This window comes from Proteus sp. TJ1640 (genome assembly GCF_003144445.1).
Lineage (GTDB): Bacteria > Pseudomonadota > Gammaproteobacteria > Enterobacterales > Enterobacteriaceae > Proteus > Proteus penneri.
Genome location: NZ_PENY01000001.1, coordinates 57,672 through 173,014, shown reverse-complemented (window position 1 = coordinate 173,014; position 115,343 = coordinate 57,672). Strand labels below are relative to the sequence as shown.

Genomic DNA, 115,343 nt, shown 5'->3' with positions numbered 1-115,343 from the left:
CCGTATTCGAAACCCCTTGGGGGGTTAAAATGGGCGTATTAATTTGCTGGGATAATAACTTGGTCGAAAATGCACGAGCTAATGCATTATTAGGTGCCGATATTTTACTCGCTCCTCATCAAACGGGTGGAACAAATTCACGTAGCCCACATAGTATGAAGCCTATTCCCATGACGCTTTGGGAAAATAGACATCAAGATCCTCAATCATTACAAGAGGCATTTCAAGGTGAGCATGGAAGGGATTGGCTAATGCGTTGGTTACCTGCAAGAGCGCATGATAACGGTATGTTTGTGTTATTTAGTAATGGTGTTGGTCGTGATGAAGAAGAGGTTCGTACTGGGAATGCAATGATCATTGACCCTTATGGGCGCATAGTAAAAGAGAGCAAAGCGATTAATGATGATATGGTGATTGCAGATATTGACCTCACATTATTAGAAAACTCTACAGGAAGGCGTTGGCTAACAGGGCGAAGACCTGAACTTTATTCGATATTAACGACAAAATTTGGAAATGAACAAGATCCTATTTCGGTTCGATTTGGTAAAGCGTAATTTAATAAAAAAACAGCTTTCATTTTGTGAGCTGTTTTTGTTTAGCTAAAGAGTAATTTATTTACTTTGCTTATTAATATATTGGTTATTAATTTTATTTATTTATTTTATGTTAGAATAATAAAAAGAAAAATAAGATAGGATCAATAATTAGTCATGGATACCCGTTTATTACATGCTTTTGTTGTTTTAGCTGAAACAGAACATTTTGGTGAAGCTTCATCAAAGCTTTTTATTAGCCAACCAGCTCTCACAAAACAGATAAAAACACTGGAGTCTCAGTTAGGTATCACACTTTTTCAGCGTGGACGCCATGGTGCAAAATTAACACCTGAAGGACAGTATTTACTGAGTCAATCTCAATCAGTTTTAAGAGAGGCTCGCGTTCTAGAAAAACAAGCTCGCCAATTAAGTGAACCCCAAAAAGCAGAGCTTTATGCAGGATTTGGTTTGTCCTCATTAAATTTTATTACCCCATTATTGGCAAAATTTAATCACGCTCATCCTGATATTACCGTTCATATCGATGATATGCCTTCTAGCATGATGGAAAATAAATTACGTTTAGGAGAACTCGATCTCGCATTTTCACGCTTACCTGTTACAGAACCCCTCAAGGGGATTTCATTAGCACAAGAGCGATTGATGTTAGCTATTCCAACACAAAACATTATGGTGTTAGAGATTGAAGATGATCCATTACACTATTTTAATATGCTTGGGCTTATTCAGCTGGTTCCAGAAAAAGGAAAAAAACTACATCAACAAATTAATGATTTTTTAAAATATCATCAAATTAAACCTCGTGTATTACAGCAATCACAAGATATCCAAACACAATTAGCGTTAGTTGCTGCTGGATTAGGGATGGCATTGGTACCTAAAAATGCAGAGCTTATTTGTGACAAACAAAAAGTCACTTTATTGCCACTGTCTGGTTTGTATACACAATGGGAAATAGGTGTTATTTGGAATAATAATATTCATAATAAAGATCGTGATATTTTTATAAAAATAATTCATGAGGAAATAAATAAATTATAATGAATGAAAACTGTTTTTAATTTTAGAAATGATTATATTACCAATATATAACTTATAATAAAGCTAAAACACCTAATAAATAATAATTGTTTTTAAAAGAAATAAAGATAAATAATTGCGAGTTTGTTCACAAAAATAAACATGAAATATTTATTGGTTTTTTATGTGTTTAAATAAAAAAATAAAGTAAATCATTTAATTAACTTAATCACCATAATATAAATAAGGCTAATTAAAAATCAGTTTATTAAAATAAGTTATTTACAATGACAGAGATTTATTTAATATTAACCACGCCCGAAACAGCAAGCTTTATATTCGAAAGTGAAGCTGTAAAGATAGAATATTAATATCTCTGTAAGTGGCTACTTATTATTTATAATAAGTAGCCACACCCTCAAACTAATAATAAGGAAGTTATTATGAAAAAACGTAATGAATTAGTCTGCGCATTATTTATATTAATGGGGACTCATGCTGTACAAGCTGAAATTCATTCTAATCAAAGTGGTTCGTTAACCACGATGGAAGTGGGACCAAGTGACTCTATACAACGTGGTCATAGCGAAATACCCGGTGGAGAGCCAGGTGTGGGTATTAGTACCGTAGGAGGTGGGAAAAAAATTGGTTTTGCTTCGTTAACATCACCAATGATGGGTGGTAGTGCGGATAGTCATGGTGTTTATACTATCCAATCTAATCGCCAACATAGTGATATGGGTGTTTTTCACTTTGCCAAAATCACAGATGCTAATGTCTATTTTGGTGACTGGGCAAAAACAACATCAGCAACAGATGCAACACATCAAACCTATTATATCGGTAAAGATGTGACAACCACACTACCGACAGATAGCGCCACTTATACGGTAATGGGTATCAGTAAATATAACGGTAGTAACCAACTTTCTGGTACGTTTGATGTTGATTTTTCTCAAAAGAAAATTGAAGGTTCATTGAAGAATGAGCAGCGTACTGTTGAGTTAGAAGGTGGAAATCTTTATACCGCAAATAACCAAGTAACGTTTTCTGCAGATGCAAAAGAGGATACAACATCAGGGGTTGTTGAAGGTGCCTTTTTTGGCGAAAATGCCGAAGTGTTAGCAGGTATTGTGGTATTTAGTTCGGATCACACAAAAGATATCGGTTTTGGTGGTACGAAAAATAGTAGTGAAAGTGAAGAAATAACAGCAAGCACGGATGCTTCTTAATTTTTTCAAAAATAATATTATAAATTTGTTTGGTAATACAATCGGTTAATTCTTTAAAAAGTGGTATTAGTGGTCATTAAGCTAAATGTTAGCAACAGATAATCAGGTATAGGGTTATCTGTTTTTTTTTTATTAAAAATAAACTGATCTTAAGGAATAGGTCGATTTTTATTATAAGGATATACATGCGTTATTATCAAAAACGAATGAAGTTGTTTTTTTTTATCAGTGTGTTATTTATTCCATTAAAAGTAAATGCCAAAGAAAATAGTTCTGTTTTATTCTCCTATTCTTCACCTCAACACCAAGTTGCCCAAATAGGCCAACAACTTTATCGCGCTTTACAGCAACAGCAGTGGAAAAAGGCCGAAGAATTATTACTGGACTATCAACAATTACCTTTCCATGAAACACTCTTAATTGATTATGCTAAAGCGCTTTTAGCCCAAACAAAAGGCAATTTTTTACAAGCTGAGTTTTATTATCAGCAGCAACTTAAACAAAAAGCTGATTTTATCCCAGCACAAACAGGGTTAATACAGCTTTATTTTCATTTGCGAGAATATAAAAAAGCACAGCAACAACTCGATCAGTTGAGTAGTATTGTTGATTTACCAAAAGATATTAGTCAATCCATTGAGTTTTATAAGGTTAAATTAGCCGCTTATTTTCAAGGTCAACGTTTCTATCAACTTAGCTTCTTTTATAACGATAATATTAACCATGCACCTGATATAGCTGAAAAAATTGTCTCTCAATCCACGCAAAGAAAAGTGACTTTAAGAAGTGCAAAACCCATTGTATCAACGGGTCTTACTCATTATTTTTCTTTTTATCAGCCTGTTATCATTTATTCTCACCATACTTTTTCTTCTTATACTTATGCACGATATATAGATTATCACTCTCACCGTCGTGCTAACTTTTTGGCATTATATACACAGCTGGGTTATCGCTATCAAAAATCGCAATATCAATGGTCAATGACTCCTTATTACGAAATAAAAAAACCACAAGCTCAATATGAATATCAAGCATGGGGAAGTGAAGCGCAATTTTCTTATTTTATTAATAAAAAGCAAACTATTAATTTAAGTTTTGATTATAAAATAAAAAAATATCAAGAAGCGTTAAATAATTTAAATAGTCGGCGACTTAGTTATAGTACTAACCATAACTATTATTTTAATAATAGAATGCAGTTAGTTAATCAATTAAATTATCAGTTAGATCGTAAAAAAAATACTTTATTAAATTATCAGCTGTATGGTATAAAAACTGGCGTTTATTATCCTTTGTCAGTGAATTGGCATATATCTCTTTTTTTACAGTATCAATTTAAATACTTTAATAACTATAACCCTTTATTAAAAAAGAGAAGAAAAGATAATAGTATTGTTTTTACAACCAATATTAAAAATAAATCATCTTTTATTTTAGGGTTTTATCCCGCAATAGAATTTCGTTATACCCGAAGATTAAGCAATGTGGATTGGTTATATCAATATCAGCAACACGAAGTGTTATTTAAATTAGAAAAACAGTTTTAATTAAATAAATCACTTCTTTTATTAATTGAATAGGTAAAACAATGCATATAATGCTTTTTCAAAAGCGGAAAATTGTTTCAATCTTCGTTTCTCTATCGCTATTTTCTCCGTGCTTTTATCTGCAAGCCAAAGAAGATAAAACCGATCTTGGTCATATTCAAATTTCTGATAATAAAGAAAAAGATACACAAGGTTATTCACAAGTTTATGAGAAAGATGTCTCTAATGTTTATTTAGGCAAAGAGCTATTAGAGCGTTATCAGGGTATTTCTCCAGCTGATTTACTAAAAAGTGCCATTGGGGTTTATAGTGGTGAAGCGCGTAATGGTGGGGCGCTTGATCCGAATATTCGGGGTATTCAAGGGCAAGGACGTATTCCTGTTACAGTGGATGGTACAGAGCAGGCAATTACCGTTTATCGAGGTTATAGTGGTGCCTCTAATCGTAACTATATTGATTCTAATTTGATTAGTAGTATCTATATTGAAAAAGGTCCCTCATTAACTCCAGATATGAAAACAGGCATTGGTGGCGGTATTGCGATTAAAACCCTAGATATTCGTGATATTGTGCCTATTGGTGACTCTTTTGGTATTAATTTTAAAGGGGATATTAGTAATAACTCTACGCGGTATAAAGAAGTTTATTTAAATATGCTTGAAGATTATCGAGAATATCCTAATTTTCATCATAAAGGAGTAAAAATTAGTGATCCTGCGTTAGAAATCACACCGCAAAAAAATAAAGATTGGCACTTTCATGATCACTCATTCCGCTTAGGTATTGGATTTGAAAAAGAAAAGTTTAATTTATTATTTGCCTATGCACTACGAGAAAAAGGCAATTATTTAGCAGGAAAAAGGAATACAAAAGCCTATCTCGAAACCGATAATATGAAATCAATTCATTCGAATGATTATAAAGTAAGATTGACACCTTATGTTCCTTTTATTGCCCATATTTATCGCCCTGGTAATGAAGTACCGAATACATCCAGCCGTAATCGTTCATTTTTAGTTAAAGGGACATTATTCCCTGAATCAACACACCGTTTTTCGATTAATTACCGATACACCGATTTACTGTTTGGCGATATTATGCCATTACGTTTAAGTTGGGTTCGTTATGATAAAAATTTAGTAAATCAATGGCCATTAGCAACGATTAATCAACAGGCGGGAATATTAACTTATCAATATAAACCCGAAGATAAACAAACTGATTTACTGTTACGGTTATGGGGGAATGTAACTTCTGGGCATACCAATACTCGAGGAGGTGAACCAAGAGTACCCAAGAATATCGATTATGGTGATATGTTTGCATCTAAATTGGATCTAAAAAAAGATATTCGCTTTATTGATACTGCCTCTCTTTATCAAGAGAATAACCGATATGGTATTGATTTATCTTCGATATTTAAATTATCACCGCAATTTTCTCTTTCATTTTCCAGTCATTATCAATTTGAAAAATTAGACAGTGATGAATTGGAATTACCTGAAAATTTTGATTTTGTTACCTCCGGGCGAGCAGGACAACGTCATGAAATTAACTTAGCCCTTTCCACAGATTGGAAGCCACTTTCTTGGTTAGCTATTACTGCGGGCGGGAAATATCATTATTATCATTTAACAGATACTTTTTTAAATAATAAGCGACGTAATAATGTAAAAGGTTATGAGAAATCTCCATCAATAAGAGGCTTTATTTTGCCTTATCGACGTACATTAACTGCGGATGAATATTTATTATATAAAGCTTACCATAGGGTGGATGTAGAAACGTTACCTGAAGAGCTTAAAAATTATCGACGTTATCCAGAAATAGATAAAAAAATGCGTAAGTTTTTACTCTCTAAATTTGTTTATCCTGAATATGAAAATTTATCACCTGAAATAAAAGAAAAAATTATTAATCATCATGAAGTTAAAAAAACTCAAGTTCATATGATGCACGATGATTTTCTTCGTGATGAACAAGGAAATCTCAATATAGAATCTTCTCAAAAACGTCCTATGATCACGGAATATACCGTCATACTTTATGATAAAAATGGCGAATTATCTAAAAGTAAAAATATGTTCTTAAGTGGTTATGCTGATATCAATGAAAAAGTGCCCGATCCCATTACAGGTAAATTAGTTAATAAATATGAAATGGGTGTGACCAATCCAATCCCTATTTATCTTGATGATGATAAAGATAATTTTGCACCTGAGCCCAGTTATCAGCATGGGGCCTTTTCACCACTGGTGTCTGCAACGGTGTATGCCAACGAGATATTGCGTTTTTATGGCCGTTATACCGAGCAACTGCGTTTGCCTAATTTATTTGAAGACACTAGCGGATTTTCAGGCTCTAAAGCTCGTTATTATGGCTTTAAATTAAAACCAGAACGCGCCAAAAGTACAGAGTTTGGGGTTGTATTTGATTTGACCGATTGGCTTAATGTCGAGCGCCATGCCGATATTAAAATTAATTATTTTCATACCAATATCGAAAATGTGTTTGATAGAGATGCAAATTGGCAAATTAGGCAATTTGAAAAGCAAAAATTAGAGGGGCTGGAAGTTCAAGCGCGTTTTGATAACGGTTTTATTTTTATGGATACGGCTTTAGTTTATAGCCATAAAAATAAGGTATGCGATAAAAATGCCTTTAGTCATTACGACCCCTTTGGTTTCTTGGGAATTAAAGAGTGTATGACAGGGGGGTATCCGGGTGGTTTTTTACGTACTTCTATTCAGCCTAAATATTCATTTAATTTACATTTAGGTACCCGTTGGTTAGATAATAAGTTAGAGGTGGGCAGTCGCTGGCTCTATTCATCAGAAGTAGAAAATAAAGATGAAAAATGGCTAAAAGAAAAGTTACCAAGAGAAATGTACGGCAGAAATAATAATCCGATGCGTTGGGCAAAAGTCTTTACCGTCGATGCCTATATTAACTATCAATATAGCCCTAATTTATCGTTTGAAATAACAGGCAGTAATTTATTAAACGAATACTACATTGATCCTTTAACGCGATCAGGTATGCCTGCACCCGGAAGAACCTTCCGATTGGGTGTGACTGCACAATTTTAATTAAAAGAGAATTAAGGAGCTTTTTGTTATGTTGGCACTTTCTGTCAGGCAACCGCTTAATATTTATTACTGGCTAATAGCTATCTCGTTAGTTTATATCGCTATATTAAGTTGGCTGTTGCGTTCACTTTCTATGGCAGAAAGTGCACACCATATTCATCAGCAACAAGAAAATACATTATCTGTTTACCAAGTGGTATTTTCACCGCCCCAACAATCGACAGTCGTGCCTGAGCCTTTAGTGGAAACGGCACCTCAAGAAACCCCCATTGTGTTGCCAAATGCCGAAATAGGAGAGTTTGTTGAAGCACCAAAGAAAATACCTGAAAAGCCCAAAGAAAAACCGATACCTATAAAACCAGTTACACCAGTAAAAAAACAGGTCGTACAAGAAAAAGTAGAACCCATAAAACAGCGTGATTTAGAAAGCCAAGTAGCGCAAATAACATCAGAAGCATCCACAGAAAGCTTAACGCAACATACGGCAAGTTCGTTAGCAGGAAGAAGTCATGCACTAAGCGAGAAAGGCATCGGGCAAGGTGAGTCTGACAATCACTACATAAGCTCATTGCGCCGAGAAATAGAGCGCCATAAACGTTATCCATCACAAGCGCGCCGCATGCAACATGAAGGTCAGGTAGTGGTGAGTTTTTCTCTCACCGCAGAAGGTGCTATTGCCATGGTTGAGATAGAAAACTCTTCAGGGATTTCTTCACTGGATAATGCAGCAATGGCTGCTGTAAAGCGAGTAAAACCGATAGGGCCTAAGCCTGAAAGCGTATTGAACCCGCTTATTGTTTCATTAGATTTTCAATTAAATTAATCTAGTAAATAAAACACCTAAGAGTGAATTTAGACTTAGGTGTTTTTATTAGAATTAATGGTTAAAACAGTACAGTAATATCTGCTAACACAGTGTTAGGTTTAGAAAAGTGCAAATAAAAATAAAGATTGGATGCGTTTTCTTGTGTGAATAAATAATCTAATTCAAGTTGATAAGTTCGAAAATAGGCTTTTTTATTTGTTACTGGATGATTAAGTAGTGGTGTTATTTTATAAATGATATTGTCCTGATTTAGGCCAAGAGAAAAGGTATTTGAAGCAATTAATGTCCCTTTAAGGGCATTGCCCGTTCTCACAGAAACTGAAAGTGATTGTTCACTTTCAGCTGCGCACTGTAATAACACCTTCATTTTTTGCGAATTATTTGTTTTTCCAATCGTTTCTTCTGAAGGTAAGCAAAAATAGGCTTCTTGATTTAACAAAATACAGTTTTTACCCACCAGCATATCACTATACCCATATTGAGCTTTACTTAATTGCGTATCAAACCCATGATTTAAATCCAATTCATAGCTTTTTTGTAGTACAGGCAAGTGGTTTTTAGTTTCTAGTGTAAGAGAAGCATAACCGTCATAAAAACGGAATATAGGTGCAGATTCTGTTAACCAAGCGCCAGAATCATCATGGCATTGTTTACCATTATGTCGGCTTAAATAAAGGTTTACGCCATTAAAACAGTAACCAGGAATATTAAGATAAGACTTGTTCTCTCGGCGGCCTTGACCAATGGTAAAGCTATTATTGTTTACATCATCAAGCACCATATAGTGTAATGCGCCCCAAGGGGTGTCAGAAATATAACGTACAGAAGGTAAAATTTGAGAGGGCGATAAATATGCTTTACTGCTATCTGGTGTAAAAAAAGTGTCTGTTTTTAATACATCACGACTATCCCCCGCGACACCATAACAGCCTTCATATTGAAAACTATCTGCTACTTTTTCAGTACTTAAGTAGTTGTGTTTAATACGAATAACAGCATCAATATGAGAATAGGTTTCGATACTTTGTAACATGGATGTTCGATGTAATATATCTTTGCCTATATCAAAGTAAGCTTTGTAATAGCTGATTTTAGGATCGGTATGGCTATAGTCATGTCCATATAACTCTAAGCTATTCCAGTGAGAAAATGGTGTGTTAAATTCGATTTCAAAACTCTTTTTTATCCAAGCCTGATAAAAAGATAATCCTGATGTGTAAATACCGGATAAAAAAACATTACTTTTATTATAATCATCTTTAAATATATTAGATGTTTGCCGATAAATGGCGGTATGAATTGCGCTATTAAATTTATCTACACTTTCTCTTAATGTTTTTAGATTACTTTTAAAGTAATCATCACTTAATTCAAGTTTATCTTTATTAGTGAGAATATCGTAATGCGCAGCAACAAAAAGGGCGCAACAATGACAATAAAAAGGTAAGCCTGCGGATTGCGCTAAATTTAAGACTAATGGTTGTTGAGAAACGATTGTCGTAATTACATCATCAAAACGGTTGAGTACTTGTTCCCGTAAATCTTTTTTTTGTTGTACAGAATAATGCATTGTAGGATCAAGATAACGAGCAAACGAATCAGAGAATAACTGATACACATCGGATATTCCCTCTGTGGTGAGTTTGATAATTTTAACATTATTATCAGCAATTTTAGCGTCAATAATACGAGAGACATGCTCGATAATTTGATTAGCTAGCGAGCTATCTTTCATATTTTTATTCATCATACCAAAGAGTGCAGAGGTGATTTTTGATAATGCACCACCGACAACCGGTATTAAACCAATAATATGTCCGATGACGGTTTGTCCTACAATAATGGGAGCATTGAGTGGATCTTGCTCATTAAATTTATCGACAATGGTCGGTAATACATTACTATTGCGGTTAATCATATCCAACATACCTTCTTGGAGTTTTTGGTAGTCGATACAGATTAATGGCTGTGTTGCAGGGAGTGATGAAGGACTAATGGCGACTTTTAATGGATTGAAATGCATAAAGAAAACTCCTTGTTTAATATTTAGTTCCATTGTTCGATTAATTGAGGCTGGCCAGATAATCCGTTATAAACAGCAATAGAAAGTTGCGAGCCATTAACTTCAACAGATAAGTAATCCCCTTTAAATAAAGCGCCACTGTTATAAACGGGAATATCACCAAAGATCTCACTACCACCGTAACGATTATCTTGTCCAACATAGTGTGTATGGCCAACAAAAACTGCTTTCACACCATAGTGCTCAATCATGTATTTAAAAAAGGAGAGTTCTTCTTGAGAGGAGTTTTCAGGAAAATGTTGGTTACCATCATGAAAATTTAAAATAATGGTTTTATTACGATTGCGAGCTTGGATTAAATCTTTTTCTAACCAATCAATGGAATCCGTGACATTGATTGTTGATGCAGCCCAATGGTCGAGTACTACGTGATAAGTAGGATAATTTTGTAATTGAACAAAATGGATTTCACCATAGTCCCACGAATAGGCTTTACTACCTGAATATTCACTACTATCGTACCGGAAATTTTCTGAGGTTGAATAATGACGGTATTCTTCAATACGATAATGCATATCAAACACCATGCCTCTGGCACAAGCATTCATACTGTAATCAGAATTACTCGGTTCTGAGCAATCACCGACATTATTTTGATAATCATGGTTACCTAAACCGACATAGGTATTAAATCCTAAGGGAGATGGGGCAAAAAGAGAGCGAAAACTTTCTCGTTGGTGACGACGACCAAATTCCGTTAAGTCGCCGTTAATAATACCAAAAGCAAAAGATTTTTCGTGATGTAATAATTGTATGCTATCTCTGACTTTTCTAACTGTTGCCTCCCAACGAGTTTGATCGTCATTAGGATTATTATTATCTAAATTGAGTCTCCAAGGTTGAGGATCTGACATTACAATAATGTTGTAGTGTGTAGATTGTGTCGGGGTCGTCATAGCTATATTCCTTTTCGCGTTATGTGTGAGATCTCCTTTTTGACGTAAATAGAAATGAACTACAATTTCAAAGTTTGTTAGTTATCTATGAGGGAAAGTAGAAAAGATAAGGGAAAAAGAAAGCGGTACTTTAGAGGGAAAGTATCAAGTTACCGCTTTTTATTGGTTTGATAAATTAATTAAACTGCTTTTCTCTGTGATTTATTGGCAGCCCACAGTCCACTCATTTTCATTGCATAACCAAATAACACACCGACAATAAGTGAAGGAATGGTTTGTGTTAAATCACCTTGAGCAGCAAAAATGGTACAGGCGCCAATAAAGGTACCAGGAATATAGGCAAGCAGAGTGCTTTTAGCTTGAACGCACATTATAAAGGCAATCACACCCGTTACGGCATAGCCGAAAATAGATATATCATCAAATAGTTGACTACCATAAATAATTACCAATGCCCAAATCACGCCACTCATAATTGTGGCAATTGTTACTGCTAATCCTTTTAATCCTTCTTTAGGGTAAGCAAAATAAGCCGTACAACCTAGAAAACCAGCCCAACTTAATAAATCAAATTGATTAGCTACAAATGCCCAAATGGCAGAAAGAATGCCTGTTGTCAGCGCAGTAAAATAAAGCGTTCTCACGATAGACTCTTAAATATAAAGGGGATATTTACCCAGTTAACTAAAGGCGAAGTTTAGCATTGTCATTGACTGGTTTTCTATATTTTGATCATGAAACATGATAATTTTAATACCTATTTTTTCTCTATCTAAAATCTATTTTTCTTTTAAAAAAAGGAAAAGATAAAGTAAACGATTGCGTTATTTACTCCATGAATAAATAAAAAATAACTAGATACATCGTTTGATATTTATTTTTAATCGTGTAATTAAAGAATGGTATTAAATAATATAAAAAGTAAAAGAAGGTAAGTCATTCATTTTACTTTTCTTGAGAAAGTTTATTACCTAAGTTAAATGCGCACTTATAACTTTTACCTGCTATAACCGTTAAATTGAAAATTACACGGTATAGCAGGTAAGTTGCTAAATATTAGCTAATCTAACAACGCGTGCTTTCATTCCATTCAATATTGTATTGCTGATATCAGAAGGGAAATCCTCGGGTAATTGCTGTTTTACGCGTTGTATAACATCGTCCATTTCTTGATAAAAATAACGAAGAATCTTGCTCATCAAGGAAGGATCGAAACCGACAGCTTCGGCTGTTTGGTAAAAATGGCGAGGAAAAATTTGTTCTATTGCGTATTTTTTGCCTCGGCTTGCTTTTAATCCCATAGCAAGTTTTGCATCTCGTGGATTAAGTCCTTTTCCTCCAAAATTGGGATAGATAGACATAATGTCATAAAGAGGCGCGAGATGAAAACGTCCTTCTTGGTTGATAAAAACAGAAAAATTCTTTGCATGTCCATCTGTTGCCGCTAAAAGCCAAAATAGCACTTGTGCCTTCATAAAATGAAAACGGTCTTGATCGGCATTTGATGAGCCAAGTAAATATTTCATAATATCGATAATGCCAGGGTCCCCTTCATTTTCATATTTTAGTGCAGAAGGTATATTTAGAATTTGGCAAAAATCTTCTTGAGGTAAACGTATTATCCACGATTTATCTGATGAGTATTTTCTATCAAAACGTTCTACAGCAAGCGCTTTAATATTTTTTGTTTTAATAATAGAGCAGTGAGGAACAGGAAGATCAAATTCTTTGGCAATTAAGGTACAAAGATATTCATTTTCTACACTATCGGATAAATCCATTGTATAAGAATGACCTTCAATAACACCAATAGGCAGCTTAATAATATGTGTAGTCGGCGTATTATTGTGTGGCACACACCAATGATCATCTTTTAAAAGTAATGCTGTTTTTTCTTGCGCACCAGCAATAGAAATTCTGAAGTCAGGATATTCTTCAAGCATACCGAGTGGTGTATTGGATTGATATCCTAGTAGAATTTTCTCAAGTTCAGTGTCATCGAGTTTGTGATATTCTATTTTTTTGATATTCGCGGGTGTACTACCACTAGGAAGTAACCTTAATGCACCAACAGTATCTGCACCGATAGCCGCTAAAAGATCAAAGGGTTGGCTTGAATTCGCATTATAGCGACTCACAATACGATTTCTAATTTCAGTATTATCAGGTAACAGATTATCAAAGAAATTATAGACACAGTCTCCTTGATATTCTTGAAGTTGTAATGGCATCGAAAGAGAGATCGGACGACTTCCTGGTTGATTAACCCAATCTTCAGTATATTGGAATGAATGCGCACCTGAGCTTTTTTTAGTAAAAATCCCCACATAGTATTCATTCATATATACATCAAGACTCGCCATTTACCACTCCTCTTTCCATTCACTTTTGTGTGCTAAATTATTTTTAGCATCTTTAGGGTGAATTTCCATCTCTAAATTTAGTGCAGAGAGCAGTTTGAAAAAGGTTTCTAGTTTGGTGGAATTAGGATTAAGTTCAAAATTGGACACGGTGTCTTGTCGAATTCCTACTTTTTTGGCGACTTTACTTTGAGATAATTTTTTTGTTAATCGGACATCTTTTAGATGTACGCTGAGTTGATAGGCGTTAATTATAATCATCATCTTCTACCGGTTATAGGCGTTAATATCTAATATACCGGTTATAGCGTGTAGATCAAGGTCTAATGGTTATAGCGTGTAGATCTTTACCTGCTATAACCGTTAAATTGAAGGTTACACGGTATAGCAGGTAATATTGAGTTGTTACTTCCCGATACAGAAACTAGAGAAAATACGACCTAATAAATCATCTGAGGTAAATTCACCTGTGATTTCACTTAATGCTTGTTGAGCGAGTCTTAGCTCTTCTGCTAATAACTCACCTGATTTTGCATAAACCAGTTGCTCATGACCTTGCTGTAGATGTTCTGCTGCGGTATTTAATGCCTGTAAATGGCGACGGCGAGCTAAGAAACCACCTTCAGTATTACTGTTAAAGCCCATCGCTTCTTTTAGGTGTGAGCGAAGTAACTCGATACCCATACCATCACGAGCAGATAAGCGGATCATCGGGTAGTTTCCTTGTGCCGTGATCTCGGCATTTTCCCCTGTTAAATCTGATTTGTTACGAATAACAGTCACAGGCAAGGTGTTTGGTAAACGTGCCATAAATTCAGGCCAGATATCTTCAGGTGTTGTTGCATCGGTTGTGGTGCTGTCAACCATAAATAGCACTCTGTCTGCTTGCTCAATCTCTTTCCAAGCACGTTCAATACCAATGCGTTCAACTTCATCACTGGCTTCACGTAAGCCTGCTGTATCGATAATATGCAAAGGCATACCATCGATATGAATATGTTCACGCAATACATCGCGAGTTGTACCAGCAATATCCGTGACAATGGCCGCTTCTCTGCCAGCTAATGCATTTAATAGGCTTGATTTACCTGCATTAGGACGACCTGCAATAACCACTTTCATTCCTTCACGTAACAGGCTACCTTGGCGAGCTTGAGCACGAACATCATCTAATTCAGCAATAACAGCATTGAGTTTTCCTTCGATGATGCCGTCAGAAAGAAAATCAATCTCTTCATCAGGGAAATCAATAGCCGCTTCAACATAAATGCGTAAGTGAGTTAATGACTCTACCATCTCGTTAACATGAGAAGAAAATGCACCTTGTAATGAATTAATCGCTGAACGTGCTGCTTGTTCTGAGCTGGCATCAATTAAATCAGCAATCGCTTCTGCTTGTGCTAAATCGAGTTTGTCATTTAAAAATGCACGTTCAGAAAATTCTCCAGGGTTTGCAATACGCACACCAGGAATTTGTAAAATACGTTTTAGTAATAAATCTAGAATAACGGGGCCGCCATGGCCTTGTAGTTCTAGAACATCTTCACCTGTAAATGAGTTCGGATTAGGGAAGAAAAGGGCGATACCCTGATCAAGTACTGAGTTGTCATCATTGCGAAATGGCAGGTAATCGGCATAACGAGGTTTAGGCAATTTGCCTAAAACGGTTTGCGCCACAAGGGCAGCTTTGGGGCCAGAAACGCGTAGGATACCAACACCGCCTCTTCCCGGAGGTGTGGCCTGAGCGACGATAGTATCAGTGCTATGCATGGTGTACTCGCTTAATCAGAATAATCATATCAATATAAAAAAACAGAAGGCGGTCATTGTAGACCGCCTTCGCTATTTTATGTCACTTTCCTTTGAATGTAACCAAGGAAGAGGTTTTTCCTCATGTGACCTTATTTTTTGTCTCTACTGTGTAAGCCACGTTTTTCCAGACCGCGGTAAATTAATTGCTGCTGGATAATGGTCACTAAGTTACTGACGATATAGTACAGAACCAGACCTGATGGGAACCACAGGAAGAATACAGTAAACACAACCGGCATAAAGGTCATGATTTTTTGTTGCATCGGGTCAGTCACTGCAGTTGGAGACAGTTTCTGAATGATGAACATTGTCACACCCATTAATAATGGCAGGATGTAGTACGGATCTTGCGCAGACAAGTCTTGGATCCATAACATAAATGGCGCATGACGTAATTCAACTGAGCCCATCAGCATGTAGTACAAAGCAAGGAAGATTGGCATCTGGATAATCAGTGGTAAACAACCACCCAGAGGATTCACTTTCTCTTGTTTGTATAACGCCATCATTTCTTGGCTCATACGTTGTTTGTCATCACCAATACGTTCACGCAGTGCAGCCAGTTTGGGTTGCAGTAAACGCATTTTCGCCATGGAGGTGTACTGCGCTTTAGTCAGCGGGTACATGATACCACGAACGATAAAGGTGATCATGATGATGGAGAAGCCCCAGTTACCGATAAAGCTGTGAAGGAATTTCAGCAGTTTAAACAGTGGCTGAGAGATAAACCATAACCAACCGTAGTCTACAGACAGGTCTAAATGTGGCGCGATAGCGGACATTTCTGACTGAATTTCAGGACCAACCCATAATGTAGAGCTGATGTCAGCTGTGCTATTGGGTGCAATTGTCACCGGTGCTGATTTATAACCAATCAGAGCAATAGATTTGTTTTCCAAAGTGATAGTATAGAATTGATTATTCTGACTATCTTTAGAAGGAACCCATGCTGTTGCAAAGTACTGTTGTAACATTGCAACCCAGCCATTATTGGTGGTTAGAGATAAGTTTTTATCTTCGATATCACCAAAGCTGTATTTTTTATAGTTGGTTTCATCTGATGAGTATGCCGCACCACGATAAGTGTGTAGCGCAAAGTTGCTGCTACCAGTATCACGGCTTTCTGGCAATTTAACAGATTGTTTTAACTGACCGTAGAAGTTCATTGTCAGTGTTTTATCTGTTGTATTCTCAATTTTGTAATCAACGCTGATATCGTATTGACCTTTTTTCAGAATGAAGGTTTTGATGAATTTCACCCCTTCTTCATTCACAAAAGTCATAGGTACGCGTAATTCATCCTGATTTTCACCAAGTACGAATTCGTTTTTATCAGCACTATAAACTGGGCGAGATTTCTGATCTGGACCATCAGGGCCGATTAAGCCACTTTGAGCCTGATACAGGAATTGTGGTGTAGTTTCCAGTAAACGGAAAGGCGTAGTCGAATTAAGCTCGGCGGGATAGGCTAACAAATCAGCCTCATCGATAGTACCGCCCTGAGTATTGATACGAAGATCAAGTACGTCAGTTTTTACGGTAATCAATTTTGCCTGCTCATTGCTGTTACCAGTTACAGCAAGACTATCACTGCTTGGCACGTCCGCTTGTTGCGAGACCTGAGCGGTAGTGGTGGTGTTTTGTGAAACTTTATCACCCTCCCACTGCTGCCAGATCAGGAAAGAAACGAACAGCAAAGCGATGAATAGAAGATTGCGTTGCGAATCCATCGTTAATTTTCTCTGTTATCGTCGTTTTTTCTAGGTGGGACAGGATCATCACCACCTTCGTGTAAAGGGTGGCATTTTAATATGCGTTTCACTGTTAACCAACTACCTTTTATCATTCCAAACCTGCGCAATGCCTCAATTCCGTAATTAGAGCACGTAGGATTAAAACGACAACGAGGCCCCAACAGAGGACTAATCCCCAGTTGATAGCCCCTAATTAGCAAAATCAGGACTTTTGAGCCAAGCGACAATGACGACGCCATAATTTACCCAACACTTCCGTCAATTGATGGTTATCAAGTTCAGCAACCCCTTTTCTTACTAATAGCACAAAATCCATCGGCGGTAATTCATGCTGATGTAAACGAAAGTATTCACGGGCTAATCGTTTAATACGATTACGCTCATGAGCACGTTTAACGTTTTTCTTTGCGATTGTTAGACCGATGCGGGGATGCCCCAGCTCATTCTGGCGACCCAAAATAGTAACTTCTGGAGAACTCGCACGTTGTGGTTGCTGGAAAACAAAATTGAAATGCTTGGGAGTTAACAAACGTAACTCCCTTGGAAAAGCGAGCTTAACCACGGAATGGTTAGCTTTTATTATTTCGAAGAAACGGTCAGACGAGCGCGGCCTTTCGCACGACGGCGAGCCAGAACCTGACGACCATTTTTAGTGGCCATACGAGCGCGGAAGCCGTGGTTACGGTTGCGCTTCAGTACAGACGGTTGAAAAGTGCGTTTCATAGCGATTTCTACCTACTTAATATAATTACTGATTCAGCAAATGCGTTGACAGACAGGCGTGCAATAAATAAACAAACCAGTACTTCAATCGCAGCATCAATGATGGAAAGATGCGGGATTGTAATAAAATCACTCAAATGCGTCAATCAAGATGACGCTTTAAGTACCGATTTTTGTCGTCTTTTTTAGCAAACCCGATAATCAATCCTGACTTATGCGCAACGAGTACGCTTATTAGCGACCTAAAAAGAGTCTTAAATAAGTGACTTTGTTGGTACAAGCACGCAGGGTGCAAGATTATACGGACTCATGGTGAAAGCGCAAGGATCTTCGGTGGATCAAATGAGAGATATTTGATCACTTACTATAAGAAGGAGAGATTTATGTAAAGAGAAAGTTATCCCCAATTGCTATTTATAGGGCGACTCAAGTACACTAGAACGCCTTTGCATATTTCATTTGGTGAATTATCTTAAATCAGTAAGCCTGTGGATAAAAACCATAAAAACTGTGCAAAAGAAAGAGGATCTTCGTTTCATTTTGCGATATGATCCCCCGTCACGATCAGAATAGCCAGTCTGCGATCGTGAGTCACGATGTAAAAAAATCGTTGTCACCAAGAGTTGTTCCTTATTAAGAATTGAAGAGGAACGGTGTTGTGCACTTTGTATTTAGGCACACAGTGTTTAACTGCATTTTTCCTGTTTATTTTTTAGTCTTGTTTTTTTAGGGGAGTCCGCCGTGTCACTTTCGCTTTGGCAGCATTGTCTTGCCCGATTGCAGGATGAGTTACCTGCCACTGAATTTAGTATGTGGATACGTCCCTTGCAGGCAGAACTAAGCGATAATACGCTGGCACTGTATGCACCTAATCGTTTCGTTTTAGATTGGGTGAGAGAAAAATACATTAATAATATTAATGCATTATTAGTGGATTTTTGTGGCTCAGAAGTCCCTTCTTTACGTTTTGAAGTTGGTAATAAGCCAGCATCAGGGCGTACTACGGAAAGTATTCCTAAAGCTGTTGTACATCCAACGGTGAATACAATTCCAACACATAGCCAGCCTGTTCGCCCTAGTTGGGATAATCAACCTGCGTCTCAACTGCCTGAGCTCAATTATCGCTCTAATGTTAACCCGAAACATAAGTTTGATAACTTTGTTGAAGGTAAATCAAACCAGTTAGCAAGGGCAGCAGCAAGACAAGTCGCTGATAACCCAGGTGGAGCTTATAACCCACTCTTTTTATATGGTGGAACAGGACTGGGTAAAACACACTTGTTGCACGCAGTGGGTAACAGCATTATGGAACGTAAAGCGAATGCAAAAGTTGTTTATATGCATTCTGAACGTTTTGTACAAGATATGGTAAAAGCGTTACAAAATAATGCGATAGAAGACTTTAAACGCTATTACCGTTCTGTGGATGCCCTCTTAATTGATGATATTCAATTTTTTGCCAATAAAGAGCGTTCACAAGAAGAATTTTTTCATACCTTTAATGCATTGTTAGAGGGTAATCAGCAAATTATTTTAACGTCAGACCGTTATCCTAAAGAGATTAACGGTGTTGAAGATAGATTAAAATCGCGCTTTGGTTGGGGATTAACGGTTGCTATTGAGCCACCTGAACTTGAAACCCGAGTAGCGATTTTGATGAAAAAAGCGGATGAAAACCAAATTCAGTTACCTGACGAAGTGGCTTTTTTTATTGCTAAAAGACTTCGTTCTAACGTCCGTGAGCTTGAAGGTGCGTTAAATCGAGTGATTGCTAACGCAAACTTTACAGGTCGTGCGATTACTATCGACTTTGTACGTGAAGCATTACGTGATCTGCTGGCCTTGCAAGAAAAATTAGTCACTATCGATAATATTCAAAAAACGGTTGCTGAGTATTATAAAATTAAAGTCGCTGATTTACTGTCAAAGCGGCGCTCTCGATCGGTTGCCCGTCCGAGGCAAATGGCAATGGCGCTGGCAAAGGAATTAACAAACCACAGCTTGCCTGAAATCGGGGATGCCTTTGGGGGTCGTGATCATACAACTGTACTTCATGCATGCAGAAAAATAGAGCAATTGCGTGAAGAAAGTCATGACATCAAAGAAGATTTTTCTAACTTAATCAGAACATTATCATCCTAGCGCTATGAAATTTATCATTGAACGTGAACAGCTTCTTAAGCCGCTACAACAAGTAAGTGGCCCTTTAGGTGGTCGTCCAACATTACCTATTTTAGGTAACTTATTGCTTAAGGTGACTGAAAACACCTTATCACTAACAGGAACTGACCTTGAAATGGAGATGGTAGCGAGAGTTAACCTCAGTCAGTCTCATGAAATTGGCGCCACAACTGTTCCTGCGCGTAAGTTTTTTGATATTTGGCGTGGGCTACCTGAAGGTGCTGAAATCAGTGTTGAGCTAGATGGTGACCGCCTATTAGTGCGTTCAGGTCGTAGCCGCTTCTCCTTATCAACATTACCTGCATCTGATTTTCCTAACTTAGATGATTGGCAAAGTGAGGTTGAATTTACTTTGCCTCAAGCAACATTAAAACGCCTCATTGAATCCACTCAGTTTTCAATGGCACATCAAGATGTGCGTTATTATCTTAACGGTATGTTGTTTGAAACTGAAAACACTGAATTACGCACGGTTGCAACAGATGGGCACCGTTTAGCCGTATGTTCGATGGATATCGGACAATCTTTACCTGGTCACTCGGTTATTGTTCCTCGTAAAGGTGTTATTGAATTAATGCGTCTACTGGATGGTGGTGGTGAAAGTTCACTGCAACTGCAAATCGGTAGTAACAATATACGTGCGCATGTAGGTGATTTTATTTTTACCTCGAAGTTGGTTGATGGTCGTTTCCCTGACTATCGTCGTGTATTACCGAAAAACCCAACCAAAACAGTAATTGCAGGTTGTGATATTCTTAAACAGGCATTTTCTCGTGCTGCCATTTTATCTAATGAGAAATTCCGCGGTGTGCGTATTAACCTCACGAGTGGTCAATTAAAAATCACAGCCAACAACCCTGAGCAAGAAGAAGCAGAAGAAATTGTTGATGTTCAATATCAAGGCGAAGAAATGGAAATTGGCTTTAATGTCAGCTATCTCCTTGATGTATTGAATACCTTGAAATGCGAAGAAGTTAAGCTGTTACTGACTGATGCCGTTTCAAGTGTTCAAGTTGAAAATGTGGCAAGTTCTGCGGCTGCTTATGTTGTTATGCCAATGCGTTTATAATAGTCACTAACATGATTTTATCCCGTTTATTGATCCGCCATTTTAGAAATATCGAACAGGCGGATCTGCCATTAGCGGATGGCTTTAATTTTCTTGTTGGGCCAAACGGGAGTGGTAAAACAAGTATACTTGAAGCGATTTACACCTTAGGACATGGACGAGCATTTCGTAGTTCTCAAGCAAATCGCGTGATCCAACATGATGAAAATGCATTTATTCTTCATGGGCGTTTAAGTGGGCTTAATGAAGATAGCCGTGGCTATGCGATTGGATTAAGTAAAGATCGCGAAGGAAATAGTACAGTTCGTATTGATGGTAGCGATGGTCATAAAATTGCAGAGTTAGCAAAATTGTTACCCATGCAATTAATAACACCTGAAGGTTTTACTTTACTGAATGGTGGGCCTAAATATCGTCGCGCGTTTATCGATTGGGGGTGTTTTCATAATGAACCTCGATTTTTCGCTGCATGGTCGGATTTAAAACGTGTTTTAAAGCAACGTAATGCAGCACTAAGGCAAGCAACGTCTTATCGACAGCTGATGCCTTGGGATAAAGAACTTATCTTATTAACGCAACAGATAAGTGAATGGCGAGCTCAATATACTGAAGATATCGCTAAAGATATTGAAGAAACGTGCCGTCTGTTTTTACCTGAATTTTCGCTGAAAGTCAGTTTTCAGCGGGGGTGGGATAAAGAGACTGATTATGGTGAGTTGCTAGCACGTCAATTTGAACGTGATAAAATGTTAGCCTATACCTCACTTGGTGCTCATAAAGCGGATTTACGTATTAGAGCAAATGGCACGCCAGTAGAAGATATGTTGTCACGAGGCCAGCTCAAGTTGTTGATGTGTGCATTGAGGCTGGCACAAGGTGAATATTTCACTCGTAAGAATGGGCAAAGATGCCTGTATCTGCTCGATGATTTTGCTTCCGAATTAGATGCAAGTCGGCGTCAATTGTTAGCCGAGCGTCTAAAGTCTACGCAAGCTCAAGTGTTTGTCAGTGCGATAACACAAGGGCAAGTGAAAGATATGCTAGATGTAAATAGCAGGCTATTTAGCGTAGAACGTGGCAAAATAGAGGTTAAACCATAGGAATAAAGCGAGAAACGTTGATGTCGAATACATATGACTCCTCAAGTATCAAAGTATTAAAAGGGCTGGATGCGGTGCGTAAGCGCCCGGGGATGTATATCGGGGATACAGATGATGGAACCGGTCTGCATCACATGGTCTTCGAGGTGGTCGACAACGCAATCGACGAAGCCCTCGCGGGTTTCTGTGATGAGATTATTGTCACTATCCATTCAGATAACTCCGTCTCTGTTCGAGATGATGGTCGTGGAATTCCAACCGGCATTCACCAAGAAGAGGGTGTTTCAGCAGCAGAAGTTATTATGACGGTTCTGCATGCGGGGGGGAAATTCGATGATAACTCCTATAAAGTCTCTGGTGGACTTCATGGTGTAGGGGTGTCTGTTGTTAATGCGTTGTCTGAAAAACTCGAACTGACTATTCATCGCGATGGAAAAATCCATCAGCAAATTTATCGTCATGGTGTACCTGATGATCGCTTAAAAGTGATTGGTGATACCGAAAAATCAGGCACATTTGTTCGCTTCTGGCCAAGTCTTGAAACCTTTAAAGGCGAGACTGAATTCCAGTATGACATTTTAGCAAAACGTCTGCGTGAGTTGTCATTCTTAAACTCAGGCGTTTCTATCCGTTTAATTGATAAACGCGATAACCGTGAAGATCATTTCCATTATGAAGGCGGTATTAAGGCATTCGTTGAATACTTAAGCCGTAATAAAACGCCAATTCATCAAAATGTATTCTATTTCTCCACTGAAAAAGATGGTATTGGTGTTGAAGTTGCGATGCTGTGGAATGATGGCTTCCAAGAGAATGTTTATTGCTTTACCAACAATATTCCACAACGTGATGGTGGTACACACTTAGTTGGTTTCCGTACTGCAATGACTCGTACGTTAAACAACTATATGGATAAAGAAGGGTTTAATAAGAAATCGAAAATCAGTGCAACGGGTGATGATGCGCGTGAAGGCTTGATTGCGGTTATCTCTGTTAAAGTTCCAGATCCTAAATTCTCATCACAAACCAAAGATAAACTGGTTTCTTCAGAAGTTAAAACAGCGGTAGAAACGCTGATGAATGAGAAGCTGGTGGAATACCTGTTAGAAAATCCAAACGATGCGAAAATCGTTGTCGGTAAAATTATTGATGCTGCTCGTGCTCGTGAAGCTGCGCGTAAAGCACGTGAGATGACACGTCGTAAAGGTGCATTAGATTTAGGTGGCTTACCAGGTAAATTAGCAGACTGTTCTGAACGTGATCCTGCTTTCTCTGAACTGTACTTAGTGGAAGGGGACTCTGCGGGCGGCTCTGCAAAACAAGGCCGTAACCGTAAAACACAGGCTATTCTGCCGTTAAAAGGTAAAATCCTCAACGTTGAGAAAGCGCGTTTTGATAAAATGTTGGCGTCTCAAGAAGTAGCAACATTAATCACAGCATTAGGTTGTGGTATTGGTCGTGATGAATATAACCCAGATAAACTGCGTTATCACAGCATTATCATCATGACGGATGCGGACGTCGATGGTTCTCACATTCGTACGTTATTACTGACTTTCTTCTATCGTCAAATGCCAGAAATTATCGAACGTGGTCATATCTTTATTGCTCAACCACCACTTTACAAAGTGAAGAAAGGGAAGCAAGAGCAATACATCAAAGATGATGACGCGATGGACGAATATCTGATGTCGATAGCGCTTGATGGTGCAGCGCTTTATATTAGTGAACATGCGCCAGCAATGCACGGTGAACAACTTGAAAAACTGGTTGTTGACTACCATGCTGCACATAAAATTATTCGTCGTATGGAGCGTATTTATCCACTGAGCATGTTAAATAGCTTGGTGTACCACTCAACGCTCACAGAAGAAGATTTATCTGACAAAACCAAAGTTGAAGAGTGGATGAGTGGCTTGGTCAACCGTTTAAATAATGCGGAAGAGCAAAGTAGCACTTATAGTTATACGATCACTCAAAACGATGAAAACCGTCTGTTCGAGCCTGTATTACGTATCCGTACTTACGGTATTGATACAGACTATAAACTGGATTATGACTTTATCCACAGTAGCGAATATCAACGTATTACTCATTTAGGTGACATTATTGGTAACCTAATTGAAGAGGGGGCGTTTATTGAGCGTGGAGAGCGTCGTCAGGCGATTTCAAGTTTTGAAGAAGCACTTGAGTGGCTTACAAAAGAATCTCGTCGTGGTCTTGCTGTACAGCGTTATAAAGGCCTTGGTGAAATGAACCCAGAACAATTATGGGAAACCACCATGAATCCAGATACACGTCGTATGATGCAAGTTACCGTTAAGGATGCGATTGCAACCGATGAGTTATTTACCACCTTAATGGGTGATTCGGTTGAACCTCGCCGTGCCTTTATCGAAGAGAATGCGTTGAAAGCGGCAAATATTGATATCTAATGACGTGTAATGTCGCTAAGTAAAAAAACCAGCTAATTCAATTAGCTGGTTTTTTCTATTTATGGGAGCTGTTTTATTGGAAAATTAACGCAGAATATTCAACATGCGACGTAAAGGCTCTGCTGCACCCCATAGTAGTTGGTCACCGACTGTAAAGGCTGAAATAAATTCAGGGCCCATATTCAGTTTACGAATACGCCCTACAGGAGTGCTTAATGTGCCCGTTACTGCGGCTGGTGTTAACTCTTTAATAGTCAACTCACGATCATTAGGGATGACTTTTACCCAGTCGTTATGGTTGGCAAGTAATTGTTCAATTTCAGCAACAGGTAAATCTTTTTTCAGCTTTAGAGTAAAGGCTTGGCTATGGCAACGTAATGCACCAATACGAACGCAAAGACCATCGACAGGAATAATATTTGAACCTGTATTTAGGATCTTGTTAGTTTCAGCTTGTCCTTTCCACTCTTCACGGCTCTGGCCGTTTTCTAATTGTTTATCAATCCAAGGGATCAAACTACCTGCCAGAGGAACACCAAATTGCTCAGTTGGCATTGTACCACTGCGCGTAAAGTTAGTGACTTTACGTTCAATATCTAAGATTGCAGATGCTGGGTTTTCTAGCTCTTTCACTACTTGATTATGTAAAGAGCCCATTTGTGACAGTAACTCTCTCATATGGCGAGCTCCCGCCCCAGAAGCGGCTTGATAAGTCGATACGCTTGCCCATTCCACTAAATTGTTAGCAAACAGGCCACCTAATGACATCAGCATTAAACTGACCGTACAGTTACCGCCGACAAAAGCTTTAATGCCTTTGTTTAAGCTGTCTTGAATATGTTGACCGTTGACGGGATCGAGAATAATCACGGCATCATCATTCATACGCAGTGCTGATGCGGCATCAATCCAGTAACCTTGCCAACCTGCTTGGCGCAGTTTTGGATAGATTTCATTGGTATAGTCACCACCTTGGCAACTAATAATAATATCGAGTGATGCTAGCGTATCAATATCATAAGCATCTTGCAGAGTGCTACGGTGATTACCATAAGCAGGTGCTGCTTCACCTAATTGAGATGTGGTGAAGAAAACAGGGTTTATCCCATCAAAATCACGTTCTTCAACCATTCTTTGCATTAAAACGGAGCCGACCATACCACGCCAGCCCACAAAACCAACATTTTTCATTGTAATTACCCTGTCTTTGTCTGTAGGAATAGTGAGAGACCTCACACTAACCTGACAAAATATAGAGATAGGTGCAAGTTAATTTATTGATTATTTACCAAAGAATTAGAAGTGTTTCTTATAGTCTGCGTAGAGTTAACAAAAGAAAGCCACAGAACGAACAAATATCAATGAGTTGTTAAAAAAGAAAATAAATTTACCATAAAAGTGTAAGAATATTCTGCTATATCTTATTTTCTTTTTTAGGATAAATAAAAATATATTCATATTTAAGAAAATAGAGTAAAAATAGAAAAATGTAAAATAGTGTAATATATAAGAAAAACGTATTTACTTAGAGGTCACTCCAAGCTTTATACTAAACGCTACTGTTTAATAGATGATGTATTTTCATAAATAAAAAATAATGATGAAGGTTCTTCATTTTATTTGAATTTTATTTTACCGCTTATTAAGTGGTGTTAGGAGGCGAAATGGATATATCCACAGTCATTCCATTATCTACGTACTACTCGTATTTAAAACGGTTTGTGATTTCACCAACCACGATGGGTACTATCGCGCCTTCATCTCGTTGGTTATGTTATGAAATGCTGGATAAACTCAATTGGCAACAGGACATTCAAGTTGCTGAATTAGGTGCTGGCACGGGTGTTATTACTCAACAGATCTTAAAAAGAATGTCGGTGAATTCCTCATTAGATGTTTTTGAAATAGAACCTAGTTTTGCAACAGAATTAGATAAAATTAATGATCATCGATTAAGAGTTTATACAGCATCGGCGGAGAAATTAAATAGCCATTATAATATGATTATTTCAGGGTTACCTTTTTTATCGATACCAAAGAAAACAGGTTTAAGAATTTTAAAACGGGTACATAAAGAGTTATTAAAAACACAAGGTTGTTTTGTGTTATTTCAATATACCACTCGATATGAAAAAACGTTATCTCGTTATTTTCATTTAGAAAAGAAATTAGTTATGCGGAATGTTCCCCCTGCTTGGGTTTATTATTGCACGCCTAAAAATAATATAGGGTAAATGAAAAGCTTGCTCGACGTTTATATTGTAAATAACAATTAAGAATCAATGCTATTTATTTAGATAATGTTTGAGCAAGTAAAATAACACTCTTTTCAATTTCAAGAGGATTATGAGCAGCATATCCTAATAATACGCCTTGTTTTGGGTAGGTTTGAATGCAGTAACGTGATAAAGGCTGTATAGCTAATCCAATTTCTCGTGATTTTTTCACAATATATTCTTCTGTATAACCAGCCTGTAGCCAGCAAACAATATGGATGCCAGAGTCTGTTGGTTCAACACAGAAGACATGAGATAAATGTGTTTTTATCGCATTAGTTAACACTTGATAACGTTCATAGCAGGCTTTTCTTATTCTTCTTACATGGCGGGCGTAATGTCCTTGAGACATAAATAACGCTAATGTTGCTTGTTCTAGAAAACCTGAATGCGAATCGGTGTAATATTTAGCAGCTTTAAATGTATCAACTAAAGGTAAAGGAACCACTAAAAAGCCTAAACGAAATCCGGGATACATCATTTTTGAGAATGTACCAGCATAAATAACCCGCTGGTATTTATCTAAACCTTGTAGAGATTGAATCGGTTTAGAGTGATAGCGAAATTCACTATTGTAGTCATCTTCGAAGATCCACACATTATTGGATGATGCCCACTCTAATAACGCAATACGACGTGAAAGTGAGAGTGTATTGCCTAAGGGAAATTGATGAGAAGGGGTTGTAAAAACAAGTTTTGCTTCTGGACACTGCGCTATTCCTCGAGAAATATCCATTCCATCAATATCTGAACTTATTGGATGTGGTTTTATACCATAAGAAGTGAAGATACCCCGAGCACTGTCATAACCAGGATCATCTAGCCAAACAGTATCTCCCTCTTGTAATAGAACTCTAGTGGTGAGATTTATCGCTTGCTGCGTACCATTTACAATAATGATTTGTTCAGGCTGACAAAAAAGCCCACGAGTTGATTGAACATATTGGCATATCATCTCTTTTAATGGCGTGTAGCCTGTTGGCGAATTAAATGTTGCGAGTGCTTTTTTTGATTGCCGCCAAACCCGCCCTAATAATCTTCCCCAAAGTTCATGAGGAAAAAGATCGACACAGCCAACGCCAACATGAAATGTAGGACTGCTATTGATATTGGGTTGTGACTGTTGCCAAAAAGCGTGGGCTTTTTGCATATTGGGATTTAGTGTTTCTAATGGGTTTTTGATGTGTGTGGAAGAAGTAGAGTGGATTGTTTTGATCCACTGATCTGAAATAATGGCATCAGGGATTGTGCTTGCAACAAAAGTACCTGCACCGCGCCGAGTAAATAAATAGCCTTCATCAATTAAACGTTCAAATCCTGCAATAACAGAGTTACGAGAAATCGACATCATTTCAGCTAATGTGCGGCTTGATGGTAGACGGCTACCTGATGTTAAGCGCCCATCTAAAATCGCTTTTCTAATCGCGTGATAAACCTGAGAGCCAATAGGCCCTTCTTCTAAAACAAGGTTAGGAAAATAAGCTGTTTTTTTCTGTTTCATAAAGTGGACCCTATAAAAACACAAAAAGTGTACCTTATTGGGAACCAAAATTAAACGTACCATGACCACGATTAAAGGCAGGCGATACTTTTTTATCGCGTTGATGAAAGTAGAAGGAAGTGAAGAGATGAGCACAACACCAATAACTGTTTCAATTCAGTTTGTTGAACAAGAGCATTATGCTCAATGGTTGCCACATTGGTTAAGTTATCAAGCATTTTATAAAGTCGAGTTATCAGAAGAGACAACATTAAAAACATGGGCGCGTTTTTTTGATGAAAAAGAGCCGGTTTATTGTGTCGTCGCAATGGAAGGTGAAAAGGTATTGGGTTTTGTTCATTATCTTTTTCATCGCTCAACATGGGCTGAAAGTGATTTTTGTTATTTAGAAGATTTATTTGTTTCACCAGATACGCGTGGCCGCCATGTCGGTAAGCAACTTATTGAATTTGTTAATCAACAAGCAAAACAGCGTAATTGTGCCCGTCTATATTGGCATACGCAGGAAACTAATTTACGAGGACAACGCTTATATAACTGGGTGGCAGAAAAACCGGGTGTGATTGAATACCGTATGGCGCTGTAAAAGAACGTTAGGTAGAACATATAGGGTATAAAAGAGAGGGTAAGATTTACCCGCTCTTTTCTGAGTTAGGGTTATTTATTTGATTTAATTTAGGTTAATTAAACTCGTGTTGGCAATAAAACTCATTGCCAACTTTTTTGGCTTCTTCACACGCTTGTTTCATTAATTCGTCAGCTTTTTGCTTATTGGGTTCAATAATATGATATTGACCAGAAAACATAAAAGAAGCCATTGCTTGAGCAAAGCCTTCAAAAGTCATTTCGTTTGCTTTCGTAAACCACATATTGGCTTTTTCAGTATCTGCGGGCACATTACCAACACCGCTATAAAGCACACCTAACCAAATTGGCGCATAGACAAATTCGGGTTGATGAGTTGTAGCGGCTTCTTCTAGTAATACAATGGCTTTTTTGTAATCTGTTTCACCAGATAAAGGTGATATCAGCGTTGTTGCTAGACTTATTTTTCCTCTTATACTTCCTTTATTTGCAGCGATTGTTGCTAATTTTCTCGCTTCAACATAATGGTTTTTAAAATAAGGATCAGCATTAAATAAATAGAGATCAGCAAGTAATGCATAGGCATCTGCATAGTCGTTTTTTATGGACTCATTAGCCCACAATTGTGCATTAAGTAAGTTTTTTTCTACACCCGTTCCCATTAAATACATTTCGGCCAACTGATATTGAGCTTGTGCATTGTGATTGAGTGCTTCTTTGCGAGTATCTTCAAATTTTCTTTTGTCTTGTTCTTCAAAATTTGCCTGCAAAGAAAACGAACAAACAAGAGTAAGTAGGGCGATAAAGGTTGAAATATATTTAATTAATGTCATGTAGAGTACCGTTTGTAATGATTTTGAAAATCTTACCAATAATAATGGTATAAAAGCAGTTTATTTCGTCGAGTTAATCAAATAAATAACAATATTGGGAGAGCGATAATGGCGATTGACCTTAGCAATCTTGTCACTGAAAGTAGAAATCATAACAGTGAAAATATAGACACACTTTCAACATTAGACATGCTAAAAGTCATTAATAATGAAGATAAAAAAGTGCCATTAGCAGTTGAGAAAGTGTTACCTGAAATTGCTCAATTAATTGATAAGGTTGCAATTGCTTTTTCTCAAGGTGGTCGTCTTATTTATTGCGGAGCAGGCACCTCGGGACGATTAGGGATTTTAGATGCCAGTGAATGTCCGCCAACTTATGGCACACCTCATGAAATGGTGATTGGTTTAATTGCGGGTGGGCATAAAGCTATTTTACAAGCTGTTGAGAATGCTGAAGATAATGCGCAATTAGGTGAAGAGGATTTACGACAACTTAATTTTAATAAGCAAGATATTTTAGTGGGTATTGCAGCAAGTGGCAGAACGCCTTATGTGATTGGTGCATTGAACTACGCTAAATCATTAGGTGCAACAACAGGGGCGATAAGTTGTAATCCTGAAAGCCCGATTGCCAAACTTGCTGATATTGCTATTACACCAGTTGTGGGTGCAGAAGTGATAACCGGATCATCACGTATGAAAGCGGGTACAGCACAAAAGCTTATTTTAAATATGATCACAACAGGGGCGATGATAAAAATCGGCAAAGTTTTTGGTAATTTAATGGTGGATGTTGAAGCAACCAACGCCAAACTTGTTGAACGTCAAATTCGTATTGTAATGCAAGCAACAGAGTGTGAAAGAGCTATCGCTGAAGACGCGTTATCACAATGTCATCGCCACTGTAAAACGGCAATTTTGATGATCTTAGCAAACGTAGATGCACAGCAAGCCACACAGATGCTTACTCAAAATAGAGGGTTTATTAGAAAGGCGTTAGGTGAGTGATTAAATCGTTTTAATTTTTATCACTTAATTTTCTTAGGTATTGTGCCAACTGTTGGCTATTTTTAGCTCCTGTGGCTGCATCAACGGTTAAATTTTCCTATACATCATCAACATCTATTATTTTTATACCATTGCGATAAAGAAAAACCATAGTGACAAAAATGCAGTTCGTTTATTACCATCATTAAAAATATGGCCTCGAGAAATGGCGACCTAATAGGTTGCAGCTAGCTCATAAATATCTGTTATTCCTTCATCATGAGTACGATTTTGTACTCTGTAAATAAGTGCCTCAGCTCTTCTTGGCTCAGGCATTCCTGCAACACCAGGAAGTTGTTTTAAGATCTTATCATGAATAGCGGTGTCTAAAACTTCAGAAATATGAGCCCGAGCTTGAGTGGAGGTATAAGTATGCATAATATTTTCTCACATTATTTAATGTACATTTGAATTGAACATTTCAGGTGTGCAGTTTTCAATTTATAAAAAATGAAGCTCACTAAAATTAGAAAATTGTTATAACAAAAAAGCCAGCAAATACAAGGTATCTACTGGCTTAATGATGGGCTGTAAACAGCTAAGAAATCTTACTCAATATTTTGGATCTGCTCACGCATTTGTTCAATTAAAACTTTCAATTCAATGGCTGAATTGGTGACTTCTGTATTAATTGATTTTGAGGCTAACGTATTGGATTCACGGTTAAATTCTTGCATCATAAAATCAAGACGGCGGCCTACCGCTTCCTTTTTCACTAGAATTTTGCGTGTTTCTTTAACGTGAGCTTCTAATCTATCAAGCTCTTCAGCAACATCTAAACGTTGCGCTAGCATCACTAACTCTTGTTCTAAACGATTATTATCAATTTGAACTTGCGCTTCTTCTAATTTGCTGGTTAAGCGTTCACGTTGCCATTGCAAAATTTCTGGCATTTGTGCTCTTACTTTAATGACTTCTTCGCTAACTGCATCTAAACGCTGCTCAATTAGCGCTTTAAGTGCTTGCCCCTCGGTTTCACGGCTAGCAATAAAAGCATCAATTGCCAAATCTAATTCCGCTAAAAGCTCAGTACCAATGGCATCTAAATCTTGCTCTTGTGCTGAAATAACACCTGGCCAACGTAAAATATCAAATGGGCTAATAGTGCCTTCATGGCTGTGGCTTTTTACCCAGTTGGCAGAGACAATGAGTTGTTTGGCGAGATTTTCATCCAGATTAAGTTCGCCTTGAAAGCGAGCATTAAGATCAAAGCGTAAGTTACATTCAATTTTACCGCGTGTTAAGCGATTACGTAGACGTTCACGAATAACAGGTTCTAAACTACGTAATTGCTCAGGCAAACGAATATAAGTTTCAAGGTAGCGTTGGTTTACGGAACGCAGTTCCCATGCAGCGCTACCCCAGTCTTTTTTAATGTCTCGGCGAGCAAAAGCGGTCATGCTACGGATCATAATAGGGTCTCAATAGTGTAAAAGATAATACGATTATAACCCTATGCATCAATACAAGGATAGGCATAAGCCATTTTAGGTCGTATAATGCGCCCCCAATATGTCAGAGAAAGCGGAGATAACACCATGCGTCCAGCAGACAGACAAGCAAACCAAGTACGTCCTATTACCATTACTCGCCACTATACAAAACATGCTGAAGGTTCTGTATTAGTTGAATTTGGTGATACTAAAGTCTTGTGTAATGCCACTGTAGAAGACGGTGTACCACGTTTTCTGAAAGGACAAGGGCAAGGATGGGTGACCGCAGAATACGGCATGCTTCCTCGTGCAACAAATAGTCGTAATGCTCGTGAAGCGGCTCGCGGTAAGCAAACGGGTCGTACTATGGAGATCCAGCGTTTAATTGCTCGCTCATTACGTGCCGCGGTTGATTTAAAAGCGTTAGGTGAATTTACCATCACCGTCGATTGTGATGTTATTCAAGCAGATGGTGGCACACGTACCGCCTCTATCTCCGGTGCTTGCGTCGCGTTAGTTGATGCTTTAAATAAAATGGTTGAAGAAGGCAAACTGAAAAAGAGCCCTCTTAAATCAATGGTTGCTGCTGTGTCTGTGGGAATTGTTGATGGTGAACCATTATGCGATCTTGAATATGTTGAAGATTCAGCTGCAGAAACAGATATGAATGTGGTGATGATCGATGATGGCCGTATGATTGAAGTTCAAGGTACGGCAGAAGGTGCGCCATTTAGCCATGAAGAATTACTTGCTTTACTCGCCCTTGCTAAAGGGGGATTAGAGAAAATATTTGAAGCGCAAAAAGAGGCGCTGAAGCAATAAATTTTATTTTTAAGGCGACTGAAAAGTCGCCTTTTTTATGCCTAAAATTTGTCATCAAGTAACGTAGAGAGGAGAAAGAAATGAAAGCCTACCAACGCCGCTTTATCGAACTAGCATTAGCAAAAAATGTCTTGAAATTTGGTGAGTTCACACTGAAATCAGGAAGGGTGAGTCCTTATTTTTTTAATGCCGGTTTATTTAATACAGGGCGTGATTTGGCTTTACTGGGGCAGTTCTATGCGCAAACATTATTAGATAATAATGTGTCTTGTGATGTGTTGTTTGGGCCCGCTTATAAAGGGATACCTATTGCAACTACAACGGCAGTCGCATTGGTTGAACATCATGATATCGATATCCCTTACTGTTTTAATCGTAAAGAGGCTAAAGATCATGGTGAAGGAGGAACGTTAGTCGGAAGCCCATTGAAAGGTAATGTTGTGATTGTCGATGATGTTATTACGGCAGGTACTGCAATTCGTGAATCAATGGAAATCATCAAACAGCATGATGCAACGCTTTCTGCCGTATTATTAAGTTTGGATAGACAAGAGAAAGGGCGAGAAGCACTCTCTGCAATACAAGAGTTAAAACGCGATTATCAATGCCAAGTGTATTCGATTATTACTTTGGATGATTTAATTAGCTACTTAAGTGAGAGCGAGACTTTGTCTGAGTATTTACCTGCAGTTAAAGCTTATCGTGAGCGCTATGGCGTGAATTAATAAAGTTAATAAGCGATAAACAAGTTGGTCGATTATAGATAAAAAAAGCCCTCGCCCAATTATGGGCGGGGTGAGTAGTACAATGAAGCTTCTGTGATAAATATCACAGATATTGAAATATAAAAAGGACTTTTACTGCAGGGGCAAAGCGAGTTGCTAATGCCACAATGTAGGAACTGCACGAGTGCCATTCCTGATAAATACATATAGGTAACTATGTGTCAGAAGACGCATGTTAACACAAATAAGAAAAAAACGGCATATCTGTAAATTTCAAATTGTTGAGTTAAATCACGAGTCCATCATTTCATTGTAACTGTGCCAAGATTAATGGCCATCGGGCTTCAAATTCTTGAGTGGGTTGATAGCGAAATTCAGTGCGAACAAAGCGCGCTAGCATACCTTCACAAAAAGCGAGTAATTGTGACGCAAGTAACGCTTCATCATGCAAGAAAGCACTACCTTCACGGATCTTACGCTCTTTAATAACTTGTCGTAGTTGAACCTCAATGCGCTCATAAAGTTGGTTTATTCGCCCTTGCAATCTATCTTGTTCAAACATTAATGCATGGCCCGTTAAAATACGAGATAGCCCTGGGTTTTTCTCAGCAAAACCAAGGATCAAGATAAGAATTAAGCGAATTCTGGCTATCGTTTCTTTTTCGTCTTTTAAAATCAAATTAATACGAGAAACTAAGCTGTCTTCGATAAACTCAATCAAGCTATCAAACATTTTGGTTTTACTTGGGAAATGTCGATAGAGTGCGGCTTCAGATACACCAACATTGGCGGCAAGCTTTGCCGTTGTGATGCGCTGACTACCATCACTTGATTCCAACATTTGGGCAAGTGACTGTAAGATTTCATCCCGTCTATTTCTTTTCTTTTTGGTTTCTTTTTCTTCTGCCATGACTGATAAGGCCCCTGCTAAAAGCAAAACAAATCAGTAAACCTTTGCACTAAGGTTTTAGTGCAAAGGGAGTGATATCGTCATTGATATAATTAAATGCAAGACGTCTTTATTATTGGCGGCCGGAGTGACCAAAGCCACCGCTACCACGTTCCGTTGCGGTAAAATCTTCAACAATATTAAATTCAGCTTGAACGACAGGTACGATAATCATTTGAGCGATACGCTCACCCGGTTCGATAGTGAACGCTGTTTGACCACGATTCCAAACTGACACCATGAGTTGACCTTGGTAGTCAGAATCAATCAGTCCCACTAAGTTACCCAATACAACACCATGTTTATGGCCTAACCCTGAACGAGGAAGCACCATTGCTGCTAATCCTTCATCGGCAATATGTACAGCAAGACCTGTAGGTAATAATTCGGTTTGCCCTGGTTCAAGAACCAATGGTGCATCAAGGCAAGCGCGTAAATCTAAACCAGCAGAGCCTGTTGTGGCATAAGCAGGAAGTGGATATTCTTGACCAATACGTGCATCAAGGATTTTAACATCAATTTTTTTCATCATAATGTTTGGCTATCTCGTCAAGTAGGCGATGGCTAAGTTGTGCTTTACTACTGTGTGGTAAGCGCGTTTCTCCATTAGCCCAAATAAGGTGTAATGCATTGTTGTCACTGTTAAAGCCTTGATTTTCTATTGAAACATCATTGGCACAGATTAAATCGAGCTGCTTTTGTTCTCGTTTTTTGCGGGCATATTCTTCCACATTCTGGGTTTCGGCTGCAAATCCAACAACAAAAGGACGGTGTTCAACCATTTTTCCGACACTCGCGACAATGTCGGGGTTTTTTACCATAGTGATGGTGACTTCATCACCTTGTTTTTTTATTTTTTCAGCCGCGATAAGTTTAGCGCGGTAATCTGCAACTGCAGCGCAACCAATAAAAATATCTTGTGAAGGTGCGATTAACATCACTTGTTCATACATGTCTTGTGCACTTTCAACGTCGATACGTTTAACACAAGCGGGTGTCGGTAATGTGACTGGCCCAGCAATAAGCGTGACATCAGCTCCACGTAGTGCGGCTGCGTGTGCAATTGCAAAGCCCATTTTTCCAGAGCTATGATTGCTGATAAAACGTACCGGATCGAGTGCTTCACGAGTAGGCCCTGCGGTGATTGTAATTTTTTTACCTACAAAATCTTGTGGTTGTAAAGCCAGTTGTTTTTCCGCTAATGAGACTAGCTCTAAAGGATCGAGCATTCGCCCTGGTCCTACATCACCACAAGCTTGGCTACCAGAGTCAGGCCCCCAAATTAAACAGCCTCGCTGCTCTAAAGCTGATAAATTTTCTTGTGTAATTGTGGCTCTGTACATTTGCTGATTCATTGCTGGCGCGATAGCGATCGGTGCGCTACTCGCTAAACAGAGTGTGGTAAGTAAATCATTTGCCATTCCCACTCGTAAGCGTGCAATAAGATCGGCGGTAGCGGGTGCAAGTAGAATTAAATCAGCCCATTTGCCTAATTCAATATGCCCCATAGCGGCTTCTGCTGCTGGATCGAGTAAATCATCAGCAACAGGAAAACCAGAAACGGCTTGTAGTGATAATGGTGTGACAAAAGCATGTGCTGCGGGTGTCATTACAACACGGACAATCGCGCCTTTATCACGTAAGCGGCGTACAAGTTCAGGTGCTTTATAGGCCGCAATACCACCACTGATACCAAGAATGATCTTTTTGTCGTGAAGTGTAGTCATGATGAAATGCCTAAGTACATAAATAATTGCCCATAATTTTACCACAAGGTCATCGTGAATTCGGAATTCTATGTAACTTCATGTTTTATAGATTAAATTTATGCGATTTGTCTCGCATAAATTTAATATGTGTCTTTTTTATACAAGATTAGCAGTTTATAGTAAGTTAACTGTATAAAACAACAGTTGTTTTGCGATTAGCATTTAATGATGAGTGATACTTCGCCTAAATTTTAATATTTATGTGAAGAAATAGAATAGATCATTAATCCCACTGTCTTTACGTATTAAGGAGTCCACGGATGGAAAATCAATCGATTAGTGAACTGTTACCTAGAGAAAAATTGTTACTTTATGGCGTGGAATCACTCACTGATATTGAGTTATTGGCGCTCTTTTTGCGCACCGGCACTTATGAAAAATCTGTATTAGAATTGGCGGCTTTTCTACTTAAAGAGTGTGGTTCTCTTTATCACGTTATTAATGCTGATTATGAAACATTAGGGCGTTTTAAAGGTGTCGGTGTAGGAAAGTTTACCCAGTTGCAAGCTATCAATGAAATGGCACAGCGTTTTTCCACAACACAATTTATGTATAAAAATGTCTTATCTTCTTCAGAGGATACAAAGTATTACTTACAAAAACTATTGCATTGGCGAGACAGAGAAGTGTTTGTGGTACTTTTTCTTGATAATCAAAATCAATTGATTGCATTTGAAGAGATGTTTAAAGGAACAATTAATCGTGTAGAGGTTCATCCTAGAGAAATTGTCCGTCAATCAATAAAAAAGAATGCAACATCTATTATTCTTGCTCATAATCACCCTTCTGGTGTTTGCGAACCAAGTCTCGCAGATAAAGAAATAACAGAAAAAATTTTTCTTGCTTGCCAATTAGTGGGCGTAAATGTACTCGATCACCTTGTGATAGGGCATGATGATTGTGTTTCTTTTGCAGAACGAGGTTGGTTATAGCAAATATTTTTGTAATTATTGTCAATCTTTATTTGTACGGGTCTTGAGCGTTGAGGCCATTGGGCGTATACTACGCCACCTTTGAGGATCTTGGGTTTGGCGAGAAGAGCCTATCTCAGCAAGTTTTTTCTGAGGTGTTTACACAGTTTTTCAATCGTTAAAAGTTGCTGAGATGGGCTCCAAAGCCTGACGAGGCGGTCAAACCTGATATTAAAGCTCGAGCTGATTAGATTTTTGGAGAATAGACATGTCCCGAGTCTGCCAAGTTACCGGCAAGCGTCCTGTGAGTGGAAACAACCGCTCTCACGCATTAAACGCGACTAAACGCCGTTTTCTGCCAAACCTGCACTCTCACCGTTTCTGGGTTGAGTCTGAGAAACGTTTCGTAACTCTGCGTGTATCTGCTAAAGGTATGCGTGTGATTGATAAGAAAGGCATCGAATCTGTATTAGCAGATTTACGTGCCCGTGGTGAGAAGTTCTAAGGAGCTGAAAAATGGCTAAAGGTATTCGCGAGAAAATTAAACTCGTTTCTTCTGCTGGTACAGGTCACTTCTATACCACTACGAAGAACAAACGCACTATGCCAGAAAAACTGGAAATGAAAAAATTCGATCCAGTTGTTCGTCAACATGTGCTTTATAAAGAAGCTAAAATTAAATAATTTTAGTTTTCTTAAAAAACCCGACCTTCGTGTCGGGTTTTTTGTTATCTGGAGCCAGCTAAGTATAACAAAGTAAAGCTATTGTGACCTTAGCTTGCTCTTTAGTTATACTATGGCTCTTTTGAATCGTCAGGTGAATGGATTGCGGATGAGTAAGTCAGCACTATCAATATTACATACAGAATCATCTTGTGGATGGGGTGGTCAGGAAATTCGTATACTGACGGAATCTCAAGGTATGATCCGCAGAGGACACCGAGTGGCATTGGTGTGTTGCCCCACATCTAAAATTGCTAAAGCAGCACCTGATTATGGTATTGAAGTTTTCACATTGCCTATTGAAAAAAAACGTCTTTCATCATTAAAAGCACTTCGTCAATGGCTGAAATTACATCATCACCAATTTGATATTATCAATACTCATAGTTCAACTGATGCATGGCTAGTTGCTGCTTCTTGTGCCACATTACGCCAATCACCCGTGGTGGTTCGAACTCGTCATGTTTCTACGGATGTTTCACGTTCATTACCAACACGATGGCTTTATCTTTCATCCAGTGCCCATGTTGTGACAACAGGTGAGAAATTACGCCAGACGCTCCATCAACATAATAAATTTCCATTAGAAAAAATGACATCGGTGCCTACAGGAATCGATTTACAACGTTTTTTTCCTCAAGATAAACAACATGCTAGAGAGAAAATTGGAATACCGAATAAGCCAACATTGGGTATTGTTGCAACTATGCGTGTATGGAAAGGACATAAATATTTAGTAGAAGCATGGAAATCATTGCATCAGCAGTTTCCTGATTGGCAATTAATTTTTGTTGGTGATGGACCTCAACGTAAAAATTTAGAACCGATGGTGAAAGAGGCGGGACTAGAACAAAGTATCTTCTTCCTTGGTAATCGTAATGATGTGCCTGATTGTTTAAATGCAATGGATCTATTTGCATTACCTTCTTTTGGTAATGAAGGTGTACCGCAAGGCATTATGCAAGCGATGGCCTGTGGTTTACCTGTTGTTTCTACAACGGTGGGCGCGATTAGTGAAGCCGTTATTGATGGTAAAACGGGGTTTACATTAGTACCGCAAGTACAAGAATTATTAACCCGTCATTTAGCTAAATTAATGAGTTCAGATGAATTGCGTGAACAGATGGGAAAAGCAGCACTTGAACATGCCATTTCACGATTTAGTTTAGATAACATGTTAGATAAGATGGAAAGGATCTTTATTCAGTCAATCAACGATAAAAATAAATCAGTATGATTAATGTTGATAATAAAGTGATGAAACGATTATCTCTATTATAACTTGGTGTATTCATCTCATTGATGAATATTTGTAATACTTTTTAGTGTATAGTCTGAAAAGTAAATGTATCATTTAAACCAAATAAAAAGCATATGGATCCAAAAAATATATTGGTTATAGCGGTAGCGCGTTTTGGTGATACATTACTTATCACTCCTGTTCTTCATGCTTTAAAGCAGCGCTGGCCCAATGCTCATATTCATGTATTTGCACATAAACGTAGTGCATGCATTCTTGAGCATAATCCTGATATTGATTGTATTAGGCCTTTTTCTAAAAAAAGAGCAGTTTGGTCTGGATGGTTACCCCATAAGCCTTATGACTTGGCTCTGGTTTACGGTAATGATAGTGAATTGGTGAACTATGCTCGTCGTCAATCTCATCATACCGTTGCTTTTGCTGATATTTCTCAGCAGCAAGGTAATACGACTTGGGTTGCGCGTCCCACTTCGCCAATGGTTGCACAAAAAGAGCGTGCCTTATTAATTAATGCATTAGGGATTTATCCGAGTTGTTGGCAATTACGTTATTTTATCAATGACGAAGAAACGGCTTTTGCACAACAGTTTTTAAAAGATAATGCATTAATTAATAAGAATATTGTTGGTTTTCAACTGCAAAGTTTTCCGGCTAAAGCCTATAGGGATTGGCCCGTAGAAAATTTTCTGCAATTAGCAAAACAGATTATTACCCATGACGCGAGTACGTACTTTTTGCTATTAGGTAGTCAGGAAAGCCAACAATTATCCATTGATTTAGCTAAAAAGATCGGTGAAGAGCATTGTTTAGCCTTAGCGGGTCGAGTTTCAATGCGACAAAATGCGGCGATTATGGCAAATTTATCGCTCTATGTAGGGGTAGATACAGGTCCCACACATTTAGCAGGGGCTTTAGATATCCCAATGGTGGCGCTATATCATAGCTATCACCCAGGATGTTATTTAGCACCATTACAACATTCTTGTTGTCAGGTTATCCAACATCCAACATCGTTGGAAAATGCCCACCGTGAAGACAATATGGCTGAAATATCAGTTGAAGAAGTGTGGAATGCAGTGCGTAATATCATGAATGGAATGAAGGTGAAAAAGTAATCCATGAAGATCGGTATAATTGATGTCACAATCACCATGTCTTATGGCGGGATCCAAACCGCGGTTTGGGAGCTTGCTAAGCAACTGCATGATGCAGGGCATGAAGTTCATCTTTATGGTGGCAATGGCGATATTCGACACAATCTGGCAGGACGCCAAATACAGGTACACACTTATCCTTATACACCGCGGGATAAAGTTATCGATCTCGGTGGACGTTTTCGCCGTATTGTTGAGCGTTACACTTTTGCGCGATACGCTAAAAAAGATGTTATCAACCAACATTTTGATTGGATTATTTTAACCAAACCGTTTGATTTTTTTTGGCCCTCTATGATGTCTAAATCATCCTCAACGCGTTTTTGCTATATGAGTGGAGGCACCAGCTTTTTTAAAGGTGATCGTCGGTTAGGTAAGAAAATCTCAGCATGGGTTGCATGTAGTCATTTTAATGCTTGGCAAATTCAACACCATTTTAAGCAATTCCCGAGCGTAATTTATAATGGCGTGGATATTGCAAAATTTAAGCCAATGAGTACCTCATTACGTGAGCAATTAGGAATAAGTCAGTCTACATTTTTACTCTCATTTGCAGGTCGATTAGTGGGTTGGAAAGGCTTAAGTGTGGCGATTGATGCGATTGAAAAACTAAAAGGTGAAGATGTTAAGCTCTTGATTATCGGCACTGGTGACGATTTAGATAGATTGAAAAGTAAAGCTGTGGTGAAAGGGATCTCAGAGCAAGTGATTTTTCACCAACCTGTTGAGCATAACCAATTACCTGAATTTTATGCAGCCAGTGATGCAGGCATTTTCCCAAGTACAGGAGATGAAGCCTTCGGTATTACGATTGCAGAAGCCATGGCGTGTGCAAAACCAGTGATTGCCAGCCATATAGGGGGGATCCCTGAAGTTGTCGGTAATGAAGGCACTGCGGGATTATTAGTTGCTCCTGGTAGTGCAGATGAAATTGTGATGGCGATTAATCATCTTCGCCAATTACCTGATAGAGGAAAAGCGATGGGTGAGAATGCGCGTTTGCGTATAGAAACGCGTTATACTTGGCAACATTCCGCGCAACGTTTATTACAGGCATTGGCGTCATAATAATGAAGATCGCCTATCTTGATCCTTACCCAGTTCCTGACTTACGTGTTGCTTCCTTGCAAATCTTGCAAAATGTGGATGCATTTGCTCGAGCGGGTGCAGAAGTCACTTTAGTCACGCCAAAAGGACAATATCAAGATAGCGACATATTAGGTCGTTCAATTCACACTAATGCGAGCTTAGTTTCCTTAAGAGATATTCGACGTAAATGGTATTTTCCATTTAATTCACAAAAACTTTTCTCATTACAAATTGCTCGTTGGATAAAACAAAATGATGTAGATGCGTTGTTTACCCGTAACTTAAAGCTAGCGTGTTATCTTTGTGAAAATTATCCAGAAATTCCCCTCTTTTTTGAAAGCCATGAAATTTTTGCTCAATCTTTTGCTGAGTCTCATTCATTTGAGAAAAAAAAGAACCGTGCAAAATATCATAAGCTATTAAAAATGGAGAAGTTAGTTTATGGCCAAGCGACGGGTATTTTTGTTCTTACTTCATTATTAAGAGATGATATTGTTTCGCAGTATCAAGTTGTTACACCAATAACTGTTGTGCCTGATGGTGTAGATTTACATGCAGTGGCGGATAGTCAGGTAGTGCCTGCTAAATTAAATCAACCTATTACTGAAGTGCTCTATTTAGGAAGTTTGCATAAATGGAAAGGTATTCCTACCATGATGCGAGCAATGAAATATCTTGATAACGCACGGTTAAATATCGCAGGGGGAACATCGGAGCAGATTAGCGGATTAACTTTATTAGCTCAAGAAATGGACGTAAAAGATAAGGTCAATTTTTTGGGGTTTGTTGATCCGAAAAAACGCTTTGAAGCGATTGCTCAGCATGATATCTGCGTACTCCCGCTTACGTTAACCAGTATTGGAAGCCGCTATACTTCACCACTCAAGTTATTTGAATATATGGCGATGGAAAAACCCGTGGTGATCTCTGATTTTCCTTCAATTCGTGATGTTGTAGATGAAAAAGCGGTAAGTTTTGCAGATAGTGGCGATGCGCAGAGTTTTGCAAAACAGATAATACAGTTAAGAGAAAACCCACAACGAGCTAAAGAAAAAACCACCCATGCCCGTTCTCTGGTTGAAAATTATTACAACTGGGATAAACGGGCTGAGGTTATTCTAAAGACAATAAAGACGTTAATTAAGTAACCTATTGTTGTTTACCTGATGGTGTGACAGATTGATTATTGAGTAAAGCGTGGCGCAGTGCCAGCATTAATCCCACCAAAATACCCACTTGATTGATATAGGCATTTTCAAATAATCCTCGTAGTACATACACTCCTAAAAATGACATCAATAGCACTAAAGCTGCTTGGCGAATAATCCCATGATTTTTTCTTATTAGCTGAATACCTTGCGCAATTATTGACGAGCAAAAATAGAGAATACCCAATAGCCCTAAAATACCACCAGCAAACCAAAAAGCTAAAAAGACGTTATGGGGACCAATGGATGTTTTGAATACCCAACTTTTGTGATCTTTAACACGCTCATTGTAAACATTATGGTAAGTTTGATTACCATAACCATAGCCTTTAATCGGTTGTTCTAGAATAAGATCAAGTGCAGCACCTTGGGTGCCATTATCAAATCGTAGTCCACTATTGGTTTGGGTTAATTTATATTGAAGTAATTTGCTGATAACGGGATTTGCCGGTAAATTTGTCGCCCCAATAAATAACAGAGCACAGATTAACGTACTGATTATTAGTAGTAACCATTGGCGATTAATGACCAAGATAAGTAGCGTACTAATTGCTAATGCCACCCATGCTCCGCGTGCTAAGGTTCCTAACATAATAAAAACAAATGCTAAACTAACAATAGCTAACAGCAACCAATTAATAATAGCGTTACGTTTTTTTAGAGCCCATAATGCTAATATAATAGGAAAGAAAAAAAGAAGAGCATAGGATATTTCCCTATGAATTAACTGACTTTTTATTGTAAAAGGCCAAATACCTTTCTGATACTCTAAATAATACTGCACCAGTTCCTTCGCCATAATCACCAACAATCCAATTGCAAAAGCTACCATCACCATCTTGGCAATATCAGTGGGTTTTTCTTTATATAATACAATCGGAAAGGTAACAGCAAAAAGCAGTAAGCCATTTAAAATAGGCTTATTTACTTCTTTGATACTAATATTCGGCTCGACAGAAATCAGTATGGAATAACCAATAGTCAGTAATAAAAACAGTAGCGAGAAAGCCAGATTATTTTTAAAAATTTTACAGATAGCTTTAAAATCACGTACCAGATACCACAGTGCCGTTGCACCAATCAATCCGATCACAATATTTTTATAACGGGTGATATCCGGTAAGTAGATCAATATAATGTAAAGCCCAATAATGGATAAATTCCACAGGGATTTTTTACTATAGTCTTTAAACACCATCATAATAATCTGCTATCGTCCTTTATACTTTTAAAGAAGCTGATCATACAATAAAAATGATGTTATCGCTGTATCTCTTATCTGATAATCATGGAGTCTCCTGTGCCAGAATTGCCAGAAGTCGAAACCAGTCGTCGAGGTATTGAGCCTCATCTTGTGGGTAATGTGTTGCACTACGCCATTGTGCGTAATAGTAAATTACGCTGGCCTGTCTCAGAAAAAATAAAAACCTTATTGGATGAACCTATTTTAAGCGTAAAACGACGCGCTAAATACTTGCTAGTCGAGCTTAATACAGGATGGATCATTATTCATTTAGGGATGTCAGGAAGTGTACGTATTTTATTAGAAGAGCAACCTGAAGAAAAACATGATCATATCGATTTGGTTTTTCGTGATGGCAAGGTACTGCGTTATACCGATCCTCGGCGCTTTGGTGCTTGGCTATGGTGTGAAGATTTAGCCACAAGCACGGTATTAGCCCATTTAGGGCCAGAGCCGCTTTCGGATGAATTTAATGCCGAATATCTCTATCAACAGTCTAAAAATAAAAAAACAGCCATCAAACCGTGGTTAATGGATAATAAATTAGTGGTTGGCGTCGGTAATATTTATGCTAATGAAGCACTATTTTCATCAGGTATTATGCCAGATAGAAAAGCCAATAGCTTAACATCAGAAGAGTGTGAGGTTCTTGTTACGGCGATCAAACGGGTATTAACCCGCTCCATTGAGCAAGGTGGGACAACACTTAAAGATTTTCTACAATCTGATGGTAAACCCGGTTATTTTGCACAAGAGCTATTTGTTTATGGGCGTAAAGACAAACCGTGTTTGATTTGTGGGCAACCGATTGAAAGTATAAAGCAAGGGCAACGTAGCACATTTTTTTGCCGACATTGCCAACATGGTGAGAACGAGCGTTAAATCTTACCGAGTTTTTTTAGCATGGCGGTGGTGACAACGTCAGGTAAAAACGTAGAGACATCACCGTCATGGCGCGCAACATCTTTAATTAAAGATGAAGAGACAAATGAAAGATTTTGAGAGGGCAGTAAAAATACGCTATCAAGATCCGGTGCAAAATGACGGTTCATATTCGCCAGTTGCCATTCATATTCAAAGTCAGAAACGCTACGAACACCACGAATTAAAATCGTCGCTTGTTGTTGTTTAGCAAAGTTAGCCATTAGTTCACTAAACCCCACCACTTCAACATTGGAGAGATGACTCGTTACCTGTTTGGCTAAATCAACTCGTTCTTCTAAGGTAAACATCGGATTTTTACGGGCGCTATCAGCAATCGCTAATAAAACCGTATCAAACATACCTGCTGCGCGGGTTAAAATATCGATATGGCCATAAGTGATGGGATCGAAAGTTCCGGGGTAGATAGCTTTATTTTTCATTATTTACAGTCTTCTGGCTGAGTTCCCATAAAGAGGCGTATTTATTAAAGGTATACTGTGCGTTAACAAATGCCAATATCAACCCCTGTTTTCCGTCTAAAAACCCCATTCTTAATAACCAAGTCTTAAAAAAGGCGCCTAACGTATGACTTAAGATTGAGCCGAAACTGGCTTTTTTACCTTGTTGATGACGCTCTTTTGCCCATTCGGTGGCATATTTTAGCTGCTTTTGCTGAAACTCCATTAAATCACGACAAGTAAGATGTAAGAGGTCACCTTGTAATGTTTTGGTAGTTGCACCTTGGGTTTCTAACGATTCATGAACCAAATTATTGTTATATTGATAACGTTCACGAGCATATAAACGGGTCACTTTATCCGGATACCAACCACTGTGTTTCATAAAGCGCCCCATAAATAAATTACGGCGAGCACAGTTATAAACCACATTTTCTTCAGGTTGCTGCAAAATAGCTTGAATGCTGACTTTTAGTTCAGGAGTGACACGTTCATCACTATCAATCATAAAAATATAATCGCCAGTGGCATATTGTTGCGCCAGTTGACGCTGTTTGCCAAATCCTGGCCATTCACTGTTGATAAAGACTTTAGCCCCTTTCTCTGTCGCAATATGACGAGTGTTATCTTGGCTACCTGAATCCAACACAATAATTTCATCCGCCCATTGTACAGAGTCTAAGCATTCGCCAATGACATCAGCGACATTTTTACTGATCATCACCACAGAAAGGCGCTTACTTTGGCTCATTAGTGACTCCGAGGGGGAAGATAAGGTGAAAGTAAGGTAAGCAAACGCAGTAATGCTCCTTGGTTTTCATGAAGCACTTCAACGGCATGGCGACCATAGTAACGGCGATAATCTTCATCATTAAGCAGTGAGGCAATCGCGGTTGCCATTGATTCACTGTCTGTAACAGTAATTAATCCTTCAGCTTGATCAAGTTTGGCACAGATATTTTTAAAATTAAAAGTATGTGGTCCCATAATTACAGGGATAGCGTGGGCAGCGGCTTCTAAAGGATTATGACCACCTCGCTCAACTAAACTTCCTCCCACAAATGCCAGATCGGCAATACCATAGAGCAACATCAGTTCACCCATGGTGTCGCCAATCACCACTTGGGTCTGTGCATCAGGTACAGCATCCGTGCTTCGTAAGGTATATTTTAGCCCTGCTTCGCGAGTTAACTGTTCTGCTTTAGGAAAACGCTCTGGGTGTCGAGGCACTAAAATCAACAAAAGTTGAGGAAATTGTGTCAGTAGCTTTTTATGTGTCTCTAAAATAATACTTTCTTCGCCCTCATGGGTACTTGTTGCAATCCAAACTGGGCGATGAGCTGCCCATTGACGGCGTAAAGCAACGGCTCTTGCGGCTAATTCAGGGGTAACTGAAATATCAAATTTTAGGCTACCTGTAACATGCAAATGTGAACGTTTAAGCCCTAATTCGATAAAACGCTCACCATCTTCTTGGTTTTGAGCGGCAATTAAGGTGATCTTTTGCAGCATCGTTTTGACGAAACTGCCCAATTTCTGATAACCGGCGGCGGAGCGTTCTGATAAACGTGCATTGGCGATAATCAACGGAATTTTTCGTTGATGCAGTTTTGAAATTAAGTTAGGCCATAACTCTGTTTCCATAATGATCACCAGTTTGGGATCAACCGTTTTAAGAAAACGATTAACTGAACCGGGTAAATCATAAGGAAGATAGACATGGTAAACATCATCACCAAACGCAGAACGCACACGCTCCGAACCTGTCGGAGTCATGGTCGTGACAGTTATAGGTAAATCAGGATAGTGATGGCGAAGGGCGCGAACAAGCGGTACTGCGGCGAGAGTCTCACCAACAGAGACGGAATGCAATAATATCCCTTGAGGCACGACTTTGCCTTTGCAAAAGCCATAGCGCTCTCCCCACCGTTTTCGGTAGGCGGGGGCTTTACGGCTGCGTAATAAAAGACGCAACCAAATCAGAGGTTGAATAAGGTAAAGAAGTACCTGATATAAACGCAACAACATGCTATCAAATTCACTTATCTAGACGAACGCTTATAGTATCACACTGTGTGGGATAAAGTGTGTAAAAACAAACGTTGTGGCATTAAACAACGCGGTATAATGCTTTTTTATTAATTTTAACAGGCTTTATTCAGGAAACTTGATAGAATTTTTTTTATAATCAAATCACATTGCTAATTATTCAAGTATATTTGGAATGCTATGAGTGAAAAAATGAAGTTAATACAAAGGGTTCTTATTATTAAGTTACGACATCATGGTGATACTTTGTTAATTACCCCTGTTATTAATACATTAAAAGCTAACTTTCCAAATGCTGAAGTTGATGTCTTAATCAATAAAGAAACGATGCCAATGATTGAGCACTTTTCCTCTATTCATCATATCTTTGCTCTAGACAAAGCTTGGAAAAGTGAAGGGAAGCTGACAAGGTTACGTCATGAATGGAAGTTAATAACCGATTTAAGAAATCAACAATATGATGTTGTTATAAACTTAGCCGATCAATGGAATAGCGCAATAATAACGCGTTTTACGGGGGCTAAAATTCGTGTTGGATATGATATTTATAAACGTCAAAGCCCTATTTGGAAAAAATGTTTTACACATTTGATCCCGCTAGGTTCTGTAGATGAAAAACATATTGTTGAGCAAAATTTAGCGCTCTTGCAACCATTACAGTTACCTAAAATAGATACCCAAGTATCAATGGCATATAGTCATCAAGATAAATATATCGTTACCGAAAAATTAAAAGTACATAAAGTATTGGGTAGCTATATTGTTATTCAACCGACATCTCGTTGGTTTTTTAAATGTTGGGATGAAAATAAGTGGTCGGAATTAATTGATGTTTTAGAACAAGAAGGAAATCAAATTGTTTTAACATCAGGTCCCGATCCAAGAGAGCAAGAGATGGTTGAAACTATAATTAAAGGGTGTACTTCAAATAGCGTGGTTTCATTATCAGGACAACTCTCTTTGCCTCAACTTGCTGCGTTAATTGATCATGCTCGTTTATTTATTGGCGTTGATTCCGTTCCCATGCATATGGCCGCAGCACTTAAAACGCCCCTTATTGCACTCTTTGGGCCCTCAAAATTATTTCATTGGTCACCATGGGAACATATTGGTGAAGTGTTATGGGCGGGAAATTATGGTGAACTCCCCGATCCTGATGATGTCAATACCAACACAGAAACGCGTTATCTCAGTTTAATACCTGTCGAAGATGTACTGAATGCCGTAAGGGGACAACTAAAATGAATTCATTCCGATTGGCTATAGTGCGTCAAAAATACCGACCTGATGGGGGGGCAGAACGTTTTGTTTCTCGAGCGCTTGAGGCATTAGATAATCAAGCTGTAGAACTTAATGTGATCACGCGTTCATGGATTGGTGCAGTACAACCTCAGTGGCATATTCATATTGTCAACCCAATGAAATGGGGGCGAATTAGCCGTGAAAAAGGTTTTGCTCGAGCAGCAAGACAATGTTGGCAAAAAGAAAAGTTCGATTTAGTGCAAAGTCATGAGCGTATTGCAGGATGCGATATTTATCGTGCAGGAGATGGTGTTCATCACCGTTGGTTATTACAACGTTCGCGCGTTTTAAGCCCATTGCGTAGTCAATTATTGCTAAATAGTTGTTATCACCGCTATGTAATGAAGGCAGAAAAAGAGATGTATCATTCACCAGAACTAAAACGCGTTATATGTAATTCAGAGATGGTAAAACGTGAAGTGATGGAAGACTTTGGTATTGAAAGTGAACGTATTAGTGTAATTTATAATGCAATAGATAATCAGCGATTTTTTCCAGCAACAACACTTTATCGTGAGCAATTACGCCAGCAATACCATATTCCTGTTGAAGCAAAATGTTTTATTTATGTGGGCTCAGGGTTTGAACGTAAAGGCTTAAAAGCGGCCATAGAAGCAATTAGTTGTACAAATGCACATTTACTTGTTATTGGACAGGATAAAGAACAAAAAAAATATCAGCAACTCGCTCATCAATTAAAAAGTCATGATCGAGTTCATTTTTTAGGTGTGCAAAAAGACACCTTACCTTTATATCAAATGGCAGATGGTTTATTGTTACCCACTTTATATGATCCTTTTCCTAATGTTGTTTTAGAAGCAATGGCATGTGGTTTACCAGTCATCACTAGTTATACCTGCGGTGGCTCTGAATTTATTGAGCAAGGTGTTAATGGTTTTGTCACTGATGCACTAGATATTTCGGCAATGGTAAGTGCAATAGAGACAATTTCTGCCGATAATCTTGATAATAAAATGTCTAAAGCTGCCCGAAATAAGATATTGCCTTATACGCCAGAGCATTTATCCCAACAACTGATTGGGCTTTATCAAAAGGTTCTTAGTTTATGAAGGAACATATCCTTTTTATTATTGATGGATTACCTGGTGGTGGTGCCGAAAATGTCACTATCAGGTTATGTCATGGCTTAAGCCAGCGTGGTTATGCTGTTACGTTACTCTCTTTAGCAGAAAAGTGTGATTATTCTATTCCCGCTAATATTGAGTTATTGATTGATGCAGATAGTTACCGTGGATTATTTTATCGGCAAACTGAACTGAAACGTCGAGCAAAATCAATGGATAATACGTTAAAATCATTATTTGCGCGTAAAGGTATTCCATCACTGGTTGTCTCGAATTTGCATAAGACAGATAGAATAGTCGCTTTATCTAAAGAGTTGGCAGATAAAAATACGTGGTATTGCATTCATGGCATTTTTTCCCAATCTTATTTAGGTAATAAAACAGGTTTTTCTCGTTGGTTAAAACAAAAGAAGATCCAAAAAGTATACCAAGGGAAAAATATTATTACGGTTTCCAATGCAGCAGGGCAGGATTTGATCCAAAATGTGGGGGTATCACCACAACAATTAAAGACAATTTATAATCCGTTTGATATTCAGGAAATTAGAAATTTAGCTTTAGAAAGTAATTCTTATCAGGGACAAGATTATTTACTGCATATTGGTCGTTTTCATGAAGTTAAACGACATGACAGATTATTAGAAGCATTTGCGTTAGCGGATTTACCTTGTAAATTATTTATTGCAGGACAAGGCTCTTCTGAGGTGACCACTAAAATTAAAAATAAAATAGCAGAGCTTAATTTAGAAGGTAAAGTAAGTTTAATTGGTTTTTTAGCAAACCCATTTGCGGTTATTAAAGATGCAAAAGCGGTTGTGTTAAGTTCAGACAGCGAAGGTTTAGGTAATGTATTAGTCGAATCCTTGATTTGTAATACCCCTATTGTCAGTACCAATTGCCCGGGGGGTATTGGTGAGATTATGGAAGGCGAACTTGCGTCCTATAAAGCTGAGTTAAATGTAGCATCCTTAGCGGAAAAAATGCGATTGGTTTATTTTACGCCACCTAAAATCACACCAGAGATGTACCAAAAATTTGATATTGATGAAGTGATTGATCAGTACATATCACTTATTAAGTAATAAAGTTATTTATTTCTAAAGAAGGCGTAAGGTATTTCAATGACCAAACCAGCATTTATTATCACATTAGATACCGAAGGCGATAATCTTTGGGAAAATAAGGGTGAGATTACCACGCAAAATACGTACTTTCTTCCCCGTTTTCAGCAACTTTGTGAGCGTTTCCATTTTAAACCTGTGTGGCTAACAAACTATGAAATGGTAATGGATGATGCCTATATTGAGTTTGCTCGTGATGTAATTGCCCGCAATACCGGTGAAATTGGTATGCACTTACATGCGTGGAATAGTCCACCATTAACACCTTTAACAGATGATGATTTACGTTATCAGCCTTATTTAATTGAATACCCCAAAGATCAAATGCGAGAAAAAATCGCATTAATGACAGACTTACTTGAAGATAAACTACAAACCAAAATGTTAAGCCACCGTGCTGGTCGTTGGGCATTTAATGAGATTTATGCACAACTTTTAGTTGAATTTGGTTATCAAGTCGATTGTTCTGTAACACCTAAAGTCGATTGGCGATTGACTAAAGGTGATCCTACACAATCAGGAGGCACTAATTATACTGATTTTCCAAGCCATGCTTATTTTATGGATCTAGAAGATATCACTAAACCGGGCAATTCTACGTTGCTAGAAGTGCCGATGAGTATTCAATATAAGCACTCGCCTTTAATGAATAAAATTAAGCAGGGTTACGATAAATTAAGAGGGAAACAGCGAGCACCTTCTGTAAATTGGTTACGCCCTAAAGGTGGCAATGCCCAACAAATGATTGAAGTAGCAGAAAAATCGTTAGCTCAAGGCCACTCTCATATTGAATTTATGTTGCATTCGTCTGAATTTATGCCGGGTGGTAGTCCAACATTCCGTACTGAAAAAGATATTGAAGGGTTATATTACGACTTAGAAACTTTATTTAGTTTCTTGTCAGATAAAGTGCAGGGAATGACATTAGCTGAGTATTATCAAAGTCAGGTGCAGGCAAAATAAGATGAAGTTAAAGAAATTAAAATGGGTACATAACTTCCTAAATATTTATAACCCACTTTTTGGCAAGATGAAAAAAACGGATACATTTTCATCTGATATTCAATTTAACAGTATTCTTATTTTTTCTACGACAGCGCTGGGTGATTTTATGTTTAATACCCCAGCAATAAGAGCGATTCGTGCACATTACCCTGATGCGCATATCACATTGGTTTCCAGCGAAAAAAATAGATTATTAGTTGAAAACTATGATCAAATAGATAGCGTGGTTTATTGGGATAATAAAATTAGAAATCTACTTCCTATCGCACTACAGGCAAAAAAAGATAAACCTGAATTAGCCGTTATTCTCCATTCTCATCTTCCTTATGATGTGCTATTTGCAGTAATGGCGGGTTGCCAGTATATCTTACGCAATACTTATGATGTGATCCCTGAATGGTTTAGAAAATGGATTGTTGCAGAATATAAACCACAATCAGGACATTTTATTCAAAGAAAATTAAATTTATTAAAATCATTAGATATTACTGAAAAAGATACATCACCAAAGATGGACTTAACCTGTAAATATATTCCTTTGGAAGATTCTAATAAAGTTATAATTGGATTTCAATTAGGAACATCTAGCCCAATTAGAACATGGGGTATTGATAAATTTGTTCAATTGGCTGAGAAGTTAATAGAAAGTAACCCTAATACTATTATAAAGCTGATTGGTTCTTCTAGAGAGCTATCTTTATCATCTGTGTTTTTGAATAAAATTAAACCTGAATACAGTAATAATATTGTTGATTTAATAGGAAAAACAACATTACCTGAGTTGATTAGTCATATTGATAATATGTCTGTATTAGTTACTGGGGATACAGGGCCTTTACATATTGCGATTGCCTTAAAGAAACCAACAGTAAGTTTATTTGTTACTGCTGATCCAAAAATTTCAGGCCCGTATCAAGATATGGATATTCATCAAGTTATTAAAAAAGAGTATGATCCAAGTTATGAGCATCCAATGGAACAAATAAATACGGATGAAGTATTTAAAGCTATAAACAATATATTGTAAGACTTATTACCATAGGAAATAATAATTTGAGTTATTTTTCTTATGGTCTTATTTTTTTGACCCAGCTTCTAATGAATATACGCCATAATAAAAGTCTAATAGATTCATAAATATTTCTTTTGCGCTTTTTTTTATCAAAGTGAGTTAGTAATGCTCGAGGTTCATTAGATATAGTTGATGCATCAGCATGTTGAGTAAAAGTAATTAATGGCGGAACAATCGCTTTTATTTTTACAATATTCTTCTCTCTAATGAGTTTCCATTCATCTGAAACAATCCAAATGGGTTGTAAAAACTCAAGCAGTCTTTTTGCCGCTTTTTGATTTATACAATATCCATATGCGCCCACTGAGTCGATGACATTTACTAATGAATAAGTATCATCTAGCTGTTTTTTAAAACTCTCGATATATTCATTTACTTTACCTAGGAGTATTACTTCTGGTTTATTAGAATTATAATAATGATCTATTAAGTCTAAATATTTTTTTATATCTGAATTTATTTTTACATCATCTTCTAATACTAGAGCAATACTATCGTTATTTTCGATTATTTTTTTATAGACTTTTAAATGACTTAAAGCACACCCTAACTCAGGTAATGTGAGGCGAGTTTTTTCAAAATCAGGGCTTAAGTGTGAGATTTCTTCTTGAGTAAGGCTCTTTCCATAAACAGCAGAAATAAATTCATAGTCTAAGTTTAAGTCATCAAGCTGTGCTTTAATCGATGCTTTTCTTTCAACATCTTTTTCTAAATTAACAATATAAATCTTCATATTATTATTCATTACTGTTTAGTTTTATAAAAATATCATTTGCTGAGGTTTGAGAAATATCCCCATCTTTTGCTTTTACTGACATTTGTGCCTTACCGTAACCGCCAATCAAACCGGGATCGGTAGGGCCAAAGAGCGTGATATTGGGTTTATCCAATGCCGCAGTTAAGTGACTTAACCCTGTATCGACAGACACCACACTTTTCGCACCCGCAATAACCTGAGCTACTTGTGCTAGCGACATTTTGGGCAATACATCAACATAGTCGAAATCTGCGGCTAAGCGAATGGCACGTTGATGTTCATGCTCTGCACCCCAAGGCAATTTAATGCGTATCCCTGAATCTGCAAGTAGGGCGATTAATTCTCGCCAATGGGATTCTGGCCAGTGTTTTTCATCACGCGTAGTTGCGTGTAAAAAGACTAAATAAGGGTGCTCATCAAAGGCGGGAAGTGAGAGAAAATGCTGTGCAATCCCATAATCACCTTGAGATTGAGGGATCGGGTAATTTAAGCTTAAGGCAAATAGCTGGCGAATACGTTCAACCGCATGCATTTTTTTACTGACATCGTGGCGAATATCATAGAAAAAACTGGCCAAAGGTTCACGAGCGCATTGACGCGAATAACCATGTTTAGTGCCTTTGGCGTATCGAGTCACTAAGAATGCACTTTTCAGTAAACCTTGTGCATCAATCACGGCATCGTAATGATGCGCTTGAATAGCGCGACGAAATTGCATGCGCTCTTTACGAATAGGTGCACTAAACCAGTTTTTTCGCCAACGGCGTATCGCCACCGGGATCACTGTATCAACAGCTTGATGCCAACTTGGGATCTGGGCAAAACCCTCTTCGACTACCCAATCAAAACGAATATCAGGATAAACATTTATTGCATCAGTTAATGCTGGCAATGTATGTAACACATCGCCCATGGAAGAGGTTTTAATGATTAATACCCGCTTCACGCTGCTGGCTCCGTTGACAATAAATTTTCTAATTCAGCAAAAACCTTCTCTGGCTGAATATCTATTAAGCTTTGGTGATAGCCTTGTTCGGCATCCCCTTTACGCACTTTGTGGTAGCCAGTAATTAAACGGATCACGCGTGCTTTATGGGATAACGGTGGCGTAAAATCAGGGCTACTTGGACCATAAAGTGCGACTAACGGGCGCTCTAACGCGGCTGCAACGTGCATTAAACCAGAGTCATTACTGACAACAGCTTTACAAGATGCAATCAAGTTTACTGCTTGTTCAAGATTGGTTTTGCCAGCGAGATTAAAACAGGCTTCACGAGCTTCTGGCGTCAGCGTTTGTTTTATCTCTTCGCCTGCGTCGTTGTCTTTTTGAGAGCCAAACAAGAAGATTTGATGCCCTTGTTCTGTAATGAGTTTCTGCGCTAAAGCGGCATAATGATAATGAGGCCAACGTTTTGCGGGGCCAAATTCAGCGCCTGGGCAAAAACCAATAGCAGGACGTTGAGTAGATAATGAAAATTGATGCAATGTGGTAGAGATATCACTCGCGGTTACTGATAACTTAGGCCATAACAGAGGTTGAGGTAAATCAGTCGCTTTTTGGACTTTTTGTTTGTCATAAGCTAGCGCGACATAGCGTTCAACCATCAAAGGAAATGCATCTTTATCTAAAGGTCGCAAATCATTTAATAATCCATAGCGCATCTCACCACGCCAGCCTGTACGCTTAGGAATATCTGCAAAGAAAGGCACTAATGCCGATTTAAATGAGTTAGGTAATACATAAGCATGCGTGTAACCATTCTCTTTTAATTGTTTTCCTAAACGACGGCGTTCACCAATGGCTAAAGCTCCATGACCTAATGGCATTGGTATTGCATTATCAACTTCCGGCATCTTTTCTAATAATGGACGGCACCACGCTGGTGCCATCACATCAATCGTTGCCGCAGGATGTAATGCTTTCAATGTACGATAAAGACTTTGGGACATCATCATGTCCCCGACCCATGAAGGCCCTACCACAAAGATTTTCATAAACAGCGATTACTTACCTTGATTTAACCATTGCATATAAAGCTCGACACCTTCGGCAACCGTTTTAAATGGTGCGGTATAACCTGCTTTACGTAAATTTGTTAAATCAGCTTGAGTAAAGGCTTGGTAACGACCTTTCAATTTTTCTGGGAACTCAATATGTTCGATAGAGAGATCTTTATCTTTATGATGAGCAATAACGGCATCCGCAACAGCTTGGAATGATTCAGCACGACCTGTACCACAGTTAAAAATACCGGATACATTATTGCGCCAGAACCATAAATTAACCGCGGCAACATCACCCACATAAATAAAGTCACGTTGGAAGGTTTCGCTACCTTCAAATAATTTTGGATTTTGACCGGCATTGACTTGGTTATTTAAATGGAATGCAACACTTGCCATGCCACCTTTATGTCCTTCACGAGGGCCATAAACATTAAAATAACGGAAGCCACAAATCATCGATTCTGCTTCAGGTAAAATCTGACGCACATATTCATCGAATAAGAATTTTGAATAACCGTAGATATTTAAAGGTGCTTCGTATTTTCTCTCTTCAATAAAGTTATCCGTACGACCACCATAAGTAGCCGCTGAAGAGGCATATAAGAAAGGAATTTGGCGATCTAAACAGTAGTGGAGTAGCTCTTTAGAATATTGATAGTTGTTATCCATCATATATTTGCCATCCCACTCAGTGGTAGAAGAGCAAGCACCCTCATGGAAAACGGCATCAATATCACCAAAATCATCACCTGCAACAATACTCGCAATAAAGTCTTCTTTATCCATGTAATCAGTGATATTCAAATCAACCAAATTCACGAACTTGGTGCCATCTTTAAGGTTATCAACAACCAATATATCGGTATAACCTTCATCATTTAATGCTTTAACAATATTGCTGCCGATAAAACCTGCACCGCCCGTGACGATAATCATGTGGCTACCCCTTCATATAAAAATCTAAAATTAGCTCTAGGTCTATAATAACACTGAACAGCGTTAACGGTAGTATTCATCACGGAATAACAAGCTGAAATTCTCGAAAAACACAGTGTGTATTAGTGATCTTAATTACATAAATAACATTATTTGTTTACATTTGTCGTTTTTAATAGAGCAAAAGCATAAAATAAGAAACAACATGATTGTATTATAATCAATTATAACCATCGTCTCTTTTTGTCTCTGTTTGGGAGAAAGTATGCCTACTTCCGCGTTTTACCAACAAATTAATCAACAACTCGAACAAACTCGTCAAGATGGCCTGTTTAAAAATGAGCGCATCATCACTTCTTCACAAAACGCAGATATCGCCGTTGCTGACGGAAGCCATGTTATTAACTTCTGTGCCAATAACTATTTAGGTTTGGCTAATCATCCAAAATTAATTGAAGCTGCAAAAGCGGGTATGGACAGCCACGGGTTTGGTATGGCTTCTGTGCGTTTTATTTGTGGTACTCAAGATTCACATAAAACATTAGAAAATAAAATCGCTGAATTTTTAGGAATGGAAGATGCCATTCTGTATTCATCTTGCTTTGATGCGAATGGTGGATTATTTGAAACATTAATGGGCCCTGAAGATGCCATTATTTCTGATGCCTTAAACCATGCTTCTATTATCGATGGTGTGCGTTTATGTAAAGCAAAACGCTATCGCTACGCCAATAACGATATGGCAGAACTGCGCACACAACTTGAAAAAGCTAAAGCAGATAATGCCCGTCACATTATGATCGCCACTGATGGTGTATTTTCAATGGATGGCGTGATTGCCGACCTAAAATCTATCTGTGATTTAGCGGATGAATTCGGTGCATTAGTGATGGTCGATGATTCGCATGCCGTGGGTTTTGTGGGGGCGCAAGGTCGCGGAACCCATGAATATTGCGATGTAATGGGAAGAGTTGACATTATCACGGGTACTTTAGGTAAAGCGCTAGGTGGTGCCTCTGGTGGTTATACCGCAGCTCGTAAAGAAGTGGTTGAGTGGTTACGTCAACGTTCTCGCCCTTATTTATTCTCCAATTCATTAGCTCCTGCAATTGTTTCAGCCTCTATTGCTGTTTTAGATATGCTGAAATCAGGAGATGAAATTCGTGCTCGTTTATGGCGTAACGCTTCACTTTTCCGTGAAAAAATGAGCGCGGCGGGTTTTACATTGGCTGGCGCAGATCATGCCATTATTCCAGTGATGTTAGGAGAGGCTAAATTAGCGCAAGAGTTTGCAACACGCTTACTTGATGAAGGAATTTATGTCACAGGATTTTTCTATCCTGTTGTACCTCAAGGGCAAGCACGTATTCGTACACAAATGTCGGCAGCACACACCACTGAACAAATTGAGCGTGCAGTGGCGGCATTTATCAAAATTGGCAAAGAACTTAATGTGATTGCATAAGGTTACTCTATGAAAGCATTGTCAAAATTAAAAGCACAAGAAGGTATCTGGATGACCGATGTTCCAGTACCTGAAATTGGTCATAACGATGTGATGATCAAAATTCGCAAAACAGCAATTTGTGGCACTGATGTTCATATTTATAACTGGGATGAGTGGTCACAAAAAACAATTCCTGTACCTATGGTTGTTGGTCATGAATATATCGGTGAAATTGTGGCGATAGGGCAGGAAGTTAAAGGTTTTAATATTGGTGATCGTGTCTCGGGTGAAGGGCATATCACTTGTGGTCATTGTCGTAATTGTCGCGGTGGTCGTACTCATTTATGCCGTAATACTATTGGTGTAGGGGTAAATCGCCCGGGCTGTTTTGCTGAATATTTGGTTATCCCCGCCTTTAATGCATTTAAAATTCCAGACAATATTCCTGATGAATTAGCGGCTATTTTTGATCCCTTTGGTAATGCTGTACATACCGCATTATCTTTTGATTTAGTAGGCGAAGATGTGTTGGTTTCCGGCGCTGGCCCTATTGGTATTATGGCGGCTGCAATTTGTAAGCATGTTGGCGCTCGTCATGTGGTGATCACTGATGTTAATGAATATCGTCTTGATCTTGCTAAAAAAATGGGAGTTATCCGAGCCGTAAATGTCAGCAAAGAAAACTTAATCGATGTGATGAAAGAGTTAGGTATGACTGAAGGATTTGATGTAGGTCTAGAAATGTCAGGTGCACCACCTGCGTTTCGTACCATGCTGAATACCATGAATCATGGTGGTCGTATTGCGCTGTTGGGTATTCCGCCTTCTGATATGGCAATTGATTGGGGACAAGTTATCTTTAAAGGCCTGTTTATTAAAGGTATCTACGGTCGTGAGATGTTCGAAACATGGTATAAAATGGCAGCACTTATCCAGTCTGGCCTTGATATTTCGCCTATTATTACGCATCAGTTTCCTATTGATGAATTCCAAAAAGGCTTTGATATCATGCGCTCAGGTCAATCTGGTAAAGTGATTTTAGATTGGCAGTAATGAGTGATCATTAAGCGAAAAAAGAGCCTTAACAGGCTCTTTTTTATTGCGTTATTCTTTTATTTCACCCGTTTCGTTTGGAGTAGGCGTATTGGGTATTTTCTTTTTTTCTGATGAGCTAAATCCACTGGATAACGTATTAATTAGTGTACTTTTTTTCATCGAAATAATCGCTTTTTGTGCAGGTTTTAGCCAAGATGCAGGTTTTGGCTCTTGCGGTTGTTCTGTGGGGGGGACAACTTTAGGCGGTTCGGGTTGTATCGGTTTTTCTGACTGTGGATTTAATAGAGTACTTGGTGCAACCAGTTGAATATCAGCAGGTAATAAAGGCAACTGTTGTTGTAATGCCCTAACAGTCGAGGGATGAGGATGTCCGATAGCAATCGCAGAGCCATTTTTTCGCGCTAAAGCAATAGCACGATTAAGCTGTTGTCGGGTTTCGGCTTCCGTTTGCACATTATCTAAAAACACATGGCGACGTAAAGAGGGAACGCCCGCGGCTTTGGCAGCAGTGGCAGCTTGTGTATTACCAATGGTTACGCTATCTAAAAAATAGAGGTTTGAGTGATTAAGCGCTTTAATGACTCTATCCATCGCTTGTCTATCTGATGTCATCGCACTACCCATATGGTTATTCATACCGACAGCGTAAGGCACATTATTAATAGCATGTTGAATAATACGATTAATTTCAGCCTGATCCATAGATGGTTTTAAAGTATCGCGTTCTAGAGGTTGTTTGCTAATTGGCGCCATAGGCATGTGGATCAGGATTTCCCGCCCTTGTGCATGTGCTTTCGTCGCGATTTCTTTTCCATGAGGAGAATCAGGTAAAATAGCGATAGAAACGGCTGTAGGGAGTTGTAAAATCTGGTTATCTTCTTTTTTTCGATAACCAAAGTCATCAATTACAATGGCTAATTTGGCTGCAAATACAGGTGTACTTACAACCAGACTTAGCAACATTAAACTAAGTAAAAACGGACGCTTGCGTTGTAATGTGCCAAGTAATTTCAAACCTACCTCCCAAGCCAAGGAACAGGGTTTACTGCTTTTCCTTGACGTCTAATTTCAAAATAGAGTGCTGAACGCTCTTGCCCACCACTGTTACCAACTAAAGCAATAGGCTGGCCTGCTTTAACCTGTTGACCAACACTCACTAAAGCACTTTGGTTATAACCGTAAAGGCTCATATCACCTTTACCATGCTCAACCACAACCACTAAACCATAGCCTTGAAGCCAATCGGCTAATAACACTCGCCCATCAGCAATGGCTTTTACTTCTGTGCCTTGTGCAGCGGGTATGACAATTCCTTTCCAACGTAATTCACCAGAGCCAGAAATAGATTCACCAAAACGGTGTAATAAAGAGCCTCTTATTGGCCAAATTGCTTGTCCCGCAGGTTTACCTAAACCACCAGTACGTGACATCAATGATTGCTCTTCGGCTGTTGGTTTATAGGTTGAACCGCGCTGTTGAGCTTCTCGTTGTTTGGCTGCAATGCGTGCCGCTTCTCGGGCTTCACGTTCTGCGCGAGCTTTGGCTTCTCGCTCTGCTTGCGCAATTTTATTTCTTAATCGCGCTTCGTTAGCTCGCATAGTGGCTAAGTTTTTCTGATCCGCTTTTAAGGTGGATTCAAGTTGGGTTAGTGTTTTTTGTCGCGCGGCTAATGCGTTATCCAGCTTTTGTTTTTCTTGCTGTTGTTTAGTTAAGACTTGTTTTTGTTCGTTTTGTTTTTCTTGCTGTGCGGCTTTTTCCGTTTCCAGTTCTTTTGAGGTTTCAGCCAGTTCGGCCATTGTCTCTTTGCGCGCATCATTGATATAACTGTAATACGCTAAAATACGCTCTTCACGTTGGCCTTCTTCACCTCGAAATAGAAGCTCTATACCTTGATGTTTACCCTGACGATAAGCCGCATCCATTTGGCGAGCTAATAACTCTTGTTGAGACTGATACTGTTTTTGTAGACGTGCAATATTTGCGGTAATGGTTTTTATCTCTTTACCCAATGTTTGTAAGCGATTTTGTGTTTCATGCACAGAGCGACTGGCATTAGAGATTTGGGTTTCTTGCGTTTTTAATTGATTAAGAAGTGCAGTACGTTGCTTTTGCTGTTCTTGAACCTGTTTTTCTTTTTCTGCGATCGTGGTTTGTAGATCTTTTAGCTGATTACGATTATCTGTTAATGTATTAGCAAAAACAGGAGATGCAGAAAAGAGCGTTGTGCTAATGATCAACGTGATTAACGGTAAAGAAAATACACGATAAGACGGATGTGTTTTTTTTTGAAGATCCATTTTCTTTGCCATCTGACCAACGTACCTTTCATAACAGTTTGTAAGATTATTTCATGCCACAAAACAACTGACCAGCTAACACGAAATAAAGCCGAAATTTCAGATAATACCTAACAGGTAATCTATTCAATTAATAAGAGATTATAAAGCAATAATAGTGGAAGAGAGGAAAAAAGAGGCAATCTATGTGACAGCGCAATAGATTATCACGCTGTCTAAGATAGAGATTATTCGACGATAGTACCCCACAGATCATATTCATCTGCATACTCAATAAGCACACGGACGATTTGCCCTGGTTCTACATCAAATTGCTCATTGAGATAAACGGCACCATCAATTTCAGGCGCATCAGCCATACTGCGACCAATTGCCCCCTCTTCATCGACTTCATCAATCATAACAAGCAACACTTTACCGATTTTCTCTTGCAGACGTTCAGTCGAAATTTGTTGCTGTAATTGCATAAAGCGATGATAACGCTCTTCTTTCACTTCTTCAGGCACTTGATCTGCCAGTTCATTTGCTTTCGCACCATCAACAGGGCTGTATTTAAAGCAACCTACGCGATCTAAACGTGCTTCAGTGAGGAAATCCAACAACATTTGGAAATCTTCTTCTGTTTCACCCGGAAAACCGACAATAAAGGTAGAACGTAAAGTTAATTCTGGGCAAATTTCACGCCAGCGTTTTACGCGCTCTAAGGTACGCTCAACGGAACCTGGGCGTTTCATTAGTTTTAAAATCTTAGGGCTAGCATGCTGTAATGGAATATCCAAATAAGGCAAAATTTTACCTTCAGCCATTAAAGGAATGACATCATCGACATGTGGATATGGATAAACATAATGTAAGCGAACCCAAATACCTAATTTTGCCAGTTGTTCACATAAACTGACCATACTGGTTTTGACAGGCATTCCATCCCAAAAGCCCGTTTGATGTTTAGTATCAACACCGTAAGCAGAAGTGTCTTGAGAAATAACCAGTAACTCTTTTACGCCCGCATTAACTAATCTTTTCGCTTCACCTAATACTTCACCAATTGGACGACTATCTAAATCACCTCGCATTGATGGGATGATGCAGAAAGTACAACGATGATTACAGCCTTCAGAAATTTTTAAATACGCGTAATGACGAGGCGTTAATTTTACACCCTGTTCAGGAACAAGGCTGAGAAAAGGGTTGTGATCAGGTTTGGGGACATAGTGGTGAATATGAGATAAAACTTGCTCATAACTATGAGGCCCTGTGATTTCGAGTACTTTAGGATGCACTTCACGAATTTGGTTCTCTTTTGCACCTAAGCAACCAGTGACAATAACTTTACCGTTTTCATCGAGTGCTTCACCAATCGCTTCTAGCGATTCTTGTACTGCGCTGTCAATAAACCCACAGGTGTTGACGATGACTAAATCAGCATCATTATAGGTAGGAACAACTTGATAACCTTCTGTACGCAGTTCGGTTAGGATACGTTCAGAGTCCACTAAATTTTTAGGGCAACCTAATGAAACGAATCCAATTTTAGGCACTTGATTTGTTTGCGACATGCTCGTGTTCTCAATACTTTTAAATAAATAACAGATAGTTGTTGTATCTCAGACAGGTATAAATCTTACGTAATATGGGCGATTTTATACGTAAGTAGCCACTATTAGGGATGTTGATTTATTAATAGCTTGCCTGAAGAGGGATCCTGTAGAGTAAAAAGGTAAGGCCTTTTCAATTCATCATTTTTCACGGAACCGGCACTAATGGTACATAAATCCGTCAATAAAAAAAATGATTGTTGAGAAACTTTCCGCAAAAATAGAAAGAGAAAAGCAGGAATAGGCTGTAATTGCGCCATGACAAAGGTATACTTTGGCTCTTTGATACTATTTTTAACCAACGAGAGTGATTGCATCCTATGCTGCAAGAAGTAATGCAATTTTTCAACCGGCACACCCTGTTAAGTTTTGTTTGGGTTGCGCTGCTGGTGGCGGTCATCGTATTGACCTTTAAAGGGCTTTTTTCTAAGACGAAAAATATTTCCCGTACAGAAGCGATTTCTTTGATAAACAAAGAGAATGCGGTGTGTGTTGATATCCGTAGCCGTGATGAATTCCGTAAAGGACACATCATTGATTCTATCAATTTAACGCCTTCTGAAATCAAAAATAATAATATTGCTGAGCTGGAGAAATATAAATCACAGCCAGTTATTGTTGTATCACCGTCAGGCATTGAAGGTGCAAAACCGGCAGAAAGCCTAATTAAACTCGGTTTTGAAAAAGTCTTTATCTTAAAAGATGGTCTTTCAGGCTGGAGTGGTGAAAATTTACCACTGGCTAAAGGTAAAAAATAACGAGCGGGCAGATTGAGTTCTATACTTACTGCTATTCAATTAATAAGGATATAAAAAGGTAAGATTATTATGTCAGAACAGCAAAACCAAGAGATGACTTTTCAAATTCAACGTATCTATACAAAAGATATCTCTTTTGAAGCGCCTAATGCCCCACAAGTTTTCCAAAAAGAGTGGCAACCAGAAGTTAAATTAGATTTAGATACTTCTTCTAACACTTTAGCTGAAAACGTCTATGAAGTTATTCTGCGCGTTACTGTAACGGCAACTATGGATAACGAGACTGCATTCCTGTGTGAAGTGCAACAAGCAGGTATCTTCACCGTTGAAGGTATTGAAGGCACTCAATTAGCACATTGCTTAGGTGCATATTGCCCTAACGTTCTGTTCCCTTATGCTCGTGAATGTATCACTAACTTAGTCAGCCGTGGTACTTTCCCACAACTGAACTTAGCACCAGTTAACTTTGATGCGTTGTTTATGAACTATTTACAACAGCAACAAACTGATGCCGCTAATGAAGGGGCTGAAGAAGCTTAATGAACGCTTCTATGACAGTTATCGGTGCCGGTTCATACGGCACCGCTTTAGCGATTACCTTAGCGCGCAATGGCCATGATGTTGTACTTTGGGGCCATGATCCTGAACATGTTGCTGCGTTAGAGCAAGCTCGCTGTAATCAGGCCTTTCTGCCCGATGTTTCCTTTCCTGATAGTTTATACATGGAAGCTTCTTTGCAAAAAGCCATCGAAGCTAGCCGTAATATTCTGGTTGTGATCCCAAGCCATGTTTTTGGTGATGTATTACAGCAGATCAAACCCTTTTTACGTCAGGATGCACGTGTTGTTTGGGCGACAAAAGGACTTGAGGCTCATACTGGTCGCTTATTGCAAGATGTAGCGCGTGAAGTATTAGGTAATGAAATCCCGCTTGCAGTTTTATCTGGCCCTACTTTTGCCAAAGAGCTTGCAGCAGGTCTGCCTACTGCGATTTCTGTGGCTTCAACGGACAATACCTTCTCTGAAGAGTTACAACAGTTGTTCCATTGTGGCAAAAGTTTCCGAGTATATAAAAATCCTGACTTTATCGGTGTCCAATTAGGTGGTGCGGTAAAGAACGTAATTGCTATTGGCGCAGGTATGTCTGATGGTATGGGGTTTGGTGCTAATGCGCGTACAGCTTTAATTACTCGTGGCCTTGCTGAAATGAGCCGCTTAGGTAAAGCGTTAGGCGCAGATGCTGCAACCTTTATGGGCATGGCGGGGTTGGGTGACTTAGTTTTAACCTGTACCGATAACCAATCTCGTAATCGTCGCTTTGGGATGATGTTAGGTCAAGGCCTTGATGTGGAGACTGCCCAAGAAAAAATTGGACAAGTAGTTGAAGGCTATCGTAATACTAAAGAAGTTCGCGCATTAGCCGAACAAGTTGGTGTTGAAATGCCTATTACTGAGCAGATCTACCAAATTTTATATCAGCATAAAGACGCGAAAGAAGCGGCATTATCTTTATTAGGCCGAGCTACTAAAGATGAGATAGACAGCAATCTGTTCTAAGTCTATTTTAGATAGTTATTTATTTCTGTTTTAAACATAAGAAGCCTAAGTATTTACTTAGGCTTCAATGTAAAAAGAATGAGAGTGAGTATGTCGCTAGAAGAGCTAAAAAGAGTCTGGGATCATATTAAAAATGAAGCAAGATGCTTGGCAGATTGCGAGCCAATTTTGGCGAGTTTTTTCCATGCGACATTACTCAAACATGAAAACTTAGGTAGTGCCTTAAGTTATATGTTGGCAAATAAGCTAGCAACTCAAACAATGCCCGCGATTGCTGTTCGGGAGATTGTTGAAGAAGCATATCGTAGTGATAATTCTATGATTGAATCGGCAGCTTATGATATTTCGGCTGTGCGTTTACGCGATCCTGCCGTTGATAAATACTCTACACCACTGCTTTATTTAAAAGGTTTCCATGCCTTACAAGCTTATCGCATCGCGCATTGGTTATGGAATCAAGATCGCAAAGCGTTAGCGGTGTATCTGCAAAACCAGATTTCGGTGACCTTTGGTGTTGATATTCATCCAGCCGCCCGTATTGGCCACGGTATTATGCTTGATCACGCAACAGGCATTGTGATTGGTGAAACCGCTATCGTAGAGAACGATGTTTCTATTTTACAATCTGTGACGTTAGGTGGAACAGGTAAAACTTGCGGTGACCGTCATCCTAAAGTGCGTGAAGGTGTAATGATTGGTGCGGGTGCAAAAATACTCGGCAATATCGAGATTGGTCGCGGTGCCAAAATTGGTGCGGGATCAGTCGTTTTACATGAAGTTCCTGCGCACACTACCGTTGCTGGTGTTCCTGCTCGCATTGTGGGTAAACCAACAAGTGATAAGCCTTCACTCGATATGGATCAACACTTTAATGGTGTCGTACCCGGTTTTGAATGTGGTGATGGCATTTAATGGCATTAACTGAAGTCACTCTTTCTGAACTAAAGGCTTGTTTACACGCTGAGTATATTGGTGATAACAAGCCTTTTAGTTGGATAAGACTTTATCACCGTGTTTTTTTCTGCCAACGTTCACGTTATCTATTTTGGTGGCGTGTCGCCCAATTCTTTTATTTTTCTAAAAATCGTTTTATCAAAAAATTAGGCATTCGTATTGGTGCTAAAAACAATCGTCAATATTGCAACGATATCTCACTAAGAACGCGCATAGGTAAAGGCCTTTCATTACCACATCCCATAGGGATCGTACTAACTAATTACTGTCAGCTAGGCGAGAATGTGACGTTAATGCAAGGTGTGACAATCGGTGTAAAAGAAAAGAATGGCAAAGCGGATATTCGAGTGGGCAATAACGTTTATATTGGTTGTAACTCATCGATTATCGGAGGAGAGATAGAGATTGGTGATAATGCAGTGATTGGTGCTCATGCATTAGTACTGAAGGATGTAGGGGAAGGGTGTCGATATATCACGAAGGTTGTTGCTGAAATAAAACAATCCTCAATGTAATAAATTAACATGTTAGTTATTTGAAGTTAAAAAAGCGCTAGTCATTATTTATGATCAGCGCTTTTTGCATTTCAGTCTCTTAATAACGCACCAGGATAACCAAGTTGGCGCCATGCCTCAAAAACCACAACCGCAACCGTATTTGACAGATTCATACTACGGCTATCAGCAAGCATTGGGACTCTGATTTTCTGCTGTGTTGGCATATTATCTAATACATAAGGCGGTAAACCACGGGTTTCAGGGCCAAAAAGAAGATAATCTCCATCTTGATAACTGACATTGCTATGTGCTGGCGTGCCTTTTGTGGTTAAGGCAAATACACGCGCACCTGATGGTGATTGTGCATTATCAGGGTTTAAACCTTCACTTTCTAAAAAAGCATAATAATCGTGGTGCTGTTTAATATCAGCAAATTCACGATAATCAAGCCCTGCACGACGTAGACGTTTATCATCCCAAGTAAAACCCAATGGTTGGATCAAATGAAGATGAAAGCCTGTGTTAGCACACAGGCGGATAATATTACCCGTATTCGGTGGAATTTCGGGTTCAAATAAGACGATATTGAGCATATAAAATCGATTTAATCGTTACCAAAGAGGTCACGAGTATAAACTTTTTCTTCAACATCGTTTAGTGCTGATGACATTCTATTGGTAATAATGACATCAGACATTGCTTTAAACTCATTTAAATCACGAACTAATTTTGAATTAAAGAAGGTCTCTTCTTTCATCTCTGGTTCATAAATCACCACTTCAATTCCTTTGGCTTTAATGCGTTTCATAATGCCTTGGATAGAAGAAGAACGGAAATTATCAGAGCCAGATTTCATAATTAAACGATATACGCCGACGATTTTGGGTGATTTAGCGATAATAGAGTCTGCAATAAAATCTTTACGTGTGCGGTTAGCTTCGACAATTGCACTAATAATATTATTAGGGACAGAGTCGTAGTTGGCTAACAGTTGCTTGGTATCTTTTGGTAAGCAGTAACCGCCGTAACCGAATGATGGATTGTTATAGTGGTTGCCAATACGCGGATCTAAGCAGACACCTTCAATGATTTGTCTTGAGTTCAGTCCATAAGATTCGGCATAGCTATCTAGCTCATTAAAGTAAGCAACACGGAGTGCTAGATAAGTATTAGCAAATAATTTAATCGCTTCGGCTTCTGTGGAGTCAGTGAACAGAACATCAATATCTTTTTTCAGTGCGCCTTGTTGTAAAAGGTCAGCAAACTTTTGTGCTCTTTCTGATTGTTCACCAATCACAATACGAGATGGGTATAAGTTATCGTAAAGCGCACGACCTTCACGTAAGAACTCAGGGGAGAAAATAATATTATTGGTATTATATTTCTCTCTCATCTCTTTAGTAAAACCAACAGGAATGGTTGATTTTATAATCATTGTCGTGTTTGGATTATATTCTAAAACATCACGAATGACAGACTCTACAGAAGAGGTGTTGAAATAGTTCGTTTTAGGATCATAATCGGTTGGTGTAGCAATGATAACGAATTCAGCATCTTTATAAGCGAATTCTTTATCTAATGTTGCTGTAAAGTCGAGCTCTTTGGTTGCTAAAAACTCTTCAATTTCTTTGTCTGTAATTGGCGAGATTTTTTTATTAAGTAATTCAACTTTTTCTTTATTGATATCTAACGCAACAACTTTGTTGTGTTGGGAAAGAAGTATCCCGTTAGATAGACCGACATAGCCGGTACCGGAGATGGTGATTTTCATAAATAGACCTTTAAGATTAACCTAATTTGATAGGTATATTATAGATAGTAAGCGGATCTATTAAATTAAGAATTTTTTAGCATAATTGGGATCAAAAGGACCTTCTTTTACTTCCAACATTAATGCTTTTTGAGAAATGCATTTAATACTGTGTATTTCATTTGGCTCTAAGTTGACAATTGAAATACTAGTATTTTCTCCTGCTAAGAAACTTTCTTTTACTTCCCCAGAATAGTTATATAGCGTAATTTCAATTTGTCCTTCCAAAATAATAAACATTTCCCATTGATGGGGCAATTCATGATAATGAGGATCAACATAACTATCTTTAACTAAAGCAATGAGAAGGCGTTGAACTTTGTCTTCATGGGATTTATGCAATAGTAAATGAGAACGTAACCGCTCTGATTTTTCGGCTTCGCTATATAAATTATCTAATAATATTTTATCAATATATTTCATTTTAATGACCTTAGCCTAGTTTCAATTGTTTCTGCTATTGAGGTAACTGAAAATTCTTTACACAATAGAGAATAGGCATCATGACCACACTTTTTTCGTAGTTCTACATCAAAATGGAGTTTTTTAGCAGACTCAAATAAATCATCATCTTCACCATTTATATGAATAAAACCAGCATTCTCGTTATTTATTAATTCTTTTAAGTCATTACCAGAATTAACACTACCTAAAATAGGAATATAATTTGCCATATACCCTAATAATTTCCCAGGGAAATTATGGGCTGAATGATGTGCAGCAAGAGAGAATAAGCCAATATCAATTTCTTTAAGGATTAATTTAAATTCTTCTTGGTCAACTGAAGGTAAATAATTAAAATTACATAAATTCCATTTCTTAGCTAAATTATTAATTAATTCAACTTCATCGCCTTGTCCAATAAAAAGAAAATGAGCATCAGGATAAGAACTCATTTTCTTTACTAAACGCATCAAGTTACCCATATCTTGGGCATGACCAATATTCCCACCATAAAAGAAAATGGTTTTATTCTGTAAATTTAAAGATTCACGTATTGAAATATAATCATTAGACTTAGCCGTGCTTTGAGTAGTATTTGCCCAATTTCTCAAAATTTCACATTTGAAATCTTTGTTTTTTTCATGTTGATAAAAATAATCTAGATTTTTTTGAGACATTAAGCCAATTATTGATGCTTGCTTATAAGAATAATTTTCAAAAAAGCGGAAATATTGTTCGATAAAAGAACCTTTCTTCAAAATACCAGCATCGATAATCCATTGAGGGAATAAATCTCTTAATATTAAATAAGCAGGGCAGTGGCATTTTCTCTTGAGATTATTAACTAATTTTCCCCAAAATATGGAGGGAGAATAGTAAATTATTCCATCAAAGGAATTTTTATTAACTAAAGGCTTGATTGCTTTCCAAGCATTATAAGAAAGTAGTGACTCATTAATTGCTCTAGGTATTTTTTTTATATCTTTAATTGGACCATTTTTAAAACGCCAAAGGGTAACACCATCTAAGCTATCAACGATTAAACGAGAAGATTGATTTTTATCTGGTGTAATTACAGTAATGTGATGACCATGGGACTGTAATTCTAATGCTAACTCATGAAACATTTTTGCCCCAACACGAGTGCTATGGGGCAAATAATCATCAATGATGAGTGCTAATCTCATTAGTATTCTTTCCAGACAACTCTTTTCACATAGTCAGTGTAAGAATGTATTATTCTTACAACCTTATCTGATACATTAGGCATACTATAATCAGATACTTGGCGTAATAGGCGTTCATTTCCTCTTGGTTGTGATGAAAGGATATTTAATGCTTGAAGTACTCGATCACATTCTAAACCCACCATCATTACGGATGCTTCTTCAAAGCCTTCTGGTCTTTCATGAGCTTCTCTAATATTGAGGGCAGGAAAATTCATAATTGAAGATTCTTCTGTAATAGTCCCACTATCAGACAAGACAGCTTTTGCATATTTTTGTAGATGGTTATAGTCATGAAACCCTAAAGGTTTCAATAATTGAATATTGTTATGGAAAGTAATTCCGTGGTCATCGATTCTTTTTCTGGTTCTTGGATGGGTTGACACGATAACAGGTAAATCATATTTTTCCGCAATAGTATTTAAAATGTTAACTAACTTCATTAAATGCTTAGGTGAGTCAACATTTTCTTCTCGGTGAGCGCTTACAACAAAAAACTTTCCAGACTCTAAACCTAATTGAGATAACACCTTAGAGTTATCAATTTGTTCCATATAATGCGAAAGCACTTCAAACATAGGACTACCTGTTTTGATAACACGATCTGCGGGTATCCCTTCTGAAAGAAGATATTGGCGTGCAATATCACTGTAGGTTAAGTTAATATCAGCAGTGTGATCAACAATACGTCTATTGGTTTCTTCTGGTACTCGTTGATCAAAGCAACGATTACCAGCTTCCATGTGAAAAATAGGTATTTTACGTCTTTTGGCTGGTATGGCTGAGATACAAGAGTTTGTATCACCTAAAATAAGTACAGCTTCTGGTGATACTTTTTCTAAAACTTGATCAACTTTTATAATGACATTACCAATCGTTTCTGCAGCATTAACACCAGCAGCATTTAAGAAATAGTCGGGTTTTCTAACACCTAAATCTGTGAAAAAAATCTCATTTAATTCGTAATCATAATTTTGCCCAGTATGAACAATTATATGTTCACAAAATTGATCTAATTTTATTAAAACTCTAGACAGACGAATAATTTCTGGACGAGTACCAACAACGGATACAACTTTTAATTTTTTCATTACAAAGGTCTCGCTATTGTATCTGGAAGTTCTTTATTAAAAATTTCATTTGCCCATAACATGACAACTAATTCACTATCAGCAATATTTGTAATGTCATGAGACCATCCCGGTACTGTTTCTACGATTTTATACTCGTGGTCTGAAACAATTAACTCGTACTTTTCACCTGTAATGATATTCTCAAACTTAAATAAAGCCTTTCCTTTAATAATTAAGAATTTTTCTGTTTTAGTATGATGATAATGTCCCCCGCGAGTAATACCTGGATGTGCAGTAAAGAAAGAAAATTGGCCACTATTTTTTGTTTTAAGCATTTCACAGAAAACACCTCTTTGATCCCCATAATGAGGAACTGAATAAGTAAATTGCTGAGGTGAAAGATAACTTAACCAAGTGGAATATAATGCTCGAGTAAAACCAGTACCCACATTTTCTGTAATTAATGTCTTGCGACTATTTTTAAAAGAATAAAGTAAATCAGCGACTTCACCGACGGTTGTTTCATAAATAGGTGAAATATTTTGAAAGCCTACTTTATTATTGCCATTTAATAGAGAAATCAACTCATTACATAGATCATCAATATAAATTAGAGAAACTTTAGCTGTAGGTGAGTTTATTATTATATCAATGTCATTTGCGATATTATTGCAAAAGGTTGCAATAAATGAGTTATAATTGGGTCTACACCATTTGCCAAAAACATTCGGTAACCTATAAATGTAATAATTTGCATTGGTTTTCAAACCATACATTTCTATATGATTTTCTGCTAATTTTTTACTCTCACCATATTTATTATCACTATTTACTTGAATTGATGAACTCAGCATTATTGGTGTTTTCTTCTTATTTTTAATAAGAAAATGAGTAATTTCTTCAGTTAAAGATGCATTACCTTCATGAAACTCTGATTCATTTTTAGGTCTGTTTATTCCAGCTAAATGAAAGATAAAGTTTGCATTGTTCAGACCTAGTTCTAAATCATGTTTAGAACTATTACGATCTATTTTTATTAGTTCAAAATTATTTTCTGCTAACCGGGTACATAAATTTTTACCAATAAAACCGTCAGCTCCAGTGACTAGAATTTTCATATTAGAATAGCCTTAATTTAAATTTTATTGATATGTAAATTTTGTATTAAGGGTAATTTTAATAGCAGTTTTTTCATTCCATCTACATCTAATCTAGTTGTATTATGCGAATTATAATCCTCAATTTCAGAAATACGCGAATCACCTTGTTCAACGTATTTGTCATAATTTAGATCACGCAAATCTGGTGGGACACGGTAATAATCCCCCATATCAATAGCTGCTAACATTTCTTCTCTGCTTAAAAGAGCTTCATAAAGTTTTTCACCATGGCGTGTACCAATAATATTTATTGGATGTTCTGGTGCATTGAACAGTTCTTTTAATGCGATAGCTAATGTTTCAATTGTAGCTGCAGGTGCTTTTTGAACAAAAATATCGCCATTATTTCCGTTTTGGAATGCATATAACACAAGGTCAACAGCATCCTCTAATGTCATCATAAAGCGAGTCATATTAGGATCTGTAATTGTAATTGCTTTTCCTTCCCCCATTAAGTCAACAAATAAAGGAATAACTGAACCTCGCGAAGCCATTACATTGCCGTAACGTGTCCCACAAATTACGGTTTTGTTGCTATCTAAATTACGAGACTTAGCAACCATGACTTTTTCCATCATTGCTTTAGATATACCCATTGCATTGATCGGATATACTGCTTTATCTGTGCTTAAACAAACAACTCTTTTCACACCATTAGCAATAGCGGCTTCTAAGACATTTTCTGTACCTAGAATATTTGTTTTAACGGCTTGAATTGGGTGAAATTCACATGAAGGTACTTGTTTGAGTGCCGCCGCATGAAAAATAAAATCAACACCACGAGTTGCATTTAAAATACTTGAATAATCACGAACATCGCCAATATAGAATTTTAATTTATGATTATTATATTTTTTACGCATATCATCTTGTTTTTTTTCATCTCGAGAAAATATACGAATTTCTTTTATATCTGTTTCTAAAAAGCGATTTAAGACAGCATTTCCAAAAGAACCAGTACCGCCAGTGATTAAAAGTACTTTATTTTTGAACATTAAATTACTCCTTTTATTCTTTAATTAATTTTTCTATTAATATTAAAAATTTATTATTAGAAATTAAATTTTTCTCTATTTTATTTACACGTGAGTCATGAATATTTAAATCATTTTCTATAATTTTTTTTATCTTTAATGCCCAATCTACTTTATTATATGGACAACAGAATATGATTTTATCATAGTCTTTCAAAACTTCTTTAGCATAAGGAAGGTTAGATGCAATGATATTTTTATTTAGAAGAGATGCCTCTTTTAAGGGTAAACCATAGGTTTCTAAGATGCTAGGGAATAAAATAATACTAGATAATCTATAATAATAAAAAACCTTTTCTCTGGAAATTTTTCCTATAAATAAAAAATAGTCTTCTAGCGGTGTATTTATTATGCCTTTTGCTAAGTTATGTTCCTTGTCTATTGTGAATATTATTTTAATATTATGTTTTTTAAGATAGTCTATTCCAATATTTTTAATTGAATCAATTATTATTTTATGATTTTTATATTCATGCCCATAGGCAGGATAAAATAATATATTATGATGTTTTATATCTTCTTCATCAAAAATATCATCTTCATTATGTAAGATATTTACCTTAGGTTCGATAATGAATATTTTTTCTTTAGGTAGATTAAACTTTGAATGAACTGAGTCTTTCATCCATTCTGCTTGTACTATGAGATAGTTTAAGTAGTTAATATTCATTTTAAAAAAAAGAAGGTAAAAATTTTTATATAACCATAATTTTCTTGATGACTTTTTGAATGGGGAGAATTTAATTTCACTAAAGGGGATTGCTTGGTGGTAATATACTATTTGTTTTATATTTGTTCTAATGGGTATATTTTGAAAATTAATACAGAGAGAATATTTTTTTTCATTAATTGTTGGGTATTTATAAATATCATAAAAAATTCTCTTTATCCAAGATGAGATATTTAAAATAATATAATTTATATTATCTTTTTTGGGGAGTTCATTTATAACAGATGAATGAATGAAAATATCATATAAATAAATATCATTTAATTCTTGGATAAAATCTTTTAAAATAGATAAAGCACCAGCTTCTTTAGCTGTAGTTGCAAGGATAAGAATTTTTTTCTTCATATTAGCTATTTAACCAAAAGTTACGGACATTTTCCTCAATATTATTAGGTGGAAAATCAAGAAGAAATTGTATAAGAATATTATTTTCTAATGAATAAAATGAGCCCATAGGACCATTCATAAAACTAAATAGGGTTGCATATAAATATAAAAAAACAACAAACAATAATGTATATTTAAAAATTATATTCTTTAAAAAGTAAATATAATTTAGAAATAAAATGAATGGAAATGGAGATAAATAAATTTTTAATCTTTGGGATAACAATGGAAATTGAAAAGCTAATAGTTCAACTAAAAGTAATAAGAATGATAACATCCAAAAGTTTGTATATACGTTGTTTGTTAATATTTTTTTATTAATTAAATTAATATGTTTATTAAAACATACAAAATATAAAAATATTATTCTTATGAATAAAGAGTAAATATTAGGTGGAACTGCATATGTAAGATAGAAATAAATCTTTCTAATTATGAAGCTATTTCCTAATAGTAATAGGTAGTGAAAATTGTGAATTAATAGTAGAGATAGTAATACAAATAAAATAGATGTTTTTACAAGTTGCTTTCTCTTTATAAATTGAAGTTTTATAAAGAATATAAGAATATAAGAAGAATGGAATAAAAAACCAAAAATTATATTTTTATAGCTAATTTTTGATTTATTCATTAATATACCAAGGAATAAAATCGATGTGGCTATTAATTGACGAAGAGGATCATTTATAAATGGGAAAAGGAATATAAGTGTAAATGTAATTGCGGCTGTTGGATAAAGGCAATATTTTTTTATTAGTGCAAATAATGATGTTAAAAAAATAAATTTAACACTAAAAACAAATACCCAAAAGTTGATATTTATATAACTTAAGAATTTAGATAGCCAAGAAAATCCAATTTCATATCTTTCATAATTTGAAGTATTTTCATATAATGAATTGTATTCAATCCAATCAACGCCTAATTTATATGATAGTCCAATGTGAAAATATATAAGTACAGTCGCTATAAAAAAATAAAATATATTTTTTTTATTGAGAAACTCCAAGGTGGAAATAATTAATAATACTAATGAAAGATATAATATGTTCATATTATTTGTCTTTGATAAAAAAGAAATAAGATATTAGTAATAGTGATAGACTAATAATCTCAGTTACTAAGATAGCAATACTACTTCCTATCGCACCATAATTCTTACTTAAAGGTATTGCATATATAATATGAAAAAATAAAGTAATAGTAGGAATGATAGCATAAATTTTATTCATTCCATATGGAAGTAATATAAAATTTGATATTATTACTGATAAGGGGACTAATATTATCATTGGTGACATTAATTGAATAATAAACTTCATTTCATTCGAGTAGTTATTATTCCCCAATATAAATGGAGCTAATTTTGGCATTATAATGAAAAATAGTACTGAAGCAATTCCACAAAATATTATTTGATATAATATTAATTTTCTTATAAATCTATAGTATCTTATTTTATTCTCAGTTAATAATATATTTACTCTAGGATAGATGGCTTGACCAAGTATTAGAAATATACCAATAAATGCGACTCGTAGTTTATCTGTTGCAATGAATAATCCTACTTGTTCATAGTTATTAACTAAGCTTAAAATAATTGGTGTGCTTAATGTGTATATACTAATTGATATACTTCCCCAAAAGATGATAGAAGATTTTCTTATAGTTGATGCGATTAATTTTATATCTATAGTACCTAGGCTAACATATGGTATTTTTATATGAAGATAAAAGTAACTAACTAAAAGAGGTAGCAGGTAGGACCAACTTAATATTATACTTGTTATATATATATCTTGAGCTGAGTTAACAAAAATAAATAGCAAAGGAAGCGTTATAATTCTGCTAATTATAGAACAGAGAGATATGAAAGATATTTTTTCTAATCCTTGATATAGCCATAAAGGAAAAAAGATAGCGTAGATTAATTGTGGTAACATAATATAAACTAAAATTTTTATATCACTAAATAACCCAAATGAATTAATAATAATAAATGTCGATATCACTGATATTATTGATAAAAATATTTTTGAATAAATAGTTACACAGTATATTTTATTTATTTTAAGTTTGTTATTTCTATTTTTAGCAATATCTTTTGTTGCACTAAAATTAAAACCAAAATCAATAAATAAAATTAGATATAGAATTATGTTAAGGGAAGTATTCAACATACCATATTCATAAAACCCTAACTTTCTTGTTAAATAAGGTAGTGAAATTAATGGTATTATATAGTTTATTCCTTGCATACCTATAAGAAATAATGAGTTTTTTATTAACGTATTCATATACTCATTTGATCTCTAAATTATGTTTAAATATTTTAACCATATCATATTGAACTTCATTTCTATATAGGTTAGATATTTTAATCCTATCTTCTTCTGAATAGTTTGGTATCGTGTCTATAATATTCTTTATGCAATCTCCTAGTTTTCCGGAATTATATACATAACCAAATAATATATTTTTTTTAACTAAAGTTGATGAGCCACAATTGTTATTAGTAATAACTTTAACTCCTTGAGATAATGATTCATTTACAACAGTTCCCCACCCATCAAATTTGCTAGGTAATATTAAAAAATCGTACTGTGGTAATATTTTTGTAACTAATTTTTTATTTTCTACATTACTAAATATATTTACTATATTTTCATTTATTTTATTTTTTAGAATCTTTTGTAAAGATCCCAATAGTTCCCCAGAACCATATATATCTAAAGACCAGTTATTATTAGGTAGGGTGGTAAAAACATTTGCTAATTCTATAATGTTTTTTCTATCAATTAATTGGCCGATATATATAAATTTTAGAGTTTTGTTTGTATTTCTTTTAACTGGATTATATGGTTGAGGTGATATAAAATATTGAAAAGGAATAACTTTTTTAAATCCGATATCTTTAAACCAGTTATACCCTAGTTCTCCCATAGCAAAAATTGTATTTATTCTTTTTTTTAAAAAAAACGAATATAACCAGTATTTAAAATATTTTAGATAATGTTTTTTTTCGTAAAGTATTGGGGCTTCTGAAATTAGATATATGTTTCTTTTTTTAGATAACTTAATTATATATTGGAAAAATAATCTCGAAGTGAATAAACCACAAAAGACATGTATACAATTTATGTTTTTCATTGTATCTATATTTACATCATATATGTTTAATACTTGAATATCTTTTAAATTAGGAGGAGTCCATCCTTGAGATAAACGTTGATTATCAAAATTCTCACAAACAATAATAGTAATTGAATAATTCTTTTTTAACTCCTCATATAGAAAAGTCATGTGAGGGCTAATATAATTAGTCCAAAATACAATCTTTATTTTATTCATGTTTATTTTCTTTTTAAATAATGCAAGAAAAAAATATAATTTTTCTTATTAAAAATCTTTAATAAGTATAAAGATAAAATGATTTTCTTTTTTATACTTATCTCACTTATTAAAAAAAATGGCGATTTGATAATTTTTTTTTGATACTTGGCGTAAGGTGAAAAATTAACAATTAAATTATATAGGTAGTTTAGTTGAAATATTTTTATATCATTTGCATATTTTCTATCTAATTTTTTAATTAGATTATTTTCAACAAATAGGTGAGCTCTATAATTATCTTTAAAATGTATAGCGGAATGATTTGCAGTCGTGCTTAGACTATGCCTTACTTGATTATAAATTATATTATTTATAACTTTTATTTTTTTAGTTTTTGTTATTATTTGGGATAGAATGATGAAATCTTCACTTACTTTTAAATTTGATATTAAGTATTCTTCATCTAATATCTTTTTTTTAAATAATATTGGCCATAAAGAGGTTGGTAGTTTTCCTCTTAGATAGCTAGATATTATATTTTTTTTAATCTCAAATTTAGTATTAGATAATATTTTATTATGATTGTTTACATAATTTGCTTGACCAATAATTAAGTCGTAATCTTTATATGAAATTAAAATTTCTATACAGTCATTATTAATATAATCATCGCTATCTAAAAATAAGATATATGATGAATTAGATATATCTAAACCAAGTTTTCTTGCATTTGATACACCCGCATTATCTATGTTTTTATAGATAATTCTGTTATCCATGGAAACATAATATTGACATAATTCATCTGTACGATCTTGGCTACCATCATTTATTATAATTATTTCAATATTCTTATAAGTCTGATCAATGCATGATTTTATACATCTTTCTATCCACTTTTCTGCATTATATGCTGGAATTATTATGGATACTGAAGTTTGATTTTTCACTGCAGATTCTCGTAATTAAACAAAGCTACCGCACTGGGTTTACGGCCCCCAGAGCGCCAAAATTTATCTTGAAAAACCCTTATCTATATGTAATATAAGAATTTTATTATATAAGCATACTTTAACAATATGCGAAAATCCGCACTGAGAGTAGACTCTTCAAACCAGACGGTCAAGTAATAGCTGGGTATTTTATCATTGATTGTAGATATATAAATATCGGAATAGCGAACGATTCAGCCAGATCATTCTGAATTGCATCAATAAATGCTAACAAAAAGAATATGCCACCTATTCTTCAATAGGTGGCAGGATATTTTGATACAACAGTTTAATTACTCTATTAAGCCGTTGGCGATTTGTTACTTGCACCCGCTCTCGGCAACCAAATCTCAACCCTCAACCCACCTAATGGACTGTCATCGGCTTTAACATGGCCTCTGTGTTGGCTGACGGCAGTTTCAACAATCGCTAATCCTAAGCCAGTACCACCGGATTCACGATCTCTAGCTTCGTCAGTGCGATAGAATGGTCGGAAGATATGCTCTCTATCTTCAGGGCTAACGCCAGGGCCATCATCATCAACAATAATGGTGATACCTTGGTTTTGTTCAGTAAACGCGACTTCAATGCGAGAATTTGAATAACGCAGAGCATTACGGACTATATTCTCAAATGCACTCGCCAGAGAATATGGATTGCAGTAAATAGGCCAGGCTCCTGGAGGTGTTGTGACTTGCAGTGTCTTATTACTTTGTTCGGCCTCAAATTTAGCGTTATCTAAAATGTCATCCCACAATTCGTTGGCTTTTACTGTTTCGCGTAATAACTCGTTTTTATACTGATTACGGGAAAGTACTAGTAAGTCATTAATCATACCATCAAGGCGCTGAGTTTCAGTTTCAATGCGCTCTAGTTCTTTGCTCTCTCCACTACGACGACGTAACAATGCACTGGCTAATTGTAAGCGTGTTAACGGGGTGCGTAGTTCATGAGAAATATCAGAGATCAGACGTTGTTGCGCCTCTACCATACGTTCAAGAGCGCTTATCATCTGATTAAAACTCGTGCCTGCGGCTAAAAACTCTTGAGGGCCAGTTTCTAGTTCAGGGTGAGGGCGTAGGTTACCTTTAGCCACATCGTCAGCGGCATTTTTAAGCTGTCTTGCGGGTTTTGCTAAGCTCCAAGAAAGCCATACTAATAATGGTGTGCTGATAAGCATGGTGAATATGAGTAACAACAATGGTTTATCAAATAATAAGTTGATAAAGTCAGATTGAGGGCTACTTGAAGGGCGCACGAGATAAAGTTGGTAATGATCTTCACCATCCCTTACAGAAAAAGGCCCTAGCATCTCAGAGCGACCATATTTTTTCTTTTTGGGGTGATCGGCGTTATCAGATTGACCAATAAAGTTTCTGACAACTTGCATCTCATTACGTTGAGCACCGATAATCCGGCCTTCACTCGTGACAATAATTAAACGTTGGCCAGGGGGAGCCCATTTATCAATGGCTCGAATTAATCGACGCCACCAAAGGAGATCGTTAGCCGGATCTTGAGCTAATTCAGCTTCGATATGTTGTTCTAGCATAACGCCTTGACGGTATTCACTCTCTAAAAGAGGGGTAAGCTGGCGCGAGTCCAGCTTTGGAACCATCATAACTAGCACGAGAACTAATGCGAGCGTCAGCCAGAATATTGCGAAAATGCGCGCTGACAGACTATTTATCATAAAGAATATTTATCAAGTTATTGAAACCATTAGATAACCGCGGCCACGTAACGTTTTAAACCAAGGTTGTCCATCTGTTCTTTCTGGTAATTTACGGCGTAAATTAGAAATATGCATATCAATCGCTCTATCAAACGGTGTTAAGCGCTTGCCAAGGACTTCTTGACTTAGATGTTCGCGTGATACCACTTGTCCTAAATGCTGAGCAAGTAAATAAAGCAAAGTAAACTCAGTTCCTGTTAACTCTAGCGGTTCATTATCAAAACTTGCTTCTTGTCGGCCAGGGTTAAGTTGTAATTTATCAACCTGTAATGTTGGAGATGTCGTGCTATCAGTCTGTTTTTGTTCGCTCCAGTTTGAACGACGCAAAATAGCTCTGATACGCGCAACCAGCTCTCTATCATTAAAAGGTTTTGGTAAATAATCATCAGCACCTAGCTCTAAGCCAAGAACTCGGTCAAGATCACTGCCTCTTGCCGTTAACATAATGACTGGGGTCTGGAAATTTTGGCGTAACTCTTTGAGTGTCTCAATCCCGTTTTTACGTGGCATCATGATATCCAGTAATAACAAGTCGATAGACGCATCCAAAAGTTTAAGTGCTTGTTCGCCATCAGAGGCGATTACAACATTAAAGCCTTCCATTTCAAGCAGTTCTTTCAATAGCGATGTTAATTCGCGATCGTCATCCACTAATAAGATTTTATGCATTCGTCAATTCCTCCAAGAGAAAAATACGATAATAAATAGCGCGAATCTATGACTTTACGTTCTTTTACACGCTCTGACGCTAGTTTGCAGCCGTAAGGGTATAGTAATCCACATAGCAAAGAATTACACATATGAATTATACACATTGAGGTCGTATTAATTAGGTTGGTATTAATTTACCGAATTAGGAGTGAAGCAATGCGTAAAGTAGCAGTAGTTGCACTAGCATCAATGTTTTTGGCAGCTCCGACGATGGTATTAGCTGAAACCGCAAATACTAATCCGCCTACTGAGCAACAGTATAATGGTAACTACCACTGCGGTTATGGCTATGGAATGCATGGCGACCGTGATTATAGAGGTCACCGCGGACAACGAGGACATATGATGGATCGCAATTATGGCGAGTCACGTATGTTTAACGGTATCACATTAACTGAGCAACAACGTACTCAAATGCGCGATTTAATGCGCCAGCATCATCAAGATAGATATAACGGAAATTTCCGTCAATATCATGAGAATATGCATAAATTAGTTACTGCTGAAAAGTTTGACGAAGCAGCAGTCAGAGCACAGATGCAAGATATGGATAAACAAGCAATAGAGCGCCATGTAGAAATGGCAAAAGTCCATAACCAAATGTATCAGTTGTTAACCCCAGAACAGAAAGCGCAATTGGAAAAGAATTACCAACAGCGAATGTCGTATTTTGACCAACAAAGTCAACAGAATTAGTAATGAAGTAAGAGTGTAGTAAAAAAGTAGTACCTAGTTAGAGAGTAAGTAGCAACAACGAAGTTTTTTCCTTGCCATAGACACCATCCCTGTCTTTTGCAGCCCCTCTGGAGAGGGGCTTTTTTTTGCCCTTTTGTTTGTCATTCCTTTTAAAACAAAGAGTTAAATTTCATTTTTAAGGGTAATGAAAGTCTAGAAAAGTCTTTAAAGGTGGACGGAAAGTGGACGTTTTTGGCTGTCGGTGGACAGAATGTGGACGTCCAATCCCCTCCTATTTTTAAACTTTTATATCACCTTTTAGTGGATTTAATTTTATAGCTAACTGCAAATAATCAGGTGCTAAATGAGCGTATGCCATTGTTTGGTTTATACTCGCATGACCTAATATTTCTTTCAGTGCTACGATGTTCCCACCATTCATTACAAAATGACTTGCAAACGTATGGCGTAAAACGTGTGTTGCTTGCCCATCGGGTAAATCCGGTTTTACTATTTTTAGTTTTTTTCGGAAGGTTCCGTAATCAACATGAAATAGCTTTCCTGTTTTTCTGGTTTTTATCTCTTTTTCAAGAGAGTCAGAAATTGGAATGATTCTTTTTTTACCATTCTTTGTATGGGCAAAAGTTACCCTTCCTTGATGAACGTGCTTGCTATCTAACATTTCAGCTTCACCCCATCTTGCACCAGTGCTAAGGCATAGTAATGCGATACGGCGATAGTCTCCTGATAATGAGTTTAATAAGTTCGATATTTCATCATCACTTAAAAAAGTGAGTTCAGGTGGCTTTTCTTTTAATGGTGGTAATCCTCTCAATGGGTTATCACCTTTGTATATTTCGAGTTTTTTTAATGCGCTTATCATTCCAGATAGACGATACATATCCCTATTTATCGTTGATGGACTCACTCCATCAAAAAGGCGCATTCCTCTATGTTCTAGTAATGCATGCTTATCAAGTTGGTTCATTGTTGGATCACCAAGCGCATTCACTGTTTTAATTAAATGCCTTTTCTCTATCGATCCGTTTTTTAATGTTTGTCCGTGATATAACCACCACTTATCAAGTAGCTCACTTAATCGAATTCTTCCTGATTGGACTTTATCGCTAGAAAATTTCTTAGCGTTTACAATTGTATATTTCTCAAAATTTGTAGCTTCTATTTTGCGATCAAATATCCTTCTGACTCGCTGACCATCTTTCCCGTTTGGGCGAATATCCACTTCATAACGACCATCATTGAGCTTCTTAATTGCCATAAGTAAGCCCTCCGATGTAACTGACTGACTGCGACCAACAGTAATCAGCATATTCATATAAAATGTCTAACCAATTTTCTTGTCTGAGCGGGATGATATTTCTTTCTCTTGCCCACTGTGTGCGAGAGCCGGAGATATTTGACCAGCTTCTGGTGATGACTTACCGGTCATTATCCACAGCGTATATTTTGAAAATCTTGGATGATTAGTGATTTTCTCTAAAGTTACCCACCCTGGTTCGTTATGACCACCTTCAATCTTTTTTAATGTGCTTATTGGCATATCCATTATTTCGCAAAACTGTGATTGGCTTAGTTTTTCAGCATTTCTTATAGCCTTTATTCGAGAGGCAATATCCATTATTTTGGTTCCGAGTATTGATCTAGTGAATTCTAAGTGGTATAAAATACGGAACCACCTAGGGCGTAAAAACCCTTATAAAACCGAAAATAAAGGGTTTTAAAGGGCTTGATCTAACGAGGGTAGCAAATGAATAAAGAAATAATCAATGTGAAATTCCCTGTAAATGCGGTGCCACTCGCAAAGTTTGCGGAATTAATAGGGAAAGGTTACGAAGCCACTAGATCAATGGCTAAAGCGGGTAAGTTACCCATTATTGAATTTCGTGATCCTATGAAGCCAGATGCTAGAGCCGGTGAATTATGGGTGAGTATCACGGAATTTAATCGTGGAATGGATGATGCATATTCGAATTTACCAAAAGAACAACGTGACGCATGGCGTTTATGGGTTGGGCTATAAGATGCAGGTGAAACAAATTACAGAGCATAGTTTTATGTATCGAGGTTTCACCATTATTAAACTGCCAAGAAAAGCAGTAACACCGATAACTCGTTATCATGTTTGGTTAGATGATCAGTCATTCGGTAAGTTTGATGCAATGGCAGAAGCAACTCACTATATCGACTTATTAAAAGGTGACATTCAATGAACCAATTAATTAAGCAAAGAAATAAATATAAATTAAGCAGTGAATCTTTTACTTATAAAAGTAAAAAATATTCAAAAGCGGATAAAGCAACACTGGTTTTATGTGCCATTGTTATTGTTTCGTTTCTTGTGAAAGTTTCTATATAGGTGTTGTTATGAATGCTGCGGAGCTTATTCAAGCAAGAGAGCAACTACAAGGCAATGATGATTTTTATCAGTCTAAAGTGGTAAAGCATTATCGCAATGATGGTCTTTCATTTGATGAGCGCGTCAGTGGTATGAATAAAACAGCCGAAGTTAGGGCTGATTTATTAAGTAAGTTAAATAAAAATAGTGATGATATTTTGATTGGTGAGTTTCTTGATTATTTAAGAAATGAAAATAATCGTATATATCAGATGATTTATTACCTTGCTGAGATAGAAAAAGAAAAGAACGGAATAGATTATTTATTATTAAAGAGGAAAGATAAAATAAAAATCATTAATGCACTTCATCAAATAAAAGTATTGAGCGCATTAATCCCGAATAAATTAGCAATGCCTATTTAATTACACCTAAAAAAATAAATGACATTTATTTGTCAGGACTTTTTATATCTGATTATCAGAGGTCTGATTATGTCTAAAGAAAGTGATGTAACCGATTTAATTAATGCCGTTCGAGAAGATGAAAGAAAATCTCGGGCGGTTCTTTTTTCTGCTCGTTTGCGCAAATTAGCATCAAAAGCACTAAGTGAACGAATGGAGCCTTCACAAGTATTTCAATTATTAGAAGGTGAAGCCGAGTCTATCGAACATCAAGCACAGGAATGGAATTATGTCTAAAGAAATGGATTTAGCCTGCGAACAATCACAGTTATTGCTTGATAAACAAATAAAAGCAGTAACAGGGCGTTACGTAGGTGTATCAGCGTTTGAATGTGAAGATTGCGGTCGTGAAATACCCGAAAAGCGCCGTATTGCGGTAATGGGATGCACCCGCTGTGCAGATTGCCAGACAGTGCATGAGCTGAAATCTAAGCATTATCGGAGTGTGTGAAATGGCGAATAAAACCATTCTGAAATGGGCTGGCTCTAAATTCCGTATCATGGATAAATTAATCCCGCACCTGCCAAAAACAAAACGTCTCGTTGAGCCTTTCGCCGGTTCTTGTGCTGTGATGATGAATACAGAATATAACGAATATTTAATTGCTGATGCCAATCAGGATTTAATTAGTTTATATAGTAATGTCGTAGAACATACTGAAATAATGGCGCGTAAAGAGTTCTATGCATGGGAAGAAACTAATCATAGAAATGATTACATTGCTATTAGAAAGTTATTTAATTCAATTAAGGTATTAGATAAAAGCGAGTGTGATAAATATATACAATCTGCTCGGTTTTTATATTTAAATCGTCATTGCTTTAATGGATTATGTCGATATAACAATTCGGGTGAATTTAATGTGCCATTCGGAACATATGCCCGTGTTTATTTCCCAGAGGAGGAAATCAGACAATTTGCTGAGAAAGCCACTAATGCCATTATCGCTTGTTTAGAATGGCAAGATACTTTGTCACTCGTTGATTTCGGTGATGGTGTTTATTGTGATCCTCCATATATGGGAGATGAAGGTAGTTTTACTAAATATCATCACACGGATTTTACTCACGCTCATCAAATTGAGTTAGCTCAAGCATTAAAGGCATTAAATCAATCACAAGGTAACCCGATTACTGTCTCTAATTCCATTCACGCCAAAGAGCTGTATGCCGATCTCGGTTTTATTATTCACGAGATTGATGCGCCTCGTTCTATTTCTGCAAATGGAAACCGCCAATCAGCAAAAGAAATTATCGCCGTTTTGCCGGAGGTATGCTGATGGAACAGGGCTATGTCGATATTCAAGATCCAAAAAATGGGGTGCATATTACTGGCACTCGTTTTGCTATCGTTTATTGGAAAAAACAATTTGGATTAATCGAAGTCACTGTTATTGATGGTCGTGTGCGCCGTGAAGTGATTGCGTGGTATGACTCTGCGGTAAATGTGACTGCTGGCGTTGTTGGTGCGCATGTGAGTCGTGTTATTTGCGCAGAAATTAAGTCTATCTCTGAATTGATAGAGGTAATGACTCACGTTGCTAAACTGTGCGAAACAGCCATTGAAATTATTGATCCGAAGCATTTAGGCGGTGTGCGGTAATGGCTAGCCGTCTGATTGATTTTTCTCAGCCTCCTGTTTCCTATCCTGCTGATATGCAATGGACATATTGGTGGAATGGAAAACAGCATGAGCCGGTTGTTTATGAAAGACCGCTTACCCGTGAGCAATTGGCTCAGGGGCAAGCGATTTTATTCGATATTGAAAAACTGCCTCGCTTTCTTAAATCTCGCTTATTTAAGTACATCGAACATCTTAAAAAAGAGAAAACGCCGAAAGAAGTTCATAACTGGCTGGTCTTTAAGTTCCATAAAAGCGTTTATCAGCGTTTGCAAGCCGTTAATGCGCGCTATGGTTTAGCGAAAGATAAACGTCAATTTTTGTTAGATAGAGATTTTGATCAAGCCATGTTCTTTAATCGTTTGCCAGATGCGCATGACAAAATATTGCGTCATATGGCGAAGTCATTTGCAAACGCGTGTGACAACTTATTCGATGAATTGGCTGATCAGGCAATTGCTGAAAATAACGGTGATCGTGAGGTGTTACTTAACCTAAAAGTGATTAACCCTATTTATCATCAATTAGGGCAGTTGATTACCTATTTACATGTAACGCCATTGTTTTGGGGAAAAGTTCAAAAAGGGAAATTGACACCCGAAGATGCGTTATCAGGATTAAGTCGGTTAACTAATGAAGATTGGTGGCTGAAAAAGTTAAAGGCTCATCGTCAGCGTTGGCGTGAGTCTTTGCATATTGCCTTTGGTGATGTGAATTCAGATAAGACACCTTACGCCAGTAAAAATGCAGTACGCGAAGTCAGAGCGCAGCGTTTAGCAAATATGAATTATCTTGAAATGATGGATATTCAAGATGTTGAAACGGGTGATCGTTTTGATTTAATGGAAAAAGTATTAGCGAGTATCGCTAACCCTAAAATTCGCCGTATGGAATTAATGGCGCAAGCCGCAGGTATTCAAAAAGTTGCCGAAGAAAGAGGTGATATTGGTTTATTTATTACGTTAACCACCCCTTCAAAATACCATCCCACCAAGCAAATTAATGTTTCTAAAGATGAGAAAAAGAAAAAAGTTCTCATTAACGAGAAATGGAATAACAGCGCATACACTCCGAAAGATGGTCAACGTTATTTAGTGAGGGTGTGGGCGAAAATTCGCACTGCTTTTAAAGATAAAGGTATTAACTATTACGGGATCAGAGTTGTTGAGCCTCATCATGATGCTACACCCCATTGGCATATGATGATGTTTCTGGATAAATCTCAACGTGCATCAGCGATTGAGATCATGCGTAAGTATGCCCTTGAAGAAGATGGCGAAGAACGGGGCGCAAAGAAACACCGTTTTGAAGCAAAGCATTTAAATAAAGGCGGTGCTACGGGTTATCTCGCTAAATATATTTCAAAAAATATCGACGGTTATGCACTAGAGGGCGAAGTTGATGACGAATCGGGAGAGTTATTAACCGAGGTTGCATCAGCCGTTACTGCGTGGGCGTCTACTTGGCGTATTCCTCAATTCCACATGTTTGGCTTGCCGTCTAAAGGCGTATGGCGTGAGTGTCGTCGTATTCGTGGTGTGAGTATCGCTGATAAGTTGGGTGATATAGCGGAAAAAGTAAGAGCGTCTGCCGATGCAGGAGATTTCGCCGCTTATATCGAACATCAAGGAGGCCCTAACGTTAAACGTAACCTACAAACGTTATTAGTTGCTCGTACTGTTGCCGATGAGCCGAATTCTTATGATGAAGAAGTGATGCGAATAATCGGATTATATTCACCGATAAAAAGTAGCGATTTAGTAAAAACGCGTGAGCGTCAGTATCGTTTAGTTCGTAAATCTAAGCAGGATATAGAGGCGATTGAGCATAAGCGTAAGTTAGAAACAGGGCGGGTTTTGACTTTAAAAAGCGCGATCAGCGCGCCTCGGAGTCCTGTCAATAACTGTGGATCGGGCAGTTCACCCGATATTAAAAATCCACACGAAAGGGGCTTAAAATCGCCCGTATGGGGGATTTCTGAGCCTGAATATTTCGACCTATGTTCACAATATAGCGATTGGGAGAAATCATTTGGCGAGGTTTTAGAGCATAAAAAGAGTCAGCGAATAATTTCAACAGTGTCATTAAGTGAAAATCAGGAACGTTTGATACCTGAATTTAAAGCCTTTGCCGAAAAAATGGGATTGGATTTACCGCCTGACTCAATGTGGTCAATGGTGATGAACGGTATGCGCCTTAATTATGGCGATGAAGTGATTTGGTTTGAGAACGGGAAGATTCAAATTTCATCGGTGAAAAGCGAAAAAGTTAATTTTGAAGAAGTGAAGACAAAAGAGAGCGAGAAAAGGAGAGATATAATCATGGTTAAATTTAACAATATCATTGATAGAAAATGAAATGTTTCAAGATTAGTGTTTGATATCGAAGGTTTTTTTCGAAAGAGAATAGAAGCGAAAAAGGATAAGCTTTTATAATATAAGAAAATTTAATGACAATAAGATAAAGTATAGTGGTTCTTTTCTTACAGAATGGGGCTTGACTTGGTATACTTTTTGTCTTATTTTTAAATCACTTTTTTATTTCTGTTGTGGTAGTCATTCTCATCGCTGTGTGGTGAGATTCGTATTCGGTGAATACGCTGAATAGTTGGTTAAATTGACATTTGGAATTGTAATAAAATGAAATAAATCAAATTTACTACATATAGTAGTCATTTCTTCTTAAGAAGTCAATATATTGTATGTATAAATAACCAGATGTACTTTTAAACAAAAAAGTTAAAATGGCGTAAACTTAAAGTTTGCGCCATTTTTCTTTATTTGGGAGTTAATACATGCATAATCATGATTTACTAATAAACAGAAAGATTGTTACTGAAAGTGATGTCGAACAACATATTGTTTCTGAATTGTTAAAGAAAGCTCCTCCTGATGGATTAGGTTTAGATAAAGAGGAAATTCTTACGAAACACAATATAAGAGGAATGTTTATAAAAAAAAGAAATAATAAAAGGAATTACTATCCAGATTATCTTATTGTTATTAATGGTCTTCCTATTGTTGTTATCGAAGTTAAAAGACCCAATGAGGATTTAGAAGAGGCATTTTCTGAAGCGAGGTTATATGCAACAGAAGTGAATGCATTGTATGCAAGTAAAGTAAATCCATTAAGAAAAATATTAGTAACAGATGGAATAAAGTGGAAAACAGGATTCTGGGATAATGATGAACCAGTCATTTCCCTCGATAAATTGAGTTACTGCAGTGAAGATTTCTCATTATTTATTGATTTTTTAAAAAAAAATACATTAAAAAAAGATGCCGATATAATTAATAAAGAAATTTATCCTGAAAAATATCATCAACCATTAAAATTTGTGGGTGGAGAAAAAATTCAAAATGAAGAGATAGGATTCAATTCATTTGGTGAGAAATTGATTTCAGAATATAGAAATGTATTTAACCCAAATAGTGTTGAAGATAGGAAATTTATAGCTAAACATGGATATATATCTTCCCCAAAAAATAAACGATATTATGAGCCAATTAATAAAGTAATTAATAATAGAGTATTACCTAATATTATTGATGGAACATTAATAGATGATTTATCCAATCCTAGAGAGCTTATAAAAGGATTAGAAAAGAAAAAGGAATTGGAAGGTAAAATTATTTTATTAATTGGAAGTGTTGGTTCTGGTAAAACAACTTTTATAGATCACTTAATTGAAGAAGTTATTCCTGAAAAATTATCAAATGAAATTTTATGGATAAGAATAAATATGAATAACTCTCCAGTTAATAAGGATGAAATATATAACTGGTTAAGAAATAAAATGGTAGAGCAGTGTATATCTGCACATCCTGAAATTGATTTTGATGATTTAGATGTCATTAGAAAAATTTACTCTGTTGAAATTAATAAGTTCAATAAAGGAATTGGTAGACTCATTAGTAATGAAGAAAAAAGAAATGAGAAGCTATTTGATATTATAGATGAAAATGATTCTGATTTGAGTAAAAAAACAATTTGTTATACCCGTTATTTAGGCTCGGAAAGAAATAAATTAATAATAGTTGTTCTTGATAATTGCGATAAAAGAACTAGAGATGAGCAGTTATTAATGTTTGAAATTGCTCAATGGTTGCAAGATGAGTTTAGAGTTCTAATTATGCTTCCCTTAAGAGATGAAACATATGATAACCATCGAAATAGGCCACCATTAGATACAGCAATAAAGGATATGGTTTTTAGAATTGAACCCCCTATGTTTCAAGAGGTTTTAGATAAAAGAGTTCAATTAATTATCAATAAAATGAGTAATGCATCTAGTAATAAAATAAAATATGATTTAGGTAATGGAATTTTAGTTGATTGTGGAAAAGAAGAGAGAACTATTTATTTAACATCTATAGTCAAGGCTATATTTGTACATGATACTCAGATTCGTCGGATAATAGTAGGGTTAGCGGGTAAGAATATACGAAGAGCATTAGAAATTTTTATGGAATTTTGTACTAGTGGCCATATTACAAGTGGTGAAATATTAAAGATAAGACAACAAGGAGGTAGCTACTCTTTACCAATATATATTATCACTAGAGTTTTATTGAGAATGAAAAAAAGATATTACAAAAGCGATAATTCTTATCTTAAAAATTTGTTTTCTATTGATATTAATGATGATAGTCCAAATTATTTCAGTCGATATATTATATTAAAATGGTTTCGTGATAATTTTTCTAATATTGGAATGTCAGGATATAAAGGCTATTTTTCTGTTAGGGATTTAAAAGAATGTATTTTAAAATATGGGATTCCTGAGTCTGTTATTTTTAGAGAAGTTAATTATTTAATAAAGAGCTTTTGCTTGGAATCAGAAAAATTGACAACAGATATTGTTGATGATGATGACTTATTAAAAATAACATCTGCTGGATTTGTTCATTTAGATATGGTGTCTGATATAAATTATTTAGCTGCAGTTGCAGAAGATACTTATTATGACTCTATTTATACTGCTAAAAATATCGCTGAGACAATGAGTGAGTATAGTACTCAGTATGATAAAGATGTTGCGGCAAAAAATGCTAAATACTTAATAGATTATTTATCTACATGGCAAGAAAAATATGATTTATTAGCAAGTAATTTTATTAGTGATAGTAATTTTTCTTATTTATCTAATTTTGAAGAAGCTAAAAAAAATGTCAAGATGTTTAGCCAGAGGTTAAAAGATCCTGCATGGGCTAAGTTTGAAGATGAGCATCGAGTTGGAGATATCATTAAAGGTACAATAAAAAGCGTACATGATCAGTATGGTATATTCGTTAATTTATCTGAAACTGAAGATATTACTGGATTGATATATATTAGTAGGTGTCCTGAAGGTTATTTTTCCTCTTATAAAAGAGGAATGCCTATAACTGTTAGAATTGATAATGATATAGATAGCATAAAAAAGAAGGTGTCTTTAAGTATTGTAGATACTGAATTAAGTGATAAGAGTATAGATAATACCTTATAGTTTAAAAGAATATTAAATTTGTATTTAATTGCATCATATTGCAAGATCAAAAAAGGATCAAAGTTGCTCGAAGGCGCCAGATATCACGGGCTTTTGTGGCACTCATGCAGGTGCATAAAAAGAGGTCGATTTAGTGCGCGGGCGTGGCGGGGTCACGATTGCGTTTTGAGGGAGTTGAAAACTTTATTCCTCGCAAATTTCCAGCGCGTAGAGCAATTAAAACAAGAAAAAGTTACCTAGGTATCAAATAAATTACGTGCGCTTAAAATGGATTGTAGGCGCATTTAATACAGTTTTGAGAGGGTGAAAATTAGGCGGATTCGCCTTATCAGGGGGTAAGCGGTATAATAGAATTGGGTCACTATTATTATTAGTCAGACCGACATTCATACCTTACAGGTAAAAAAATACCGCCAGTGCCGGCGGTATTGTTCTTTATGCGGTGAGGTTATTCATCACCTAATGTGTACTTATCAAACTTAATCACTTCTTCACCTAGCCAATCATTAATCTGTAACATTTTACTTTGTAGCGGTGACAACTCATTACGAAAGAAAACCTTTGCCGCTTTCTCTACGTCACCAAAGCCACCGGTATTCTGTGGAATGATCCCCATCATTTGAGGCGGTACGCGGTGTGCTGCTAACATATCATCACGGCTAACATTCTTGATATTGAGAAATTCATCTTTCGCCGCAACTTCACTTAGTGGAATAACTTGAACCCCGTCCTTTTTACCGTTGGGTGCATTAAGAAATAAATTACGAAAATTACCTGCACCTTTAGAGTTTTGCATTGCCTTACGAATTTTATCAACATCACTGGGGGTTTGTGAGGCATCACTAATGTATAAAATAAATCCGGCATGGCTACCATTACGATAATACTTAACACGAAACAGAGTAGCCGCTTCATTCAGTAGCACTGACATAGTAGACGCCAGATATTCTGGTAACCCGTATAGCTCTTGATTTAAATCGGGTTCGTATAACTGAAACACGCTACCGGGTTTAAACTCATAAGGCTGTGAGTCATAGCCATAACGCACAAACCAATAGCTATCATCAGCAACACCACGGCGGGTATATTTGGCGAGAACTGGGGTGAGTTTTAATAAGTTACCCACCATATTATTACGCCGTTCAAGGTAGGCATTGCCAAAGGTTAAGAAGTCGAGGGCAAACCGGCTAAAGTCTAACTTAGAGAGAAAACGGTTAGGCTGAAATGTGCTGACTAAAATATTACGTTTGACATAAATTGCACTGCTATGATGCGTCGCCGCACGAAACAGTTTTGATAATCCATCAAAGCTAATCGGTGGCTCATACCAATTATCAATTTGCGCACATTCCAGATAATCAAAAATTTCTCGTTTATCTAACACCGGAACGGGATCACCAAAGGTAAAGGCTTCCATGCTGTTATTAGCGGTTGCCGTTTGTTGTGCTTTAAAATTCTTTTTATTTTTACGGCTCATCAATAAATCTCCACAATGTTATTACTGTTCTCGGTGGTGCCAGTTAAGGGTTCGTTGAAGAGGGCGTGCATTGTTGCCCATGCAAGGTCAGCATGTCCGCTTTCTTCACTGCGTGAGGCTTCATAAGTGGGGCGGTTACCGCTTCCTGTGGTGGTACGACGAATGGATGTAAAGGATTGAATGATATCAACGCACTGCGCATCGAACTCTAAGCGTCCGTGACTAATCACGTCATAGGCTTTAATGACTAAGGCATTTTTGACATTCGGGTTATAAATAAACTCACGCGCAGCAGGGAAAAACTGGATAACATTCTGATAAACCCCATGCCCTAAGCCGGTGGTATCAATACCCATATATTCCACATAGAAACGTTCGGTGATTTTTTTAATGGCGTCAGCTTGTGCGCGAAAATCCATACCACGCCATTGATGGCGTTCTAATATGCGGAATTTTCCTCCGGGTACTTTCGGTGGCGCGATAACCACACAACCGGCACTATCACCATTTTCACCGCCTTTGCTGGGGTCGTAACCTACCCAAACCGGATCATAACCATAAGGGCGCAGCGCTAACGGTTGAATGTCGTCCCACACTTCCCAACTGTCCACCATGCAGTTTTGCATCATGTTAAAGTTGAATAGGGATTCGATATCATCCATAAAGTGACACATTAACAGGTTGTTATATTCGTCCGGGCTATACTCTTTTTTGAGTTGCTCTAAATCGAATAAATCACAACCGCCCCGCAACGCATCTTCAATATTGACGATTTGTCGCCACTGCCCATCTTCACATAAACGCCCATTCACTAAAGCTTCATGTGAGATATCAATATCAACTCTGTCTTCTTTTTTGCGTCCGCGGTTATACAGCTTACCCGACCAAAACGGGTACGCTTCATGGCTCATGGTTGACGGTGTTGAAAAGTAGGTTTGTCGCCAATGTTTTTGTATGGCCATACCCGAAGTGACTTTGCGTAACTCTTGAAACTTGGGTATCCAAAAGGTTTCATCCAGATATAAATTACCGTGATAACTTTGTGCTGTGCGAGCATTGGTGCCGAGGAAATAGAGTGTTGCACCGTTGCTTAACATCAGCGGGTCGCCTTTTAATTCAACATCAACCTCTAATGCCATTTTGATAATGTATTCACGGAACATATAGGCTTGCGCTTTACTGGCGGATAAGAAAACTTGATTCCGTCCGGTGGTCAGGGCATCAATAAAGGCTTCTCGGGCAAAGTAAAATGTTGCGCCGATTTGACGAGATTTTAAAATATTGCGGATGCGGTGATGACCGGCGCGATACCACACTTTTTGATATTCAAACAACGTATCACGAAAAATATCTTCCAGTTTTTCAATTTGTTCTTCTGAAAAGAAGTTTTTCTCTGGCTGACGGCGTTCGCCTTTATTGCGGTTAGCAATCTTAGGGTTTAGGTCCGTTTCATTACCGCCGTTTTGATATTTTTTTATGCGGGATAACTGCGCCATTTGACGCCCTAATAAATCAATTTCTTTAAAATCTTTTCCTTCTTTATTTTCTTTTAAAACAAGCTTGCAGTAACGCGCTTCAACGGTTAACTCTGCGCGCTCGGTTGGGTTAATTTCATCCCAATTATCACGGCGTTTCCAACTGTGAATAGTAGACGCCTTTTCGCCTAGCGATTCCGCTATGCGGGCAATGCGGTAACCTGAAAAATACAGGTGCATTGCTTTTTTTCGGTTATCAAATGTTTCTGTAATAGCCATTGCACAATCACTATTTCTTGCTTAAGTTACGGCTAGTCTATTGACCGTGGATCACCGATTCGCTTCATTCCCTTTGTGCCATTTCTCAAACAAACCTTATCCATTGTTTAACGCCCCTTTTAACCGACAACATACAGACCAACGAATAAACGGATGCAGTCTGGAGTAGTGTGCATGTCGAAGAAATCAAAACCGGTTCGTCTTTGTGTTGAAGGGGCGACAACGGACGGGCGTCGAGTTGACCGCGAATGGTTAACCCAAATTGCGAAAAACTTTGATCCCGCGGTTTATGGTGCGCGGGTCAATGTCGATCACTATAACTATTCATGGGCACCACGCTTTGGTGATGTGGAATCGGTGTATACCGAGGAAATCAAAGAAGGGGCACTGGCAGGTAAGTTGGCATTATACGGTGTGATCAATCCGACACCTGATTTAATTGAACTCAATAAAAAACGTCAAAAAGTTTACACCTCTGTCGAAATTAACCCGAGTTTTTCAGATACCGGTGAAGCCTATCTGGTCGGTCTTGCAGTGACTGATAACCCCGCGAGTTTAGGCACTGAAATGCTGCAATTTAGTGCCAATGCACAAAGTAGCCCACTTTCAGAGCGCAAACAAAGCAAAGATAACGTCTTTACTGCCGCAGAAGAAACACATCTCGAATTTACTGACGAAAAACCAGAAAGCGATAAGCCGGGACTTTTTAGCGTCATTAAAGAGATGTTTTCTAAAAAGCAACACAGTGATGATGCGCGATTTACCGATGTGCATCAGGCAGTAGAGCTGTGCGCCAAAGAAGTGCAAACCCTTTCAGCAGAAATTACCGCATTAAAAAGCGCAGACCAAAGCGAAGCGGTAAAAGCGCTCACGCAACAACTCACGGAATTAAAAACCCAATTTGAAAATACAGACGCCTCGTTCTCACATCGTCCGCCGGCAACGGGTGGCGAAAATAACGGCGAAGTGCTGACGGATTGCTAAGGTAGTGAACAAGCCATGAAAAAAGAAACTCGTTTTAAATTTAATGCGTATATGACGCAACTCGGTAAAATTTACGGTGTTAGTGCCCAAGAGTTTAGCGATACCAAAGTACCGATTGAGCCGTCTGCTGCTCAAAAATTAGAAACTACGATCCAGCAATCGGCGGAGTTTTTAACGCACATTAATATTGTGCCGGTTGATGAGCAAGTCGGTGAAGCGATTGGTTTAGGCATCGGTTCGACTATCGCGGGAACCACTGACACAACAACAAAAGACCGTGAAACAAGCGATCCGATTAAGCTGACAAAGAACAGCTATCTTTGCCAGAAAACCAATTACGACACCCACCTTGATTATGCAAAAATTGATATGTGGGCGAAGTTTACCGACTTTCAAACCCGTATCCGTGATGCGATTATCCGCCGTCAGGCATTAGACCGCATTATGATTGGTTTTAATGGTACGCACCGCGCCGATAACTCTGATCGTAAAAAATATCCCTTACTGCAAGATGTGAATTCGGGCTGGTTACAAAAAGTACGCGAACGTGCGCCTGAACATGTGATGGGCAGTATCACGCAAGACGGTACAACAACAGCCAAACCGGTTTATGTTGGTAAAGGGCGCGCGTATCAAAATTTCGATGCGTTAGTCCAAGACACCATTGATAAGGCAATTGATCCAGAATATCAGGACGATACCGGTCTTGTTGTGATTTGTGGGCGTAAATTATTAGCAGATAAATACTTCCCACTGGTCAATAAAGACCAAAACAACAGCGAAAAGCTGGCCGCAGATACCATTATCAGTCAGAAACGTATTGGCGGTTTACCGGCTGTACGTGCGCCGTTCTTTCCTGAAAATGCCTTTTTTATTACTCGTCTTGATAATTTGTCGATTTATTTCCTTGCAGATTCTCGTCGTCGCCAAGTGCTGGATAATGCAAAACGCGATCGCATCGAAAACTACGAGTCAGTCAATGAAGATTTCGTGGTTGAAGATTTCCGCGGTGTGGCATTGGTTGAAAATATCGTTTGCGAAGATGCCGAAGAAACACCACCCGAAACCACTGACGTTATCGCGCCTGAAAATAACACTGGTACAGACAACAGCGCAGTAACCGAAGAAGCACCGGCTGAAAATAAAAAGGCGAAATAATGTTATCTCCGTGGGAAAAACACCGCATGAGCCTAAGTGCGCAACAGTCCACTCAATTGGGTGGGCATGTTAGTCGCAATACGAAAGGCTATCACATGATGCTGTTACGTCTTGCGACAGATAAAAAAGAGCTAAAACATTTTCAGTCACGCGAGCGCAAAGAGGCTTATAAACGCAAGATATTAGCCAATTATCAGCCGTGGGTTGATGGGGCGCTATCCGGCGGCAGTGGCGTGCAAGATGATGTCTTAATGACGATTTTGCTGTGGAAAATTGATGCGGGTGATTATGAAGGCGCGTTAGATATTGCCGTTTATGCATTAGCTAACCGTTTAGTGATCCCCGGTGTTAACCGCACCACGGGCACCGTGATTGCCGAAGAAATTGCTGATTCGGCCATGCGAGCGTATGCCGTGAAATCACCTGTATCTTTAGCAACGTTAGAGCGTACACGCGCCTTGACCGATGATGAAGATATGCCCGATGAAGTGAGAGCAAAACTCTATAAAATCTTAGGGTTAGTGCTACGCGATAATAATCGACCACAAGAAAGCTACTGCGTATTAAGTCGAGCCTTAGAGTTAAACATAAATGTCGGGATTAAAACCGAATTAAAGCAACTAGATAAAGTGCTCAAAGCCCAGCGTGACGCTGAAAAAGCATTGTGACACCACGTCAGGGCGGCACGGAAAAAGCAATTTGCTTTCTTTCGTCCACCGCCCACCTATTTTAAGGTTTTCTTATGGATTATGTTTCTGCTAACCCTGTGCCACAAAAAGACGAAACCATTAAAAATAATGGCTTTTTCCCTGATATTCAAACTCGTGATTTTCAATTGCAAACACGTGTCGATGGCACAGTGACACCGGAACGACTGAAAAGCACGTTACTGAACGCCATGATTGAAGTGAATCGCGAGTTGTATCAGTGGCGTATTGGTCAAGCTGTGAAAACATTAAAAGAGGTGCCCGCTGAACAGATTAACGGAGAAAGTGAACTGATGATTTTATATCAGCGTGCGGTGTTCTGTTTTGCAAAAGCCAGTTTAATCGAGCGTTATCGCGATATTGATACTACCGCACAAGGTAATAAAAAAGCCGACACCATGACGCCAGTGATTGATGAAGTGTGGCGTGATGGCCAATGGGCTTTACAACGCATCAAAGGGGAAACCCACAACACGGTGGAGCTTATCTAATGCGGATTTACACCCAACAAGGGGATACCGTAGATGATATTTGTTGGCGTTACTTTGGTCAGTCATCCGGCATGATTGAGCAAGTATTAGAAGCTAATCCGGGGCTGGTTGAATTAGGGGCAATATTACCTACTGGCACCGCGATTGAGTTACCGAACACGCCCCAACAACACAGCATCACACCGATTTTACAACTTTGGGATTAACCCCTTTAAGGGGGAAGGTATGAAGAAGATGCCCTATAAAGATCCAAATAATATGAATTGGTTTACCGCCTTATTAATTGCCGGCATGGCAGTTTTTGGTGGTATTGCCAGTTATGCCAATAAAATAGTGAAAGGGGAGTCGTTCCGCTTTGCCATTTTACTTGCACAAATCGTTGTCTCTATGTTTTCAGGGGCATTGATTTTATTCGGTGCCAGTTATTTTCAGTGGCAACCTGAGATTGCCGGCGGTATAGCGGGCATGGCGGGCTGGATGGGGTCAGCATTTATTAGCGCAGTCGGAAAGTTATTTTTAAGGAAGGTTGCCGGTGAGTAAATTTATATTGAGTCAGCGCAGTAAAAATAATCTTATTGGCGTTAACCCGCTGTTAGTAAAAATTGCTTATCGTGCGTTAGAAATTTCTACGGCAGACTTTGCGGTGATAGAAGGTGTTCGCACACTTGAAAAGCAAAAAGAAAACGTCAAAAAGGGCGTTTCGCAAACATTAAATAGCCGTCATTTAACGGGCGATGCCATTGATATTTTACCCTCTGTCATTAAACCGGGGATGGAATGGCAACCGCATTTCTTTGAGCCGATTTTAAGAGCCTTTAAACAAGCCGCAGATGAAGAAGGGGTAACATTGCGCTTTGGTAAAAACTGGAAAAGTGATCCCAGTTTACCCGTCGAAACTCGTTTTCCTGATTATCCTCATATTGAGATCCCACGATGAAAATGAACGTACTGCTTATTATTGTCGCGGGTGTGATGGGGTTACTGCTGATATTTAAGTTTGATGCCTTACTCACTGAGAATAGCCAGCTTAAGGGTGACAACCTCGCCCTTAAACAAAATGTTATCAGTCATCAAGACGCTATTGAACGCTATCAGGAAGAACTTACTCGTTTATCAGAACTGGATAAACAACACACAAAGGCGCTAACCGATGCAAAAAATGATATTAGCCGGCTTAATGATGAGTTGCGCAATAATACTAAACGGGTGTACATCAAAGCCGATTGCCCCAACTCCGATAATCGCACCACCGCCACCGCCGGCATGGGTGATGCAACCCCCGCACGACTTACCGAAACAGCTCAACAAGATTATTTACGTCTCCTCGAAATGATGGCGGAGAATAAGGCACAAACGGAATATTTGATTGATTATACAAATCGATTATTGCAATACATCAATGAGTTAAACCATGAAAAAGCCTGCAAACCTGCGTGATACCTTAATTAAAAAGGTCGCTTATTTAGGCGAAAATCCCGATAGGCTATATACCTTTATTGATGGTGGGGCGATTGTAGCAACCGGTGCCCGTAGTCAATCTTATGAGTATCAATACAATCTCAATATTATTATTGATGATTATCCCGGTGACCAAGATGTATTAATGGCGGTCATTATCGGTTGGATTGAAAAACATCAGCCTGACATTTTCCTCAATCCCGATAAACGCCAAAGTCATTTGGCCTTTGATGCCTTTATTGATAGCAACCAGACCGCCAGTATTAGCATTGATTTAAAGTTGACTGAGCGTGTCCTCGTTAATGTGCAAGCGGATAAACTCGTTGTCGGTGCCATTGAAGAGCCGGCTGATCCGTTTGAAATTTGGGAGAGTGTGGCTCATGAACGCCGATGATTTCAGCCCGTTAACCCAAGCATTAGCCACCATGCTGGCAAAAGCCTCACCCAATGAGCGCAAAAAGCTAGCCCGTGAAATTGCCCGTGATTTACGCAAAAGCAATTTGCAACGTATTCGCGCGCAAAAAAATCCTGATGGAACGGCATTCACCAAACGAAAAGCCTCAACGGTTACCGTATTACGGGGTATGAAATTTGTCTGGAAAGGGCAACCGCGCAGTTTAAAAAATTGGCGATTACGTAAAACGAAAAAGGGCGAGGTGATCACCGGTTACGATTTGGAAAAGAAAGCTGAACGCAGTTTTTATAAGCGCGATATTTTGCGTTTTATTGAAGTGAAAAAAGACAAAATCAGCACTTCAAAACCCAATAAACAGACTCGCATGTTTAAGCGTTTAGCCACCGCCCGTTATTTGCGCATGTCAGCTAATGATAAAGGTGTTGATCTCTTCTTTGCCCCTCAAGTCGAGGGCATTGCTGCGGTGCATCATTACGGTTTGAAAGAGCGTGTGCGGGGCAAGTCATTAGAAATTCAATACCCTGAAAGAAAGCTATTAGGCTTTTCACCGGCGGATATTAAACATATCGAAAATCAATTACTGGAATTCCTTTCCCGTTAGTTGTCCCGTCTTTGAAACAATCCCAATCTCGTGAATTTTTTTATTTCCCGTTGCACATTGCGGGTATGAATATCGCAGAACTTATCCGAAAAATACAAAACTTGATCCGCACAGGCGTTGTAATTGATGTCAGTGCGGAAAAAGGCTGTCGAGTTAAAACAGGCGACAATGAAACCGACTGGCGCCCGTGGCTTACTGCACGTGCCGGTAACTCGCGTTCATGGTGGGCGCCCAGTGTCGGCGAACAAGTGTTATTGCTGTCAATCGGTGGTGATTTAACCACCTCGTTTGTGTTACCGGCAATATTTAGTGACGATTTTTCAGAGCCATCAAGCTCATTAACCGCCCATCGTCATGAGTATAAAGACGGTGCAGTGATTGAGTATGAGCCAGCAACCGGCGCGCTAACCGTTACAGGAATTAAAACTGCCGAGATTGAAGCCAGCGAGTCGGTCACGGTCACATCACCCGACATTATGTGTGTCGCGACAAGCAAAATCACCTTAGATACTCCTACCGTTATTTGTACCAACAACTTAACCACGGGATCACTGACGGTGCAAAAAGGCGGCACAATGACCGGCGATATCACCCATGTTGGCGGAAAAATGTCCTCTAATGGCGTGGTGGTTTCAGCCCATACCCACGGTGGTGTGCGAACGGGTGATGGTAATACAGGACAACCGCAATGAACTATCTCGGTATGAACAGCCAAACCGGTGAACGTATTACCGATATTGAGCACGTTCGCCAGTCTATTAAAGATATTTTTAATACACCCATTGGTAGCCGATTGATGCGCCGAGAATATGGCAGTTTGCTTGCCGATTTAATTGACGGCCCTGTTAACGCCAAGATGCGACTGCAATTAATGTCGGCGTGTTACACCGCGGTTTATCGTTGGGAGCCACGTATTGTAATGACTGCCATTGATATTCATAGCCAACAGGAACAGGTGATTGTCGATATCACCGGCTATTACGCCCATAACCAACAACCGATTAATTTCTCTCTACCGGTGACATAATGCCAACGATTAATTTAAGCCAATTAACACCGCCTGATGTGATTGAATCGTTAGATGCAGAACAATTATTACGCGAACGCAAAACGACGTTGATTGCCTCGATGCCAACGCATTTACGTGATGCGGTGGCTAACACGTTATCGTTAGAGTCTGAACCCCTGACCAAGCTGTTAGAAGAAAACGTCTATCGTGAGTTGTTATTGCGCCAGCGTATCAATGAGTCCGCGCGTGCGGTTATGGTGGCGTATGCGAAAGGGGCAGATTTAGATCAGTTAGCCGCGAATTATAATTTATCGCGCTTAGTGTTGCGTCCCGGCAATAACCAGACTATTCCGCCCACACCGGCGATTTTAGAATCTGACGATGATTTGCGTTTACGCATTCCCGCCGCATTTGAGGGGCTAAGTGTTGCGGGGCCGGTGGGCAGTTATGAATTTCATGCCCGTAGTGCCGATGGTCGGGTGTCCGATGTGTCCGCGATCAGTCCAACACCGGCAAATGTCATTATCTCGGTGTTATCTCGTGAGGGTGACGGCACTGCATCAGAAGAATTACTGCGCATTGTTGAGCACGCGTTAAACGATGAAGATGTGAGACCGGTTGCTGACCGCATCAAAGTGCAATCCGCTAAAATTATTCCCTATCAAATTGATGCAACGTTATTCCTCTTTCCGGGGCCCGAATCGGAGCCGATACGCAAAGAAGCAAATCAACGGCTGACGCAATACATCACAGAACAACACCGTTTAGGACGTGATATTCGCCTGTCAGCGATTTATGCCGCATTGCATGTGGAAGGCGTGCAACGTGTGGAGTTAAAACAACCCACTAAAGACGTGGTGCTGGATAAAACGCAAGCCTCCTATTGCACCCAAAGCACCTTAACGATAGGTGGCTCGGATGAATAGTTTATTACCGTCAGGCAGTAGCCCATTAGAAAAGGCAGCCGCCATTGCCTGTCAATCCTTGCAGACGTTGCCCGTGCCTTTACGCGAATTATGGAATGCCAGCACATGCCCGGTTGATTTATTGCCATATCTTGCATGGGCTTGGTCAGTGGATCGATGGGATGAAAACTGGTCGGAGCCTGTTAAGCGCCAAGTGGTCAGGGATTCAATGTTTATTCATCGCCACAAGGGCACCATTGGCGCACTTAAGCGTGTAGTTGAGCCACTCGGTTACATCATCAAAGTCACGGAGTGGTGGCAAACCGACGATCCGCCGGGCACATTTCGTCTTGATGTTGGCGTGCAAGAAAACGGTATTACCCAAGAAATCTATGACGAATTAGAGCGTTTGATTGCTGATGCACGCCCTGTTAGTCGGCACCTTTTGGGGTTATCTATCAACCTTGATTCACAAGGTGAGTTTTATCTCTCTGCCGCAACGTTTAGCGGTGATGAGTTAACGGTTTACCCCTATTTTGCAGAAGAAATTACCGTGTCTGGTGCGCCATTAACGGCGGTCGGAGTACACATTATTGATAAAGTTGAGGTCGCACATGAGCGCTAAATTTTTCGCCTTATTAACGGTGATTGGTGGCAATAAACTGGCAAAAGCCACGGCATTAGGTACCACCTTAAAAATTACCCAAATGGCCGTGGGTGACGGTGGCGGAACGTTGCCGACACCCGATACACAACAAACTAAACTCGTCGGTGAAAAACGTCGCGCGGGATTAAATACCTTATTTGTTGATCCGAAAAACGACAGCCAGATTATCGCTGAACAGGTTATACCTGAAAATGAAGGCGGTTACTGGATACGTGAGATTGGTTTGTTTGATGATGAAGGCAGTTTAATTGCGGTAGGTAATTGCCCCGAAACCTATAAGCCACAATTACAAGAGGGAAGCGGACGAACACAGACTATCCGCATGATATTAACCGTTAGTCATACCGAGTCAGTTGAGTTAAAGGTTGACCCCTCGGTGATATTGGCAACTCGTGAATTTGTTAATGATGCCATTGAAAGTGCCTCAAAACAGACAATGGCAGAGGTAGCTAAGATTTATGCCACTAAAACCGAATTAAGCACGGGTTTAAGTAAGGTACAAGGATCAGCGGATGACGCTAACACAAACGCCAATAGTCGCGTACCTAATACCCGTAAAGTTAATAATAAACCACTGAGCACTGATATTACGTTAACGGCGGGTGATGTGGGTGCTGCGACGCCAGCACAAGTTAACGAAGCCAAAACCGCCGCAAGCAATGCACAGACTGCGGCTAATAATGCTAACACTAACGCCAATGGACGAGTGCCTAATTCGCGTAAAGTGAACAATAAACCATTGAGTGCAGACATTACTTTAACGGCGGGCGATGTGGGTGCAGCAACACCGGCACAAGTTAACGAAGCCAAAACCGCAGCAAGCAATGCACAGACTGCAGCAAGCGCAGCACAAACCACGGCAAACAATGCGAATAATAACGCTAACGGTCGAGTGCCTAACACTCGCAAAGTGAATGGAAAACCACTAAGTGCTGATATTAGTTTGACTGCCGGTGATGTAGGTGCTGCAACACCTGCACAAGTGAATGAAGCAAAGACTGCGGCAAGCGCAGCACAAACCACGGCAAACAATGCGAATAATAACGCTAACGGTCGAGTGCCTAGCACTCGCAAAGTGAATGGAAAACCACTAAGTGCTGATATTAGTTTGACTGCCGGTGATGTGGGTGCTGCAACACCGGCACAGGTGAATGAGGCAAAGGCTGCTGCATCTAATGCACAGACTGCCGCAAACAATGCTAACAATAATGCCAATGGGCGAGTACCTAATACCCGTAAGGTGAACAACAAACCACTAAGTGCTGACATTAATTTAACGGCGGGTGATGTAGGGGCGTTAACGCAAGCTCAAGGTGACAATCGTTATACAAAAATAGGGAAAGGGATAGGCGCAGGCGTTAAATTAATTTATGACGGTTCAGGATATGATTGGAATAAAAAAATGAGTTTTGGTGGTAATTCGTCAGGAGCTTGGCTAATGACTCAAATTTATGACAGAGTTATTCCATTATTTCCGGTTCTAGATTTTACCTATACAGCTAATATACAAACAGGATATGACAGCGCGATTTCGTATAAAATAGAAAAAGATGGAGTGACGATTGTAGGTGGTAAATCCGTATCTTTAAAAAAAGTTTGGCTGGTAGGAGTTTGAAAATATGCTTGTATTTATAAAAAAGACAGATTTAACTTGTTTTCAATTGGTTCCTATTCCAGATGATATTGAAAATTATTATTTACTGGATTTTCCTGAGCATCTTGATATTAATGAGTATGTTTTTTCACTTGATAGAGATGAAAATATTACTTTTAAGAAAGATAATTTTCGTTACATTGAAATCGCTACTATTGAGAAGCAAGAAAGAATGTATGAGGTTATTAACAAAACAAAAATTTGGTTGGGTCAGTTGCAATTAAATATTATAAAAGAAAGTGATAAAAAACATTTAGAGCAATGGCTGGAGTATGCTCAAGCATTAGATAGTGTTGATTTATCAACAGCGCCTATGGTTGATTGGCCACAAAAACCAGAATAACCCTTGTACCACCACTCAAACAATCCCGCTTTCGTGCAATTTAACCGCTAATTTTTCATGCTACACGGACACAGTTATAGGAGTCCGTGAGCATGGCACAAGATTATCATCACGGTGTGCGCGTTATTGAAATTAACGAAGGCACCCGCCCCATTCGCACTATCAGCACCGCTATTGTTGGCGTGGTTTGCACCGCTGATGATGCGGACGAAAAAACCTTTCCTTTAAACAAACCCGTCTTATTGACCGATGTGTCACAGGCTATCGGTAAAGCAGGGAAAACCGGCACCTTAGCCAGTACCTTAAAAGCCATTGCAGATCAGGCTAAACCCATCACCGTTGTGGTGCGTGTAGAGCAAGGCGAAAGTGAAGCGGAAACCACCACTAATATTATCGGTGGCATCACCGAAGAAGGGCTAAAAACAGGGTTACAAGCACTGTTAGCCTCTCAATCCCAACACGGCGTTAAGCCTCGTATTATTGGTGCACCCGGTCACGACACATTAGCGGTTGCCAATGAGATTGCGGTCATTTGTCAAAAACTCCGCGCATTTGGTTATGTTTCGGCTTACGACTGTAAAAATATCAGCGAAGCAATCAAGTACCGTGACAACTTTGGTCAACGTGAATTAATGGTGATTTTCCCTGATTTCACGTCATGGGATAGCACCAGCAACAGCGAATCAACGGCTTACGCCACCGCGCGTGCGCTAGGTTTGCGTGCCAAGTTAGACAATGATATTGGCTGGCATAAAACGTTATCCAATATCACCGTTAACGGTGTCACGGGCATTTCTAAAGATATCTATTGGGATTTACAAGACCCTGCTACCGATGCCGGTTTACTGAATGAAAAAGGCGTCACTACGCTTATTCGTCGTGATGGTTTTCGTTTTTGGGGTTCGCGTACCTGTTCGGATGATCCGCTGTTTGCCTTTGAATCTTATACCCGAACTGCGCAAGTCCTCGCTGACACCATGGCGGAAGGGCAGATGTGGGCAATTGATAAACCGTTAACGCCATCTTTAGCGCGGGATATCGTTGAAACCATCAATGCAAAATTACGTTCACTGGTCAGTCAGGGCTACTTGTTAGGTGGTGAATGTTGGTATGACCCGACATCAAATAGCAAAGAAGCACTTAAAGACGGCAAGCTCACACTGGATTATGACTATACACCCGTACCACCAATGGAAAATCTGATGTTACGTCAGCGTATTACCGATAAATACCTGATGGATTTCGGTAACAAAATCAAGGGGTAAATCATGGCGTTACCACGCAAACTAAAGAATTTTAATTTATTTATGAATGGCGCCAATTATGTGGGCGTTGCGGAAGAACTCACATTACCCAAAATCACCCGTAAGTTAGAAGCCTATCGCGGGGGCGGTATGAATGGTTCGGTGCAAATTGATATGGGCCTTGATGACGGCGCGCTTGATAGTGAGTTTACCCTCGGTGGTGTTGATATTGACGTTTATCGCCAGTGGGGTGCATCTACTATTGATGCGGTTCAATTGCGTTTATGTGGCGCTTATCAGCGTGATGATACGGGGGAAACATTAGCCGTTGAAGTGGTTCTCCGTGGTCGTTATAGCGAAATTGATCCGGGCAACTGGAAATCGGGCGACAACACACAAACCAAAATTACCGTAAAACCCACTTACTACAAGTTAGTGATGGACGGCCAAGAAATCATTGAGATTGATATCGTCAATATGGTGGAAAAAGTGGACGGTAAAGACCTGTTACAAGCACAGCGTGATGCGCTGGGGCTTTAATTAAATGCGGAAAGAGAACATGAAAGAGCCAATCGAAGAACAAAACAAAGAGCAAATTGAGTGGGTTGTTGTGAATGGTGACCAAGCCACGGTGACACTAGAACAACCGATTATGCGTGGTGAAACCAAAATCGATAAAGTGACGGTGCTTAAACCCAATTCAGGGGCATTACGCGGTGTGCGTTTACAGCCGTTAATGGATATGGATGTTGATAGCATGATGCAGGTGCTACCGCGCATTACTATGCCAACACTGACAAAGCAAGATGTGCTGTCTTTAGCCGCGGGCGACTTGGTAAACCTGAGCGTGCAGGTGGTCAATTTTTTATTACCGAAGTCGGTTATGCCCGATTCCCAAGCGAATTAACCACCGATGAACTGGCGGCAGATATTGCCGTCATTTTTCATTGGTCACCGGCAGACACCGGCAAAATGAGCCTTTCAGAATTATTGTCATGGCGCTATCAAGCGGCGAAACGGTGCGGACAACAGGATGAGTAATAACTTAAAATTACAAGTTGTACTGAGTGCGGTTGATAAATTAACCGCACCTTTTCGCAGTGCGCAAGAAAGTAATAAACGATTGGCGTCCGCTGTGCGTCAATCGCGTGACTCGCTAAAAAACCTCAATCAGCAAGCCTCACAAATTGACGGCTTTCGCAAAATCAAACAGCAGTTAGCCTCCACACAGCAAGCGTACCAATCCGCCACACAACGTGTTGCCACTCTCGCCAAAGAAATTGCCAACAGTGAGAATCCGACAAAAAAACAGTTAGAAGCGTTTAAAAAAGCGCAACGGGAAGCGGGGCAACTTAAAACCAAGTATGAGCAATTACAGCAGTCGGCACAGCGACAGCGCTCGGCATTACAAGCCAATGGCATTTCTACTAATCAACTCGGTCAAGCACAACGGCGACTGAATGGTGATATTGAGCGCACCACGCAACAGCTCCGTCGGCAAGAAAACCAATTAAGGCGCAGTGCCGAACAAGAGCGGCGCATGGCGGCGGCTAAATCGCAGTATCAAAAGACACTTGATGTGCGCAATAAAATGGCGGGTGCCGGTGCCACCATGACGGCAACCGGTGCCGGTATGTTGTATTCCGCGAAACAAACCTTAATGCCGGGGTACGAGTTTAATGTCGGTATGTCAAAGGTGCAGGCATTAACTCGCTTAGATAAAAACTCCGATGAATTTAAGATGTTGCGTGAACAAGCGCGAGAGCTAGGCGCAACCACAGCATTTACGGCTAACCAAGTGGCGCAAGGTCAGGCATTCTATGCCATGGCAGGTTTTAAGCCTGAGCAAATTAAAAATGCTATGCCGGGTACATTGGCCATGTCATTGGCGGGTGATATTGATTTAGGTACCACGGCAGATATCGGCTCCAATATTTTAACCGGCTTTAAACTCGACTCGGATCAGATGGGGCGAGTGAGTGATGTGTTAGTCGGCGCTTTTACCCGTTCAAATACCAGTTTAACCATGCTTGGCGACACCATGAAATACGTTGCACCGGTGGCGTCAGGGTTAGGGGTTGACTTAGAAACCGCAGCAGCTGCAACGGGTAAATTGGGTGATGCGGGTATTCAAGGTTCAATGGCGGGTACTTCATTACGCGCTATCTTAGGGCGTCTTGCTGAGCCGCCGAAAATGGCCGCCAAAGCATTAGAAGAACTTGGTATTAAAACCCGTGATACCAAAGGCAACTTACGCGACTTTCCTGAGTTATTAGCTGAATTGGATAAGAAAACCGCCAATATGGGTAATGCGCAACGGGCGGGATTCTTTAAACATATTGCGGGTGAAGAAGCCTTCTCCGCGTTATCGGTATTGGCAGAACAAGCGGGTAAGGGAGAGTTGCAAAACCTTGTTGCCGACTTAAAGAAAGCTAAAGGCGAAGCCCAAAAAGTCGCGGGCACCATGACGGACAACTTAAGCGGGGATATGAAAAACCTACAATCTGCATGGGAAGATTTAGGCATTCAGATTTTTGACGGCATTGATAGCCCATTGCGTCAGATATCACAAAGTATTACCAGTGTGATTTCTAATGTGGGTGTGTGGATGAAAGAAAACCCTGAGCTGGCTAAAACACTAACGATGGTAGGTTTAGCCATTGCGGGCATGATTACCACACTGGGTGTTCTCTCGTTATCCATTGCCGCAATGTTAGGGCCATTGGCTGCCACGAAATTAAGCCTGTCAATTTTAGGTATTAAAGGCGGTGGCGCGTTAACACTGTTATTAAAACCGATAAAATTATTAGGTAGTGCTTTTTTATGGTTGGGTAAAGCCATGTTAGCTAACCCTATTTTGTTAGCTATTGCCGCTATTGCCGGCGCATTTTATCTGATTTATAAAAATTGGGATAAGATTGAGCCGTATGTCACCAAAGTGTGGGAGTCTGTTAAACAGCGCACCGCTATCGCATGGCAGGCATTAAAAGGCACCATTTTAATGGCATGGGAAGCCATTAAATACATCTTCTTTAACTGGACGATCCCGGGCTTAATTGCAAAACATTGGGATAGTATTGTTGGCTATACCAAGACCGCATGGGCATCTGTTAAATCTGTAATTTCAGGTATCTGGGAAGGCATTAAAACCTTTTTCATGACACAAACTTTACCGGGGATTATTTATAGCAATTGGGATCAAATCGTTAAGTACACCCAAGAAAAATGGGAATTCCTTAAAACAACGATTTCCACTAAATGGGATGAAATTGTCGAAGATACCAAAGCGTTACCGGCTAAATTTTTGCAGTTTGGTAGCGACTTGATTGATTCCATTATTCAGGGAATAAAAAACAAATGGACGGACTTTAAAAATAGCATTGGGGAATTGGCAACCGCCGCTAAAGAAGCACTCACCCCTGAGTTTATGAAAAGTAATGATCCGAAAGTGCAGTCTGCATTAGATTCTTACAATAGCAACTTTGCCGGTATGTATGATTCCGGTGGTTATATCCCGCGTGGTCAGTTTGGTATTGCCGGCGAAAATGGCCCTGAAATTGTCGAAGGCCCTGCGAATATCACCAGTCGTAAACACACCGCCATGTTAGCGACAGCCGCATTATCGCTAGGCAGTGCCTTTTCATTACAGGCGCAAAATGCCCCGTTGCACCCGCACAGTTTGCCAGTTGAAAACTATCGCACGGCACCGGCTAACGTGAACATTCAGCAACAGCGTTATCAAGGTGCGCCGGCACATTATGAAATTAATATTCATCCTCAACCGAATCAATCCGCGCAAGATATCGCACAGCTTGTGATCGCGGAAATTGAACGCCGTGAGCGCGACAAGCAAGCACGATTAAATAGCCGTTATCAAGACAGTGAGGTGTGGTAATGATGGCAGCACTTGGGGTATTTGTGTTTGAGTTACGCACCATACCTTATCAATCGCTACAAAAACAACAAACATGGCGACATGGTTTTACTCAACGTGTCGCACGCCGACCTGCACAACAATTTATTGGCCCTGATACCGATGTGATCACCTTATCGGGTGCGCTTTATCCCTCATTAACGGGCGGTAAAGTTTCATTGTTAGCGTTGGAGTTAATGGCGGATAGCGGTAAAGCGTGGTCATTTATTGATGGTACGGGCACCATTCATGGCATGTTTGTGATCACCGATTTACAACGCACCCACACCGAATTTTTCCAAGATGGAGCCGCCAGAAAAATTGATTTCTCACTGACATTAAAACGGGTGGATGACTCCATCAGTCAGATGTTGGGGGATTTAAGCGACCAATTAGGCATGATGGCCAATGGTGCCGGTGAAGCGATGAAAGGAGTTTTATCATAATGTTGCCAGAAATGATCACCGGTAAAAGTAGCACGCCAGCTTTCGTGTTAATTGCCGGTGACGAAGATATCAGCGCCAAAATTCAAGGGCGATTAATATCACTTTCATTAACAGACAATCGAGGTTTTGAAGCTGACCGGCTTGATATTGAGTTAGATGATTCTGACGGCGCATTAATGATGCCTAAACGGGGTGAAGTGTTGACCTTGCATCTTGGTTGGCAGGGTGAAAGCCTTATTCATAAAGGCTCTTTTACGGTTGATGAGATAGAACATTCAGGTGTACCGGATAAAATGACATTACGCGCTCGTAGTGCCGATTTTAGGGCAACGCTGAATGTTCGCCGTGAAATGTCATACCATCAAAAAACAATAGGGGATATCGTCAGAACGATTGCAGGGCGCAATAATGTCACGGCGGTGGTTGATCCTGGTCTTGATACGGTAAAAATTGAACATATCGACCAAACCAATGAGTCAGACGGCAGTTTTTTAACGCGCTTAGGACAATCAAACGGTGCCACCGCCTGTGTTAAAAACGGCAATTTGCTGTTTATGGTGCAAGGGGGAAACACCACCGCCAGTGGTCAAGCATTACCGTTAGTACAAATCACCCGCAGTGTAGGGGATGGGCACCGTTTTTCATTGGTGGATAGAGGGGCTTACACTGGGGTGACTGCCAATTATTTAAATACCCGTAAACCGCAAGAGAAAACACAATCACAAATTCGCCGTAGAAAACCGACTACCGATAAACCGAAAAAAGAAGAAGAGAAACAAGGGGAGTATCTTGTCGGTGAAGAAGGTAACGTGATGGTGCTATCTCACACTTACGCGAGTAAAACCAATGCCGAACGTGCCGCGAAAGCCGCATGGGAAAAAATACAGCGGGGCGTTGCCTCTTTTAGTATTACCCTTGCGAAAGGGCGAGCGGATCTCTTTCCTGAATTGCCGGTACAAGTGAGCGGATTTAAGCCTGAGATTGATGAAGCCTATTGGACGTTGGTCACGGTGAGTCATTCCCTGAACAATAGCGGGTTTACCACCTCGTTAGAATTAGAAGTCAAAAGCAGTGATATAGATATGGATAAGGAATAGTGCCTGTGTATAATTACAGGTAATTTCCACATCATAAAGAGGTAACCCGTTTATGATGATTTGTCCTGTTTGTGGTCATGCCGCACATACTCGTAGTAGTCAGCAAATATCTTCCGATACCAAAGAACGTTATAACCAGTGCCAGAATATCAATTGTGGCGCGACGTTCGTCAGCCATGAAACCGTAACGCGGTTTATTTCAAAGCCTCAATTGATTGAACGGGTAGAGCTACATATTGATAAGTGTTGCCAGCAGGCATTAGCGATTTGATGAAAATGCCCGGAGGGTTCCGGGCGTTGTTTATATGAATAATTATATTATTTAAATTACATTTAACATTCATTAAAAATTTGCTTAATTACAGTCTTTTGAAGATCTGTCTTTAATATAATCTTTAACTACATCAATGTATTGTAAAGATGCTGATTCTTTAGTTTTTCGTTATCTTCTGCTTGTCGTCCAAGATATACAAAATCCATTATGTCGTTAAACTTTGAATTCTCTGGTGTATTAGTATCAAGAATACCTTTTTCTAAGTAAAGAGGTTTGGCTTGTTCAAAGTTATTATAAAGTAGTCCTTGTGCCTCCAAAGTTTGCGATACTCTATTTAGTCGTTCTAAACAACAAACGTACATATTTTTAGGGGCATTAGCTACAACCTGTTCAGCACAATCTTTCCCATAAGTTTCTTCAATTTCTGCAATTGCTTCTGGTGTATATGGCAGAGTGTTTGAAAGGTCTTCTTTCCTATCATTAATCCATTTCAATGCATTGTTTTTATCAAACGCTTTGAGTAGAACTAAACAAAGTTTATCAATAACTAGAAGATTGTTTTTATCAATGTTGTATAGGTTATCAAGAACAATGTATCTGATAATTGGAGGTAAAATAGAAAAAGCAGTTACAACTTCTGCATTTGAACCAAAAGAGTATTTCTTAAAATACAATACAAACAAGCCAGCGTAGAGATTGAATAATGCATTAATTGCTGACTTCACATCATCATCTGAAATAGGGCCGAGAGTTTGTGTATGAGTACACTTATTCCCAAGAGTTTGTAGCTTACGAAGAGAGCACATTATCTGCTTATCATTTTCAGTCTTATCTTTTAATTTTTTTACTATTTCATGCTCACCTAGAGTCACTTTTTCATTTGGAGGCAAGTCTATTAGTTTTCGAATAACAATTTCTGCATATTGTCGAATAGTGGCAATTTTTCCCCTATTTGATCTTGATTCAAGATAAAAAGCGTCGCTGATCAAATCTTGAACTAAGTCTTTATATGCTTGATTTTTAAAATTCACTTTTTACTCCTATGGATGAGCTACAATTAGTAGTATATATTAGCAGGAAATTCTCATTATCCTTTTGTTTTTTAATAAAATAAAGATAAACGCACAAAAAATAAACAGTATAAAGCTCTTACCAAACTAAGTGGAGTTGATATGGAAGGGGTGGCAGAGCTAGTTTAAAAAATAACCTTACGTTGAATTGTACTGAGGAAGAAAAGTCAAGACATTAAGGCTAAAGTTTGGCTTCTAGGTAGAATATAAGATAAAGAACTTCCTTCTGATTTGTTAATATGTAGTTATAATGGAAATAGACATTTAATATCAATCTATTAGATATTTTTTATTGTGAGCGTACTTTATAGTAGATTTTAGAAATAAAAAAGAGTGGTAAAATATTACAGATAGGAAAAATTATCTTAATAAGCCGATTTAATCATGTAATACAGGTGGTGACTTGCTATGTCAAATAAAGATGACATAACCCAGATAGGTAATGAACTCTCTGAATATAGAGAAAATGCACAACAAGTTGTAAGGAGCAACCTTCGGCTTTATGCAAAAATACTTTTAAGATTAAACTCAGTGAAGGATGATAAGGTAGAAATAAAAGAATTTAAGAGTACTTTGTCGAATGAGTTTGGTGTGGAAATCAAATCTTGTTTAGACTCTATTGAGAAATATAATGATTCCTTAATAAATGATTATGGTAATGCGATAAAAAAGCTGACGAAATTGAAAGAGGAATTGTAATATGGATCCTCTTGAATATGATGAAGTGATGGGGCTAGATAATTATTTAGATTCTTTAGAAAAAGCTAATCAAAACGCTGATAGCCAAGCTAAGTCAGAAGAAATTACTTTGAGTAATGTAGCTAAAAAGGAAGGGGAAACTAGAAGTTTACTAACTTTGGTGTTCCTAGGTGGTTTTTTTGGGCTATTGATTTTATTTGCTATTTTTGTTTGGTTTTATAATGGAAGAGTTGTGTCATGGGTTTTGGAGTTGAAAGCTGCTGGCGTAGAGAACCCTGTTGATTATCTTAAACCATTAGAATTAGAAAAAGTACTATCTATAATTATTACTGCTCTAGGTACATCACTTGGTTTTATCATTGGATATTATTTCAAAGAAAAACAATCAAATTCCTAGTTTATGGGTTGTAACAATGAATTTTAAATAACCCCTCGGTGAGGGGCTAAGTTTTATTATCAATAATGGTCGAAGTGGACAGTTGGTGGACGGTGTACTATTAGAATTCAATAAAAACAAATAGTTAAATTCTATTTTCGGACACCATCCCTGTCTTTTGCAGCCCCTCTGGAGAGGGGCTTTTTTTTGTTCTTTTGTTTAATTATTTTATGGAGTTTAATAATTTTTAATTGTTTAAAAATCAAT

The 115,343-nt window shown here is 38.2% G+C and carries 119 protein-coding genes and 1 pseudogene (2 of these 120 cut by a window edge); 72 read left to right on the top strand and 48 right to left on the bottom strand.

Translation table 11 applies throughout. The features are described from left to right. The 6 genes from DK861_RS00850 to DK861_RS00825 form a co-directional block, all read left to right on the top strand. A protein-coding gene (locus tag DK861_RS00850) for a nitrilase family protein (RefSeq protein ID WP_109398983.1) crosses the window boundary here: on the top strand, positions 1-557 show its 3' portion. 412 nt of this gene lie to the left of the window's left edge; only the last 557 of its 969 coding nucleotides appear in the window; the start codon falls outside the window, past its left edge; the stop codon is at positions 555-557. A 156-nt stretch (positions 558-713) separates the two neighbouring features. Beyond that, positions 714-1,601 (top strand): LysR family transcriptional regulator, encoded by an 888-nt coding sequence (locus tag DK861_RS00845; protein WP_109398982.1) that lies wholly within the window; start codon positions 714-716, stop codon positions 1,599-1,601. Between the two features lie 422 nt (positions 1,602-2,023). Further along, a complete protein-coding gene (locus DK861_RS00840; protein ID WP_109398981.1) occupies positions 2,024-2,812 on the top strand; it encodes a Slam-dependent surface lipoprotein in 789 nt (262 codons plus the stop codon). Between the two features lie 185 nt (positions 2,813-2,997). Then, complete coding sequence (locus DK861_RS00835; RefSeq protein WP_109398980.1) at positions 2,998-4,362, top strand: surface lipoprotein assembly modifier; 1,365 nt, start codon at positions 2,998-3,000, stop codon at positions 4,360-4,362. A 41-nt stretch (positions 4,363-4,403) separates the two neighbouring features. Then, positions 4,404-7,451 (top strand): TonB-dependent receptor, encoded by a 3,048-nt coding sequence (locus DK861_RS00830; RefSeq protein WP_109398979.1) that lies wholly within the window; start codon positions 4,404-4,406, stop codon positions 7,449-7,451. A gap of 28 nt (positions 7,452-7,479) precedes the next feature. Then, positions 7,480-8,274 carry an energy transducer TonB gene (locus tag DK861_RS00825; RefSeq protein ID WP_109398978.1) on the top strand — a complete coding sequence of 265 codons (795 nt, stop codon included), beginning with the start codon at positions 7,480-7,482 and terminating at the stop codon, positions 8,272-8,274. Positions 8,275-8,335: 61 nt separating this feature from the next. On the opposite strand, the gene DK861_RS00820 is transcribed toward DK861_RS00825, so the two are convergent. The 10 genes from DK861_RS00820 to rpmH form a co-directional block, all read right to left on the bottom strand. Next, entirely contained in the window at positions 8,336-10,300 is a 1,965-nt protein-coding gene (locus DK861_RS00820) for a hypothetical protein (protein ID WP_204101236.1), read from the bottom strand. A 23-nt stretch (positions 10,301-10,323) separates the two neighbouring features. After that, complete coding sequence (locus tag DK861_RS00815) at positions 10,324-11,256, bottom strand: metallophosphoesterase (RefSeq protein ID WP_109398977.1); 933 nt, start codon at positions 11,254-11,256, stop codon at positions 10,324-10,326. A 179-nt stretch (positions 11,257-11,435) separates the two neighbouring features. Next, positions 11,436-11,900, bottom strand: a complete 465-nt coding sequence (locus DK861_RS00810; protein WP_006534283.1) for a DUF1097 domain-containing protein — start codon at positions 11,898-11,900, stop codon at positions 11,436-11,438. 405 nt (positions 11,901-12,305) lie between these two features. Continuing rightward, complete coding sequence (locus tag DK861_RS00805) at positions 12,306-13,619, bottom strand: type II toxin-antitoxin system HipA family toxin (protein ID WP_109398976.1); 1,314 nt, start codon at positions 13,617-13,619, stop codon at positions 12,306-12,308. Beyond that, on the bottom strand, positions 13,620-13,877 hold the full coding sequence (locus DK861_RS00800) for a helix-turn-helix domain-containing protein (protein ID WP_072064722.1): 258 nt from the start codon (positions 13,875-13,877) through the stop codon (positions 13,620-13,622). A gap of 144 nt (positions 13,878-14,021) precedes the next feature. After that, a complete protein-coding gene (gene mnmE / locus DK861_RS00795; protein WP_072064721.1) occupies positions 14,022-15,386 on the bottom strand; it encodes a tRNA uridine-5-carboxymethylaminomethyl(34) synthesis GTPase MnmE in 1,365 nt (454 codons plus the stop codon). Between the two features lie 131 nt (positions 15,387-15,517). Further along, positions 15,518-17,158, bottom strand: a complete 1,641-nt coding sequence (yidC, locus tag DK861_RS00790; protein WP_072064719.1) for a membrane protein insertase YidC — start codon at positions 17,156-17,158, stop codon at positions 15,518-15,520. 2 nt (positions 17,159-17,160) lie between these two features. Then, complete coding sequence (gene yidD / locus DK861_RS00785) at positions 17,161-17,421, bottom strand: membrane protein insertion efficiency factor YidD (protein ID WP_072064717.1); 261 nt, start codon at positions 17,419-17,421, stop codon at positions 17,161-17,163. After that, positions 17,385-17,744 (bottom strand): ribonuclease P protein component, encoded by a 360-nt coding sequence (gene rnpA, locus DK861_RS00780; RefSeq protein WP_071788569.1) that lies wholly within the window; start codon positions 17,742-17,744, stop codon positions 17,385-17,387. Before rnpA ends, yidD begins: the two co-directional genes overlap by 37 nt. A 17-nt stretch (positions 17,745-17,761) precedes the next feature. Further along, positions 17,762-17,905, bottom strand: a complete 144-nt coding sequence (rpmH, locus tag DK861_RS00775; protein ID WP_004246509.1) for a 50S ribosomal protein L34 — start codon at positions 17,903-17,905, stop codon at positions 17,762-17,764. Positions 17,906-18,646: 741 nt separating this feature from the next. Here rpmH and dnaA point away from each other — a divergent pair. Genes dnaA through gyrB form a run of 4 tightly spaced genes read left to right on the top strand, consistent with a single transcriptional unit; the run spans position 18,647 to position 24,690 of the window. Further along, the gene (dnaA, locus tag DK861_RS00770; RefSeq protein WP_109398975.1) at positions 18,647-20,047 is read left to right on the top strand and encodes a chromosomal replication initiator protein DnaA; all 1,401 of its coding nucleotides are present in this window, start codon (positions 18,647-18,649) and stop codon (positions 20,045-20,047) included. Between the two features lie 4 nt (positions 20,048-20,051). Then, positions 20,052-21,155, top strand: coding sequence for a DNA polymerase III subunit beta (dnaN, locus tag DK861_RS00765; RefSeq protein WP_006534273.1), 1,104 nt, complete (start codon positions 20,052-20,054; stop codon positions 21,153-21,155). An 11-nt stretch (positions 21,156-21,166) separates the two neighbouring features. Further along, positions 21,167-22,255 (top strand): DNA replication/repair protein RecF, encoded by a 1,089-nt coding sequence (gene recF, locus DK861_RS00760; RefSeq protein ID WP_109398974.1) that lies wholly within the window; start codon positions 21,167-21,169, stop codon positions 22,253-22,255. Positions 22,256-22,275: 20 nt separating this feature from the next. Continuing rightward, entirely contained in the window at positions 22,276-24,690 is a 2,415-nt protein-coding gene (gyrB, locus tag DK861_RS00755; protein WP_109398973.1) for a DNA topoisomerase (ATP-hydrolyzing) subunit B, read from the top strand. 84 nt (positions 24,691-24,774) lie between these two features. On the opposite strand, the gene asd is transcribed toward gyrB, so the two are convergent. Beyond that, the gene (asd, locus tag DK861_RS00750; protein WP_109398972.1) at positions 24,775-25,881 is read right to left on the bottom strand and encodes an aspartate-semialdehyde dehydrogenase; all 1,107 of its coding nucleotides are present in this window, start codon (positions 25,879-25,881) and stop codon (positions 24,775-24,777) included. A 473-nt stretch (positions 25,882-26,354) separates the two neighbouring features. On the opposite strand from asd, the gene DK861_RS00745 reads away from it, so the two are divergent. Next, positions 26,355-26,924, top strand: coding sequence for an rRNA adenine N-6-methyltransferase family protein (locus tag DK861_RS00745; protein WP_072064709.1), 570 nt, complete (start codon positions 26,355-26,357; stop codon positions 26,922-26,924). 55 nt (positions 26,925-26,979) lie between these two features. On the opposite strand, the gene DK861_RS00740 is transcribed toward DK861_RS00745, so the two are convergent. After that, positions 26,980-28,467, bottom strand: a complete 1,488-nt coding sequence (locus DK861_RS00740; protein WP_109398971.1) for a PLP-dependent aminotransferase family protein — start codon at positions 28,465-28,467, stop codon at positions 26,980-26,982. A gap of 127 nt (positions 28,468-28,594) precedes the next feature. Between DK861_RS00740 and DK861_RS00735 the strand changes: the two genes are divergently transcribed. Continuing rightward, positions 28,595-29,053 carry a GNAT family N-acetyltransferase gene (locus tag DK861_RS00735; protein WP_109398970.1) on the top strand — a complete coding sequence of 153 codons (459 nt, stop codon included), beginning with the start codon at positions 28,595-28,597 and terminating at the stop codon, positions 29,051-29,053. A 94-nt stretch (positions 29,054-29,147) separates the two neighbouring features. Here the strand turns inward: DK861_RS00735 and DK861_RS00730 are convergent, their stop codons facing one another. Then, positions 29,148-29,885, bottom strand: a complete 738-nt coding sequence (locus DK861_RS00730) for a tetratricopeptide repeat protein (protein ID WP_109398969.1) — start codon at positions 29,883-29,885, stop codon at positions 29,148-29,150. A gap of 108 nt (positions 29,886-29,993) precedes the next feature. On the opposite strand from DK861_RS00730, the gene murQ reads away from it, so the two are divergent. After that, the gene (gene murQ, locus DK861_RS00725) at positions 29,994-30,893 is read left to right on the top strand and encodes an N-acetylmuramic acid 6-phosphate etherase (protein WP_109398968.1); all 900 of its coding nucleotides are present in this window, start codon (positions 29,994-29,996) and stop codon (positions 30,891-30,893) included. 10 nt (positions 30,894-30,903) lie between these two features. On the opposite strand, the pseudogene DK861_RS00720 reads toward murQ, so the two are convergent. Both DK861_RS00720 and DK861_RS00715 read right to left on the bottom strand, forming a co-directional pair. Continuing rightward, positions 30,904-31,208, bottom strand: a pseudogene (locus DK861_RS00720) (type II toxin-antitoxin system death-on-curing family toxin). A 272-nt stretch (positions 31,209-31,480) separates the two neighbouring features. After that, positions 31,481-32,344, bottom strand: a complete 864-nt coding sequence (locus DK861_RS00715) for a YicC/YloC family endoribonuclease (RefSeq protein WP_036914536.1) — start codon at positions 32,342-32,344, stop codon at positions 31,481-31,483. A gap of 126 nt (positions 32,345-32,470) precedes the next feature. On the opposite strand from DK861_RS00715, the gene rph reads away from it, so the two are divergent. Both rph and pyrE read left to right on the top strand, forming a co-directional pair. Continuing rightward, a complete protein-coding gene (rph, locus tag DK861_RS00710; protein ID WP_072064701.1) occupies positions 32,471-33,187 on the top strand; it encodes a ribonuclease PH in 717 nt (238 codons plus the stop codon). Positions 33,188-33,267: 80 nt separating this feature from the next. Then, entirely contained in the window at positions 33,268-33,912 is a 645-nt protein-coding gene (pyrE, locus tag DK861_RS00705; RefSeq protein WP_072064700.1) for an orotate phosphoribosyltransferase, read from the top strand. Between the two features lie 307 nt (positions 33,913-34,219). Here pyrE and slmA read toward each other — a convergent pair whose 3' ends face one another. The 3 genes from slmA to coaBC form a co-directional block, all read right to left on the bottom strand. Beyond that, entirely contained in the window at positions 34,220-34,822 is a 603-nt protein-coding gene (slmA, locus tag DK861_RS00700; protein WP_072064699.1) for a nucleoid occlusion factor SlmA, read from the bottom strand. A gap of 112 nt (positions 34,823-34,934) precedes the next feature. Next, a complete protein-coding gene (dut, locus tag DK861_RS00695) occupies positions 34,935-35,393 on the bottom strand; it encodes a dUTP diphosphatase (RefSeq protein ID WP_006534255.1) in 459 nt (152 codons plus the stop codon). Further along, on the bottom strand, positions 35,377-36,588 hold the full coding sequence (gene coaBC, locus DK861_RS00690) for a bifunctional phosphopantothenoylcysteine decarboxylase/phosphopantothenate--cysteine ligase CoaBC (RefSeq protein WP_109398967.1): 1,212 nt from the start codon (positions 36,586-36,588) through the stop codon (positions 35,377-35,379). The genes dut and coaBC overlap by 17 nt, the downstream gene beginning before the upstream one ends. 302 nt (positions 36,589-36,890) lie before the next feature. Between coaBC and radC the strand changes: the two genes are divergently transcribed. The 7 genes from radC (at position 36,891) to DK861_RS00650 (ending at position 42,916) form a co-directional block, all read left to right on the top strand. Then, positions 36,891-37,562, top strand: a complete 672-nt coding sequence (gene radC, locus DK861_RS00685) for a DNA repair protein RadC (protein WP_109398966.1) — start codon at positions 36,891-36,893, stop codon at positions 37,560-37,562. A gap of 247 nt (positions 37,563-37,809) precedes the next feature. Continuing rightward, on the top strand, positions 37,810-38,046 hold the full coding sequence (gene rpmB, locus DK861_RS00675) for a 50S ribosomal protein L28 (RefSeq protein WP_036914542.1): 237 nt from the start codon (positions 37,810-37,812) through the stop codon (positions 38,044-38,046). A gap of 11 nt (positions 38,047-38,057) precedes the next feature. Beyond that, entirely contained in the window at positions 38,058-38,225 is a 168-nt protein-coding gene (gene rpmG, locus DK861_RS00670) for a 50S ribosomal protein L33 (protein ID WP_006534250.1), read from the top strand. A gap of 148 nt (positions 38,226-38,373) precedes the next feature. Further along, entirely contained in the window at positions 38,374-39,501 is a 1,128-nt protein-coding gene (locus DK861_RS00665) for a glycosyltransferase family 4 protein (protein ID WP_109398965.1), read from the top strand. Between the two features lie 137 nt (positions 39,502-39,638). Beyond that, entirely contained in the window at positions 39,639-40,640 is a 1,002-nt protein-coding gene (locus DK861_RS00660) for a glycosyltransferase family 9 protein (RefSeq protein WP_006534246.1), read from the top strand. 3 nt (positions 40,641-40,643) lie between these two features. Further along, positions 40,644-41,747 carry a glycosyltransferase family 4 protein gene (locus DK861_RS00655; protein WP_109398964.1) on the top strand — a complete coding sequence of 368 codons (1,104 nt, stop codon included), beginning with the start codon at positions 40,644-40,646 and terminating at the stop codon, positions 41,745-41,747. Then, a complete protein-coding gene (locus DK861_RS00650) occupies positions 41,747-42,916 on the top strand; it encodes a glycosyltransferase family 4 protein (protein ID WP_109399009.1) in 1,170 nt (389 codons plus the stop codon). Before DK861_RS00655 ends, DK861_RS00650 begins: the two co-directional genes overlap by 1 nt. A 1-nt stretch (position 42,917) precedes the next feature. Here DK861_RS00650 and rfaL read toward each other — a convergent pair whose 3' ends face one another. Further along, positions 42,918-44,177, bottom strand: a complete 1,260-nt coding sequence (rfaL, locus tag DK861_RS00645; protein ID WP_109398963.1) for an O-antigen ligase RfaL — start codon at positions 44,175-44,177, stop codon at positions 42,918-42,920. Between the two features lie 99 nt (positions 44,178-44,276). Between rfaL and mutM the strand changes: the two genes are divergently transcribed. Continuing rightward, on the top strand, positions 44,277-45,101 hold the full coding sequence (mutM, locus tag DK861_RS00640) for a bifunctional DNA-formamidopyrimidine glycosylase/DNA-(apurinic or apyrimidinic site) lyase (protein WP_072064691.1): 825 nt from the start codon (positions 44,277-44,279) through the stop codon (positions 45,099-45,101). On the opposite strand, the gene coaD is transcribed toward mutM, so the two are convergent. Genes coaD through waaA form a run of 3 tightly spaced genes read right to left on the bottom strand, consistent with a single transcriptional unit; the run spans position 45,098 to position 47,629 of the window. Continuing rightward, complete coding sequence (coaD, locus tag DK861_RS00635) at positions 45,098-45,583, bottom strand: pantetheine-phosphate adenylyltransferase (protein ID WP_006534234.1); 486 nt, start codon at positions 45,581-45,583, stop codon at positions 45,098-45,100. The two genes, mutM and coaD, sit on opposite strands and share 4 nt — an antisense overlap. Continuing rightward, positions 45,573-46,352 carry a glycosyltransferase family 2 protein gene (locus DK861_RS00630; protein WP_109398962.1) on the bottom strand — a complete coding sequence of 260 codons (780 nt, stop codon included), beginning with the start codon at positions 46,350-46,352 and terminating at the stop codon, positions 45,573-45,575. Before DK861_RS00630 ends, coaD begins: the two co-directional genes overlap by 11 nt. Further along, positions 46,352-47,629, bottom strand: coding sequence for a lipid IV(A) 3-deoxy-D-manno-octulosonic acid transferase (gene waaA, locus DK861_RS00625; RefSeq protein ID WP_072064689.1), 1,278 nt, complete (start codon positions 47,627-47,629; stop codon positions 46,352-46,354). Before waaA ends, DK861_RS00630 begins: the two co-directional genes overlap by 1 nt. A 201-nt stretch (positions 47,630-47,830) precedes the next feature. Here waaA and rfaQ point away from each other — a divergent pair, with 201 nt between their 5' ends. Genes rfaQ through DK861_RS00600 form a run of 5 tightly spaced genes read left to right on the top strand, consistent with a single transcriptional unit; the run spans position 47,831 to position 53,190 of the window. Then, positions 47,831-48,895, top strand: coding sequence for a putative lipopolysaccharide heptosyltransferase III (gene rfaQ, locus DK861_RS00620; RefSeq protein WP_109398961.1), 1,065 nt, complete (start codon positions 47,831-47,833; stop codon positions 48,893-48,895). After that, complete coding sequence (locus DK861_RS00615) at positions 48,892-50,022, top strand: glycosyltransferase family 4 protein (protein ID WP_072064688.1); 1,131 nt, start codon at positions 48,892-48,894, stop codon at positions 50,020-50,022. Before rfaQ ends, DK861_RS00615 begins: the two co-directional genes overlap by 4 nt. Next, complete coding sequence (locus tag DK861_RS00610; RefSeq protein WP_109398960.1) at positions 50,019-51,119, top strand: glycosyltransferase; 1,101 nt, start codon at positions 50,019-50,021, stop codon at positions 51,117-51,119. The genes DK861_RS00615 and DK861_RS00610 overlap by 4 nt, the downstream gene beginning before the upstream one ends. A 39-nt stretch (positions 51,120-51,158) precedes the next feature. Further along, positions 51,159-52,121, top strand: coding sequence for a polysaccharide deacetylase family protein (locus tag DK861_RS00605; protein WP_109398959.1), 963 nt, complete (start codon positions 51,159-51,161; stop codon positions 52,119-52,121). A gap of 1 nt (position 52,122) precedes the next feature. After that, a complete protein-coding gene (locus DK861_RS00600) occupies positions 52,123-53,190 on the top strand; it encodes a glycosyltransferase family 9 protein (protein ID WP_109398958.1) in 1,068 nt (355 codons plus the stop codon). A gap of 40 nt (positions 53,191-53,230) precedes the next feature. Here DK861_RS00600 and DK861_RS00595 read toward each other — a convergent pair whose 3' ends face one another. The 4 genes from DK861_RS00595 to rfaD are packed head-to-tail and all read right to left on the bottom strand — an operon-like array spanning position 53,231 to position 56,935. Then, positions 53,231-53,968 (bottom strand): glycosyltransferase family 25 protein, encoded by a 738-nt coding sequence (locus DK861_RS00595; protein ID WP_162556744.1) that lies wholly within the window; start codon positions 53,966-53,968, stop codon positions 53,231-53,233. A gap of 4 nt (positions 53,969-53,972) precedes the next feature. Then, entirely contained in the window at positions 53,973-54,938 is a 966-nt protein-coding gene (rfaC, locus tag DK861_RS00590; protein WP_109398956.1) for a lipopolysaccharide heptosyltransferase RfaC, read from the bottom strand. Beyond that, positions 54,935-55,987, bottom strand: a complete 1,053-nt coding sequence (gene rfaF / locus DK861_RS00585; protein ID WP_109398955.1) for an ADP-heptose--LPS heptosyltransferase RfaF — start codon at positions 55,985-55,987, stop codon at positions 54,935-54,937. Before rfaF ends, rfaC begins: the two co-directional genes overlap by 4 nt. Positions 55,988-55,996: 9 nt before the next feature. Beyond that, positions 55,997-56,935, bottom strand: a complete 939-nt coding sequence (gene rfaD / locus DK861_RS00580) for an ADP-glyceromanno-heptose 6-epimerase (RefSeq protein ID WP_006534213.1) — start codon at positions 56,933-56,935, stop codon at positions 55,997-55,999. Between the two features lie 265 nt (positions 56,936-57,200). On the opposite strand from rfaD, the gene DK861_RS00575 reads away from it, so the two are divergent. Together DK861_RS00575 and tdh are read left to right on the top strand one after the other, a co-directional pair. Then, complete coding sequence (locus tag DK861_RS00575; protein ID WP_109398954.1) at positions 57,201-58,400, top strand: glycine C-acetyltransferase; 1,200 nt, start codon at positions 57,201-57,203, stop codon at positions 58,398-58,400. A gap of 9 nt (positions 58,401-58,409) precedes the next feature. Further along, the gene (gene tdh / locus DK861_RS00570; RefSeq protein WP_109398953.1) at positions 58,410-59,435 is read left to right on the top strand and encodes an L-threonine 3-dehydrogenase; all 1,026 of its coding nucleotides are present in this window, start codon (positions 58,410-58,412) and stop codon (positions 59,433-59,435) included. 51 nt (positions 59,436-59,486) lie between these two features. On the opposite strand, the gene DK861_RS00565 is transcribed toward tdh, so the two are convergent. The 3 genes from DK861_RS00565 to rimO all read right to left on the bottom strand — a co-directional run bounded on the left by DK861_RS00565 (position 59,487) and on the right by rimO (position 63,291). Further along, positions 59,487-60,452, bottom strand: a complete 966-nt coding sequence (locus DK861_RS00565) for a divergent polysaccharide deacetylase family protein (RefSeq protein ID WP_109398952.1) — start codon at positions 60,450-60,452, stop codon at positions 59,487-59,489. 2 nt (positions 60,453-60,454) lie between these two features. Next, the gene (gene envC, locus DK861_RS00560) at positions 60,455-61,747 is read right to left on the bottom strand and encodes a murein hydrolase activator EnvC (protein ID WP_109398951.1); all 1,293 of its coding nucleotides are present in this window, start codon (positions 61,745-61,747) and stop codon (positions 60,455-60,457) included. 215 nt (positions 61,748-61,962) lie between these two features. Continuing rightward, positions 61,963-63,291, bottom strand: a complete 1,329-nt coding sequence (gene rimO / locus DK861_RS00555) for a 30S ribosomal protein S12 methylthiotransferase RimO (RefSeq protein ID WP_109398950.1) — start codon at positions 63,289-63,291, stop codon at positions 61,963-61,965. Positions 63,292-63,650: 359 nt separating this feature from the next. Between rimO and DK861_RS00545 the strand changes: the two genes are divergently transcribed. The 5 genes from DK861_RS00545 (at position 63,651) to DK861_RS00525 (ending at position 67,113) form a co-directional block, all read left to right on the top strand. Further along, positions 63,651-64,088 carry a rhodanese-like domain-containing protein gene (locus DK861_RS00545; protein WP_023583406.1) on the top strand — a complete coding sequence of 146 codons (438 nt, stop codon included), beginning with the start codon at positions 63,651-63,653 and terminating at the stop codon, positions 64,086-64,088. A 69-nt stretch (positions 64,089-64,157) separates the two neighbouring features. Then, positions 64,158-64,628, top strand: coding sequence for a protein-export chaperone SecB (secB, locus tag DK861_RS00540; protein ID WP_006534205.1), 471 nt, complete (start codon positions 64,158-64,160; stop codon positions 64,626-64,628). Next, complete coding sequence (gene gpsA / locus DK861_RS00535) at positions 64,628-65,644, top strand: NAD(P)H-dependent glycerol-3-phosphate dehydrogenase (protein WP_006534204.1); 1,017 nt, start codon at positions 64,628-64,630, stop codon at positions 65,642-65,644. Before secB ends, gpsA begins: the two co-directional genes overlap by 1 nt. 90 nt (positions 65,645-65,734) lie before the next feature. After that, positions 65,735-66,556, top strand: coding sequence for a serine O-acetyltransferase (gene cysE / locus DK861_RS00530; protein ID WP_072064676.1), 822 nt, complete (start codon positions 65,735-65,737; stop codon positions 66,554-66,556). Beyond that, positions 66,556-67,113, top strand: coding sequence for a serine acetyltransferase (locus tag DK861_RS00525; RefSeq protein WP_109398949.1), 558 nt, complete (start codon positions 66,556-66,558; stop codon positions 67,111-67,113). The genes cysE and DK861_RS00525 overlap by 1 nt, the downstream gene beginning before the upstream one ends. A gap of 71 nt (positions 67,114-67,184) precedes the next feature. Here DK861_RS00525 and trmL read toward each other — a convergent pair whose 3' ends face one another. From trmL to cpxR, 13 genes are all read right to left on the bottom strand, one after another. Next, positions 67,185-67,688, bottom strand: coding sequence for a tRNA (uridine(34)/cytosine(34)/5-carboxymethylaminomethyluridine(34)-2'-O)-methyltransferase TrmL (gene trmL, locus DK861_RS00520; protein ID WP_006534201.1), 504 nt, complete (start codon positions 67,686-67,688; stop codon positions 67,185-67,187). Between the two features lie 11 nt (positions 67,689-67,699). Continuing rightward, the gene (locus tag DK861_RS00515; RefSeq protein WP_109398948.1) at positions 67,700-68,866 is read right to left on the bottom strand and encodes a nucleotide sugar dehydrogenase; all 1,167 of its coding nucleotides are present in this window, start codon (positions 68,864-68,866) and stop codon (positions 67,700-67,702) included. Between the two features lie 60 nt (positions 68,867-68,926). Further along, a complete protein-coding gene (locus DK861_RS00510) occupies positions 68,927-69,328 on the bottom strand; it encodes a WbuC family cupin fold metalloprotein (RefSeq protein ID WP_109398947.1) in 402 nt (133 codons plus the stop codon). Beyond that, on the bottom strand, positions 69,325-70,536 hold the full coding sequence (locus DK861_RS00505; protein WP_109398946.1) for a glycosyltransferase family 4 protein: 1,212 nt from the start codon (positions 70,534-70,536) through the stop codon (positions 69,325-69,327). The genes DK861_RS00510 and DK861_RS00505 overlap by 4 nt, the downstream gene beginning before the upstream one ends. Next, a complete protein-coding gene (wecB, locus tag DK861_RS00500; protein WP_109398945.1) occupies positions 70,536-71,666 on the bottom strand; it encodes a UDP-N-acetylglucosamine 2-epimerase (non-hydrolyzing) in 1,131 nt (376 codons plus the stop codon). The genes DK861_RS00505 and wecB overlap by 1 nt, the downstream gene beginning before the upstream one ends. Next, positions 71,666-72,766: an NAD-dependent epimerase/dehydratase family protein gene (locus DK861_RS00495; RefSeq protein ID WP_109398944.1), complete on the bottom strand. Its 1,101-nt coding sequence runs from the start codon at positions 72,764-72,766 to the stop codon at positions 71,666-71,668. The genes wecB and DK861_RS00495 overlap by 1 nt, the downstream gene beginning before the upstream one ends. 17 nt (positions 72,767-72,783) lie before the next feature. Further along, on the bottom strand, positions 72,784-73,803 hold the full coding sequence (locus tag DK861_RS00490) for a polysaccharide biosynthesis protein (protein WP_072064669.1): 1,020 nt from the start codon (positions 73,801-73,803) through the stop codon (positions 72,784-72,786). Between the two features lie 13 nt (positions 73,804-73,816). Then, positions 73,817-74,917: a glycosyltransferase gene (locus tag DK861_RS00485; protein WP_109398943.1), complete on the bottom strand. Its 1,101-nt coding sequence runs from the start codon at positions 74,915-74,917 to the stop codon at positions 73,817-73,819. Between the two features lie 1,097 nt (positions 74,918-76,014). Continuing rightward, positions 76,015-77,256 (bottom strand): oligosaccharide flippase family protein, encoded by a 1,242-nt coding sequence (locus DK861_RS00475; protein ID WP_072064666.1) that lies wholly within the window; start codon positions 77,254-77,256, stop codon positions 76,015-76,017. A 4-nt stretch (positions 77,257-77,260) separates the two neighbouring features. Further along, positions 77,261-78,310 carry a glycosyltransferase gene (locus DK861_RS00470; protein WP_109398941.1) on the bottom strand — a complete coding sequence of 350 codons (1,050 nt, stop codon included), beginning with the start codon at positions 78,308-78,310 and terminating at the stop codon, positions 77,261-77,263. A gap of 2 nt (positions 78,311-78,312) precedes the next feature. Further along, positions 78,313-79,242 carry a glycosyltransferase family 2 protein gene (locus DK861_RS00465; RefSeq protein WP_109398940.1) on the bottom strand — a complete coding sequence of 310 codons (930 nt, stop codon included), beginning with the start codon at positions 79,240-79,242 and terminating at the stop codon, positions 78,313-78,315. A 343-nt stretch (positions 79,243-79,585) separates the two neighbouring features. Beyond that, positions 79,586-80,977, bottom strand: a complete 1,392-nt coding sequence (gene cpxA / locus DK861_RS00460) for an envelope stress sensor histidine kinase CpxA (RefSeq protein WP_072064663.1) — start codon at positions 80,975-80,977, stop codon at positions 79,586-79,588. A 12-nt stretch (positions 80,978-80,989) separates the two neighbouring features. Continuing rightward, positions 80,990-81,688 carry an envelope stress response regulator transcription factor CpxR gene (gene cpxR, locus DK861_RS00455; protein WP_109398473.1) on the bottom strand — a complete coding sequence of 233 codons (699 nt, stop codon included), beginning with the start codon at positions 81,686-81,688 and terminating at the stop codon, positions 80,990-80,992. Between the two features lie 198 nt (positions 81,689-81,886). Between cpxR and cpxP the strand changes: the two genes are divergently transcribed. Then, positions 81,887-82,426: a cell-envelope stress modulator CpxP gene (cpxP, locus tag DK861_RS00450; RefSeq protein ID WP_109398939.1), complete on the top strand. Its 540-nt coding sequence runs from the start codon at positions 81,887-81,889 to the stop codon at positions 82,424-82,426. A gap of 277 nt (positions 82,427-82,703) precedes the next feature. On the opposite strand, the gene DK861_RS00445 is transcribed toward cpxP, so the two are convergent. Together DK861_RS00445 and DK861_RS00440 are read right to left on the bottom strand one after the other, a co-directional pair. Continuing rightward, a complete protein-coding gene (locus DK861_RS00445; RefSeq protein WP_049220111.1) occupies positions 82,704-83,684 on the bottom strand; it encodes a tyrosine-type recombinase/integrase in 981 nt (326 codons plus the stop codon). A 66-nt stretch (positions 83,685-83,750) separates the two neighbouring features. Beyond that, entirely contained in the window at positions 83,751-84,044 is a 294-nt protein-coding gene (locus DK861_RS00440) for a helix-turn-helix transcriptional regulator (RefSeq protein WP_071233827.1), read from the bottom strand. 129 nt (positions 84,045-84,173) lie between these two features. Here DK861_RS00440 and DK861_RS00435 point away from each other — a divergent pair, with 129 nt between their 5' ends. The 10 genes from DK861_RS00435 to DK861_RS00395 all read left to right on the top strand — a co-directional run bounded on the left by DK861_RS00435 (position 84,174) and on the right by DK861_RS00395 (position 92,334). Next, a complete protein-coding gene (locus DK861_RS00435) occupies positions 84,174-84,446 on the top strand; it encodes a Cox family DNA-binding protein (protein WP_071233830.1) in 273 nt (90 codons plus the stop codon). A gap of 1 nt (position 84,447) precedes the next feature. Further along, the gene (locus DK861_RS00430) at positions 84,448-84,636 is read left to right on the top strand and encodes a hypothetical protein (protein WP_049220106.1); all 189 of its coding nucleotides are present in this window, start codon (positions 84,448-84,450) and stop codon (positions 84,634-84,636) included. Next, the gene (locus DK861_RS18105; protein WP_162556743.1) at positions 84,633-84,782 is read left to right on the top strand and encodes a hypothetical protein; all 150 of its coding nucleotides are present in this window, start codon (positions 84,633-84,635) and stop codon (positions 84,780-84,782) included. The genes DK861_RS00430 and DK861_RS18105 overlap by 4 nt, the downstream gene beginning before the upstream one ends. Positions 84,783-84,790: 8 nt before the next feature. Further along, positions 84,791-85,186, top strand: a complete 396-nt coding sequence (locus DK861_RS00425) for a DUF5347 family protein (RefSeq protein ID WP_049220105.1) — start codon at positions 84,791-84,793, stop codon at positions 85,184-85,186. A 69-nt stretch (positions 85,187-85,255) separates the two neighbouring features. After that, on the top strand, positions 85,256-85,462 hold the full coding sequence (locus DK861_RS00420; RefSeq protein WP_223878651.1) for a DUF2732 family protein: 207 nt from the start codon (positions 85,256-85,258) through the stop codon (positions 85,460-85,462). Then, positions 85,455-85,676 carry a TraR/DksA family transcriptional regulator gene (locus DK861_RS00415; protein WP_109397523.1) on the top strand — a complete coding sequence of 74 codons (222 nt, stop codon included), beginning with the start codon at positions 85,455-85,457 and terminating at the stop codon, positions 85,674-85,676. Before DK861_RS00420 ends, DK861_RS00415 begins: the two co-directional genes overlap by 8 nt. A 1-nt stretch (position 85,677) precedes the next feature. After that, positions 85,678-86,505: a Dam family site-specific DNA-(adenine-N6)-methyltransferase gene (locus DK861_RS00410; protein WP_109398938.1), complete on the top strand. Its 828-nt coding sequence runs from the start codon at positions 85,678-85,680 to the stop codon at positions 86,503-86,505. Next, positions 86,505-86,828 (top strand): DUF5405 family protein, encoded by a 324-nt coding sequence (locus DK861_RS00405; RefSeq protein WP_012368206.1) that lies wholly within the window; start codon positions 86,505-86,507, stop codon positions 86,826-86,828. The genes DK861_RS00410 and DK861_RS00405 overlap by 1 nt, the downstream gene beginning before the upstream one ends. Then, a complete protein-coding gene (locus DK861_RS00400) occupies positions 86,828-89,203 on the top strand; it encodes a replication endonuclease (RefSeq protein ID WP_239452119.1) in 2,376 nt (791 codons plus the stop codon). Before DK861_RS00405 ends, DK861_RS00400 begins: the two co-directional genes overlap by 1 nt. Positions 89,204-89,640: 437 nt before the next feature. Then, positions 89,641-92,334, top strand: coding sequence for a type I restriction enzyme HsdR N-terminal domain-containing protein (locus tag DK861_RS00395; protein ID WP_109398937.1), 2,694 nt, complete (start codon positions 89,641-89,643; stop codon positions 92,332-92,334). Positions 92,335-92,782: 448 nt separating this feature from the next. On the opposite strand, the gene DK861_RS00390 is transcribed toward DK861_RS00395, so the two are convergent. Continuing rightward, the gene (locus DK861_RS00390) at positions 92,783-93,811 is read right to left on the bottom strand and encodes a phage portal protein (RefSeq protein WP_109398936.1); all 1,029 of its coding nucleotides are present in this window, start codon (positions 93,809-93,811) and stop codon (positions 92,783-92,785) included. After that, entirely contained in the window at positions 93,811-95,565 is a 1,755-nt protein-coding gene (locus DK861_RS00385; RefSeq protein WP_109398935.1) for a terminase ATPase subunit family protein, read from the bottom strand. Before DK861_RS00385 ends, DK861_RS00390 begins: the two co-directional genes overlap by 1 nt. 174 nt (positions 95,566-95,739) lie before the next feature. Between DK861_RS00385 and DK861_RS00380 the strand changes: the two genes are divergently transcribed. The 24 genes from DK861_RS00380 (at position 95,740) to DK861_RS00265 (ending at position 112,928) form a co-directional block, all read left to right on the top strand. Beyond that, positions 95,740-96,549, top strand: a complete 810-nt coding sequence (locus tag DK861_RS00380) for a GPO family capsid scaffolding protein (RefSeq protein ID WP_109398934.1) — start codon at positions 95,740-95,742, stop codon at positions 96,547-96,549. A gap of 15 nt (positions 96,550-96,564) precedes the next feature. After that, entirely contained in the window at positions 96,565-97,707 is a 1,143-nt protein-coding gene (locus DK861_RS00375) for a phage major capsid protein, P2 family (protein ID WP_109398933.1), read from the top strand. Then, complete coding sequence (gpM, locus tag DK861_RS00370; protein ID WP_234566094.1) at positions 97,707-98,375, top strand: phage terminase small subunit; 669 nt, start codon at positions 97,707-97,709, stop codon at positions 98,373-98,375. Before DK861_RS00375 ends, gpM begins: the two co-directional genes overlap by 1 nt. A 74-nt stretch (positions 98,376-98,449) precedes the next feature. Beyond that, entirely contained in the window at positions 98,450-98,905 is a 456-nt protein-coding gene (locus DK861_RS00365) for a head completion/stabilization protein (protein ID WP_109398931.1), read from the top strand. After that, complete coding sequence (locus DK861_RS00360; RefSeq protein ID WP_109398930.1) at positions 98,905-99,111, top strand: tail protein X; 207 nt, start codon at positions 98,905-98,907, stop codon at positions 99,109-99,111. The genes DK861_RS00365 and DK861_RS00360 overlap by 1 nt, the downstream gene beginning before the upstream one ends. A gap of 19 nt (positions 99,112-99,130) precedes the next feature. Then, positions 99,131-99,445: a phage holin family protein gene (locus DK861_RS00355; protein WP_109398929.1), complete on the top strand. Its 315-nt coding sequence runs from the start codon at positions 99,131-99,133 to the stop codon at positions 99,443-99,445. Continuing rightward, the gene (locus DK861_RS00350; RefSeq protein ID WP_204101235.1) at positions 99,432-99,842 is read left to right on the top strand and encodes a M15 family metallopeptidase; all 411 of its coding nucleotides are present in this window, start codon (positions 99,432-99,434) and stop codon (positions 99,840-99,842) included. The genes DK861_RS00355 and DK861_RS00350 overlap by 14 nt, the downstream gene beginning before the upstream one ends. A 2-nt stretch (positions 99,843-99,844) precedes the next feature. Continuing rightward, the gene (locus DK861_RS00345; RefSeq protein WP_162556742.1) at positions 99,845-100,342 is read left to right on the top strand and encodes a lysis protein; all 498 of its coding nucleotides are present in this window, start codon (positions 99,845-99,847) and stop codon (positions 100,340-100,342) included. Further along, positions 100,317-100,757 (top strand): phage tail protein, encoded by a 441-nt coding sequence (locus DK861_RS00340; protein ID WP_109398926.1) that lies wholly within the window; start codon positions 100,317-100,319, stop codon positions 100,755-100,757. Before DK861_RS00345 ends, DK861_RS00340 begins: the two co-directional genes overlap by 26 nt. Next, entirely contained in the window at positions 100,744-101,379 is a 636-nt protein-coding gene (locus DK861_RS00335; protein WP_109398925.1) for a phage virion morphogenesis protein, read from the top strand. Before DK861_RS00340 ends, DK861_RS00335 begins: the two co-directional genes overlap by 14 nt. Positions 101,380-101,444: 65 nt before the next feature. After that, the gene (locus tag DK861_RS00330) at positions 101,445-102,071 is read left to right on the top strand and encodes a phage baseplate assembly protein V (RefSeq protein WP_109399008.1); all 627 of its coding nucleotides are present in this window, start codon (positions 101,445-101,447) and stop codon (positions 102,069-102,071) included. Then, positions 102,068-102,406, top strand: coding sequence for a GPW/gp25 family protein (locus tag DK861_RS00325; RefSeq protein WP_006536715.1), 339 nt, complete (start codon positions 102,068-102,070; stop codon positions 102,404-102,406). The genes DK861_RS00330 and DK861_RS00325 overlap by 4 nt, the downstream gene beginning before the upstream one ends. After that, entirely contained in the window at positions 102,406-103,314 is a 909-nt protein-coding gene (locus DK861_RS00320; RefSeq protein WP_109398924.1) for a baseplate assembly protein, read from the top strand. The genes DK861_RS00325 and DK861_RS00320 overlap by 1 nt, the downstream gene beginning before the upstream one ends. After that, positions 103,307-103,918 (top strand): phage tail protein I, encoded by a 612-nt coding sequence (locus DK861_RS00315; RefSeq protein WP_109398923.1) that lies wholly within the window; start codon positions 103,307-103,309, stop codon positions 103,916-103,918. Before DK861_RS00320 ends, DK861_RS00315 begins: the two co-directional genes overlap by 8 nt. Beyond that, the gene (locus DK861_RS18365; protein ID WP_239452118.1) at positions 103,908-105,575 is read left to right on the top strand and encodes a phage tail protein; all 1,668 of its coding nucleotides are present in this window, start codon (positions 103,908-103,910) and stop codon (positions 105,573-105,575) included. Before DK861_RS00315 ends, DK861_RS18365 begins: the two co-directional genes overlap by 11 nt. Before the next feature lie 4 nt (positions 105,576-105,579). After that, positions 105,580-105,957 (top strand): tail fiber assembly protein, encoded by a 378-nt coding sequence (locus DK861_RS00305; RefSeq protein ID WP_109398922.1) that lies wholly within the window; start codon positions 105,580-105,582, stop codon positions 105,955-105,957. Positions 105,958-106,049: 92 nt separating this feature from the next. Beyond that, positions 106,050-107,222 carry a phage tail sheath protein gene (locus tag DK861_RS00300; RefSeq protein ID WP_109398921.1) on the top strand — a complete coding sequence of 391 codons (1,173 nt, stop codon included), beginning with the start codon at positions 106,050-106,052 and terminating at the stop codon, positions 107,220-107,222. Positions 107,223-107,225: 3 nt separating this feature from the next. Further along, positions 107,226-107,741 (top strand): phage major tail tube protein, encoded by a 516-nt coding sequence (locus DK861_RS00295; RefSeq protein ID WP_109398920.1) that lies wholly within the window; start codon positions 107,226-107,228, stop codon positions 107,739-107,741. A gap of 19 nt (positions 107,742-107,760) precedes the next feature. After that, positions 107,761-108,108 carry a phage tail assembly protein gene (locus DK861_RS00290; RefSeq protein ID WP_109398919.1) on the top strand — a complete coding sequence of 116 codons (348 nt, stop codon included), beginning with the start codon at positions 107,761-107,763 and terminating at the stop codon, positions 108,106-108,108. A gap of 65 nt (positions 108,109-108,173) precedes the next feature. After that, positions 108,174-108,242: a GpE family phage tail protein gene (locus DK861_RS18360; RefSeq protein ID WP_230507027.1), complete on the top strand. Its 69-nt coding sequence runs from the start codon at positions 108,174-108,176 to the stop codon at positions 108,240-108,242. After that, positions 108,235-111,096 carry a phage tail tape measure protein gene (locus DK861_RS00280; protein WP_109398918.1) on the top strand — a complete coding sequence of 954 codons (2,862 nt, stop codon included), beginning with the start codon at positions 108,235-108,237 and terminating at the stop codon, positions 111,094-111,096. The genes DK861_RS18360 and DK861_RS00280 overlap by 8 nt, the downstream gene beginning before the upstream one ends. Then, positions 111,096-111,560, top strand: coding sequence for a phage tail protein (locus tag DK861_RS00275; RefSeq protein ID WP_109398917.1), 465 nt, complete (start codon positions 111,096-111,098; stop codon positions 111,558-111,560). The genes DK861_RS00280 and DK861_RS00275 overlap by 1 nt, the downstream gene beginning before the upstream one ends. Further along, positions 111,560-112,657: a phage late control D family protein gene (locus DK861_RS00270; protein WP_109398916.1), complete on the top strand. Its 1,098-nt coding sequence runs from the start codon at positions 111,560-111,562 to the stop codon at positions 112,655-112,657. The genes DK861_RS00275 and DK861_RS00270 overlap by 1 nt, the downstream gene beginning before the upstream one ends. 52 nt (positions 112,658-112,709) lie before the next feature. Continuing rightward, a complete protein-coding gene (locus DK861_RS00265; RefSeq protein WP_109398915.1) occupies positions 112,710-112,928 on the top strand; it encodes an ogr/Delta-like zinc finger family protein in 219 nt (72 codons plus the stop codon). A gap of 128 nt (positions 112,929-113,056) precedes the next feature. Here the strand turns inward: DK861_RS00265 and DK861_RS00260 are convergent, their stop codons facing one another. Continuing rightward, positions 113,057-113,962 (bottom strand): hypothetical protein, encoded by a 906-nt coding sequence (locus DK861_RS00260; RefSeq protein WP_109398914.1) that lies wholly within the window; start codon positions 113,960-113,962, stop codon positions 113,057-113,059. Between the two features lie 447 nt (positions 113,963-114,409). Here DK861_RS00260 and DK861_RS00255 point away from each other — a divergent pair, with 447 nt between their 5' ends. Together DK861_RS00255 and DK861_RS00250 are read left to right on the top strand one after the other, a co-directional pair. Beyond that, on the top strand, positions 114,410-114,700 hold the full coding sequence (locus DK861_RS00255; RefSeq protein WP_109398913.1) for a hypothetical protein: 291 nt from the start codon (positions 114,410-114,412) through the stop codon (positions 114,698-114,700). 1 nt (position 114,701) lies between these two features. Then, positions 114,702-115,097 (top strand): hypothetical protein, encoded by a 396-nt coding sequence (locus DK861_RS00250; RefSeq protein WP_109398912.1) that lies wholly within the window; start codon positions 114,702-114,704, stop codon positions 115,095-115,097. Between the two features lie 234 nt (positions 115,098-115,331). On the opposite strand, the gene DK861_RS00245 is transcribed toward DK861_RS00250, so the two are convergent. Then, positions 115,332-115,343, bottom strand: the end of a protein-coding gene (locus DK861_RS00245) for a glycosyltransferase (protein ID WP_109398911.1). It continues 720 nt past the right edge of the window; only the last 12 of its 732 coding nucleotides appear in the window; the start codon falls outside the window, past its right edge — the gene reads right to left on this strand; the stop codon is at positions 115,332-115,334.

Bases quoted from the DNA above. Each gene is read 5' to 3' on its own strand.
- DK861_RS00845 (WP_109398982.1), top strand. From the start codon at position 714: ATGGATACCCGTTTATTACATGCTTTTGTTGTTTTAGCTGAAACAGAA.
- DK861_RS00840 (WP_109398981.1), top strand. From the start codon at position 2,024: ATGAAAAAACGTAATGAATTAGTCTGCGCATTATTTATATTAATGGGG.
- DK861_RS00835 (WP_109398980.1), top strand. From the start codon at position 2,998: ATGCGTTATTATCAAAAACGAATGAAGTTGTTTTTTTTTATCAGTGTG.
- DK861_RS00830 (WP_109398979.1), top strand. From the start codon at position 4,404: ATGCATATAATGCTTTTTCAAAAGCGGAAAATTGTTTCAATCTTCGTT.
- DK861_RS00825 (WP_109398978.1), top strand. From the start codon at position 7,480: ATGTTGGCACTTTCTGTCAGGCAACCGCTTAATATTTATTACTGGCTA.
- DK861_RS00820 (WP_204101236.1), bottom strand. From the start codon at position 10,300: ATGCATTTCAATCCATTAAAAGTCGCCATTAGTCCTTCATCACTCCCT.
- DK861_RS00815 (WP_109398977.1), bottom strand. From the start codon at position 11,256: ATGACGACCCCGACACAATCTACACACTACAACATTATTGTAATGTCA.
- DK861_RS00805 (WP_109398976.1), bottom strand. From the start codon at position 13,619: ATGGCGAGTCTTGATGTATATATGAATGAATACTATGTGGGGATTTTT.
- DK861_RS00800 (WP_072064722.1), bottom strand. From the start codon at position 13,877: ATGATTATAATTAACGCCTATCAACTCAGCGTACATCTAAAAGATGTC.
- mnmE (WP_072064721.1), bottom strand. From the start codon at position 15,386: ATGCATAGCACTGATACTATCGTCGCTCAGGCCACACCTCCGGGAAGA.
- yidC (WP_072064719.1), bottom strand. From the start codon at position 17,158: ATGGATTCGCAACGCAATCTTCTATTCATCGCTTTGCTGTTCGTTTCT.
- yidD (WP_072064717.1), bottom strand. From the start codon at position 17,421: ATGGCGTCGTCATTGTCGCTTGGCTCAAAAGTCCTGATTTTGCTAATT.
- rpmH (WP_004246509.1), bottom strand. From the start codon at position 17,905: ATGAAACGCACTTTTCAACCGTCTGTACTGAAGCGCAACCGTAACCAC.
- dnaN (WP_006534273.1), top strand. From the start codon at position 20,052: ATGAAATTTATCATTGAACGTGAACAGCTTCTTAAGCCGCTACAACAA.
- recF (WP_109398974.1), top strand. From the start codon at position 21,167: ATGATTTTATCCCGTTTATTGATCCGCCATTTTAGAAATATCGAACAG.
- gyrB (WP_109398973.1), top strand. From the start codon at position 22,276: ATGTCGAATACATATGACTCCTCAAGTATCAAAGTATTAAAAGGGCTG.
- asd (WP_109398972.1), bottom strand. From the start codon at position 25,881: ATGAAAAATGTTGGTTTTGTGGGCTGGCGTGGTATGGTCGGCTCCGTT.
- DK861_RS00745 (WP_072064709.1), top strand. From the start codon at position 26,355: ATGGATATATCCACAGTCATTCCATTATCTACGTACTACTCGTATTTA.
- DK861_RS00740 (WP_109398971.1), bottom strand. From the start codon at position 28,467: ATGAAACAGAAAAAAACAGCTTATTTTCCTAACCTTGTTTTAGAAGAA.
- DK861_RS00735 (WP_109398970.1), top strand. From the start codon at position 28,595: ATGAGCACAACACCAATAACTGTTTCAATTCAGTTTGTTGAACAAGAG.
- DK861_RS00730 (WP_109398969.1), bottom strand. From the start codon at position 29,885: ATGACATTAATTAAATATATTTCAACCTTTATCGCCCTACTTACTCTT.
- murQ (WP_109398968.1), top strand. From the start codon at position 29,994: ATGGCGATTGACCTTAGCAATCTTGTCACTGAAAGTAGAAATCATAAC.
- DK861_RS00715 (WP_036914536.1), bottom strand. From the start codon at position 32,344: ATGATCCGTAGCATGACCGCTTTTGCTCGCCGAGACATTAAAAAAGAC.
- rph (WP_072064701.1), top strand. From the start codon at position 32,471: ATGCGTCCAGCAGACAGACAAGCAAACCAAGTACGTCCTATTACCATT.
- pyrE (WP_072064700.1), top strand. From the start codon at position 33,268: ATGAAAGCCTACCAACGCCGCTTTATCGAACTAGCATTAGCAAAAAAT.
- slmA (WP_072064699.1), bottom strand. From the start codon at position 34,822: ATGGCAGAAGAAAAAGAAACCAAAAAGAAAAGAAATAGACGGGATGAA.
- dut (WP_006534255.1), bottom strand. From the start codon at position 35,393: ATGATGAAAAAAATTGATGTTAAAATCCTTGATGCACGTATTGGTCAA.
- coaBC (WP_109398967.1), bottom strand. From the start codon at position 36,588: ATGACTACACTTCACGACAAAAAGATCATTCTTGGTATCAGTGGTGGT.
- radC (WP_109398966.1), top strand. From the start codon at position 36,891: ATGGAAAATCAATCGATTAGTGAACTGTTACCTAGAGAAAAATTGTTA.
- rpmB (WP_036914542.1), top strand. From the start codon at position 37,810: ATGTCCCGAGTCTGCCAAGTTACCGGCAAGCGTCCTGTGAGTGGAAAC.
- rpmG (WP_006534250.1), top strand. From the start codon at position 38,058: ATGGCTAAAGGTATTCGCGAGAAAATTAAACTCGTTTCTTCTGCTGGT.
- DK861_RS00665 (WP_109398965.1), top strand. From the start codon at position 38,374: ATGAGTAAGTCAGCACTATCAATATTACATACAGAATCATCTTGTGGA.
- DK861_RS00660 (WP_006534246.1), top strand. From the start codon at position 39,639: ATGGATCCAAAAAATATATTGGTTATAGCGGTAGCGCGTTTTGGTGAT.
- DK861_RS00655 (WP_109398964.1), top strand. From the start codon at position 40,644: ATGAAGATCGGTATAATTGATGTCACAATCACCATGTCTTATGGCGGG.
- rfaL (WP_109398963.1), bottom strand. From the start codon at position 44,177: ATGATGGTGTTTAAAGACTATAGTAAAAAATCCCTGTGGAATTTATCC.
- coaD (WP_006534234.1), bottom strand. From the start codon at position 45,583: ATGAAAAATAAAGCTATCTACCCCGGAACTTTCGATCCCATCACTTAT.
- DK861_RS00630 (WP_109398962.1), bottom strand. From the start codon at position 46,352: ATGAGCCAAAGTAAGCGCCTTTCTGTGGTGATGATCAGTAAAAATGTC.
- waaA (WP_072064689.1), bottom strand. From the start codon at position 47,629: ATGTTGTTGCGTTTATATCAGGTACTTCTTTACCTTATTCAACCTCTG.
- rfaQ (WP_109398961.1), top strand. From the start codon at position 47,831: ATGAGTGAAAAAATGAAGTTAATACAAAGGGTTCTTATTATTAAGTTA.
- DK861_RS00615 (WP_072064688.1), top strand. From the start codon at position 48,892: ATGAATTCATTCCGATTGGCTATAGTGCGTCAAAAATACCGACCTGAT.
- DK861_RS00610 (WP_109398960.1), top strand. From the start codon at position 50,019: ATGAAGGAACATATCCTTTTTATTATTGATGGATTACCTGGTGGTGGT.
- DK861_RS00605 (WP_109398959.1), top strand. From the start codon at position 51,159: ATGACCAAACCAGCATTTATTATCACATTAGATACCGAAGGCGATAAT.
- DK861_RS00600 (WP_109398958.1), top strand. From the start codon at position 52,123: ATGAAGTTAAAGAAATTAAAATGGGTACATAACTTCCTAAATATTTAT.
- DK861_RS00595 (WP_162556744.1), bottom strand. From the start codon at position 53,968: ATGAAGATTTATATTGTTAATTTAGAAAAAGATGTTGAAAGAAAAGCA.
- rfaF (WP_109398955.1), bottom strand. From the start codon at position 55,987: ATGAAAATCTTTGTGGTAGGGCCTTCATGGGTCGGGGACATGATGATG.
- rfaD (WP_006534213.1), bottom strand. From the start codon at position 56,935: ATGATTATCGTCACGGGCGGTGCAGGTTTTATCGGCAGCAATATTGTT.
- DK861_RS00575 (WP_109398954.1), top strand. From the start codon at position 57,201: ATGCCTACTTCCGCGTTTTACCAACAAATTAATCAACAACTCGAACAA.
- tdh (WP_109398953.1), top strand. From the start codon at position 58,410: ATGAAAGCATTGTCAAAATTAAAAGCACAAGAAGGTATCTGGATGACC.
- envC (WP_109398951.1), bottom strand. From the start codon at position 61,747: ATGGCAAAGAAAATGGATCTTCAAAAAAAAACACATCCGTCTTATCGT.
- rimO (WP_109398950.1), bottom strand. From the start codon at position 63,291: ATGTCGCAAACAAATCAAGTGCCTAAAATTGGATTCGTTTCATTAGGT.
- DK861_RS00545 (WP_023583406.1), top strand. From the start codon at position 63,651: ATGCTGCAAGAAGTAATGCAATTTTTCAACCGGCACACCCTGTTAAGT.
- secB (WP_006534205.1), top strand. From the start codon at position 64,158: ATGTCAGAACAGCAAAACCAAGAGATGACTTTTCAAATTCAACGTATC.
- gpsA (WP_006534204.1), top strand. From the start codon at position 64,628: ATGAACGCTTCTATGACAGTTATCGGTGCCGGTTCATACGGCACCGCT.
- cysE (WP_072064676.1), top strand. From the start codon at position 65,735: ATGTCGCTAGAAGAGCTAAAAAGAGTCTGGGATCATATTAAAAATGAA.
- DK861_RS00525 (WP_109398949.1), top strand. From the start codon at position 66,556: ATGGCATTAACTGAAGTCACTCTTTCTGAACTAAAGGCTTGTTTACAC.
- trmL (WP_006534201.1), bottom strand. From the start codon at position 67,688: ATGCTCAATATCGTCTTATTTGAACCCGAAATTCCACCGAATACGGGT.
- DK861_RS00515 (WP_109398948.1), bottom strand. From the start codon at position 68,866: ATGAAAATCACCATCTCCGGTACCGGCTATGTCGGTCTATCTAACGGG.
- DK861_RS00510 (WP_109398947.1), bottom strand. From the start codon at position 69,328: ATGAAATATATTGATAAAATATTATTAGATAATTTATATAGCGAAGCC.
- DK861_RS00505 (WP_109398946.1), bottom strand. From the start codon at position 70,536: ATGAGATTAGCACTCATCATTGATGATTATTTGCCCCATAGCACTCGT.
- wecB (WP_109398945.1), bottom strand. From the start codon at position 71,666: ATGAAAAAATTAAAAGTTGTATCCGTTGTTGGTACTCGTCCAGAAATT.
- DK861_RS00495 (WP_109398944.1), bottom strand. From the start codon at position 72,766: ATGAAAATTCTAGTCACTGGAGCTGACGGTTTTATTGGTAAAAATTTA.
- DK861_RS00490 (WP_072064669.1), bottom strand. From the start codon at position 73,803: ATGTTCAAAAATAAAGTACTTTTAATCACTGGCGGTACTGGTTCTTTT.
- DK861_RS00485 (WP_109398943.1), bottom strand. From the start codon at position 74,917: ATGAAGAAAAAAATTCTTATCCTTGCAACTACAGCTAAAGAAGCTGGT.
- DK861_RS00475 (WP_072064666.1), bottom strand. From the start codon at position 77,256: ATGAATACGTTAATAAAAAACTCATTATTTCTTATAGGTATGCAAGGA.
- DK861_RS00470 (WP_109398941.1), bottom strand. From the start codon at position 78,310: ATGAATAAAATAAAGATTGTATTTTGGACTAATTATATTAGCCCTCAC.
- cpxA (WP_072064663.1), bottom strand. From the start codon at position 80,977: ATGATAAATAGTCTGTCAGCGCGCATTTTCGCAATATTCTGGCTGACG.
- cpxR (WP_109398473.1), bottom strand. From the start codon at position 81,688: ATGCATAAAATCTTATTAGTGGATGACGATCGCGAATTAACATCGCTA.
- cpxP (WP_109398939.1), top strand. From the start codon at position 81,887: ATGCGTAAAGTAGCAGTAGTTGCACTAGCATCAATGTTTTTGGCAGCT.
- DK861_RS00445 (WP_049220111.1), bottom strand. From the start codon at position 83,684: ATGGCAATTAAGAAGCTCAATGATGGTCGTTATGAAGTGGATATTCGC.
- DK861_RS00440 (WP_071233827.1), bottom strand. From the start codon at position 84,044: ATGGATATTGCCTCTCGAATAAAGGCTATAAGAAATGCTGAAAAACTA.
- DK861_RS00435 (WP_071233830.1), top strand. From the start codon at position 84,174: ATGAATAAAGAAATAATCAATGTGAAATTCCCTGTAAATGCGGTGCCA.
- DK861_RS00430 (WP_049220106.1), top strand. From the start codon at position 84,448: ATGCAGGTGAAACAAATTACAGAGCATAGTTTTATGTATCGAGGTTTC.
- DK861_RS18105 (WP_162556743.1), top strand. From the start codon at position 84,633: ATGAACCAATTAATTAAGCAAAGAAATAAATATAAATTAAGCAGTGAA.
- DK861_RS00425 (WP_049220105.1), top strand. From the start codon at position 84,791: ATGAATGCTGCGGAGCTTATTCAAGCAAGAGAGCAACTACAAGGCAAT.
- DK861_RS00420 (WP_223878651.1), top strand. From the start codon at position 85,256: ATGTCTAAAGAAAGTGATGTAACCGATTTAATTAATGCCGTTCGAGAA.
- DK861_RS00415 (WP_109397523.1), top strand. From the start codon at position 85,455: ATGTCTAAAGAAATGGATTTAGCCTGCGAACAATCACAGTTATTGCTT.
- DK861_RS00410 (WP_109398938.1), top strand. From the start codon at position 85,678: ATGGCGAATAAAACCATTCTGAAATGGGCTGGCTCTAAATTCCGTATC.
- DK861_RS00405 (WP_012368206.1), top strand. From the start codon at position 86,505: ATGGAACAGGGCTATGTCGATATTCAAGATCCAAAAAATGGGGTGCAT.
- DK861_RS00400 (WP_239452119.1), top strand. From the start codon at position 86,828: ATGGCTAGCCGTCTGATTGATTTTTCTCAGCCTCCTGTTTCCTATCCT.
- DK861_RS00395 (WP_109398937.1), top strand. From the start codon at position 89,641: ATGCATAATCATGATTTACTAATAAACAGAAAGATTGTTACTGAAAGT.
- DK861_RS00390 (WP_109398936.1), bottom strand. From the start codon at position 93,811: ATGAGCCGTAAAAATAAAAAGAATTTTAAAGCACAACAAACGGCAACC.
- DK861_RS00385 (WP_109398935.1), bottom strand. From the start codon at position 95,565: ATGGCTATTACAGAAACATTTGATAACCGAAAAAAAGCAATGCACCTG.
- DK861_RS00380 (WP_109398934.1), top strand. From the start codon at position 95,740: ATGTCGAAGAAATCAAAACCGGTTCGTCTTTGTGTTGAAGGGGCGACA.
- DK861_RS00375 (WP_109398933.1), top strand. From the start codon at position 96,565: ATGAAAAAAGAAACTCGTTTTAAATTTAATGCGTATATGACGCAACTC.
- gpM (WP_234566094.1), top strand. From the start codon at position 97,707: ATGTTATCTCCGTGGGAAAAACACCGCATGAGCCTAAGTGCGCAACAG.
- DK861_RS00365 (WP_109398931.1), top strand. From the start codon at position 98,450: ATGGATTATGTTTCTGCTAACCCTGTGCCACAAAAAGACGAAACCATT.
- DK861_RS00360 (WP_109398930.1), top strand. From the start codon at position 98,905: ATGCGGATTTACACCCAACAAGGGGATACCGTAGATGATATTTGTTGG.
- DK861_RS00355 (WP_109398929.1), top strand. From the start codon at position 99,131: ATGAAGAAGATGCCCTATAAAGATCCAAATAATATGAATTGGTTTACC.
- DK861_RS00345 (WP_162556742.1), top strand. From the start codon at position 99,845: ATGAACGTACTGCTTATTATTGTCGCGGGTGTGATGGGGTTACTGCTG.
- DK861_RS00340 (WP_109398926.1), top strand. From the start codon at position 100,317: ATGAAAAAGCCTGCAAACCTGCGTGATACCTTAATTAAAAAGGTCGCT.
- DK861_RS00335 (WP_109398925.1), top strand. From the start codon at position 100,744: ATGAACGCCGATGATTTCAGCCCGTTAACCCAAGCATTAGCCACCATG.
- DK861_RS00330 (WP_109399008.1), top strand. From the start codon at position 101,445: ATGAATATCGCAGAACTTATCCGAAAAATACAAAACTTGATCCGCACA.
- DK861_RS00325 (WP_006536715.1), top strand. From the start codon at position 102,068: ATGAACTATCTCGGTATGAACAGCCAAACCGGTGAACGTATTACCGAT.
- DK861_RS00320 (WP_109398924.1), top strand. From the start codon at position 102,406: ATGCCAACGATTAATTTAAGCCAATTAACACCGCCTGATGTGATTGAA.
- DK861_RS00315 (WP_109398923.1), top strand. From the start codon at position 103,307: ATGAATAGTTTATTACCGTCAGGCAGTAGCCCATTAGAAAAGGCAGCC.
- DK861_RS18365 (WP_239452118.1), top strand. From the start codon at position 103,908: ATGAGCGCTAAATTTTTCGCCTTATTAACGGTGATTGGTGGCAATAAA.
- DK861_RS00305 (WP_109398922.1), top strand. From the start codon at position 105,580: ATGCTTGTATTTATAAAAAAGACAGATTTAACTTGTTTTCAATTGGTT.
- DK861_RS00300 (WP_109398921.1), top strand. From the start codon at position 106,050: ATGGCACAAGATTATCATCACGGTGTGCGCGTTATTGAAATTAACGAA.
- DK861_RS00295 (WP_109398920.1), top strand. From the start codon at position 107,226: ATGGCGTTACCACGCAAACTAAAGAATTTTAATTTATTTATGAATGGC.
- DK861_RS00290 (WP_109398919.1), top strand. From the start codon at position 107,761: ATGAAAGAGCCAATCGAAGAACAAAACAAAGAGCAAATTGAGTGGGTT.
- DK861_RS00280 (WP_109398918.1), top strand. From the start codon at position 108,235: ATGAGTAATAACTTAAAATTACAAGTTGTACTGAGTGCGGTTGATAAA.
- DK861_RS00275 (WP_109398917.1), top strand. From the start codon at position 111,096: ATGATGGCAGCACTTGGGGTATTTGTGTTTGAGTTACGCACCATACCT.
- DK861_RS00270 (WP_109398916.1), top strand. From the start codon at position 111,560: ATGTTGCCAGAAATGATCACCGGTAAAAGTAGCACGCCAGCTTTCGTG.
- DK861_RS00265 (WP_109398915.1), top strand. From the start codon at position 112,710: ATGATGATTTGTCCTGTTTGTGGTCATGCCGCACATACTCGTAGTAGT.
- DK861_RS00255 (WP_109398913.1), top strand. From the start codon at position 114,410: ATGTCAAATAAAGATGACATAACCCAGATAGGTAATGAACTCTCTGAA.
- DK861_RS00250 (WP_109398912.1), top strand. From the start codon at position 114,702: ATGGATCCTCTTGAATATGATGAAGTGATGGGGCTAGATAATTATTTA.